Below are 115,343 nucleotides of genomic sequence, written 5' to 3' on the forward strand. Positions count from 1 at the left end.
GCTTTCTTAGGATCACCGCCTTGCTGTTCAGACGTTTCTGATTCTACAGGTTCGGTTGAATCCTCTTGTTGTGCTTTTTTCGCTTTAGCTCTGGCGATAGCTGCCGCGACGGCTGCTTTCTTGTCACCAGCTTCAGCAGGTGTTGATGTGTCTTCTTGCTGAGCTTTCTTGGCTTTTGCACGGGCAATAGCGGCTGCAACTGCAGACTTCTTATCGTCAGCATTATCCTCAGATGTGTCACCTTGCTCTTTTTGCGCTTTACGCTCACGAGCAATACGTTTGCGTTCTTCGCGTAGCTTCGCCATTTCTGAGTTATCAGGTTCTGCTGCGCCAGATTGAGCCGCTGCAGCTTGTTTTGCTTTTGCTTTGGCAATCGCGGCAGCAACCGCTGGTTTCACTGCTGGCTCGGCTTTCGCTTCAGCGTTCTCTTTTTGCGCTTTCACACGAGCGATCGCTGCTGCAATCGCATCGTCACCACCAGATGCTTTCATGTCTTTACGACGATCATCCGCGGCTTTCTTGAAGCGATTCTCACGTTCTGCTTTTTCGCGTTCCATACGCGCTTTTTTCTCTTCAAAGCGCAGTTTAGCTCGTTCAGCGGCTGCCGCTTCTTGAGCGCGAGTACGGATTTCAGCTTTCGCTTGACGATAATATTGAACCAGTGGAATCTCACTTGGACACACAAATGCACACGCACCACATTCAATACAGTCTTTTAAGTTCAGCTCTTCCAGCTTGTCGTATTCTTGGCTTTTCGCATACCACTGGAGCTGCTGTGGCAGTAGTGAGGCAGGGCATGCCTCAGCACATTGGCTACAACGAATGCATTCCATTTCGTGTTGGTCAGAGGCGATCTCACGACGTTTCGGTGCCAGAATACAGTTTGCCGTTTTAGTGATAGGAACCTGAGCGTGAGGTAGGGTAAAGCCCATCATTGGACCACCCATGATCAGACGCTGCAGTTTTTTATCTGCTTTGTAGCCAAACTCGTCTAAAAGTGCTTGTACTGGCGTGCCAAGAAGCGTCCAAACGTTACGTGGTTGTTTGAAGGTTTTACCTGTAAGCGTCACGATGCGATTGACCATAGGTTCGCCATCGTTCACTGCACGTTTAATTGAGTATAGAGAACCAACGTTTTGAACCAGGATGCCAATATCTGCAGGGATAGCGCCGCTAGGAACTTCTTTATTGGTCAAAATCTTGATGAGCTGCTTCTCACCACCAGAAGGGTATTTGGTTGGGATAACGCGGATCACGATGTCTTTGTTCATCGCCGCTTGTTCCAGTGCTTTGATTGCTGCTGGCTTGTTATCTTCAATACCGATGATGGTCAGTTTTGGCTTAAGGATATGCTCGACGATCTCGATCCCTTGGATCAATTCGTCAGCATGTTCTTGCATGAGTTTGTCATCGGCGGTGATGTAAGGCTCACATTCGGCTGCGTTGACAATAAGAATTTCGGTACGTGCGATACCCGATTGGATCTTCTTAGCAGTAGGGAAGCCTGCGCCACCCATGCCAGAGATACCAGCAAGGCGAATCACATCGATTAACGCATCAGCGGATTCTTGAGTGTAATCGGCAACGGGCGTTTTCTCACACCAAGCATCGTTACCATCAGGTGTAATCACTGCGCACAGTTCGCTCAAACCCGATGGGTGAGCAACGGTTCGTGGCTCAATAGCCGTCACTTGACCGGAAGTTGGTGCATGAACCGGAACGGTAAAGCCACTGTCTGACGCCGTTAGTTGCTGACCTTTCAACACCTTGTCGCCAACAGCAATTAATAGATTACCTGCTTTACCTATGTGTTGTTTTAGAGGTAGGACGATTTCCGACGGAATGGCTGCATGAACCAATTCAGTTTTGTTGGATTGCTTTTTGTTTTCTGCCGGATGCACGCCACCTGGGAAATCCCATAGCGAACCAGTACGAATTTGTTCAATCAAAGACAACATACGAAACCTTATTTAATTGAATCAGTCACGTTCGCTGCATTGGCAGCATCCGTAATGTTAACCACTGGAATGGCGTTAAGTTTCCACTTCCAGCTCTCTGTGGTGGTTTCCACAGGAATCATTTCAATACAGTCGGTTGGACAAGGAGCAACGCACAAGTCACAACCCGTACACTCGTCTTTGATAACGGTATGAAGCGCTTTGGTACCACCGACAATCGCATCCACAGGACATGCTTGAATGCACTTTGTACAACCGATACACATGTCTTCATGGATGAAGGCAACCGTTTTGACTTTGTTGTCGAGATCGTGTGCCGACTCTTCCGCTTCGACACCCATCAAATCCGCCAGTTTTTCAATGGTCGCTTGACCACCTGGGGGACACTTGTTGATTTGATCGCCGTTAGCAATCGCTTCTGCGTATGGACGACAACCTGGGTAGCCACACTGACCGCACTGAGTTTGAGGAAGAATAGAATCGATTTGATCGACGATCGGGTCGGCTTCTACTTTGAAGCGAATCGACGCAAAACCGAGTATGGCCCCAAATACAGCGGCAAGCGCTGCAAGGGCAATGATCGCAATTAAAATAGTACTCATTGTCTACTTCACCAAACCAGTAAAGCCCATGAAGGCAAGAGACATAAGACCTGCGGTGATCATTGCAATCGAAGCACCTTTAAACGGTACAGGTACGTCAGCTGCAGCAATACGTTCACGCATTGAGGCAAATAGGATCAATACCAAAGAGAAGCCAACTGCCGCACCAAAACCGTAAATGATCGATTCAATGAAGTTGTGGTTTTCATTGATGTTAAGCAGGGCAACACCCAAAACAGCACAGTTCGTTGTAATCAATGGTAGGAAGATACCCAACAGACGATAAAGCGTCGGGCTGGTTTTGTGCACGACCATTTCGGTGAACTGTACAACAACAGCGATCACCAAAATAAAGCTCATGGTTCGTAGATATTCGATGCCCAGTGGACGTAAAACATAGCTTTCCACTAAGTATGCACACACAGACGCGAGCGTTAGTACAAAAGTTGTAGCTAAGCCCATGCCAATTGCTGTTTCCAGTTTTTTAGACACGCCCATAAAAGGACACAAGCCCAAAAACTTCACCAGTACAAAGTTGTTCACCAGCACAGTGCCGACCAACAACAAAATATATTCGGTCATAGTTATTACGTTCTTAAAATCCGATCCCAATATTATCGTGTTTTGTGACACCAATAACAACCAAAGAACGGTGTGGTTTTATGCACCCGATGGAAAATTATACGTGTATGTGATGTGAGTGGATGGATTAATAAGAAATTGAAAAGTTTGGTGAATGGTTGTTAACAAAGGAAAACGCAATTTTTGTTACTGATTTAACGCACGCTTTGCTGGCGGCTTCACTCTTCATTTCTTGGATAAAACGAAATAGAAAATGCTCATACCCCTAATGGGCTAGGGGGATGAGCTAAGGTTAACGTTTCTAAATTGACTTACAGTTTTTCTGTAAAGGTGCGGCTGATAACGTCTTGTTGCTGCTCTCTCGTTAGCGAGTTAAAACGCACTGCGTAACCAGACACTCGAATCGTCAATTGAGGGTATTTTTCAGGATGTTCAACCGCATCTAACAGCATCTCTCGGTTGAGAACATTAACATTGAGATGCTGACCACCTTCAATCGCAATAGCCTCATTGCTTGCTTCATGATGGAAGTACCCATCCATTAGTGCTGCAAGGTTCTTCTTCTGGCTTGACTCATCTTTACCTAATGCATTGGGTACAATTGAGAAGGTGTAAGAAATGCCATCTTTCGCGTAAGCAAACGGCAGTTTGGCAACCGAAGCTAACGAAGCAACCGCTCCTTTTTCATCACGACCATGCATTGGGTTTGCACCTGGACCAAACGGCATACCTGCGCGGCGACCATCTGGCGTGTTACCCGTTTTTTTGCCGTAAACCACGTTAGATGTGATGGTTAGGATCGACTGAGTTGGCACAGCTTCACGATAAGTGTGCATCTTCTGAATTTTTTTCATGAAGCGCTCTACTAGATCACAAGCGATGTCATCAACGCGTGGATCATTGTTACCGAATTTCGGGTAGTCGCCTTCGATTTCAAAATCAACGGCGATGCCATTCTCGTCGCGAATCGGTTTCACTGTTGCGAATTTGATTGCAGCTAAAGAGTCTGCCACCACAGATAGACCCGCAATACCACACGCCATGGTTCGATGTACGTCACGATCCATCAGTGCCATTAATGACGCTTCGTAGCTGTAACGGTCATGCGAGTAATGGATGATGTTCAACGCAGTGACATATTGAGTCGCTAACCATTCCAACATGTTATCGAAGCGCGGCATTAGTGCGTCAAAGTCGAGAATTTCATCTTGAACTTTTTCTACAGATGGACCTACTTGCGCTTTAGATTTCTCGTCTATGCCGCCGTTGATTGTGTATAGCAGCGCTTTTGCAAGGTTGGCTCGTGCGCCAAAGAACTGCATGTGTTGACCAACAATCTGTGGACTCACACAACAAGCTATCGCGTAATCGTCGTTATTGAAATCTGGGCGCATCAGATCGTCGTTTTCGTACTGAACGGAAGACGTATCAATTGACACTTTTGCTGCGTATTGCTTAAACGTCTCTGGTAATTGCTCTGACCACAGGATCGTCATGTTTGGCTCTGGTGCTGGTCCCATAGTATGCAATGTATGTAAGTAGCGGAATGTCGTTTTAGTTACGAGCGTGCGACCATCTACCCCCATCCCAGCCATGGCTTCTGTTGCCCAGATTGGGTCGCCAGAAAACAATGAATCGTATTCTGGTGTACGCAGGAAGCGAACCATGCGCAATTTCATGATGAAGTGGTCGATCATCTCTTGCGCTTGTGACTCATCAATCAAACCATTTGCGATATCGCGTTCTAGGTAAACGTCTAAGAAGGTTGATGTTCGACCCAATGACATTGCAGCGCCATTTTGTGATTTAACCGCCGCTAGGTAGCCAAAGTAGGTAAATTGAATCGCTTCTTGTGCTGTTTTTGCGGGTAGCGACATATCAATGCCGTATTTCAGACCCATTTGACGAATGTCTTCAAGTGCTTGAACTTGATCGGCAATCTCTTCACGCAGGCGAAGTGTCTTTTCAAGATCACTGCCACGCTCTAGGAAAGTTTGAGTTGAGTTGTATTGCTCTTTTTTATCTGCTTTTAAGAATTCGATACCGTAAAGGGCGATACGTCGGTAATCACCGATGATACGTCCACGACCATAAGCATCTGGAAGACCAGTAATGATGCCTGATTTACGACACGCTAGGATCTCTTTGGTGTACAGATCGAAACACGCTTTGTTGTGAGTTTTGCGGTATTCGGTGAAGATCTTTTCTACGGTTGGGTCTAGCTCTCGACCGTACACTTCGCACGAGTTTTTCACCATACGAATGCCGCCATTGGCGATAATGGCACGTTTGAGTGGCTGTTCGGTTTGTAAGCCAACGATCTTTTCTAAATCTTTGTTGATGTAACCCGCATCGTGAGAAGTAATTGTTGATGGCAGAGCGGTATCGAAATCAACAGGCGCGTGTGTGCGGCTTTCTTGTTTAATGCCTTCAAGCACTTGGTTCCACAATGCTGACGTAGATTCACTTACCTCAGCTAAGAAGGACTCGTCTCCTTCATAAGGGGTGTAGTTTTTTTGGATGAAGTCACGAGTGTTGACAGCATTTTGCCATTCACCAGCAGCGAATCCAGTCCATGCGTCAAGCATATCAGTCGTCGGAATAGTCATTAGTAAATCCCTAAGTTATTGATAAATAGAATGGAGGCGACGAGTAGGACGGAACCATTCTTAACCCTTTCAATCGTATGGACTTACAATCTATGAGTAAAATGAATGCTTTTCATTTTTCAAATGATTAAAATGCATTAATATTTAAATCATGGGTTTATGGTTGGCTTTTGCTTTTGGAACCACACATTTAATGCTTGGTATCGTGAATTTATCGGCGAATTAAAAGTAAAACAGAGTAATGAGCAGATTTGCCGTCATTCGAATTAGGAAGAAGCGGTGTGTATGAAGAGATTGTGTAACTGTATTTACTAAGCTTATTTGTGCTGAGATTCTAGAGGAGCAGATACGAAAAAGCCGCGTCTTTCGACACGGCTTTGTCTGGAATTTGGCTCCTCCTGCTGGATTCGAACCAGCGACCTGCGGATTAACAGTCCGTCGCTCTACCAACTGAGCTAAGGAGGAATTGCTTTGCTTGAAAGCGGGTCGAATCTTACCGAGCACCTATATTTCTGTCAACACCTAAAAAACACATTTCTAGTAAAAAATAATGGAATTTTATCTTTACTTTCTTGTAATCCTTGCCAGTAAAGGGCTGGAGTTACTTATCCACCAAATTTGTGGATAACTATGTTGATGAGATCTGAGTAAAGATCTTTTATATGCAACAGTGTTGTTTTGTTTTGAATTTTTAAGCAGAAATAGGCACTGAATAAGCAAATAAAACAGTGATTTATTTAGATTGACGCAGAATTAGTTAAAGTGGATAAAATTTAGCCTTTTGGGGATAAAGGATAATATTAGGTCTTTCTGGGGAAAAGTTGTGGAAACTAAATTGTGATGATTTGGGGAGTATCACCAAGTAGGGCGAAAGACTATAACAGAGTCACCAGACTAAGGCTAGATCAAAATAGAGAAAGCACAAAAATTAGTAACAATGAGCTATAAATCTAAAATAGACGTAGATTTCATCTAATAAGGTGTATATATATACAGCCAAAGTGCAGTAAATTTGAGGAAGGGTATGAGTAAAGTTTATGAACTGGTCTCTGAGTATCAACCATCTGGTGATCAGCCAACCGCTATCAAACAGTTATTGGAAGGGTTAGACGCAGGTCTTGCTCATCAGACGCTATTGGGTGTAACTGGCTCAGGTAAAACATTCACGTTGGCAAATGTGATTGCGCAAGCGCAGCGTCCTGCCATCCTCCTTGCACCAAACAAAACGCTGGCAGCTCAGCTGTATGGTGAGATGAAAGCCTTCTTCCCAAATAATGCTGTAGAGTACTTCGTCTCTTACTATGATTACTACCAACCCGAAGCATACGTTCCAACGACGGACACCTTTATTGAAAAGGATGCTTCAGTTAACGCTCATATTGAGCAAATGCGTTTATCGGCCACTAAAGCCTTACTAGAACGTAAAGATGCGATCATCGTAGCGTCGGTATCGGCTATTTATGGTTTGGGTGATCCGGAATCGTATCTGCAAATGATGTTGCACCTGCGTCGTGGAGATGTGATTGATCAGCGTGATATGCTGCGCCGTCTTGCAGAGTTGCAATATTCTCGCAATGACGTTGCATTCGAACGTGGTCAGTTCCGCGTTCGTGGTGAAGTGATTGATATCTTTCCGGCAGAATCAGACCAAGATGCGGTCCGTGTCGAAATGTTTGATGATGAAGTGGATTGCATTAGCGTATTCGACCCTCTGACTGGAGTGGTGAAACAGCGTGACTTACCACGTTATACCATCTATCCAAAGACTCACTATGTGACTCCGCGTGAGCGTATCCTTGATGCGATTGAAAGCATCAAAGATGAGCTTGAAGTTCGCAAGAAGCAGTTGCTAGATAACAACAAGCTTCTAGAAGAGCAACGCATCAGCCAACGAACTCAGTTCGATATTGAGATGATGAACGAGCTAGGCTTCTGTTCAGGTATCGAAAACTACTCCCGTTACTTAAGTGGTCGAGCGGAGGGTGAGCCGCCCCCAACACTATTCGATTACTTACCTCATGATGGTTTACTGATCATCGACGAATCGCACGTTACGGTTCCACAAATTGGTGCGATGTATAAAGGTGACCGTTCGCGTAAAGAGACGTTGGTGGAGTTTGGCTTCCGTTTACCTTCAGCATTGGATAACCGTCCGATGAAGTTTGAAGAATTTGAGGCGATTTCTCCACAGACGATATTTGTATCAGCGACACCAGGTAACTACGAGCTGGAAAAATCAGCCGATGAGATTGCTGATCAGGTTGTACGCCCAACGGGTCTGCTCGATCCGGAATTGGAAGTACGTCCGGTATCGACTCAAGTTGATGACTTGTTGTCTGAAATTCGCATTCGAGCGGCGAAAGATGAGCGTGTTCTGGTGACGACGTTAACCAAGCGTATGGCAGAAGACTTGACCGAATACCTTCACGAGCACGATGTAAAAGTTCGATACCTTCACTCAGATATCGACACCGTTGAGCGTGTCGAAATTATTCGCGACCTTCGTTTAGGTGAGTTCGACGTGTTGGTAGGGATCAACTTGTTGCGAGAAGGTCTCGATATGCCCGAAGTATCGCTGGTGGCGATCTTGGATGCAGATAAAGAAGGCTTCTTGCGTTCAGAGCGTTCATTGATTCAGACCATTGGGCGTGCAGCTCGTAACATCAAAGGAAAAGCGATTCTTTACGCAGATTCGATCACTAAATCGATGAAGAAAGCAATGGACGAAACGGACCGTCGTCGTGAGAAGCAAAAGGCATATAACGCAGAGATGGGCATTGAGCCTCAAGCCTTGAAGCGCAATATCAAAGACATTATGGAGCTGGGGGATATCACTAAGTCCAAACGTCAACGGAACACTAAACAAGTTCCGTTATCGAAAGTGGCAGAGCCTTCGCAAACCTACGAAATTATGTCTCCACAGCAGTTGGAGAAAGAGATCAGTCGTCTAGAAGCGGCGATGTACCAACATGCTCAAGATCTGGAATTTGAATTAGCAGCGCAAAAGCGTGACGAGATTGAGAAGTTACGCGAGCAGTTCATCGCTAACAGTTGATTGATTGCTTCATTTCATGCCCAAGTGTTTGTGTTTACATAAATTGCTTGGGCACTTTCTTTCCCCATACTCAACAGACAAAAAAGAAGCCAATAGGCAGTCGGATCTATTGGCTCGTTTTGTGAACATATCGTTCACTAACAACGTCAGTTGGCTAGGTGACCCGAGGGGTCATTAGTTTAAGAGCATGGTTTGTGCCATAATTTAACCTGTTGATATTCGGTTTAGTTTATTTAGAATACCCACAATCTTACGAATGATTATTTGCAAAATGCAAAGCGTAATGCGATTATTATTTAAAACACAACAAAAAATCGGCTAGGCTATGCAACAAATAACAGAAGGTCAAAAGTCTCGTTATCTACTAATGGTAGAAGACACCGCATCTGTCGCGGCATTGTACCGTTCTTACCTAACGCCACTCGGCATCGATATCAATATTGTTGGTACAGGCAGAGACGCAATCGAAAGTCTGAACCACCGTATTCCTGATCTTATTCTGCTCGATCTTCGTCTACCTGATATGACGGGGATGGATGTATTGCACGCAGTGAAGAAAAGTCATCCAGACGTGCCAATTATCTTTATGACTGCCCATGGCTCTATCGATACTGCGGTAGAAGCAATGCGTCATGGTTCTCAAGATTTCTTAATTAAACCATGTGAAGCTGACCGTTTACGCGTCACGGTAAATAATGCGATCCGTAAAGCTACCAAGCTTAAAAATGAAGCGGATAATCCGGGCAACCAAAATTACCAAGGCTTTATCGGCAGTAGCCAAACCATGCAGCAGGTTTACCGCACTATTGACTCGGCGGCGAGCAGTAAAGCAAGTATTTTCATCACGGGTGAAAGTGGTACTGGTAAAGAGGTGTGTGCCGAGGCAATTCACGCAGCAAGCAAACGTGGTGATAAGCCGTTTATCGCCATTAACTGTGCTGCCATCCCTAAAGATCTGATTGAGAGCGAGCTATTTGGTCACGTAAAAGGTGCATTTACTGGCGCGGCAAATGACCGACAAGGTGCGGCTGAGCTTGCTGACGGTGGCACTTTGTTTCTTGATGAGCTTTGTGAGATGGACCTAGACCTCCAGACAAAGTTACTAAGATTCATTCAAACGGGGACGTTCCAAAAAGTCGGTTCTTCGAAGATGAAGAGTGTGGACGTACGTTTTGTTTGCGCAACGAACCGCGACCCTTGGAAGGAAGTGCAAGAAGGGCGTTTTCGTGAAGACTTGTACTATCGTTTGTACGTGATCCCATTGCACCTTCCACCGCTGCGTGAGCGTGGCGAAGATGTAATTGAGATTGCTTATTCGTTGCTTGGTTATATGTCTCACGAAGAAGGCAAAAGCTTCATCCGCTTCTCGCAAGAGGTGATTGATAGGTTCAATAGTTATGAATGGCCGGGTAACGTTCGTCAGTTGCAAAACGTACTGCGCAACATTGTGGTATTGAACAACGGCAAAGAGATTACGTTAGACATGCTGCCACCGCCGTTGAACCAGCCAGTGGTTCGTCAATCGGCATCAAAATTTATTGAACCTGACATTTTGACGGTGTCAGACATTATGCCGCTTTGGATGACTGAGAAAATGGCCATCGAGCAGGCGATTCAAGCGTGTGATGGCAATATTCCACGCGCTGCGGGCTACTTAGATGTCAGCCCATCGACGATTTATCGCAAGTTGCAAGCTTGGAATAGCAGGGACGAAAAACAAAACGTATGAGTATGAACGTATTAAATCAGCAAAAGATTGAAGAGCTGTCTGCTGAGATAGGCAGTGATAATGTGCCCGTTTTGCTTGATATTTTTTTAGGGGAAATGGACACCTATATAACCCGATTATCTGATCTTAAAGGCAATGAGCAATTGATCTATTTGAAAGAGATCAGCCACGCACTCAAAAGCAGTGCCGCAAGCTTTGGTGCAGATCGACTGTGTGATTTGGCTATTGCGATCGACCGAAAAGCGAAGTCGAATCAGTTAGCCGAGCAGGGTGAGGATGCCACAGAAATGCTCGCTTTGCTTGATGTCACACGCGATGCCTATCGCTCTTGGACAAACTAGCGCTTTGTTGACGCTATTCAATGAGCACTAAAACATAAAGCCCTTCCGGTGTGGAAGGGCTTTTTCATTCGATCAAATTGCTCTAGCTGGAGTCGTTTTCTCGATGCGAACTTTCTAGTTCGACGGCAACTGGTTTTCAATCGCAAGTTTGAGCTTGTCTCGATCATGACGCCAATCGCGATTAGTAGAAGCTAACGACTCGGTGACCACATTCCAGTTCTCAAGCACCTCTGGCTCTGTTTCTTCTGCCAATACGACATCAATCTTTCTTCCTTGGCAAGCGCGCTCGCACCACTCGAGTTTTTGCTTCATTGTCATACGCCCAGCAGGACCATACTCTGGACTCAAGTTGGCGACAAAAATCACTTTTGCAGTTTGATTTGCGGCAATAGCTTTACCCAATTCAGGTAGGAGCAGTGGCGGCATAATGCTTGTTAAGAAACTTCCGGGACCAAGAATGATGGCGTCAGCTTCAGCAAGCGCTGTCACAGCTTCTTTGGTTGCGGGAACTTCTGGTGATAGATCGAGGCGACGCAAATCGGTATCCATCTCATCGACGTTGGTTTCGCCTGTAACCCATTGCCCATCGACCGATAATGCGGTGAGATCGGAAGGGTGCTCAGACATAGGAAGAATGTTGACGTCGACTTTCAACATATTGCGAATAAGGTTAATCGCTTCTAATGGGCGTACCGATAGGTTATCCAGAGCGGTCAGCATTAGGTTACCTAGGTTGTGTCCGTCGAGTTCGCCAGTACCTTTGAAGCGATATTCGAACATCATGGAACTGATTGATGGTTCAGTGATCAACTGGTTGATACAGTTACGCGTATCACCCCATGCAATCCCCCCTTGGCAATGGCGAATACGACCGGTTGAACCGCCATTGTCGGTTGTAGCAACAATGCCAGTTGCATTGCTGCCAAAATCTTTTAATGCTGCCAACATACGGCCTAGACCGTGACCACCACCAACTGCGACCACTTTCTTATCGGTGTAGATATTCATTACGTTCTTCTAATAATCTTGTAAAAAACGACTACAATTTAACTTAATGAGTGCCAAAGGGGTACTCACTAAGCGGTAAATTGTGTTTCTAGAGAGTTTTTTATCACTCAAGTCTGGATTCCATTACAAATATTAAGTATTTTACACGGCAAAGCTATCAGGGGTTTACCTCCTCTGGTTGCCATAACTCCGAGCTCACTATGCTAAGTCTAAGGATAGGCGTTTTGAGCCAGTGACATTCTGTCACAAGGGCATAATTGGAAATGATTATGCCTCCCGTGTTTGGAAAGGTGTTCCGTGGCGCAACAATTCGAAGACAAATTTCATCGTAAGTTCTATTACTTGCGTCTGTCTGTGACTGACGTATGTAATTTCAAATGTACCTATTGCCTTCCTGACGGCTACAAGCCATCGGGCAATAAAAACTCGTCTTTTTTATCTCTCCCTGAGATCAAGCGTGTCGTAAGAGCGTTTGCAGATTGTGGTACCTCAAAGGTCCGCATCACAGGTGGTGAGCCGAGTTTACGCAAAGACTTTACTGACATTATCCACTCTGTCGCAACGACGCCTGGCATCAAAAAAGTCGCTACAACGACTAATGGCTACCGCATGGCGAAACAGGTTGCTGATTGGCGTGAAGCTGGACTGACTAATATTAATGTTAGTGTGGATAGCCTTGACCCCCGCATGTTCCATCAAATTACTGGTGAAAATAAGTTCACTGAGGTGATGAATGGTATCGAGCGCGCATTTGAAGTGGGTTATGAGCAAGTCAAAGTTAACGTGGTGCTGATGAAAGACCTCAACCACAGTGAGTTGCCTGCTTTTCTTAACTGGATTAAAGACCGTCCAATCCAATTGCGTTTTATTGAGTTAATGCAAACAGGAGAAATGGATGAGTTGTTTGCTAAGCACCATGTCTCTGGTGTTGCGATCCGAAATCAATTAATCGCCAACGGTTGGTTACTGAAAGTCCGTTCTCATAATGATGGACCTGCTCAGGTTTTCGTTCATCCTGATTACAAGGGTGAAATTGGTCTTATCATGCCTTATGAAAAAGACTTCTGTGAGAGCTGTAACCGACTTCGTGTCTCGGCTATGGGTAAACTGCATCTTTGTCTGTTCGGTGAACATGGCGTGGAGTTACGTGACCTGTTAGAGCGCGACGAGCAAGAAAGCGAATTGATTGAACGTATTCAGGCACAGTTGCAAACGAAATCCGTAAGTCACTTCTTGCACGATGGCAACACTGGTATGACGCCGCATCTTGCGTCTATCGGCGGTTAACTCCAATCAGATTTCACATCAGGAGCAGACGTGGCTTCTGATGATTTTTCCAGAATCGATACCTTGCGTATCAAAAAGCAAATTAAAGAATAGGTGAACAAATGGGTCACGCTGAAAGCAAATTTCAACCAGCAAACATTGCCGTTCTAACGGTATCTGACACTCGTACTGAAGAAAACGACACCTCTGGTGGTTACCTAGTTGAACACGCGAAGGAAGCAGGTCATAACGTCGTTGATAAGCAAATCGTAATTGACGATATGTACAAGATCCGTGCGATCGTTTCCCAGTGGATTGCGGATGAAAACGTACAAGCAATCATGATCACTGGTGGTACTGGTTTCACTTCACGCGACAGCACTCCAGAAGCGCTTAAGCCTCTATTCGATAAAGAAGTAGAAGGCTTTGGTGAGCTGTTCCGTTTGGTTTCTTATGAAGAAATTGGTACTTCAACCATTCAATCTCGTGCGATTGCTGGTTTCGCTAACCACACTGTTATCTTTGCAATGCCTGGCTCTACAGGTGCGTGCCGCACAGGGTGGACGAAGATCATCAAGCAACAACTAGATGCAAGTCATCGTCCTTGCAACTTTATGCCACACCTATCTGTATAACCTTTCCTAAAAGCGAAGGAAAAACCATGACCCAATTTACACATATCAATGCGTCTGGCGAAGCGAACATGGTCGACGTATCAGCGAAAGCGGAAACGGTTCGTGAGGCGCGTGCAGAAGCATTCGTTCACATGGCACCTGAAACTCTGCAATTGATTGTTTCTGGCCAACATCATAAAGGTGATGTGTTTGCAACTGCACGCATCGCTGGTATTCAAGCGGCAAAAAAAACGTGGGACCTAATTCCACTTTGCCATCCTCTATTGCTTTCGAAAGTAGAAGTACAACTTGAAGCAATTGAAGCTGAGAGCATGGTACGCATTGAATCCGTTTGCAAGCTAGCAGGTAAAACTGGTGTTGAAATGGAAGCGCTAACGGCAGCTTCTGTAGCTGCATTGACGATTTACGATATGTGTAAAGCGGTACAAAAAGACATGGTTATTGGTCAAGTTCGTCTTCTAGAGAAGACGGGTGGTAAATCTGGTCACTTCAAGGCGGAATAATGATTAAAGTTCTTTTCTTTGCTCAAACGCGTGAACTGGTTGGTATCGATGCGCTTGAGCTCGATGATCAATTCAACAATGTTGAAGCGATTCGTGCTCACTTGGTTGAAATTGGTGAAGGTACAGAAGGTAAGTGGGATCTCGCCCTTGAGCCTGGTAAATTGCTCGCTGCAGTAAACCAATCTATTGTCCCACTGGATACTGAAGTGAAAGAGGGTGATGAAGTTGCTTTCTTCCCTCCAGTGACAGGAGGTTAAGATGGATCCTCGTGTTTCTGTACAGGCTGAAGACTTTTCTGTTGATCAAGAATATCAGCGCTTGTCGGAAGGCACTGCGTCTGGAGCCGTTGTTACGTTTATCGGTAAGGTTCGTGATATGAATCTTGGTGATAATGTGATCGGTCTGCACTTAGAGCATTATCCTGGAATGACAGAAAAAAGCCTGATCGATATCTGTAATGAGGCGGAGTCACGTTGGCCATTACTTGGGGTCCGCGTGATACATCGTGTTGGTGACCTTGATACCGGCGATCAAATTGTGTTCGTAGGAGTCTCAAGCGCTCATCGAGGTGCGGCATTTGATGCTTGTGAATTCATTATGGATTACCTAAAGACTAAAGCGCCATTCTGGAAAAAAGAACGTACAACGAGCGATAACCGCTGGATTGAGTCACGAGATACTGACCATCAAGCTGCGCAGCGTTGGGAAAAGTAGAACCGTTTTTTATTCTGCGACCAAATCTAGTAAAGCCAGATGTTCATCTCATCTGGCTTTTTCTTTTTTACGATAAAAACGGAGTTTACTTCCTACTTTGACCTGCTGATAAATTCATCACCTTTCCTTCCTTTCACCTCTCGGTGACCTTGTTCACAATAAAAAATATCGAACAAGATATATGCAATTATTAATTAGACTCAATGTGTCACAAATGTTAATTTTTATACATATATCTAGCATAAGATGCTACCAAAGAGTTTGAATTTAGATTTATCGACAGTTTTGCCTGCCAAATGAACTCGCAAATCTGCATTTATCTACCCAATACAAACTATGTAGTATTTATTGCTAAATATGAGCACTAATTACAGAATTATTAGTTTTTTTGCTACATTTTTATGGCAAATTACTTCAATGATTGCTAATGTGTGCCGCAGTCTTTGTAAGGTTTTAGTGTTTTGTGCTCAGAAAGTGTACTAAAAAATTCTAAAATTCTGACCGTTCCAGTCCCTTGCAGAGAAGTCATGGATGCTAATGAAAAACTTGGAGTTTTACGCATGTATAAGAACAAAATCACCAAAGCCCTTCTTCTAGGTGCTGGTCTGGCAGTGGCTGCCTCTTCTTCTACCGCTTTCGCTGCTGACGTTCCAGCAGGCACTAAACTAGCAGATAAACAAGAACTCGTTCGTGGTAACGGTACTGAAGTTGCAACAATCGACCCGCACAAATCTCAAGGGGTTCCAGAGTCGCATGTGATTCGTGATCTTCTTGAAGGCTTAGTGAACCAAAATGCAGACGGCGACACCATCCCTGGTGTAGCTGAGAGCTGGGAAACCTCAGACAACAAAACTTTCACCTTCCATCTACGTAAAGACGCAAAATGGTCTAACGGCGATCCTGTAACAGCGCAAGATTTTGTATACAGCTGGCAGCGTGCGGTCGATCCTGCGACGGCTTCACCATATTCTTGGTACATGGAATACACCAAGATGAAGAATGCAAAAGACATCGTTGCGGGCAAAAAAGACAAGAGCGAGCTCGGTGTTAAAGCGACTGACGACCACACGCTAGTGGTTGAGCTAGATACCGCCGTTCCTTACTTTGTAATGATGGCTGGTCACACAACAATGAAACCAGTACATAAAGCGACAGTTGAGAAGTTTGGTGATCAGTGGACGAAACCAGAAAACTTCGTAGGTAACGGCGCTTATGTCGTAAACAACTGGGTTGTGAATGAGCGTCTAGAGCTTGTTCGTAACAACGAATACTGGGATAACGACAAAACGGTTATCAACAAAGTAACGTACCTTCCAATTGAGAACGGTGTTGCTGAAATGAACCGTTTCCTATCTGGTGAAATTGATTTCACGTCTAAACTGCCGACAGAGCACTTTAAACGTCTGAAAAAAGAGCACCCAGAATCAGTATCGGTTGAAGGTAGCCTGTGTACTTACTACTACTCATTCAATACTAAGAAAGAACCATTCAACGACGTTCGTGTTCGTAAAGCGATTTCTTACGCTATCGACCGTAACATTGTAGCAAACGCAATTCTTGGCCAAGGTCAGAAGCCTGCTTACTTCCTAACGCCTGAAATTACAGCGCATTTCAACCCTGAGCTACCAGCTTACGGAAAGATGACGCAAAAAGAGCGTAATGCAGAAGCGGCACGCCTATTGGCTGAAGCGGGTTACGGCAAAGACAACCCACTTAAATTCTCTCTTCTATACAACACGGATGAGAACCACAAGAAACTAGCAGTAGCACTAGGTTCTATGTGGAAGAAAACTCTAGGTCTAGACGTAACGCTAGAAAACCAAGAGTGGAAAACTTACCTATCGACTAAAGACCAAGGTGATTTCGAAGTGGCACGCGCCGGTTGGTGTGGTGACTACAACGAAGCATCTTCATTCCTAACCCTAATGGTTAGCTCGAACACAACTGGTGGTCAGCACTGGGGTAATAAAGAGTACGATGCTCTGATTGATAAAGCGATCAAATCGACTTCTGAAGAAGAGCGTACCAAAATTTACCTAGAAGCTGAGCAACTGATGGCGAAAGATATGCCAATTGCGCCTATCTACCAGTATGTTCGTTCTCGTCTATTAAATCCGCACGTTGGTGGTTTCCCTGCAAACAACGCGGAAGAAAAGATCTACACCAAAGATCTTTACATCAAAGCTGACTAATTAAAGTCACTTCAAAACTATAAGAATAAGGCTCACACGCACCATTGAAGGAGCGTGTGCAGCCTATCATTTACATTTTAACTGTCACAGACTGAAAGAGTGAGTTTATGCTTAAATTCATCGCAAAAAGGATATTTGAGGCGATCCCAACCATGTTGGTTTTGATCACCGTATCTTTCTTTCTCATGCGTTTCGCACCGGGTAACCCATTCTCGAGCGAGCGCCCATTACCGCCAGAAGTTATGGCGAACATTGAAGCTAAATACGGTCTAGATAAGCCTGTATTTGAGCAATACACCACATATTTGACCAACGTTATCCAAGGTGATTTTGGTCCTTCATTCAAATACTTAGATTACACAGTAAATGAGCTAATCTCTGTTGCATTACCAGTATCAGCGAAGGTTGGTTTTATCGCCTTTATCTTCACTGTAATTTTGGGGGTGACGGTTGGAACCATAGCCGCACTCAAGCAGAATACTTGGGTGGACTACGCCATAATGTCAACGGCGATGCTCGGGGTAGTTATGCCGTCCTTCGTATTGGCTCCTGCTCTGATTTACTTGTTCTCTCTCCATTGGAATTTATTCCCCGCGGGTGGTTGGCATGACGGAGGGTGGCAATACATTGTGCTACCTGTGATCGGTATGTCATTGCTCTACGTGGCGACTTTCGCACGTATCACTCGTGGCTCGATGATCGAAACATTGAACAGTAACTTTATTCGTACCGCTCGCGCAAAAGGTCTAAGTTACCGTTACATCATCCTGAAACACGCACTAAAACCAGCTCTGCTTCCTGTTGTGTCATACATGGGACCAGCGTTTGTAGGTATCATCACAGGTTCGGTTGTTATCGAGACCATTTTTGGTCTGCCTGGTATCGGTAAGCTGTTTGTCAACGCTGCCTTCAACCGTGACTACTCGCTAGTAATGGGTGTGACCATTCTGATTGGTTTCCTATTCATTCTATTCAACGCTATCGTTGATATTCTGCTAGCAATGATTGACCCGAAAATTCGCTACTAACAGGGAAGTATGGTTATGTTAACGAAAAAAGAGAATCTTGAAGCGGTCGAGAAATTTGCAGAGAACCTGGAAGTTGAAGGCCGTAGTTTGTGGCAAGACGCCCGTATCCGCTTTATGCGTAACAAAGCGGCGATGGTGAGCTTGTTCATTCTTGCACTGATGACCCTAGCGGTAATCTTCTTACCGATGATTGCCCCTTACGCTTTTGATGATACTGACTGGTATGCAATGCACGTTGGTCCGAGTGCTGAGCACTGGTTTGGTACAGACAGCCTAGGTCGAGACCTTTACGTACGTACGCTGATTGGTGGTCGTATCTCTCTAATGGTTGGTGTTCTAGGTGCATTAGTTGCGGTTGTGATTGGTACACTTTACGGTGCGGCTTCTGGCTTCATTGGCGGTAAAGTTGACCGTATCATGATGCGTATTCTTGAGATCCTATATGCGGTACCGTTCATGTTCCTAGTTATCGTACTGGTAACATTCTTCGGTCGTAACATTGTTCTTATCTTCGTCGCTATCGGCGCTATCGCATGGCTAGATATGGCTCGTATCGTACGTGGTCAAACGCTAAGCCTGCGTAGTAAAGAGTTTATTGAAGCGGCACACGTTTGTGGTGTGAGCAACTGGAAGATCATCACTCGCCACATCGTTCCAAACGTATTGGGTATCGTAGCGGTTTACTCAACACTACTTATCCCAAGCATGATTCTAACGGAATCATTCCTTTCATTCCTTGGTCTTGGTGTACAGGAACCAATGACAAGTTGGGGCGCACTTCTACAAGAAGGCTCACAAACAATGGAAGTAGCAATCTGGCAGCTGGCATTCCCAGCAGCGTTCATGGTTGTGACTCTATTCTGCTTCAACTACGTTGGTGACGGTCTGCGCGATGCGCTGGATCCAAAAGACAGATAATTAAAAATAGAAAGAATAAAGGAAGCAATGATGAGTTTATTAGATGTCAAAGATCTGCGCGTCGAATTTACCACGCAAGATGGTATCGTAACCGCAGTAAACGATTTGAACTTCTCTCTGAATCAAGGCGAGACCCTAGGTATCGTAGGTGAGTCTGGTTCAGGTAAGTCACAAACTGTATTCGCAATCATGGGTCTACTGGCTAAGAACGGTATTATCTCTGGTAGCGCGAAATTTGAAGGTCGAGAAATCCTTAACCTTCCAGAAAAAGAGCTTAACAAGGTTCGAGCGGAACAGATCGCTATGATCTTCCAAGACCCGATGACCTCTCTTAACCCATACATGAAAGTCAGTGATCAGCTGATGGAAGTACTGATGCTGCACAAAGGTATGGGCAAAGCAGAAGCATTCGAAGAGTCTGTTCGTATGCTTGAAGCAGTAAAAATCCCAGAAGCCCGTAAGCGTATCACTATGTACCCACACGAGTTCTCGGGCGGTATGCGTCAACGTGTAATGATCGCAATGGCGCTGCTGTGTCGTCCAAAACTGCTTATTGCGGATGAGCCAACAACGGCATTGGACGTTACGGTTCAAGCGCAGATCATGGATCTGCTGAACGAGCTGAAATCTGAGTTCAACACTGCAATCATCATGATCACGCACGACCTTGGTGTTGTTGCAGGTTCATGTGACAAAGTACTGGTTATGTACGCGGGTCGTACCATGGAGTACGGCACAGTGAACGAAATCTTCTACAACCCAAGCCACCCATACGCAGAAGGTCTATTGAAGGCTATTCCTCGTCTAGATACAGAAGGCGAGATTCTGCCAACGATTCCTGGCAACCCGCCAAACTTGCTTCGTCTACCACCTGGCTGTCCTTACCAAGATCGCTGCCATCGCGTGATGGATCGTTGTAAGCGTGAAGCACCAATTCTGACGCCATTTGGTGATGGTCGTCAGCGTGCATGTTTTTCTGAATGGGAGGCTTGGAGCAAATGAGTACAGATAAAAAGCTAATTCTGGATGTATCTGATCTGAAAGTTCACTTCAGCATTGCATCAAAATCTGCGTGGCCTTGGTCAAAACCTTCAAGCCTAAAAGCGGTAGACGGCGTAAACGTTCGTTTATACGAAGGCGAGACCCTTGGTGTAGTAGGCGAGTCCGGTTGTGGTAAATCGACATTTGCTCGCGCCATCATTGGTCTGGTGGAAGCAACAGACGGTGAAGTGGTTTGGTTGGGTCAAGATCTGACAAAAATGAAAGACGTCCAACGTCGTGAAACGCGTAAAGAAATCCAAATGATTTTCCAAGATCCTCTGGCTTCTCTTAACCCACGTATGACGGTTGGTGACATCATCGCTGAACCATTAGAGACATTCTACCCAGAGCTGACTAAGCAAGAAGTGAAAGACCGCGTTAAAGAGATGATGGCGAAGGTAGGTCTTCTACCAAACGTTATCAACCGCTACCCACACGAATTCTCTGGTGGTCAGTGTCAGCGTATTGGTATCGCACGTGCTCTGATTTTAAAACCTAAGATGATTATCTGTGATGAGCCAGTATCAGCACTGGATGTATCGATTCAGGCTCAGGTAGTTAACCTATTGAAAGAGCTGCAAAAAGAGCTTGGTCTTTCATTGGTGTTCATCGCGCACGATTTATCAGTTGTGAAACACATTTCTGACCGCGTACTGGTTATGTACCTAGGTAATGCTGTGGAGCTGGGTGAAGCAGATGCGTTGTTTGCAGATCCAAAGCACCCATACACTCGTGCACTAATGTCTGCTGTGCCTATTCCAGATCCGGAAATTGAACGCAGTAAGAAGATCCAGATGTTAGAAGGTGATCTACCATCTCCGATCAGCCCACCATCGGGCTGTGTATTCCGTACTCGTTGCCCTCAAGCAACGGATGAGTGTGCAAAGACAAAACCAAATATCCAAGGTTCTGATATTCATGCAGTTTCTTGTTTGCACGTAGCAGTGTAATTAAATTCGGCCTGTGACGGGCTTAAGCGCGGCTCCTTTTATAGGGTCGCGCTTTTTTTATGCCTACGATCTAGGCTTGATTTAGTTCATTCGAAATTCTTGAACAAGTTGAACTAAGCGGTTGGATTTTAAGCTTTGCATGATTCGCTAATATAGTGGAAAACAGAATCTGAGGAGAGCAGTCATGGGTAAGTTAGTTGAAGGTGTTTGGCACGATGTATGGTACGACACTAAATCAAGTGGCGGTAAATTCGTGCGAGAAGATGCAGGGTTTCGCAACTGGATTAAAAACAAACCGGATGCAACCTATCAACCAGAGTCTGGTCGCTATCACTTGTATGTTTCACTTGCTTGTCCTTGGGCGCACCGAACGTTGATTTTTCGCAGTCTCAAAGGGTTAGAAAAACACATCGATGTCACCGTGGTGTGTCCTGATATGCTAAACGAGGGCTGGCAGATGGGACTGCCTGAGCCATTATTTGGTCACTCCCGTATGCATCAAATTTATACTGAAGCTAAACCGGATTACACTGGTCGAGTAACAGTGCCAGTATTATGGGACAAGAAGACCAATACCATTGTGTCGAATGAATCGTCAGAAATCATCCGAATGTTTAACTCTGAGTTTAATGAGTTAACAGGCAATCATGATGATTATTACCCGGAGCAGCTTCAAAGTGTGATTGATGAATGGAATGATTACATCTATCCAAACGTGAATAACGGTGTTTATCGTTGCGGGTTTGCCACAACTCAAGAGGCGTATGAAGAAGCTTTTGATTCACTCTTTGATGCTTTGGATAAAATTGATGCCCATCTTGCGACGCATCGCTACTTAGCTGGTAATAAAATCACTGAAGCGGATTGGCGCTTGTTTACTACTCTTGTGCGTTTTGACGCGGTGTATGTTGGTCATTTCAAGTGTAATAAACAACGTATTGCTGATTACGCAAACATTCAAGGTTATTTGAAAGAGCTGTATCAAATAGAGGGTGTGGCAGAAACCACGGACTTCTACCACATAAAGCGTCACTATTATTTTAGCCATACTGGCATCAACCCAACACAAGTGGTACCGAAAGGTCCTGAATTAGATTTGGATTCACCTCATGGTCGAGAATCTATCTAAGTTTAAAACCTCTAAGAAAAGCGCCATTTGATGTGGCGCTTTTCTTTTTTCTCAATATCTTCTTAGCATCACAGCTTCTTCCTACCAATCACATAAACTGATGATATAACAACCGATCTTTGACCGAGGTGGGGTATGGATATCAATGAGTTTGTCAGTGGCGAGCATCTAATTTGGAATCTGTTTGTTGCTCTGCTTTTGGGTGCGATTGTGGGAACACAACGTGGCTGGGTGATGCGTAATAGCGTCGAAGGCAGTCGCGTTGCAGGTATCCGCACCTTTTCTTTAGTCGGTTTGCTTGGTGGCTTGGTTGGGATTCTTGCCAATCTGTATACGCCTTTGCTACTCGGCTTTGCTCTTATTGCCTTGGTTATTCTTGCTTGCATTGCGTTTGTTATTCAGCAGAAAAAGAGTGAAGACATCAGCATTACTGGTGTCGTCAGTTTAGTCATTACGTTTGTTCTTGGTAGTTTGGCTGTATCCGGTGAGCCGGTTCTTGCTGCGGCAGCTGCCGTTATCACCGCAGTTGTTCTGGACAACAAGAGAGAACTTCATCAGGCGCTTCAACGCCTCCAAGAGTACGAGCTTGATGCCGCTTTGCGCCTGCTGCTCATTTCCATCGTCTTGTTGCCGCTCTTACCTAATCAAGCTTACGGTCCTTGGAATGCACTTAATCCTTATGAGATTTGGTGGATGGTGGTGTTGATTGCCAGTATTTCATTTGTGGGCTACTTTGCGATTAAAATTGGTGGGGCGAAGCGAGGCATTTTGTTTACTTCTGTCTTCGCTGGCTTAAGCTCATCTACTGCGCTCACACTGCAGTTCTCCCATCTTTCACGCGAACAATCGAGTATCAGCCCTTTGTTAGCAAGCGGCATACTATTGAGTTGCGGTACCATGTTTCCTAGGCTGCTAATTGTGCTGTCAGTGATTAACCCTCAGTTAGTGACATTGTTGTGGCCCATCGTCATGATTATGATGATTGCTCTTTACTTCCCTGCTTGGTGGATATGGCGTCGAAGTGAGGTAGGGAAGGTGGAACAATCAAATAAACAAACCAATCCTTTGGCATTGCAATCGGCGTTGTTTTTCGGTGTCGTATTGGCTGTGATTATGCTGTTATCGCATGCACTGTCTGATCTGTTTGGTAATGCTGGTGTTCTGATACTATCTGCGCTATCCGGCATTACAGATGTCGATGCTATTTCCCTTGCTCTTGGGCGACAAAGTACCCAAACCCTAAGTGTGGAAACCGCGGCACTGGGTATTCTTATCGCGGCATCAGTCAATACAGTGGTGAAAATGGGGATGGTTGTCGCAATAGGGGATAAGGCATTGTGGAGAAGAGTTGCGCCCGTCATGGTTGGATGCGTGCTTTTTGGCGCTATTTTGTTTTTGGCTTTGTATTGATTTATCCGAATACGAAATGGAAAAAAACCTCGCCGTGGCGAGGTTTTATTATTTTGGAAGAAGCGAAGTTATTAGTTAACTGCTTTTTCTTTTGCTTGGTCAGCTTGATCTGCCTGAATCGCAGTTAGAGCAACTGTGTACACGATATCGTCTACTAGTGCACCGCGAGATAGGTCGTTTACAGGCTTGCGCATACCTTGCAGCATTGGACCGATAGATACTAGGTCTGCTGAACGTTGTACCGCTTTGTAAGTCGTGTTACCAGTGTTTAGGTCTGGGAATACGAATACTGTTGCTTTACCTGCTACTGGAGAGTTAGGCGCTTTAGAAGCTGCCACGTTTTCCATGATCGCTGCATCGTACTGTAGAGGACCGTCGATCACTAGATCTGGACGTTTCTCTTGAGCAATCTTAGTCGCCTCACGTACTTTATCTACGTCTGCACCCTTACCAGATTCACCAGTAGAGTAAGAGATCATAGCAACGCGAGGGTCGATACCGAATGCCGCTGCAGAATCAGCAGATTGGATAGCGATTTCAGCAAGCTGTTCAGCTGTTGGATCTGGGTTGATCGCACAGTCACCGTAAACCAATACTTGGTCAGGTAGCAGCATGAAGAATACAGAAGATACGATAGACGCATCAGGTGCAGTCTTGATGATTTGGAACGGAGGAACGATAGTGTTTGCTGTGGTGTGAACCGCACCAGAAACTAGACCGTCTACTTCGTCGTTCTCAAGCATCATTGTGCCTAGGAATACTGAATCTTGTAGCTTCTCACGAGCAACAACTTCAGTCATACCTTTCGCGCCACGTAGCTCAACTAGACGAGCAACGTAGTTTTCACGAACTTCATCAGAGTTGATGATAGTTACGCCAGCACCTAGCTCAACGCCTTGTTGTGCAGCAACGCGACGGATTTCGTCTGGGTTACCTAGAAGCACACATTCAGCGATGCCGCGCTCAGCACAGATAGCCGCAGCTTTAACTGTACGTGGCTCGTCACCTTCAGGAAGAACGATACGCTTACCAGCTTTACGAGCGAACTCAGTTAGCTGGTAACGGAATGCTGGTGGGCTTAGACGACGAGACTTCTGAGTACCTTCAGTCATAGACTCGATCCAGTTACCGTCGATGTGACCAGCAACGTGCTCGTTGATGAACTCGATACGCTCTTTATCGTCTGCAGGTACTTCGATAGAGAAGCTCTGTAGGTTTAGAGAAGTCTGCCAAGTGTTACCTTGTGCTTTGAAGATCGGTAGACCAGTTTCGAACGCTGGCTTACAAAGACCAGTGATCTCTTCAGGGATGTCGTAACCACCAGTCAATAGAACTGCACCGATATCAACACCGTTCATTGCTGCAAGTGCTGCCGCAACGATTACGTCTGGACGGTCTGCAGAAGTAACAAGTAGAGAACCTGGTTTGAAGTGCTCAATCATGTTTGGCAGAGAACGTGCACAGAAAGTGATGCTCTTAATACGACGAGTCGCAATGTCACCTTCGTTAATGATGTCAGCATTTAGGTGCTGAGCCATATCGATAGCACGAGTAGCGATCAGATCGATGCTCCATGGCACGCAACCTAGTACACGAATTGGAGAAGTGTTGAAGATTTCCATCACTTTCATTTCGTTTTGCTTCGCGCTGTCTGCATCGTCAAAGATTTCAGATAGGTCAGGGCGAGTACGGCCAGCTTCGTCAACAGGTGCGTTTAGCTTGTTGATGATTACGCCAGAGATGTTCTTGTTCTTAGTACCACCGAAGTTAGAACATGCTACTTCGATGCGCTCTTTAAGTTGAGCTGGGTTATCTGTACCAGGAGTTGCAACAAGAACGATTTCCGCGCCTAGAGTCGCTGCGATTTCCGCGTTCACTTGGTTAGCGAATGGGTGCTTACGAGTTGGTACTAGACCTTCGATAAGCGTTACGTCTGCATCTTTGTTGATTTGGTTGTAACGCTCAACAACAGTTTCTAGCAGCTCGTCCATGTTGTCGTTACCGATTAGGCTTTCAGCAACAGACATCGCTAGTGGTTGACCGATCTTCATATCGCTGTTGTAACCAACGATAGTTGAAGTTAGATCAGGTTGATCACCGCCAGAACGTGGCTGTGAAATTGGTTTGTAGAAAGAAACCTTAACGCCTTTGCGCTCCATTGCGCGAAGAACACCCATGCTTACGCTAGTTAGACCAACACCAGCACTTGCAGGGATAAGCATAATAGTACGAGACATTCGTAGAGTACCTTTAGCTATTGGGGGATAAAAGCTCAACTCTTATTCCATGAATAATTCAGAGAATAGGAGTTAAGCCCCTAAGAAATTCTTTTGGAAGAAAAACTGGCTAGCCGAGTGGCTAGCCAGTTCAATCTATTAAAGACCTGCTAGGCGTGCAGTGTCTTCAGCAATTACTAGCTCTTCGTTAGTAGAGATAACCATTGCTGGGATACGGCTGTTAGCTGTAGTGATAGTACCTTCACCGCCGAAACGTGCTTTAAGGTTAGCTTCACCATCAACTTCGATACCGAAGATACCTAGACGGTTTAGAACCATTTCACGGATAGGACCAGAGTTTTCGCCGATACCGCCAGTGAACGTGATTGCGTCTAGACGACCTTCCATAGAAGCAGTGTAACCAGCTACGTACTTAGCTAGACGGTGACAGAACACGTCCATTGCACGAGTTGCTTCTTCTTTCTCACCGTAGTTGTCTTCAACGAAACGACAGTCAGAAGTCACTTCAGTTAGACCAGCAAGACCAGACTCTTTAGTTAGCATGTTGTTGATTTCTTCAACAGAGTAACCTAGAGCGTCGTGTAGGTGGAATACGATAGCTGGGTCGATATCACCACAACGAGTACCCATTACTAGACCTTCAAGAGGAGTAAGACCCATAGAAGTGTCTACAGATTGACCGTTCTTGATTGCACAAACAGAAGCACCGTTACCTAGGTGACAGTTGATGATGTTTACTTCTTCAACTGGCTTGTTTAGTAGGCCTGCAACTTCACGAGTGATGAATAGGTGTGAAGTACCGTGCATGCCGTAACGACGGATACCGTGCTCTTTGTATAGTTTGTATGGAAGAGCGTATAGGAAAGACTCTTCAGGCATAGTTTGGTGGAACGCAGTGTCGAATACAGCAACGTTTTGAAGCTCTGGGAAGTTGTGTTTAGCAGCTTCGATACCGATGATGTGCGCTGGGTTGTGAAGCGGTGCGAAAGTCGCAGCGTCTTGAATACCTTTTAGTACGTCATCAGTGATTAGTGCAGATTGAGTGAACTGCTCACCACCGTGTACGATACGGTGACCGATAGCGCCTAGGTTAGCTTTAAGCTCTGGCTTAGAAGCAAGAATAGTTTCAACCATGAACGCTAGTGCTTCTTCGTGTGCTGCACCGTTGCCTAGTTGAGCTTCGTGTTTACCGTCAAGTTTCCACTTGATACGTGCTTCAGGAAGGTGAAGACATTCAGCAAGACCTGATAGGTGCTCTGCACCTGTTTCTGCATCAACAACAGCAAATTTAAGAGAAGAACTACCGCAGTTTAAAACTAAAACTAGCTTAGACATGTGTGACTACCTGTTATTCGTCTGATCAAAATCAGTTAAAGGATGAAAAATTAATCACAAGAATAGACGATACCGCCAAGGGTGCGTACTAATCTTGGTCAAAAATTGTTCTAATTCCGTATAAATGAATAGTGATGAACCCATCCACCACTATGAAGCGATCCGTGCAGAATAAAATCTCGGAGTTGCTTAAATTGTAAATAACGGCAACAATGAGATTGAGGGTCTGCAAAGGATAGCGATAATAGGCAATGATAACAAAAAAATTTTGAAAGAATATTAACTTTCATCAATTTTTTGCGCCTTCAGTTGAAATGTTCAACTATTTTTTAGTGAGAGAGCGGTATGAGCAAACAAGTCGGATTGATCCATAGCCTGAAAGACGGCCAGAGTTACATGGAGATCTGGCCGGTTCGTAAAGAGCTGAACGCCATTTTTCCCGAACAACGCATTATTAAAGCAACACGCTTTGGCATTAAAGTGATGCCAGCGGTTGCAGCAATCAGTGTGCTCACTCAAATGGCTTTTAACAATTATGATGCGCTTCCTCAAGCCATTGTGGTTGCACTGTTCGCAATCAGCATGCCACTGCAAGGCATGTGGTGGTTGGGCAGCCGTTCCAATACTAAGTTGCCACCTGCCTTAGCATCGTGGTATCGAGAGCTGCACCAAAAAATTACCGAAACAGGATTTGCTTTAGAGCCTGCTAAAGCGCGTCCAAGATATAAAGAGCTCGCAGTAATTTTAAACCGAGCTTTTCGCCAACTGGATAAGACTTCATTAGAGCGTTGGTTCTAATCTTCTTGTTCGGTCATCAACTCATTGAAATGGAGTGTGCTTTTAGCCACTCCATTTTTTATGCCCGCAACATGGTTTTTTACTCTTTGCTTATTTGTAATCACCGCCTCTCGTGCCGATTGTGAGATCACAAATGTTACTTTGTTGTTAAATCTTACTTTTCTTTCCTGAGACTTAGCGTTAATAATGATAATTAGATGCACAAAAAGTGCGCAGCTATAAACACAACATCCCATCTTCTACTTCAAAGACTCGTGAGTACGTCAGCAACATTGTGCTTGCAGTTCAAGGACGAAGAAACATCAAGGAGTCATGATGAAAACAAAACGTTTACTCGCCATTGCTATTCTTGCTACGACCACGGCTTTTTCTTCCACTAGCGTTCTGGCTAAAACCGCGACAGTCGCGGTATCACAGATTGTTGAACACCCTGCTTTGGATGCAACTCGTCAAGGGTTGTTAGACGGTCTGAAAGCCAAAGGGTATGAACAAGGGAAGAACTTAGAGTTTGACTACAAGACAGCGCAAGGTAATCCAGCAATCGCCGTTCAGATCGCACGCCAGTATGTAGGAGAAAGCCCAGACGTCCTCGTTGGTATAGCAACGCCATCAGCACAAGCTTTGGTCTCTGCGACTCGCTCTATTCCTGTTGTGTTTACTGCAGTGACGGACCCTGTTGGTGCCAAGTTGGTCAAATCGATGAGTCAACCAGGAAAGAATGTCACAGGACTCTCTGATTTATCTCCGGTCGCACAGCACGTTGCGTTGATTCAGGAAATCTTACCTTCGGTGAAATCCATTGGCGTGGTTTACAACCCAGGGGAAGCAAATGCCGTCACCTTGGTACAGTTATTGAAAGAGAGCGCAGAGTCAAAAGGATTAAAAGTTGTTGAAGCGACGGCACTGAAAAGCGCAGATGTACAATCTGCAACTCAAGCTATTGCAGCGAAATCGGACATCATTTACGCACCAACAGATAACACGGTTGCAAGCGCGATTGAAGGAATGATCGTTGCCGCAAACCAAGCGAAGAAACCGGTATTTGGAGGCGCGACGTCATATGTTGAGAAAGGGGCTATCGCAAGCTTAGGTTTTGACTACTACCAAGTCGGTGTTCAAACAGCCGATTACGTGGCAGCTATTCTTGAAGGGCAAGATCCGGGTAAGTTAGATGTAAAAGTGGCGACAGGCTCAGATCTTGTCGTGAATGAAGGCGCGGCAAGTAAGCTTGGTATTCAATTGCCAGGTTCTGTTGTGAAACGTGCAACTAGTATGCAGTAAGCGTTGTTTTTAGGTCGGTGTTCTACCGACCTGATCTATGCAGAAAGGAGCAGTTATGTCTGCATTTGCTTTTTTTGGTGCGCTCGAGATAGGGCTTATCTACGGCTTGGTCGCCTTGGGCGTTTACCTTACGTTTCGTGTTCTTGACTTTCCGGACCTAAGCGTTGACGGTAGTTTCCCTATGGGGGCGGCTGTTGCAGCAACAGCCATCGTTGCGGGTATCAACCCTTGGTTAGCAACGGGACTGGCTATAATCGCTGGTGGCATGACCGGGTGGGTCACCGCTTTTCTTGCCGTTCGTTGCGGCATCCTTCATCTTCTTGCCTCAATCCTGACCATGATTGCGGCATTTTCCATCAACATCCGCATCATGGGAAAACCGAATATGGCGCTACTGGGCGAAGATACGATTCTGACGCCTTTTGAAGCCATGGGAGATGCGATGTACATCCGACCATTGGTCGTGGGCGTATTGGTTTTACTCTCTGCGTTATTTGTTGTGCGCCTTCTAAATAGTGATTTTGGTTTAGGGTTAAGAGCAACAGGCGTAAACGCTCGAATGGTCGCGGCACAAGGAGCCAGTACGGGATTCTACACGTATTTTGGTTTGGCATTATCCAACGGATTTGTGGGTTTTGCTGGGGCTCTGTTTGCTCAAACAAATAGCTTTGCCGATGTCACGTCTGGTGTAGGGACGATTGTGGTTGGTTTAGCGGCGGTGATCCTTGGTCAGACTTTGATTCCAGGACGCAAAATCTGGGTTGCTGTTTGCGCGGTAATTATTGGTTCGGTGTTGTACCGTCTGGCGGTTGCTTTTGCGCTGAGTTCCGGCATGTTTGGTTTGCAAGCATCGGATCTAAATCTGGTGACAGCGGTGCTGGTGGCGGTCGCTCTAATTGCACCGAAACTTAAACAGAGGATGAAAGCAAAGCAGCGAGTGAGTAATGCCAAACAAGCGGCATCCAAAAACGGCTCAGGGGAGGCGCTATGATTGAACTTAATGACATTCAGGTGACGTTTAACCCTGGTACGATTTTAGAAAATCGAGCCTTAAAGAGCGTGTCCCTAGAGGTTCCTGAGCATCAATTTCTTACGGTGATTGGCTCTAACGGTGCGGGGAAATCAACTCTACTTGGAGCCGTGACGGGGGAAACGCCAATGATTGGCGGAAAGGTGATCATTGATGGGAAAGACGTGACACGGAAAACCGTTGCTCAGCGTGCTACTCAATGTGCGAGGGTGTTCCAAGACCCATTGGCTGGTACATGTGGCGAGCTTTCCATCGAAGAAAATATGGCGCTTGCTTACATGCGAGGAAAACGTCGTGGTTGGGGAATGGCTCTTTCTACTAAACGCCGTAAGCTGTTTCAGGAACGTATCAGCATTCTTGGCTTGGGGTTAGAAGATCGCTTAGGTGACAGCATTGGTCTACTCTCAGGAGGACAGCGACAGGCTGTCAGCCTTGTAATGGCAACACTTTCAGACAGTAAGCTGTTGTTGCTTGATGAGCATACCGCCGCGTTGGACCCTCGTATGGCAGCGTTTGTTATTGATTTAACTAAACGCATTGTTACTGAGTTCGACCTTACTGTGATGATGGTGACGCATTCCATGAAAGACGCGTTAGCGTGTGGTGACAGAACCGTCATGCTTCACCAAGGTGAAATAGTGCTAGATGTGGCAGGGGAGCAACGTAAAAATATGCAAGTTCCCGACTTGCTTGAAATGTTCTCTAAAGTGCGCGGAGAAGAGCTGGCTGACGATAGTCTCCTACTAAACTAGCATTGACTGCTCATCGACTACGCCTACCAAACGTGATCCTCCTTAAGAAAATGACCCATACGGTATTTTTAAAAGGAGGATTTTTAGGCAGAAGCTCTTTATTAAAATAGTGGAATATTCCAACACAAAGAGCACTTGCCATGTCCCTTCCATTTATCTTCCATAGCCAAACGAAAGATGGTCTTGAATTCGATGGTGAACGGCTGACCGTCGTTCTCAAAACGGATGACACCCAATTCGATTGCATCCATGTAAGGTGCGAGCCTGATAATGAAGAATATCTCATTGAGATGCAGCCTCATGGTAAAGCTGGTGAGTTGCAGTTGTGGAAAGGTCAGTTTGCTCCAAACAAAGATCGAGACGTGACACATTACGTGTTTAAACTTGTTAAGGGGGCGAGCCAGTTCTGGTTAGACGCGAGAGGTGTGCATAAGCGCGTTCCGCCCAAAGAGTTTCACTTTAAGTTAAACGTACAATCTCAGCCGCCAAGCTGGGTTCAAGAGCAAGTCTTCTATCAGATCTTCCCAGATCGTTTTGCTGCTAGTCAGGAGCATACCGCTATAAAAAATGCTTATGCACATCACGATTCAAGTGCCATGGTGAAGGCGTGGGGAGATGCCGTTGGAACGCACCAAAATACGGGGGCTCGCGAGTTCTTTGGTGGGGATCTAAAAGGTATTGAACAAAAGCTGGATTATCTATCCGGTCTGGGTGTAACAGCACTTTACTTTAACCCAGTTTTTACAGCGCCAAGTAATCACAAATATGACACAACGGATTACTTCCAGATTGACCCTATGTTTGGCACGAATGAGCAGTTTGCGCAGTTGTGTGAGCAAATTCGTGGCAAACAAATGAAGATTGTTTTGGATGCTGTGTTTAACCACACGTCTGTTCATCATCCTTGGTTTGATATCAAGCAAGAAGGTCAGGGTGCTTATGGAAATCCCAATTCAGATTTCCGAGATTATTACTTCTTCGAAGGTCAAACCAACAACTATATTGGCTGGAAAGGGATTGGTAACCTCCCTGTTCTCAATTTCGAAAATGAACAGGTACGTGATTACATCTATCAAAGTGAAGAAGCTGTGATCAAACATTGGCTCAAACCTCCGTATTGTGTAGATGGTTGGCGCTTCGACGTTATCCATATGTTAGGCGAGGGCGATGGTGCGAAGAATAATGCCCACTATGTGGAAGCTTTCCGTCAAGCTGCTAAGTCCACCAATCCGAATGCATATGTGTTAGGTGAACACTTCTTTGAGGCAACGCAGTGGCTACAAGGTGGACAAGAAGATGGAGCGATGAACTATTATGGCTTTGCCCACCCTGTACGTGCGTTATTTGCCAAACAAGACATTATGTATGATCCGATTGATATCAATGCGTTGGATTTCAAAGAATGGGTAGATGAAGCTCGTGCCAAAGTACCGTTTGCAAATCAGCTGTCGCAGCTTAATCAATTAGACAGTCATGATACCGCCCGTTTTCTGACGCTATTAAATGGAAATGAAGAAAAAATGCAAATGGCGCTTGCATTATTGATGACTTACGTTGGAACACCTTGTCTTTATTATGGCAGTGAAGTTGGACTAGAGGGAGGGCTCGACCCAGACAACCGACGTTGTTTCCCTTGGGACCAAATAACGACTTCTAAATGGTTACCTTTGTATAAGGAATGGATAGAAATCCGTAAGAAATACAAGGCACTACAATGTGGTAGCATACAATGGCTTCATTGTGGTGAGCAAGTCATGGCATATGTGCGTCAATGGCAAGATGAAGCAATAGTTGTGGCATTTAACCTTAGCAACAGTGACCAAGATGTTAACCTACCATTGTGGCAACTTGGCTTAAATGCTAAACACCTGCATCAATTATTAGACAAAGGTGAACTAATGCCTGTTGAACGTCATTTTTCTGTCAATATCCCAGCAATGAACTGCAAAGTATGGCAGATGGAGTGACTTCGAGCGCCTTCTTTATTAAAATTTATGAATACATAAGTGAAAAACTATAAATAGCCCTTCGATAGCCTAAGCTTTCGAAGGGCTGATATTATTATAATCAATGGTGTTCAATGGGTACTAAAAGGCGATTTAGCCTCAAGTTTGTCATCTTCTTCCCCCTACTATTATTCCTTGCCGTCATGGTGGTGACTGCAAAGAACTACTACGACGCGATGAATCGCTACATTACATTAGAGTACGCGCAAGTTGATCGTGCTATTAATCGTGCTATCAAAGTATTAACGGCGCTGGATTACAGCTTTGTTAACTACTCCAACCCAGCTCACCCTCTGTTTCAAGAGCACAATCATATGATCAAAAATGATCTGTGTTTTGTTTGGCCGATTGATGTGCTGCTTTTAGAAAACAAGCACTCCGGAGGTCTGCCTGCCGTTGAGCTTGACTACATGATTGTTGGACAAAAAGAACTGTGTGAACCAGGAACTAAACTGTTTAAGTTGGCAGAACAAAAAGCAGGCTTTGCTCCGTCTTTGTCATTTCTACATGATATTGAATCACATGTGATTGGTATTCACTATATTGATCAGCGTGGGTATGTTATTTCTTCTCCAGATACTTACGCTCAGTACTTTTCCAAAGCACTTTGGGAGACTTTAAAGGCGAGACCTTTCTGGCAGAAAACAGCGCAGGAAACCGTCAAAGTAACCATGTCTGGTCCCGCACCGATGTTAGATCGGCACGATGGGCAAGTAGTGAGCCTGACTGTACCTATCTACGAAAAGGGTAAACACCAAGGCGTTTTATCCATAGATTTTGATGTGGATAACTTACTTGAAACGAATGAAAACCTAATAGGTAAGTTACATATCATCTCTGGAATGATGGACATACCTAAGCATGTAATCCGTTTACAGCCAATAGAACATGAGCGTTTGAGCTCAAATCATCGCATATTCTATGAATACAATTGGTGGGATGAATTTAAGAATTTATTAGTCTTTGAAAAGTACAGCGTGGCTGTAGCGTTTTTCATCTACGTACTGAGTACTGTGGCCTTGTTCTTAGTGAATACCCGTACAGAGCGCCGTTATTTCCAAGAACTGGCGGCAAAAGACCCAATGACGGGGCTGCTAAACCGCCGTGGCATACAAGCGGTTTGGCGCAATAAAATGACCAAAAAACATGTTGCGCTCGCAGTGTTTGATATCGATGATTTCAAAGCAATCAATGATACACATGGTCATGATGTCGGCGACGATGCTATCCGTCTGGTTGCAAAGTGCATACGCGAGAACATCCGCCACTCGGACGTCGCATCCCGTTTTGGTGGCGAAGAGTTTGTCTTAGCGATTTATGATGAAGACTTTGACAGTATGCTTCGCATCTTAGAGCGTGTGCGAAGCGCAATTGCTAAAAACTCACGAAAAGTAGTGTCTGGTGGGTTCACAGTGTCGGGAGGGGTTGAGTTTCAGTCTTCTCCTCAACTGGAAAGCTTTGATGAGCTATTCAAACTTGCCGATGAAAAGCTTTACGAGGCGAAGAGCACGGGCAAGAACAAGATTTGCTATTAAGAATAGAGAAATACAAAAGGGCGATATCATCGCCCTTTTTTATGTACTAATGGGTTTATTCCGCGCTAAGCGACGCGAGATTGCAACTCATCTCGGTAGCGCTGAATATGTTCAACAATAGGCGCGGCTTTGTTAAACGTGCGGATTTCTCTAAATAGCTCGTTGGCTTCTGGGTAAGCTTGACGTAGATAGGAGAACCATTGTTTTACGCGGTTAGGGTAATACAGACCTTTGTCGCCCTTCATCTCAAATTGAGAGTAGTAAATCAGCAGCTCGACAACTTCTGACCAAGCCATTGGCTTATGATCGTATTTCACCATGTTACCAAGGTTTGGGATATTAAAGGCACCACGGCAAACCATCAGAGAATCAACGCCAGTCGTTTCGATGCAGCGTTGACCATCTTCGTAATTCCAAATCTCGCCATTTGCGATTAACGGGATATCAAAACGCTCGCGGATCTTTGTGATGTATTCCCATTTGATTTCAGAAGCTTTATAACCACCTTGCTTTGTACGAGCATGAACCGTTAACTCATTCGCGCCAGCAGATTGAATCGCGTCAACGATTTCAAAGCAGTCTTCAGGGTTTTCCCAACCTAAACGGATTTTTGCGGTAACAGGAATATCCGTAGGTACCGCGTCACGGCACGCTTTTACAACGTTATGGATCAACTCCGGATGCTGCAATAAAGCCGCTCCACCTTTACTTTTATTCACCAATCGAGCAGGGCATCCGAAATTAAGATCAATGCCACGAGCACCAAGTTCTGCCGCCTTGATTGCGTTTTCTGCCATCCAATTAGGCTCTTGTCCAAGTAATTGAACGTGAACAGGTACGCCAGACGCGGTTTGTGACCCTTGAAGAAGTTCTGGACACAAACGGTGGAATACGTGATCAGGTAAAAGCTGATCGATCACTCGAACAAATTCTGTCACACACAGATCATAGTCGTTAATTTCGGTCAGGATTTGGCGCATCAAATGGTCCAAAACGCCTTCCATTGGACCTAATACAACTCGCATAGTTTACCTAATACACTTTGGTGGGAAAAAAGAGGGCGATTGTAGCGATGTGAGTGAAGTTTGTCATTAAAAGACTCATCAGCATCGAGTGACATCAACGAGCAACCTATATACCCAAGCATCTCGAGGTTACTTGGGTATAAGCTCTGGGGTATAATGCCGCCAAATTTATGAGAAACCAGATGTCATGCAATACACATTAATTGAGAAAGGTGAAGTTCAGTTCGATGAGTCTTCATTGTTTTTGGAAGGGGCAGTGCTTGCTGCTAACCTAACCACAAAACCATTAGCGCCAGAAACGTGGCTAGAGCCACTGCTTGGTGAGGGCTTTAAAGCTCTTCAGCCTGTCATCGAAGAGCAAATTCACAAACAACACAATTACATCCTGAGAAATGAGTACTCGATTCTCGCGTTGACCAACGATGATTCAGATCAGTTAGCTGACTTTGCTGAAGGTTTTATGTCTGTATGGTCCATGATTGAAGAGCAATGGCATGATGTCGTGCTCAACGATGGCTTAGAGCGTATGTTGCAAGCTTTGCTTACGACAATGATGCTAGCGATTGATGAAGAGCAAACGCAACAGCAAATGCGTGATGCGGGTATTGAAACTCCGCCAGCACTAATGGATTTTATTGATCAGCTTGATTTGATGATTAACGAAGTGGCGCTTGGTGCTGATGAGCTAATGGTAGGTAAAAAATCCAAGAGCTTGAATCCGTTTAAGGATGTCGGTCGTAATGACCCTTGCCCATGTGATAGTGGTAAGAAGTTCAAGCAGTGCTGTGGTAAGTAATTGAACTAAAGATAAAAAGCCGACCATGAGGTCGGCTTTTTTGATTGGTTTAATCTGCTTTTAGTGCAATCAGTTGGAGCGTTACTGAATAGGGTTTTTACGCTTTCCGCCAAAGAACTGGGCAATCACAATAAAGGCAAGGGCGACTAAGTTACCTGCAAAGATCACCACAAGCCACTGAGGCATGGAAAGACCAAGGAACTGCCAAACGATCTTCGCACAATCGCCGTATGCTTCAAACATCCACGGAACCCATTGGTTTAATGGTGCCCAGCTAGGGAATGTGACAAACAAATCGCACGTTGCAAATGGCGATGGGTTGAACTGATAGTCCACATGTTGCATCGCTAACATCAAGCCTTTGTAAGCACTTGCTCCCCATGCGGCGAGCGCAATCCAACGTACTAATGGGTTATTGGGTGCAACAAGACCAATCATGGCAGCCACGCCAATCCCCATCATAGCGACACGTTCATAAATACACATGACACAAGGTGCCAGCATCATTACGTGTTGGAAGAAGAGGGCGCAAGCTTCAAAAAAGATGATAGCTAAAAGAAGGAGGAGCCAAGATAAGCGTCCCTTCGAAAACTGGTTTAGTGATGCAAAAATACTCACGATTACGATCCTGTTTGAAATATAAAAAAGCTCTGATTACTCAGAGCTTTTTAACTTGGATAAGTTTCCTAATCAACTCAAATTTTTAGTGTCCACCTGACACAACTGGAGCTAGATCACCACTACTAGGTACAATCCAGCCTGCATCGTAGAAGAATGCTGTCGCTGGTTCTAGGAAGAACATGATACCCATCAGACCAACAAGCGCTAATACAACCGTGTAAGGAAGCGCCATGATCACCATGCGACCGTATGATAGACGAATCAATGGTGCCAGTGCTGATGTTAGTAGGAATAGGAATGCGGCTTGACCGTTTGGTGTTGCAACTGACGGTAGGTTAGTACCTGTGTTGATTGCTACTGCTAGTAGGTCAAACTGCTCACGAGTGATCAAACCTTCCATCAATGCCGCTTTCACTTCATTGATGTAAACCGTACCAACAAACACGTTATCCGATACCATCGATAACAGACCGTTTGCTACGTAGAATAAAGCGAGCTGTGTGCCTTTATCTTCTACTGCGAGTACAGAGTCAATCACAGGTTTAAATAGTTCTTGGTCAATAATTACCGCAACAACCGAGAAGAAAACAGCAAGTAACGCGGTGAAAGGCAGTGCCTCTTCAAACGCTTTACCCATTGAGTGTTCCTCGATAACACCAGTGAACGATGTTGCTAGAATAATCACTGAAAGACCAATCAAACCAACGGCTGCCAAGTGAAGCGCTAGCGCAACAATCAGCCAAACCGCGATTAGGCTTTGAACCCATAGTTTTGCAACGTCTTGGTTAGTACGAGTCTTGCGCTCTTCACGGTCGAAATCTACAAGGATCTGACGAACGTTATCAGGCAGCTGCGCACCGTAACCAAACACTTTAAGCTTCTCAACAACGGCACAAGTAATCAGACCGCAGAAGAATACAGGCAGCGTTACTGGAGCCATGCGGATCAAGAACTCACCAAAGAACCAACCTGCTTGGTCAGCAATAATCAAGTTTTGAGGTTCACCAACCATGGTTGTTACACCACCAAGCGCGGTACCCACACCTGCGTGCATCAATAGTGAACGCAAGAAAGCACGGTAGTTCTCAAGGTCGTCACGTGTTAGCTCAGTAATCGTGTCATCTTGAGTATGGTCATGATCACCAATTGGGTTGCCAGAAGCGACTTTGTGGTAAATCGAGTAGAAACCTACCGCTACGCTGATAACTACCGCGATTACAGTCAGTGCATCTAGGAATGCTGACAAAAATGCTGCGGCGAAACAGAACGCGAGGGAGAGTAGCGTTTTCGAACGAATACCAAGCAGGATCTTTGTAAAGATGAACAGCAGAAGCTGCTTCATAAAGTAGATACCGGCAACCATGAATACCAATAGTAGAAGTACTTCGATATTCGCAACTAGCTCATGCTTCACCTGGGCAGGGCTAGTCATCCCGATAGCGACCGCTTCAATTGCAAGTAAACCACCTGGCTGAAGTGGGTAACACTTAAGCGCCATTGCTAGTGTGAAAATAAATTCCGCAACTAACAACCAACCTGCAACAAATGGGTCAATTAGGAAGAAGACAATCGGGTTAATAATTAGGAAGGCTATAATGGCAACTTTGTACCAATCAGGCGCTTTACCAAGGAAATTCTTGATAAAGGCATTTCCGAGCGACATCGGCATGATAATTCTCTTTATAACAAAATTATGAATAGACACTACAATAGTGCTTAAGTATCTGTTTGTTAGACTTATTATTTAGTCTTTTAAAACAATAACTTAGAAAAACAACAATCCATTGTTTTACTGTAGTCTTGCCAAGTTACTTCCCCTGAACTTAAGCACCGCTCACTTTCGACCGCAACTCTACACCCCGGCATTTATTAGTCAATAACAAAACGTGATGCTGCCGACTAAAACTGCTTTTTATTTGTAATAACGCGATCAAAACGGCGTTACTATACCACGAAAAGATTAAAAAAAATCACCTTGGAATTTAAAACCAAGTCAATTACTAGAAAAGATAAATTAAGAAAGAATATTAATCGTAAAACACAAATTTATTTTGCATATTTTGAGCAGAAAAGTGTGACGAGGTAGGCTTTATTTTTCCTGAGTTTGTGGTCTGTACATTTTATTCAAAATATAAATTTTGCGCGTTTGGTTCCAAGTGGTTAACGTTTTAAATTGAAAATATATGTAGAGTATTAACTCTATATTGAGATTTCGTTTCATTTATTGATCGTTAATTTTCGCAAATCGTTAAGTAGTGGTATGATGAGTCGTATCGACCCTTAGAAATCAAGATTGGATAAAAACAGAATGGTCATTAAGGCTAAAAGCCCTGCGGGTTTCGCAGAAAAATACATTATCGAGAGCATTTGGAACGGCCGTTTTCCACCTGGCTCAATTTTACCCGCTGAACGTGAGCTATCTGAACTAATTGGTGTTACCCGTACGACTCTACGTGAAGTACTTCAACGTCTTGCTCGTGATGGCTGGTTGACTATTCAGCACGGTAAGCCAACCAAAGTGAACCAATTTATGGAGACATCTGGTCTGCATATCTTGGACACGCTGATGACTCTAGATGTTGATAACGCGACAAACATCGTAGAAGACCTGCTTGCTGCACGTACTAACATCAGCCCTATCTTCATGCGTTATGCATTCAAAGCAAACAAAGAAGCGTCTGAGCGTACTATTCAAAACGTTATCGAGTCATGTGAAGCTCTAGTAAAAGCACCTTCATGGGACGATTTTATCGCGGCATCTCCTTATGCCGATAAGATTCTGCAAAGCGTGAAAGAAGACGCGGAGAAGGATGAGGCGAAACGTCAGGAAATCCTGATTGCTAAGACGTTCAACTTCTATGATTACATGTTGTTCCAACGCTTAGCGTTCCATTCTGGCAACCAAATTTACGGTTTGATCTTTAACGGTTTGAGAAAACTGTACGATCGTGTGGGCAGCTACTACTTCTCAAATCCAGCATCACGAGATCTAGCGCTGCGCTTCTACCGCCAACTTCTAGAAACGTGTGAAACCGGTCAACGTGATCAGCTTCCTGTTGTGATTCGTCACTATGGTATGGAAAGTGCTCAGATCTGGAATGAGATGAAGCAAGAACTGCCGACCAACTTCACGGAAGACGACAGTTAATCAGCGCTCTTAGCAAAAGATTCAAATACAAAACCGCAGGCATGTACCTGCGGTTTTTTTATTATTAGTAGTAACTCACCGAGAGCAGTCAAACCATCATCGAATCGTTAAGCTAAGGACAGTCTGGGCAATGGTAGGTAAAGGGTCTCTATGATGTCTGAGAGCATCTGGTCATAGGTATTGAACACAGTAAGGGACAAATCAGAAGTAATGTCGTACAACTCCTCTTCGCTCAGTGACAGTATTTCACCTTCTATATATTCATTTAGAGATTGAATCGACCTAGCAGACATCGGAGAGGCAACGCTCAAGGGGCTAATTACTGCCAATTGATTGAGCCTTCTAATCATTACCGATGCGTAATTTCTCATCCTTTCAGGTCCTCCTCTGTCTTGCATGTCTTGAATGCTGATACGGAGCTGTGTCAGCGTTTCTAAGCTATCAATCACGGTTTGCCAATTCATATGGTACTCGTCATGTAACTCGTCTCTCTGGGCAATAGCGAGCCATGCGATGGTAACCTCATCCATTAAGAACAAACTATGGCGGATCAGTTTGCCATGCTCCATCTGATTCCGTGCTACCGTGTTGTCCTGCCATTGTTCTATCAACTTATCGATTTTGATTTGCAGCACGCGATACATGGGTTTGTTCTCAAAGCGAGAAGTTTCCACGAGCTGATGCAGTTTATAACCTAACTCCTGATGAATTTGCTCTATCTCTTTTTCATGATGTTGTTGGTATTGGATAGAGTAGTGGGTCACCGCTCGGTGACGGCGTAGTAGGTGAACCACATCGCGTAATAAGGCGAGTAATTGATATTTGCGAGCATGTTGTTTTTCTCGCTTCGCTGCCAAATGATAGATCCCTGCCAGAATGGCAATCGAGATCAAAGTAGAAATCAAAACAAACATAACCAACTCCTTGTTAGTGCTGTTGACCTAGCAACTAAGTAAGAGCATCTTTGATGCCAATAGTTAAGTTGTTTTAAAACAGTAGCTTAGCTTTTTTATGAATAAAGAACTGTACGATTTTGGTGCGTAATTTCACCAAAAGTGTGAATTTTGTCAAAAAAAATCCCCGCCAAATTGGGCGGGGATTTTTACGTTTGATCGTAAAGTGACGAATTACATTACACGCATGCCTGGTTGGGCACCTTCATGTGGCTCAAGGATCCATAGGTCGCTGCCCCCAGGACCCGCTGCTAGGATCATGCCTTCTGACATACCAAACTTCATCTTACGAGGTTTTAGGTTCGCTACCATTACGGTTAGCTTGCCTTCTAGCTCTTCAGGTTTGTAAGCTGACTTGATGCCAGAGAATACCTGACGAGTTTCACCGCCGATGTCTAGTTGGAACTTAAGCAGTTTGTTTGCTTTTGGCACTTCTTCACACGAGATGATGCGAGCAATACGCATATCAACCGCTGCAAAAGCATCGAACTCAATCTCTTCAGCGATTGGATCTTTATCTAGCTCAGTTTGGCTAGCTTTGTTCTTTTCTGCTTCCGCTTTTTCTTTTGCTGCCATTTCTGCCGCAGCGTCTTCCTTTGATGCTTCGATCATCGCTTCGATGTTCTTAGGATCGATACGGTTAAACAACGCTTTGAACTTAGTGATCTCGTGACCAGTCAGTGGTGCAGCGATGCCTTCCCAAGTTAGCTCTTCGTTTAGGAATGCTTCAGTACGCGCTGCTAGTGCAGGCATCACTGGTTTTAGGTAAGTCATCAGCACGCGGAACAGGTTAATGCCTACAGAACAGATTTCTTGCAGTTCCTGATCTTTGCCTTCTTCTTTTGCAACAACCCAAGGTGCTTTTTCGTCAACGTATTGGTTTGCTTTGTCTGCTAGTGCAGTGATTTCACGGATCGCACGACCAAACTCACGAGTTTCGTAAAGCTCTGCAATGCGGTCTGCTGCTGCAACGAATTCGTTGTATAGCTCAGGTTCTGCAAAGTTTTCAGCCAACTTGCCTTCAAAACGTTTAGAGATGAAGCCAGCGTTACGAGAAGCTAGGTTAACGATTTTGTTTACTACGTCAGCGTTAACACGTTGAGTGAAGTCTTCAAGGTTAAGGTCTAGGTCGTCGATACGGCTGTTTAGTTTTGCAGCGTAGTAGTAACGCAGACACTCTGGGTCTAGGTGGTTTAGGTAAGTGCTTGCTTTAACGAACGTACCTTTAGACTTAGACATCTTCGCACCGTTTACTGTTACGTAGCCGTGTACGAATACATTGTTTGGTTTACGGAAACCGCTGCCTTCTAGCATTGCTGGCCAGAATAGTGAGTGGAAGTAAACAATGTCTTTACCGATGAAGTGGTAAAGCTCAGTTGAGCTGTCTTTCTTCCAGTATTCGTCGAAGTCTAGACCTTCAGTCTTGTCACATAGGTTCTTGAAAGAAGCCATGTAGCCAACTGGTGCATCTAGCCATACGTAGAAGAATTTGTTCTTCTCGCCTGGGATTTCGAAGCCAAAGTAAGGCGCATCACGTGAGATGTCCCACTGTTGCAAACCAGACTCGAACCACTCTTGCATCTTGTTAGCAGTTTCAGATTGTAAAGAACCTGAACGAGTCCACTCTTTTAGCATGCTTTCGAACTGAGGTAGGTCGAAGAAGAAGTGCTCAGAGTCTTTCATGACTGGCGTTGCGCCAGATACTGCTGATTTCGGGTTAATCAGTTCAGTTGGGCTGTACGTCTCACCACAGTTATCACAGTTGTCACCGTATTGGTCTTCTGACTTACACTTAGGACAAGTACCTTTTACGAAACGATCCGGTAGGAACATTTCTTTCTCAGGGTCGAACAACTGAGAGATAGTGCGGCTAGAGATAAAGCCGTTTTTCTTCAGCTCAAGGTAGATGTGAGACGCTAGCTCGCGGTTCTCGTCTGAGTGTGTGCTGTGGTAGTTATCAAAGCTAATATCAAAGCCAGCGAAGTCTTTCTGATGCTCTTCGCTTACTGCAGCGATCATCTCTTCTGGTGTAATTCCCATCTGTTGTGCTTTTAGCATGATTGGCGTGCCGTGAGCATCGTCAGCACAGATGAAGTTTACAGTGTTGCCACGTAGGCGTTGGTAGCGAACCCAGATATCAGCTTGAATGTGCTCAAGCATGTGACCTAGGTGAATCGAACCATTAGCGTACGGAAGGGCACAAGTTACCAGCAGTTTTCTTGGATCGTTTGCCATACTTAATAATCGCTTTTTGATAGGTATAAAAAATAGAGAGTAATACTACCCCATGAGCTTCCTAACGCCAAGGCATCAAACCATGGATTGCCTTAGTTTTTTTGGGGTTCTGAATCTCGCCGCTGGGTGCTACGATTAGATGCATAAAGGAGGTCTCATGCATCAGTTCACTTCAAAACAAGATTTTTGTCATTGGCTCAACCAGTTCCAACATCCACAGTTGGTGGAAAACTGGGCGGACATTCACGGTATTGTCTTGATTCCCGCACAAGGTGGCATTCAAATCACTTTACCGTTCGCGAGTAACGAACTTCAAGTTTCGTTATCCGATTGGATACAAGAGCAACAAGCATCAGGTGACGTTCCTGCATTTGATTTCCAGATTGAGCTCAACGTTAAAGCACTTGAGACTCAAGTCACCAATGCGGTAAAGGGCGTTAAAAACATTATTGCGGTAAGTTCCGCGAAAGGTGGGGTTGGGAAATCAACCACAGCAGTAAACCTTGCCCTCGCAATTGCGCAATCCGGAGCAAAAGTAGGTTTGTTAGATGCCGATATCTATGGTCCATCGGTTCCTATGATGCTTGGTCAAGAAGACGCTAAGCCTGAAGTTCGTGATGCTAAGTGGATGGAGCCTATTTTTGCCCACGGAATCTATACTCATTCTATTGGCTACTTAGTCGATAAATCGGAAGCAGCCATTTGGCGTGGTCCCATGGCCTCTAAGGCCTTATCACAGCTACTGACAGAAACGGATTGGCCAGAGCTTGATTACTTGGTGATTGATATGCCACCGGGTACGGGGGATATCCAACTAACGCTGTCTCAGCAAATTCCAGTAACAGGTACGGTGCTTGTTACAACACCGCAAGATCTCGCATTGGCGGATGCACGTAAAGGTGCGGCGATGTTCCATAAAGTCAACGTGCCTGTTGTCGGCATCGTTGAGAACATGAGTTACCACATTTGTAGTCAGTGTGGGGCTGTTGAGCATATTTTCGGTAGTGGTGGTGCAGAAAAAATGTCACAAGAATTTGGCTTGGCGCTGCTTGGGCAAATTCCGCTTCATATCTCTATGCGAGAAGACATTGATGCTGGTATTCCGACCGTGGCGAGACGTCCGAATAGTGAACACGCTGGTTACTATAAACAACTTGCTGATCGTGTTTGTTGTACAATGTATTGGCAAGGCAAAGCCAAACCTGATGCAATCAGTTTTACTATGGTGAACTGAGTTTAATATTAGCACTGGTTGAATATTGTTCATTTAAACGTTTGCTCGGAGGTTAATCCTCTGAGCTGACAGAAACTTATAACGAAACCCTAATTCCAACTAGTAACGAACGGGTGAACTCCCTATAATCAGGCAGTTTATCTTTTTATGTGACTAGAAAATCATCATCGGGTGCAAATTAATGTCTGATAATAATCAATGCGTCATCGTAGGTATTGCTGGCGCTTCTGCTTCTGGAAAAAGTCTGATCGCGAGCACTATTTACAATGAGCTTCGCGAGAAAGTGGGCGATCATCAAATCGGTGTCATCACGGAAGATTGCTACTACAACGACCAAAGCCAACTAAGCATGGAAGAGCGTGTAAAGACTAACTACGACCACCCGAGCGCGTTAGACCACGACCTGCTGTGTGAACACTTAGAAAAATTGGTTCGTGGCGAAGCAGTAGAAGTACCTGAGTACAGCTACACTGAGCACACTCGTACAAGCAATACCACTCCAATGACCCCTAAAAAGGTCATCATTCTTGAAGGTATCTTGCTTCTGACTGATCCGCGTCTTCGCGACTTAATGCACGCGACAGTATTTATGGATACGCCATTAGATATCTGTCTATTGCGTCGTGTTAAACGTGACGTTGAAGAGCGTGGTCGTACAATGGAATCTGTTCTTAAGCAATACCAGCAGACAGTACGTCCGATGTTCATGCAATTTATTGAACCTTCTAAGCAATACGCGGACATCATCGTACCTCGCGGTGGTAAAAACCGTATCGCAATCGATGTTCTTAAAGCGCACATTGCAAAACTTCTGAAAGCTTAAGCGTTTAGACGGCTATATCGCTTTATTTTTGTATGAAGAAGTGGCACCTTAGGTGCCACTTCTTTTTTTTGTTTTTAAATTAGTCAGTTGCACTACAAAATCGGACATTTTTCACGCTTTCGTGGAACGGTCAGCGATAAAACAAGTCTGTGCTTATAATTGTAAAAACACTCGAGCAAGGAAAAAGCGAATGAAGAAACTGCTCTTAATCATTGCCATCCCAATTGTGGCGATCTTGGCTGTCATTTTAGGGTTGGTTATATTTGTCAATCCAAACCAATTTAAACCACTTATCGTGGAGCAAGCGCAAAAGCAAACTGGATTGGAACTCGTAATCGAAGGGGATATCAGCTGGCAGTTTTTCCCGTCGATTGGTTTCGAATTGGGTCGTACTGAACTGAGAAACCCACAAGGTTTTAGTCAACCAAACCTATTTAAAGTCGAGACAGTAGGTGTTGATGTCTCGGTTACCCCGCTATTAAGCAAACAGCTGGAAATTGGTAATGTCACCCTTGATGGTGCGGAGTTCTATCTTGAAACACTGAAAGATGGCACGAAGAACATTGATGCGTTAACCAAAGCACAAACTCAACAAGCAGAACAAACGACCGAAGCTTCGTCAGAAAAAGCGGCAGACTCACAAAGTGCTGCTTCTGATTGGACGATCAATCTCGCTGGAGTCAGCATTTCAAATGGCTATGTTGAAATCCAAGACAAGCAAACAGGTAGCTACACTAAGCTTTCTGACATTTCTTTAAACCTTTCTCAGTTTGCTTTTGATAACTGGACAACGGCTGATTTCGGCATGAAAGGTGAGATGAATGACCAAACGTTCACAGCACAAGGCAAAGCGGACTTTAAAGTAGCAAAAGGTCTGGCGAGCTACGCACTGAAAAACATCAACTTTGATGCGACTTACGCTGATCCTGCAAACAAAATTGACTCAGCAACTATTGGCCTAGATACGTTTGAGTTCGATAAAGTGAATAACTTGAGCTATGCATTGAAAGGTGACGCTGGTGGTATGAAGCTCGATATGCAAGGTGGTGGTGAGCTAAGTATCGATAAGGGGATCAGTAAGGTACAACTGAATAAGCTGACGTTGAATGCGACTTTTGAGGGAGATGCGCTACCGCAATCACCCATGAAAGTTGATATGGTCTCTGATCTTTCATTCGACCTCACTAAGAATCATCTGAGCTTTGTGCTCGAGAAACTTACGGCGAACGCAATTGCGCTCGATGGTAAAACAGATGTGACTCTGGGTGATATTCCTAAAGTACGTTTTGCAGTGCATAGTCCTAATATCGATTTGGACGAATTCCTTGGCTTGAATAAGCAAGCTCCTGCGGGTGATAAACCAGCATCAGGTGGCAACAGTAGTGCATCTACTGGTCCTGAAGTTGAGCCGGACTTGTCTGCACTAAAAACGCTTGATGTGAAAGGCAATATTACGATTGACAAATTTAAGGCGGCTAATGCGAAGATGGAAGCAGTGAAAGCAAGCTTCTCTGTTAATCGTGGTGTCTTTGATCTTACTTCATTCAGCTCTAAGTTGTACCAAGGCACGATCACTGCGACAGCCAAACTGGATGCGCGTAAATCACCTGCCACATACTCTGCGAAGAAATCAATCAAAGGTGTACAAGTCCAACCGTTACTTGTCGATGTAGCAAATAACGACATGCTGGAAGGTACTGGTAACATTGATGTCAATGTGAGTGGTAAGAGCCTAACGCCAACTGGCATCAAAAAGAACCTTGTTGGTACAGTGGTGATCAATTTTGCAGATGGTGCTGTGAATGGCATTAACGTTGCTCAGCTAATCCGCGAAAACTACGCGCGATTTAAAGGTCAAAGCATCGAAGGCACAGATGAAGTTAAGAAAACCGACTTCAGTGCGATGACCGCGACGTTTAAGTTAAATAAAGGCACGGTCTCAACGGATAACATGAAAGCGCAGTCTCCACTTCTTCGTGTTCGTGGTAAGGGGCAGGCAAACTACTTGAATGAAACTGTTGATTTCACCATTAGTACTTCGATAGTGGGTTCATTGGAAGGTCAGGGTGGTAAGACCATTGATGAATTGAAAGACATCACTATCCCTATCAACGTTTCTGGCAAATGGGCAGATCCTAAGTTCAAGCTAGTCTTTGATGACGTGTTGAAACAAAAAGCTCAGAAAGAAATTGATCGTGGAGTAGAGAAGCTCACGGACAAGATCAAAGATGAGAAAACAAAAGAGGCGGTAGATGGTTTGTTGAAGAACTTGTTCAACTAAAGGACCAAGCTTCTTTATGAGGATATAGGTAAAGTAAAAGGGTTGGCATTGAGCCAACCCTTTTTAGTTTGTAGTTTTTTCGGAAGCAACGGCGGACGCTTACCAATCTATGCCTTTCAGAGCTTTAACTCCGGATTCAAAGGCGTGCTTAACGTTTTTCACTTCTGATACTGTATCTGCCATTTCAATCAAAGTACGGTGCGCTCCACGTCCTGTAATGACGACCGATTGCATTTTAGGGCGATTATTTAGTGCTTCGACGACTTCGTCTAAGTCTATGTACCCGTAACTCACCATATACGTTAGTTCGTCGAACAGAACCACATCAATTGATTCATCGGCAAGCATACGCTTACATTCTTGCCAAACAAGTTGGGCGGCTTCAGTATCGGCTGTTTTGTTTTGGGTTTCCCAAGTAAAGCCTGTTGCCATAACTTGGAACTCAACACCTAGCTTTTCAAGTAGGTTACGCTCGCCGTTATCCCATGTACCCTTGATAAACTGCGCTACGCTGCACTTCAAACCATGACCAACTGCACGCGCAATTGTACCAAAACCGGAAGTCGATTTGCCTTTCCCATTACCAGTGATGATCAGTAATAAACCTTTCTCCTCTTGGGCGGCTGCGATTTTCGCGTCTACCTGCTCTTTTACTTTTTGTTGGCGCGCCTTGTGGCGTGCTTCTTTGTTTTCGTCGATAGACATAATGCTTCCTCAATTCCTTTTTTGAACTGACCCAAGCCGATTTGGGTTCATTGAATTATCTCGTTATGATAGACCAACAGTTGATGAAGAAAAACCATCGATAATTCAGGGAATAAAATGAAGAAATTACTCGTTGTTTGTATGGGAAATATTTGTCGTTCGCCAACTGGTGAAGCGGTATTAAGATCTAAAGCCAAAGAACTGGGCATATCAGTGGAAGTGGACTCTGCAGGGACCATTGGTTACCACGCCGGAAATCCGCCTGATGCTCGCGCCATGCAAGCGGGAAAGCAACGCGGTTATTCGTTCAAAGGAATGCGTTCTCGCAAGGTAACAGTTGGGGACTTCGATGAATTTGATATGGTGTTAGCTGCAGACAAAGCCAATCTCGCCGATCTATTGGATATTTGCCCGGTAGAACACCGTCCTAAAGTGTCGTTGTTTTTAAGTCATGGTGACTCTGATTATGACGAGATCCCAGACCCATATTACGGTGGCGATGCTGGTTTTGAACTGGTACTGGATTTGATTGAAGAGGCGTCAGAAGCGATTTTGAAAAAAATCTGAGTATTTATTAGCTTAAAATAGATAGCAAAAGGGATGAGTCATGCTCATCCCTTTTTGTTTTTATTAACCTGCAAGTACGTCGGTTGCAACCTTATAGCTTGGGTCTTCTTTTACGTTGATTTCAACCAAGCTACCTGCTTTATCTAGTAGCTTACGGCAATCTGGGCTCAAGTGACGTAGGTGAAGTGTTTTACCAAGTGCGGCGTAACGCTCAGCCAACGTTTCAATCGCTTCGATAGCAGAGTGGTCTGTTACGCGAGAGTCCGCGAAATCAACGATGATGTCTTTTGGATCGCCATGTGCGTTAAACAATTCTAGGAAGTTTGCCGCAGAACCAAAGAAGATAGGACCGTGGATCTTGTACTCTTTTGAGCCTTCTTCATTTAGACGCGTATCTGCGTAGATGTGCTTAGCATGTTGCCATGCAAACATTAGCGCAGATGCAATCACACCCACGGCTACTGCAACAGCTAGGTCAGTCAGCACCGTCACTACTGTTACAAGAACGATAACGAAGAAATCTTGCTTAGGTACGCGACGTGCAAGTTTGAAGGTTGCCCATTCGAATGTACCGATAACCACCATGAACATGACACCAACGAGTGCAGCAAGTGGAATCATCTCAATGAGTGAAGAAGCAAACAGGATGAACATTAGCAGAGCGATAGCCGCAACGATGCCTGATAGACGACCACGACCACCTGAGTTTACGTTGATCATTGACTGACCAATCATCGCACAACCACCCATTGCACCAAACACAGAACACGTCATGTTTGCCATACCTTGACCGATACATTCACGGTTAGATTGACCGCGAGTGTTAGTCATTTCATCCAGCACTGTTAGTGTCAACAGAGACTCGATCAGACCGATAGCGGCAAGGATGATTGCGTAAGGCAAAATGATTTGCAGAGTTTCTAGAGTGAAAGGTACCGCTGGAATAGAGAAGGTCGGAAGAGAACCCGCCAAAGTCGCTGCTTCATCGCCAGACATAGTACGTAGGAAGTCAACTACGGTACGTGTTTCTAGATCCAAGCCAACAACAAGTGCAGTAACGGTCACGATCGCAACCAGAGAAGAAGGCACTGCCGTTGTGATCTTTGGTAGGAAGTGAATGATAGCCATTGTTAGCGCAACCAGACCTAGCATTAGCAGCATTTGGTCTTGTGGTAGCCACGTTAGCATACCGTTAAGGTCTGGTGCTTTGAACTGACCTAGTTGTGCAAGGAAGATAACGATAGCCAGACCGTTTACGAAACCAATCATCACCGGGTGAGGAACGATTCGGATAAATTTACCTAGCTTAAATAGACCGGCTGCAATTTGAAGAATACCCGCCAACATAATTGCGGCAAATAGATATTGAACACCGTGAGTTGCAACAAGCGACACCATAACAACTGCCATTGCGCCAGTCGCACCGGAAATCATACCTGGTCGACCACCGAAAATAGAGGTGATAAGACCGACAATGAAGGCTGCGTAAAGACCAACCATAGGGTCTACACCAGCAACAAATGCAAATGCTACGGCTTCAGGAACCAATGCGAGCGCAACAGTTAGACCTGATAGCACGTCGTTTTTTACGGAGTGCTTAGAAAATTGAGGAAATTCGAACATGTTTTGTATTGAGTTCTCTTGGCGATGAATTTCTCCCGACACATATTCGTATTTGCACAAGTACTGCTGGTGAAAGTGAAGTCACTTCTATCAGCACAAACCGTATTAAAAAAAGAGCCGCATCAGAATGGTGTCGAAAACTTGAGTCGGCGAATGCTACCGAAAAGTGTGATTAAGTTCAACAATGAAGGGGATATTGACGCACAAATGTGATCAGTCATTGATATTAATATAGCTAATTAGAGTTAACACTTACTTCAACAAAAAAGGCTGCCGATTGGCAGCCTTTTGTTTCGTATTTCGCTTAATGCGATGACAAAGTAAAACTTAGTTAAAGTTCGGTTTTGTCATTACTGCTGATGCACGGTTTGTTGCTACTTGGCTACCTGCGCCTTTCGGTGCGTAGCGCTCAGCTTTAAACGGTGCCGCTGTAACCGTAATTTCGCGAAGCTCTTGAGGACCTGGCGCTTTAGTCATTGGAGCACTAGCGCGTGGCTTAGCTGCTACTTTGATAACTTCTGCTTTAGGTTCTTGCGTTTCTACTGGCGTTTCTGCTGTAACTTCTGTTACCGCTTCTTCTGCCACTTCAACGGCTGGTTCCTGAGCTGGAGCTGTTTCAACTGCAGATTCAGTCACTTCGACAACAGGTGCTTCAACGATTGGCTCTACTTGCGTTGTTTCAACTACTGTAGCTTCAGCTTGCTCAGCAACGGCATCCTCTACCACTGGCACTTCCGCAACAGGCGCTTCTACTTTCGCTTCTACAGATTCTTGAACTTTCGTTTCAACTGCTGGTGCTTCAACAACTGCAGGTTGTTCACGACGGATGATTACTTTACCCATCGCCATTTCAGGGCAAGCAAAACCACCTTGAATTGCAGGAACTGCTGCTGCCGTTACCACTACTTCTTCCTTCACTCGCTCTTCCTTCTTAGGCGCTGGTTTTGGAATGTAACGTGGCATCACTTTACCCATTGCCATCTCAGGAGATGCTACACCACCTTTACGTAGGCGGAATGGGTTAGGACGACGATCGCGACCACGACGACGACGTTGACCGCTTGCACGTAGGTGACGTGGTGAACGGCGGTTACGACGCTGCTTAGACTCTGCTTTGTTGTCTTGTTGCGCTTCTGCTGCTGCCTCAACTGGCTTCTCAACCGTTGCTTCAACTGCTTCAACAGGTTGTACTGGTACTTCCTGTTCTGCTTGCTCAGCCGCTTGCTGGTCTTTAACACGTACAGATTTGTTTAGCTTGCGACGTTGACGGCGCTCCTTCACTTTCTCTGCTTTTGCGTTTGACTTCGCTTTATTTTCTTCCGGCTTCGCTTCTGAACCAGTACGAGCTTCAGCAGCTAGCTGCAGACCTTTTTCCGCGACTTTCGCGTTAACTTTAGGCTCTTGTGCTTTTTCAGCTTGTTGAGCTCTAGGTTTACGTTTCTGGTTGCGGTTTTGCTGCTTGTTAGGCTGCTGTTGTGTTTCGTTCTGTTCAGTCGCTTGTTCTTCACGCGGTTTACGACGACGTTTGTTATCGCGGTTGTCACGACCTTCGCGGTTATCACGCTGGTTGTTGTTGCGACGACGATCGTTGCGGTCACGCTTGTTGCGCTTGTTATCGCGGTTTGGTTTTTTCTCTTCTTTCTTAGGTTCTTCTTTAACTTCTTCAGAACCACTGAATAGGAAACTACCAATTGCTTTAAACAGACGGCTGAATAGACCAGGTTTTTCTTCTTGCGGAGCTGCTTCTTTCTTCTTCGCTGCTGGAGCAGGTTTAGAAGTTGCTGCTGGCGTAGGAGCAGTTTGCGCTGGCGAAGCAAAACCTTTTAATACAGGCTCTTCGATACGCTTAGGCTTGACATCAACCTCTGCTGGCTCTTTGCCTTCTGCTTCTTTCATTGCTTCCAGTTTCTTAGGAAGTAGGTAAGAAAGCAGGTCAAACTCTTCGCCTTCTCGAACACGGATAACTTCGAAGTGAGGCGTTTCCATGTCTGAGTTTGGCACAACCGTAATCTTCACTTCTTGAATACGTTCGATGTGGTTGACCGAGCGACGTTTTTCGTTCAGAAGGTAAGATGCGATCGGCACAGGCACTACTGCTAGTACTTGGGCTGTATTGTCTTTTAGAGCTTCTTCTTCGATCAGGCGAAGTACAGAAAGTGCTAGAGATTCGTTATCACGAACAACACCTGTACCGCTACAACGAGGACAAATATGGTGGCTTGCTTCTGCTAGAGAAGGGCTCAAACGCTGACGAGACATCTCCAACAGACCAAAGCGGGAAATGCGACCGATTTGTACACGAGCACGATCTAGACGAACGGCTTCACGCAGACGGTTTTCAACTTCACGCTGGTGGCGCACCGGTGTCATATCGATAAAGTCGATAACCACCAAACCACCAAGGTCACGTAGACGTAATTGACGAGCGATTTCGTCTGCTGCTTCTAGGTTAGTATTAAGCGCTGTTTCTTCGATATCGCCGCCTTTGGTTGCGCGAGCCGAGTTGATATCGATAGATGTTAGAGCTTCCGTTGGGTCGATTACGATAGAACCACCTGATGGTAAGCGCACTTCACGTTGGAAAGCCGATTCAATTTGGCTTTCGATTTGGTAGTGGCTGAATAGTGGTACTTCGCCTTCGTATTTCTTAACGCGGCTGATGAAATCAGGACGTACCAGTTTGATGTGCTCTTTAGCACGCTCATAAATGGTGTTGCTGTCGATTAGGATTTCACCGATATCACGACGTAGGTAGTCACGGATTGCACGAACGATTACGTTACTTTCTTGGTGGATTAGGAAAGGAGCAGGGTTAGAATCTGCTGCGCCTTTAATTGCACCCCAGTGGTTAAGTAGTACGTTCAAGTCCCACTCAAGCTCTTCTGCACTCTTACCAACGCCAGCAGTACGAACAATCAGACCCATGCCCTGAGGCAGTTCTAAAGTGCTTAATGCTGCTTTTAGTTGAGTGCGCTCGTCACCTTCGATACGACGAGAGATACCGCCGGCACGAGGGTTATTAGGCATAAGAACAAGATAGCTACCCGCAAGAGAAATGAAAGTAGTTAGAGCTGCGCCTTTACTACCACGTTCTTCTTTTTCCACTTGAACGATAACTTCTTGACCTTCAGTCAGCACTTCTTTAATGCTTGGGCGACCTTGGTAAGTGTAACCTTCTGGGAAATATTCGCGGGCAATTTCTTTGAGAGGGAGGAAACCGTGACGCTCAGCACCGTAATCAACAAATGCGGCTTCTAAGCTTGGTTCGATACGTGTGATACGTCCTTTGTAGATATTCGCTTTTTTAGATTCATGACCCGGACTCTCGATATCAAGATCGAAAAGTCGCTGGCCATCAACCAGAGCGACACGCAACTCTTCTTTTTGAGTTGCGTTAATTAACATTCTTTTCATTGAAAATTTCTCGTTGTCTTTTCTTTTATCTTTCTTTTCAACTTGTCACTGGCTTTTCGCTCTTTCACGGTGCCTGATCCCATGGCTTATATTTTGCAGCCTCCCGGCTGGAAGGGGATGCTCTAGGGCACTTCAGTCATCACAAATTGCTTTGGGTTTCGTTGGAAACGTTAACTTGTGACCCGCTATTCGGGCGGTAGATACTCAACGTGAATATGCGAGGAGTAGAGTGACAAGTGTGTTGAACTCAACGTGTCTTACGCCAATGCTGCACCTGACGTTCAACAATCTACTCACATTGCTTGGGGATAAATGATTGGTAATGAACAAAATGTAACCAAACCTTCCTTAGCAGCTGTGAACTATAGCAGTGCAGGTGGATATCAGCAATCTGCTTTAGCGCAAACGATGGAAAATTTGGCGCTAAATTCAATTTTTGTAATTTATAACTGGCTGTTTCATAAGCACTTGAGTCTTGCAAACTGAGAAAGACACAAATTAAAACGAGAAGTTGATAAAGACTTTTAATAATCTAAACAAAAGCTTGGCGAGTTTTAGAACAATTTATGACAGCGAGTGTTTCTTTTGCAGCAAGAATAATGTGAAGTCGCACAGATTTGGGTTTACAATACCGCGCATGAGCGAAATAAGAACAAAAGTCCAGTTCGTTGATATCGACGAAGATATGGCAGGTCAACGCATTGATAATTTTTTGCGTAACCAATTAAAAGATATCCCTAAGAGCATGATTTACAGAATCGTGCGTAAGGGGGAAGTGCGCGTTAACAAAAAGCGTATTAAAGCCGAGTACAAACTCAAGGCTGGCGATCTCGTACGTATTCCACCAGTAACGGTAGAGAAAAAAGAGGACGACGTTGCGCCAAGCACTAAGTTGAACAAAGTAGCAGAGCTAGAACATATGATCATTTTTGAAGACGATCATATGCTGATTCTAAATAAGCCCTCTGGTACAGCTGTGCATGGTGGCAGTGGTCTTAAATTTGGTGCTATCGAGGCACTTCGTGCGTTACGTCCGCAAGCTCGCTTCCTTGAACTTGTTCATCGTATCGACCGCGATACTTCTGGTATTTTATTGGTGGCTAAGAAGCGTTCAGCATTGCGCCATCTGCAAGCGCAATTTCGCGAAAAGACCGTGAAGAAGTTCTACTTTGCCCTCGTGATGGGGGAGTGGAAAAGCAGCTGTAAGGTCGTGAATGCGCCGCTACTTAAAAACGAAGTGAATAGCATCGTGCGTGTGAACCCAAATGGGAAGCCGTCAGAAACTCGATTCAAGATTCTGGAAAAGTTTGACCAAGCAACGCTTATCCAAGCTAGCCCAATTACCGGTCGTACTCACCAAATTCGTGTGCATACTCAATACACGGGTCACCCAATTGCATGGGATGATCGCTACGGCGACCGTCGCTTCGATGCTTACACTGGGCAAGTGGGCTTAGACCGTTTGTTCCTTCATGCAGCGAACATCAAGTTCCAACACCCATCGAATGATGAGTGGATGGAAATCAATGCGCCGATGGAAGCGAGATTAGAGAAAGTACTCGCGGGTCTGCGTAAGAAGTAGAGGTGAGAGCGGGCTTCACCCTATGGGATAGCAAGACTGCTTCGCTTCGAAAGATGAGAAAAGAGATCCCCAACTCGCTCGTTCCTCACTCTTGAGGATGACGCGCTGCGACTTCTAAATCTAAGTGGGTAATTCTTATTTTTAGAGGAATGGGCTGACACAGCGTCTTTCCCGAGAGCGACGAAAGAGCATTGTCGGGAATCTCTATCTTAGATATAGAGTGATTAGTTTGACGCTGTGATTTTAATCTTCTCGCACTGGCATTTAAAAAAGGGTTGGCGCTTTCTCATGCCAACCCTTTAACGTTTATTAACTATCAATACCTATTACACAATATCTTTTACATAGTACTTTTTACAAAACCTCAAACCCTTGCTTTTGTAGCATGTCGATCAAGTCAATGAGAGGCAGGCCTACTAGCGTATTCGGATCTTTGCCGGCTAATTTGTTGAAAAGACAAATTCCCATTCCTTCGCTTTTAAAGCTGCCAGCACAATAAAATGGTTCTTCTCTGTCGACGTATCGTTCAATCTGTTCAAGCGACAAATCTCTAAAATGAACTTCGAAGGTGTCGAAGCCGACTTCAGTGTGATTCGTGGCTGTATTATGTACCGCAAGCCCAGTATAAAAAGTGATGGTTTTACCGCTTTGAGCCAATAATTGCTTGATGGCATTCTCTCGGTCTAATGGTTTGCCGACTATCTTGTCGTCAATAACACAAACTTGATCGCTCCCGATCACCAAGCTGTCTTGGTCGGTATCGCAAGACGTCGCTTTTCCAATCGCAAGCCTTTGCACCAAATCTAAAGGCGTTTCGTTGGGGAAGGGGGTCTCATCGCATTGCGGAGATAAACAAGTAAACGGTACTGATAGCTTTTCCAGCAGTTGTTTACGAAAAGGGGAAGTTGAGGCTAAAACCAGTTGGTAATTTTTCATTTTGAATTACAATTCACGCGAGCATTTCCAATAGAATAATCGATCAAAATTGATTCTGGCTAATGCTCTATATGTTAAGCGTAAAAAAGTACAACTTTTTTGCCTTTTTCTTTGACTAATTTTGATTTGGAAGATAATATTCGCGCCCTATGCAAAAGGTAAAAATACCGCGAACGGTTGATCCAGCAAAGTCCGCACAGAAACGATTAGATTACGATGGCATCATCCAAGCTAGTCTTTTCAAGCGCTTAGCGGAAACAACTGAAGGCGTAAAACGCGACGCAGAAGTCTCATTGTCATTTGATATTGATGAACAGCGACTTGTTGTTATCTCTGGTAAAGCTAACATCGAAGTTGATTTAGAGTGTCAGCGTTGTAATGAGGTATTCACACACATGTGTGAAGTTGAATTCCTTTACACTCCTTACTACGGTGAGAAGACGGAAGAGGAAGCACCAGAAATTTATGATTTGGTAGATCTAAATGAGTACGGTGAATTAGACCTTATACAACTGGTTGAAGACGAGTTCATCTTAACATTACCTCAAATCGCAATGCACGATGATGCGGATTGTAGCGTTGACTCAAATAACATGGTTTTTGGTGAAATTCCTGAAGAAATTGAGGAAGAAAAACCGAATCCATTCGACGTTTTGAAAAATCTGAAAAAGTAACTGGTGTGGTAGCCGCTTCTTCTTTAGGTTTTTAACCCAATAGTATAGGAGTAGGGTCAATGGCCGTACAGAAAAACCGTAAAACTCGTTCTAAGCGCGGTATGCGTCGTTCACACGATGCGCTAACTACAGCTGCACTATCTGTAGACGCGACTTCTGGTGAAACTCACCTACGCCACAACGTAACTGCTGAAGGTTACTACCGTGGTCAAAAGGTTATCAACAAGTAAGGTTGAACCTTTGCAAAGTATTACCGTTGCACTTGATGCAATGGGCGGGGATTTCGGTCCACGCGTAACAGTGCCTGCCGCCGTGCAGGCACTGTCTCATTTCCCAGAGCTAAAAGTGATTCTTATAGGTGATCAATCTCTGATCACGTCTCAATTATCTCAACTTGGTACCTCTACCAGTTCTCGTTTGAGCATTCTTCATAGCGAGAAAGTGATTTCTAATTCAGAAAAACCGTCTTTGGCCCTTCGCAATAGCCAAAATAGCTCTATGCGTATGGCGATTGATCTGGTTTCTGAAAACGAAGCTGATGCTTGTGTGAGTGGTGGTAACACCGGCGCATTGATGGCGCTGTCACGTTTTATTCTTAAGCTGCTTCCTGGTATTGAGCGTCCTGCTTTAGTTTCTGCGTTACCGACCATCAGTGGAAAACGCACCTGGATGTTAGATTTGGGAGCAAATGTGTCGTGCGATGCCGACAGTTTATTCCAGTTTGCCGTGATGGGCAGTGCATTAGCAGAAGAACACCTAGGTCGACCTCCTCGTGTTGCGGTGCTGAACATTGGCGCAGAAGAAATCAAAGGTAACGATTTAGTCAAACGCTGTGCAGAAATGCTTTCTCAAACCGACGCCATCAACTTTGTCGGTTATATTGAAGGTAATCAAATTTTGCATGACGTAGCCGATGTCATTGTTTGTGATGGCTTTGTCGGTAACGTATGCTTAAAAGCCAGCGAGGGAACAGCTCAACTCTTCATCGAAAAACTAAAAACCAGCATGATGGAATCGACGATTAAGGGTTGGATTGCTAGAAAGTTGTTTTCTCGGCTATTTAATGAACTAAAAACACTGAACCCCGACCAGTATAACGGCGCAAGTTTGCTAGGATTGCGCGGCATTGTCATAAAAAGCCATGGAAGTGCGGATGTATCTGCGATTGTCAATGCACTTGGCGAGGCAGTACACGAGGTCAAACGACAAGTACCAAGCCGTATTAGCGATCGTTTGGAAGCGGTTTTACTCGAGAGGCATTATTAGTCTTCATGTATAGCAAAATTTTAGGTACTGGCAGCTACCTGCCATCTCAGGTGCGTACTAACGCAGACCTAGAGAAAATGGTAGATACAAGTGACGAGTGGATCGTAGCTCGCACGGGTATTAAAGAGCGTCGAATTGCAGCAGAAGATGAAACTGTTGCGGACATGGCATTCTACGCAGCTGAAAACGCTATCGATATGGCCGGCATTGATAAAAATGATATCGACCTAATTATCGTTGCTACCACGAGCAGTAGCCATACTTTCCCTTCATCTGCGTGTCAGGTGCAGGCAAAGCTTGGCATTAAAGGTTGTCCTGCTTTCGACTTAGCCGCTGCTTGTTCAGGCTTTGTATACGCAATGTCTGTAGCTGACCAACACATTAAATCAGGTATGTGTAAAAACGTACTTGTGATTGGTGCTGACGCATTATCGAAAACGTGTGATCCGACTGACCGCTCAACTATCATCTTATTTGGTGATGCGGCAGGCGCGGTGGTAATTGGTGCGAGCGAAGAACCTGGCATCATTTCGACACACGTATATTCAGATGGTCAATTTGGTGATCTTCTGAGCCTTCCTGTACCTGAGCGTGGTAAAGATGCAGATAAATGGCTGCACATGGCGGGTAACGAAGTTTTCAAAGTGGCAGTAACTCAGCTTTCGAAGTTAGTGAAAGACACGCTTGAAGCAAACGATATGCACAAGTCTGAACTAGACTGGTTGGTTCCGCACCAAGCCAACTACCGCATTATTTCAGCGACAGCGAAAAAGCTTTCGATGTCACTAGACCAAGTCGTGATCACACTTGATAAACACGGCAACACATCAGCAGCAACCGTGCCAACAGCACTGGATGAGGCGGTACGTGATGGTCGTATTAAACGTGGTCAAACTCTACTTCTTGAAGCGTTTGGCGGCGGATTCACTTGGGGTTCTGCCCTGGTGAAATTCTAAGTTTCACAAGATTCAAAATTTAAGATGCGCTACGGTGCATCTTATTTCTTTTTACTTTGCTTAAAGGAAAACAACATGAGCAAGTTTGCTATCGTATTTCCAGGTCAAGGTTCACAAGCAGTTGGTATGCTTGCTGATCTAGGCGAACAATATGACGTAGTAAAACAAACATTTGCAGAAGCATCTGACGCACTAGGTTACGACCTATGGGCGCTTGTTCAAAATGGACCTGCAGAAGATCTAAACCAAACTTTCCGTACTCAACCAGCTTTGCTAGCGTCATCTGTTGCTATCTGGCGTGTATGGCAAGAGCTTGGTCTTGAGCAACCAGCAAACCTAGCGGGTCACAGCCTAGGTGAGTACTCAGCGCTTGTGTGTGCTGGCGTGATTGACTTTAAAGAAGCAATCAAACTGGTTGAGCTACGTGGTCAACTGATGCAAGAAGCGGTACCTGCGGGTACTGGTGCAATGTACGCGATCATCGGTCTAGATGACGAAGCAATTGCAAAAGCTTGTGAAGAAGCAGCACAAGGTGAAGTCGTTTCTCCAGTAAACTTCAACTCACCTGGTCAAGTTGTTATCGCAGGTAGTAAAGACGCGGTAGAACGTGCTGGTGCACTATGTAAAGAAGCAGGTGCTAAGCGTGCACTTCCTCTTCCTGTTTCAGTGCCTTCACACTGCGCACTAATGAAACCTGCAGCAGAGAAACTAGCTGTCGCGCTAGAATCTATCGAATTCAACGCACCACAACTTCCGGTTATCAACAACGTTGACGTGGTGGCTGAAACTGATCCTGCAAAAATCAAAGACGCACTTGTTCGTCAACTTCACAGCCCAGTTCGTTGGACTGAGAGCGTGCAGCTAATGAACGAGCAAGGTGTAGAAAATCTTCTTGAGCTTGGTCCTGGCAAAGTTCTGACAGGTCTGACTAAACGTATCGTGAAAACACTAAGCGCAGCAGCAGTTAACGACGTAGCGTCGCTAGAAGCCGCTAAGTAATCTGTTCACGATAAGAAAAGGAAAACACAACATGATGAATCTAGAAGGTAAGATCGCTCTAGTGACAGGCGCAAGCCGTGGCATTGGTCGTGCGATTGCTGAACTTCTTGTTGAACGCGGTGCAACGGTAATCGGTACTGCGACTTCTGAAGGCGGCGCAGCGGCGATCAGCGAGTACCTAGGTGAAAACGGTAAAGGTCTAGCACTTAACGTAACTGACGTTGAGTCTATCGAAGCAACACTAAAAACCATCAATGATGAGTTTGGTGCAATCGATATTCTAGTAAACAACGCTGGTATCACGCGCGATAACTTGCTAATGCGTATGAAAGATGACGAGTGGAACGACATCATCAATACAAACCTAACGCCAATCTACCGCATGTCTAAAGCGGTTCTACGTGGCATGATGAAAAAACGCGCTGGTCGCATCATCAACGTAGGTTCTGTTGTTGGTACTATGGGTAACGCTGGTCAAACAAACTATGCAGCAGCAAAAGCGGGTGTGATTGGTTTCACTAAATCAATGGCTCGTGAAGTGGCTTCTCGTGGTGTAACAGTGAACACGGTTGCTCCAGGTTTCATCGAAACTGACATGACTAAGGCGCTAAATGACGACCAACGTGCAGCAACGTTGTCGAACGTGCCAGCAGGTCGTCTAGGTGACCCTCGTGAAATTGCATCAGCAGTTGTATTCCTAGCTTCACCTGAAGCGGCTTACATTACTGGTGAAACTTTGCATGTAAATGGTGGCATGTACATGGTTTAATGCACAGTTCGTGCAAAATAAGCTATTTTACTTTATGAAAAATAGCCTATAGTTGCTGTTAACTGTCATTAAGTTGTCATGCTCATGCGCAAGATTTGTGCATGATTTAAGTCAAAAATGTATTGAAATTCGGTTAAATTCGCTAATTTTGTGGTTTGACCAGCAAGGACCCCCTTGCAAACTTCAATAGTTCGAATAAACTACGGAATCATCGCATTAGGCGAAATCTGTAAAGGAAAAGAAAAATGAGCAACATCGAAGAACGCGTAAAGAAAATCATTGTTGAACAGCTAGGTGTAGACGAAGCAGAAGTTAAAAACGAAGCTTCTTTCGTTGACGATCTAGGTGCTGATTCTCTAGACACTGTAGAGCTAGTAATGGCTCTAGAAGAGGAATTCGACACTGAGATTCCTGATGAAGAAGCAGAGAAAATCACTACTGTTCAAGCTGCAATCGACTACGTAAACAGCGCTCAGTAATTATCTCTCCCAGGCGGTCTCCTAGACCGCCTGTGTTCTTTCTAACTTCTTCTATCCTCTCATAGAAACATTCAATTCCCGGAGAATTATATCGTGTCCAAGCGTCGTGTAGTTGTCACTGGCATGGGTATGTTGTCACCGGTAGGCAACACAGTAGAATCATCTTGGAAAGCCCTGCTAGAAGGTCAAAGCGGTATCGTAAACATCGAGCACTTCGATGCAACGAACTTCTCGACTCGTTTTGCTGGTCTTGTAAAAGATTTTGATTGCACAGAGTACATGTCTAAGAAAGATGCTCGTAAAATGGATTTGTTTATCCAGTACGGCATTGCTGCGGGTATCCAAGCATTGGATGACTCTGGCTTAGAAATTACCGAAGAAAACGCGGCTCGAGTTGGTGTAGCAATCGGCTCAGGCATTGGCGGTCTAGACCTAATCGAAGCAGGTCACTCAGCGCTAGTTGAGAAAGGTCCTCGCAAAGTTAGCCCATTTTTTGTTCCTTCGACCATCGTAAACATGGTTGCGGGTAACCTATCTATCATGCGTGGGCTTCGTGGTCCTAACATCGCGATCTCTACTGCATGTACTACAGGTCTTCACAACATCGGTCACGCGGCTCGTATGATTGCATACGGTGATGCGGAAGCTATGGTTGCTGGTGGTGCAGAAAAAGCATCTACTCCACTTGGTATGGCAGGCTTCGGTGCTGCAAAAGCACTATCGACTCGTAACGATGAACCGCAAAAAGCATCACGTCCTTGGGATAAAGGTCGTGACGGCTTCGTTCTAGGTGACGGTGCGGGCGTGATGGTTCTTGAAGAGTACGAACACGCAAAAGCGCGCGGTGCTAAGATCTACGCAGAGCTTGTTGGCTTCGGTATGTCTGGTGACGCTTACCACATGACTTCTCCAAGTGAAGATGGCTCTGGTGGCGCACTGGCAATGGAAGCGGCGATGCGTGACGCAAACATCACAGGTACTCAAGTTGGTTACGTGAACGCTCACGGTACATCAACACCAGCAGGTGATGTGGCTGAAATCAAGGGTGTGAAACGCGCACTTGGTGAAGAAGGCTCTAAGCAGGTTCTTGTCTCTTCTACTAAATCTATGACTGGTCACCTTTTAGGTGCAGCAGGCTCAGTAGAAGCAATTATCACGGTTCTTTCATTGGTAGATCAAATTGTTCCACCAACGATTAACCTAGATGATCCAGAAGAAGGTTTAGATATCGACCTTGTGCCGCATACTGCGCGCAAAGTTGATATGGAATACGCAATCTGTAACTCGTTCGGCTTCGGCGGTACTAACGGTTCGCTTGTATTCAAAAAAATCGCTGAGTAAAAGTCTCTAACACAGTTTTAGAGTAGCGATACTTGTATTCTAACGGCTCGATGCTTAGCATTGAGCCGTTTTGTTTTATTTGTCGATCAGAAAGCAAGGGTATCTGAATGTTCTGGGTAAATGGACTGCCACAAACACATGTTCCACTCGGTGACCGTTCTTTCCAATATGGTGATGGCTGTTTCTCTACCATCAAAACCAAGAAAGGGCAGTTGGAGCATTGGCAAGCGCATGTTGAACGTATGGAAGCATGCTTAACGACATTACAAATCCCTTTTCCTGATTGGCGTACGGTCTTGGATTGGGCGATGTCGGCAACTTTAAAAGATGAATCTGCCGGAATCAAAATTCATATTAGCCGCGGTTGTGGTGGTCGAGGGTATAGTCCTAGCGGTGTCGAAGGTCCGGTTGTCACTATCTCGAATTTTACATTCCCTGCTCACTACCTTGCTTGGCAAGAGCGTGGCGTGCAATTAGGTGTTTGTGAAACCCGACTTGGAATCCAGCCATTACTTGCCGGACATAAGCACAATAACCGTATAGAGCAGGTGCTCGCAAAGGCAGAAATTGATGGTACTGAATTTGCTGATGCTGTGACGTTAAATGTGCAAAATCATGTCATTGAAACTACAATGGCAAACCTTTTTTGGGTTAAAGATGAAAAGGTGTTCACACCCGGTTTGTGTTTATCCGGTGTGGCTGGTGTGATGCGCCGTAAGGTTTTGGAATATCTCCAAAGCGAAGGTTACTCAGTGCAGGTAGCCGATTTCACACTGACAAATTTGCTCGATGCAGATGAGGTGTGGATGTGTAATTCACTATTGGGTGTAGCACCGGTTTCCGGTATTTCAGCACCAGAGAACAAGATTGACTTTCCAATTGGGAAATTGACTCGACGACTTCAAGGGAATCTAAATACGTGATTAAAAAACTGTTTGCGTTTGTTGTACTGATTGCCGTTATTGGTGCAGCAAGTGTTTTTTACGTTGTTTCACAGACTAAGCAATACGTTAACTCGCCAATTCTTATTGAGCAGCCTCAGCTGTTTACCGTTGAAAATGGCACCAGCTTTCACCGAGTAATGCGTGACTTGGCGAAAGGTAACATCATCGAAGCTTCAGACTACACTCGTTTAATGCCTCATCTCTATCCGGAGCTTCTTCAGGTGCGAGCAGGCACTTACCAACTAGAAGCTAACACCTCTCTATATGACACGTTGGAACAACTAAACACAGGTAAAGAACATCAGTTTGCGATTACCTTTGTGGAAGGCAGTCGCTTTTCTGAGTGGGTTGAGCAGTTAAGTGCAGCGCCTTATGTCAAACATGATTTGACCGGATTATCGGAAAAGCAGATGGCTGAAAAGCTGGGGATAGAGCGCGAAAAGCTTGAAGGCTTATTCCTTGCCGAAACCTATCACTACACAGCTGGTACAAGTGAGAGTCAGATCTTAGAGCGTGCTCATAGTAAGCTGAACAAGATTTTGGATGCTCAGTGGGAAGAACGCCAAGAGAAACTGCCACTAAAAGACAAATACGAAGCGCTGATTCTTGCTTCTATCATTGAAAAAGAGACGGCGATAGACTCGGAGCGTGAGCGTGTCGCATCTGTATTTGTAAATCGTCTTAACAAACGTATGCGTCTACAAACAGACCCTACAGTTATCTACGGTATGGGAGATGCCTATGATGGTAATATCCGTAAGAAAGATTTGCGTACTCCTACACCATACAACACATACACTATCAATGGTTTGCCACCAACGCCGATTGCCATGGCGGGTGAAGCTTCGATTGAAGCCGCGTTAAACCCTGAAAACAGTAACTATCTATATTTCGTAGCAAGTGGGAAGGGCGGACATGTATTTTCGAAATCCCTTGCTGAGCACAACCGTGCTGTACGTGCCTATTTAAGAGAACTAAGAAAGAACAAATGATGAAAGCAAACTTTATTGTCGTTGAGGGCCTAGAAGGCGCGGGTAAAAGTACGGCAATCAAAACGGTTTTGGATACGCTGAAAGCTGCAGGTATTGAAAATATCGTTAATACTCGTGAGCCCGGTGGAACCCCTCTCGCTGAAAAGATGCGTGCATTGGTTAAAGAAGAGCACGAAGGCGAAGATTTGAAAGATATGACGGAGCTGCTTTTACTCTACGCAGCTCGTGTCCAGCTAGTGGAAAATGTAATCAAGCCAGCACTTGCAAACAATCAATGGGTGGTGGGTGACCGCCATGACTTGTCTTCTCAAGCTTACCAAGGTGGTGGTCGTCAAATCGATGCGTCGCTGATGAAAAACTTACGCGACACTACGCTTGGTGAGTTCAAACCTGCTTTTACGTTGTACATGGATATCGATCCTCGTGTTGGTCTTGAGCGTGCTCGTGGTCGCGGTGAGCTAGATCGAATTGAGAAAATGGACATCAGCTTCTTTGAACGCACTCGTGAGCGTTACCTAGAGTTGGCTAATGCAGATGACTCTATCGTAGTTATCAATGCAGAGCAGTCGATTGACGAAGTGGCACATGATATCAGAGCTGCACTAAATGCATGGCTTGCAGCTCAGTAAGCTGAGGGTAGATTGAGGTGATTCATGTTAAATGACTTTCCATGGTTACAGCCCGTTTGGGATAACCTCAAAATCAGTTTGGATTCAGAGCGAGTTCCTGGAGCTTTGTTACTACAAAGTGAGAAAGGGTTGGCCGTTGAAAAACTGGTTGAACTCTTCAGCCACTCTCTTTTGTGCCAAAACTACACCAGTGAGGCGTGTGGTTTTTGCCACAGTTGTCAGCTAACTCAATCTAATAGTCATCCAGACTTACATTGGGTTAAGCCGGAAAAAGAAGGCAAATCGATTACGGTTGATCAGATCCGCGCTTGTAATCGTCTTGCTCATGAATCATCACAGCTAAATGGATATCGCGTGTTCATTATCGAACCTGCGGAAGCAATGAACGAGTCTGCGTCCAATGCGTTGTTGAAAACACTAGAAGAACCAGGGCAGAAGTGTTTGTTCTTGCTTGTTACACAGAACCATGAGCGATTACTGCCAACGATTCAAAGTCGCTGTCAGCAATGGGTCGTGGCTACGCCTTCAACAGAGCAAGCTATGAGCTGGATGAGTGAGCAAGGGGCTTCTCAAGTGCCCCCTTATGCGCTTAAGTTGAATATGGGTTCACCAATAAATACGCTGGAAGCAGCAAAAAGTGGTGAGCTGGATGAGTATCAAGCGTTTGAGCGCTGCTTGATTGAGACTTTGTCTTCGCCTTTGTCAGATGTGTTTCGGTGCGCGACGTTAATGGCTAAGAATCCAGACAAAGCGTTAGACTGGGCGTGGTATTTGTTGACCGATGCCCAGAAAGCGCAATTTGGTGTTACGGAAGTGGATCTGCTTCCTGGCGCCGCTCAGTTTCAGCCCGGTAGATATAACGGTCTGTATCAAGCGGCCCAAAAGCTGCTTGAATTGAAAGCTCAACGACAAACCTTTCCAGGCTTAAACCTTGAGCTACTATCTATGAATTGGTTAATTGAATCACGAGAGGCATTATGTTCGTAGATTCGCACTGTCATCTAGACAAATTGAATTACGATGACCTTCATATTAATGTTGAAGACGTTATCAACAAAGCTAAGCAAGCTAATGTTACTGAGTTATTGTCCGTTGGTGTGACTTTGGACTCTTTCCCTAAAATGCTCGAAATGATCACACCTTACAATAACGTTCACGCGTCTTGTGGTGTTCATCCTCTTGATGTTGAAAGTGCCTTTTCGATGGATATCTTACGAGAGTACGCGTCCCATGAAAAAGTTGTGGCGATCGGTGAAACGGGGCTGGATTACCATTACAAACCAGAGACCGCCGCACTGCAGAAAGAGCGTTTTGAGCAGCAAGTTGACCTAGCAGTAGAGTTAAACAAACCACTGATTATTCATACTCGTAATGCACGTGAAGATACATTAGAAATTCTACGCAATGGCAGAGCCGAAAAATGTGGTGGCGTCATACACTGTTTTACTGAAGATCTGCCTTTTGCAGAAGCTGCACTCGATTTAGGGTTTTACATCTCGATTTCAGGTATCGTGACTTTCCGCCAAGCGACGGAATTGAAGGATGTTGTGAAAGCCCTACCTCTTGAAAAGTTGCTTATTGAGACAGATTCTCCGTATCTTGCCCCTGTTCCACATCGTGGAAAAGAGAACCAACCAGCCTATGTTGTCGAAGTTGCTGCCTATATTGCACAGTTGAAAGAGTGTGCCTTGTCTGAAGTTGGGCAAAAAACCAGCGAAAATTTCCGAAATCTTTTTTTGCGATGAAAAATCAATAGGCAGATTAAAAAAGGGGCTTTTGCCCCTTTTTTGTTGATAAATGCACCAAAAAGATCATTTAGTTTAATGTTTACTAAATTTGTTGATTTAACCGCATCCAAATCCCTCAAATGTAATTTTGTTACTAAAAATAACATCGACCTTTATTTTATTTACGCCTTAAAATTAATTATGTAGATAATAAAATCTTTATAAAACAGTGATATAGGTTTGATGCAAACCTTTTCATCGACGGTTTTTAGGTGTGATCTGCGGCTTGTTTTGAAACTAAATTTCGTAACTGTGTGGAAAGTTTGAGGGCCATCAATATATATTTAGAGCCGGAAAATATAATGCAACGTGTGGTTACATTTTCATTGGGTGCTAACATTTAGGCTACGGGGGTGTGCCGTTAGTGCCCAAATAATACTTATAATTTATCAGGAGCATAAACATGTTTAAGAACCTTTTTGCAAACCTGCAAAAAGTTGGTAAAGCTCTGATGCTACCAGTATCAGTATTACCAGTCGCAGGTATCCTACTAGGTGTTGGTGCTGCCCACCTAAGCTTTATTCCAGAAGTGGTTTCTAACCTAATGGAACAAGCTGGTGGTTCAGTATTCGGCCAAATGGCACTTCTATTTGCTGTTGGTGTAGCACTAGGCTTCACAAACAACGACGGTGTAGCTGGTCTAGCTGCTATCGTTGGTTACGGCATCATGACAGCAACGCTAGGCGTTATGGCTGGCATCATGGGCGTTGAGAAAATCGACACAGGTGTACTAGGTGGTATCCTTGTCGGTGGTGTTGCTGCTTGGGCATTCAACCGTTTCTTCAAAATCCAACTTCCAGAGTACCTTGGCTTCTTCGCTGGTAAGCGTGCTGTGCCAATCATCACTGGTTTCGCTGCGATCATCCTAGGTGTTGTACTATCTATCGTATGGCCACCAATCGGCGGTGCAATCTCTGCATTCTCTGACTGGGCTGCACACCAAAACCCACAGCTTGCGTTCGGTATCTACGGCGTAGTTGAGCGTTCTCTAATCCCATTCGGTCTACACCACGTATGGAACGTACCATTCTTCTTCGAAGCAGGTACTTGTGTGAACGCTGCTGGTGAAACTCAAAACGGCGTACTAACTTGTTACCTAGTTGCAGATGATGCATCTCGTGCTGCTGGTAATGGCTTCGGTCAGCTAGCGGGTGGTTACATGTTCAAGATGTTTGGTCTACCAGCTGCGGCAATCGCTATTGCTCACTGTGCTAAACCAGAAAACCGCGCGAAAGTAATGGGTATCATGGCGTCAGCTGCACTGACTTCATTCCTAACTGGTATTACTGAGCCAATCGAATTCTCATTCCTATTCGTTGCTCCTGTACTATACGGTATCCACGCTCTACTAGCTGGTTCTGCATACGTTGTTGCTAACACTCTAGGCTTCGTACACGGTACTTCATTCTCACATGGTCTGATCGATTTCCTAGTTCTATCTGGTCACGCTCAGAAGATGGGTCTGATGGTAGCTGTTGGTCTAGTTTACGCTGTAATCTACTACGTAGTATTCCGCACAGTAATCACTGCTCTTGACCTTAAAACTCCAGGTCGTGAAGATGAATCTGAAGAAGCTGTTGCAACTTCTGGTTCTGACATGGCAGGTGAGCTTGTTGCAGCATTCGGCGGCAAAGCAAACATCACTGGTCTAGACGCATGTATCACTCGTCTACGTGTAGCGGTAGCTGATACAGCTGCTGTTGACCAAGACAAGCTAAAACAACTAGGCGCTGCTGGTGTTGTAGTTGTAGCAGGTGGTGTTCAGGCTATCTTCGGTACTAAGTCTGATAACCTAAAAACTGAAATGGATGAGTGGATTCGTAACCACGGCTAATCTCAGTCATTCATAGAAAAGAGGAGGCTTCGGTCTCCTTTTTTTGTGCCTGTTTTTCATGCTGAAACCACGACGACTAACGGCTTATCTTTAATTTAACGTCCCACATCGTGACACAATACGCAGCCTTACAGTTGTAGCGTTTTTCGTACCTCTCCCTTACTCATTGCTGACATACCAAAACTAAATCATGTTTGAATTATGCACGCCGTTTTTTTAGAGTGATGACGTGTATGAAAAAACAAATAATGCTGGCAGCAGCACTGTTACCTAGTGTAAGTATGGCAGCAAACCAACCGACGAATTTTTCCGTTGGTATGGCAGTGGATCAGCAATTGAGTGTCGTAGTTGAAATCGATGATAAATATCGAGGTATCATCGGTAATGACGGGATGGCATTTGACTATATCGCGAAACGTGGTTCTTTTGAGCAAAATATGCCGCTGACCTGGTATGTAGGTGTTGGTGGTTGGTACGAGTGGGATGATGAATTTGGTTTTCGTGTTCCGCTTGGCGTGAATTGGGATCTTTCAAAAGGATGGGATCTCTATGCGCAAATTCATCCAGAGCTCGATCTGTATAAAGGACCCGATCTTCAAATTGGTGGAGCTCTTGGGGTTAAATACAGCTTTTGAGTTAAAGCAGATACAAAAATGCCGGCATCAACGCCGGCATTATTCTTGATAAAGGAACGGTATTATTGCTGCTTATCCATCGCTCGCTTGATGCACACAGCTGCGCCACCCCAAGTGATGCCAAGACCAATAACCATCATAATAATTGCACTTGTTGTCATTACGCTTTCTCCTTGCTTACCACGTTAATCAGTACACCAAACACAAATAGCGCGGCAATCATTGCCCAGCCAAGAGTTAGGTCGTAGCCACCGTAACCTTCTGTTAGAAGGGCATATAGCTTAGTTGCTAGGATAATTGCTAGCATGATTGGAGTAACAAAACGTAGGCAGACTACAAACCATTGACCAATAGAGAAATCTGAACGCTCATTTACATAGTCACGAACTTCTGGCACTTGTTTAAGTAGCCAAGCCATTAGGACGATTTCAACCAGACCGCCAACCATGATGCCGACGTTATTAGCAAAGTGGTCGACAAGGTCAAGTAATAATAGACCTCCGTTGGTTGCAAATGCCATTGAGACAATAAAGCCAATACCAATCACCACGTTTGCCGCTTTTTTACGGCTCCATTTCAGTTTATCGATAACTGCAGATGTTACCGCTTCCATGATTGAGATGTGCGAACTTAAGCCAGCTACAACGAGAGCAAAGAAGAACAGCGGACCAAGAATATATGGCGCTGGTAACAAATTGATAGCGGCAGGTAGCGTTACGAACGCAAGACCAACACCAGCAGAGACGACTTCAGTTAGTGGTTTACCTTGCTCTTGAGCCATGTAACCAAGCACTGAGAAGATCATGATACCGGCTAAGATGGAGAAACCACAGTTGATAAGGACAGTCATGAAGGCGTTATTCGTGATGTCTGATTTCTCAGGCAGATAACTGGAATACGCTAGCATGATGGCAAAGCCGATACTTAGGGTAAAGAAGATCTGCCCGTACGCAGCTGCCCACACTTTCACGTCCCAAATCTTACTGAAATCAGGCTCAAACATGTAGTTCACACCATCTAGTGCTCCAGGAAGGAAAATCATACGACCAATCAAGAACACGACCATGATGAACAAGATTGGCATCATGATTTTTGATGCTCGTTCGATACCTGATTTAACACCACTCACAATTGCCGTGTAGGTGATCGCCCAAGCAATCAGCATGGATACTGCGATCTTCCATTGAATGCTGCCCAAATCCGTTGGTGAGTTATCACCAAGTTTTAGGTATTCACTAAAGAAGAAAGCATTGGTGTCAGAACCCCAACTTTGGGTAAACGACATACCAAAGTAAGAAATTGCCCAGCCAATAACAGCGACGTAGTAAACGGCGATAACCGCAGCTACACCCACTTGGAACCAGCCAAGCCACTCAAACTTGGCGTGGATTTTAGCTAATGTTTTCGGAGCAGAACCACGGTATTTTTGTCCCATACTGAATTCCAGAATCATAAATGGAATACCAGCAGTAATCATGGCGAAAAGGTAAGGAATAAAAAAGGCACCACCACCGTTCTCATAAGCCATATAAGGGAAACGCCAGATGTTACCCAGACCGATGGCTGAACCGACTGCAGCTAAGATGAATCCCGCACGGGATCCCCATTGTTCTCGCTTCATATTTGACTCCTGTACAACTCCCTAAGGAATGAAGCTCTTCTTGGCAGGTGTAAATCCCAGCAGAATAAAGGGCAACTGTTATCCGTCAGTTTTCTATCCTAAATTCGGTATTATTGTTACTTTCTGGTTTTTTACTTTGTTTTGCCAATGAAGAATTAGAATTAAATGCTTTAAATTTTGATGTGTGTTTGCAAAAGCTGAAATATTCTTCTGCTTTCTGTCTTCAGACTAACTTTTTACATTATTTATCGCAATAGATTCTAAATGTTAACGGCGAGATTTTATCTGGTTTAAATATTGTTAAATCGTGATTTGCTAGGTTATCTGATCAGTGAGATGGGGTTATTTTCAGAGTATATGACTGTCTTATTGATGTGATCTTGGTCAAATAAACTCTTTTTGATTATTAGGGCGTATCTCTGCGTTCGATACACCCTATAGACGATTTGGCGTCAAAACGATTCTTTAGAAGTGAAAGCCGTTAGAAGCGGAAGCTAAAGCCAATATTGGATTGAAATTGGTTCATCCAGTCGGTTTCAAACTTGATTACACAAGAAGAACCATCAGTAGGAAGCACGCATGCTCCTGAGGTGTCATTGTCAACAACGGTACCTAACCAACGAACTTGAGCGGTCAATGCAAAGTTTTTAGAAAATGTGTACTCAAGTCCTGCGAAAGCACTAGCTGAGAAACCGTATTTGTCATCCACCCAATCAGCATCAGCATATGAAGCACCCAATCCAAGCCCAACATAACTTTGCCAACCTGTCGCCACTGGATAGTAGATGCTGCTTTGAAACTGCAGATAATGGATGTCTGCTGAGTTGTTCACATCTTGTAGTTCAGAAGACTGATTCGAATAGAACAAACCTAAGCGACCCATTTCAAAAGGAGTCTCTACCGATAAAGCGTAGTTAATTGAAGGGTCAAGATCGTAGGTGCGATTGTTTTCATCTTCTACTTTGCCTCCTCCCGTGAAGCCAATGTAGGGAGTGACGATAACGTTTGCTTGAGCTGCCATAGAACAACCCAATAATACACTCCCAACTAGCCAGCCAATTTTATTGTTCATTTGCTATCTCCTTATTATGACTAAGCTAATTGTGATGCCTTAGTCAAAATCGTGCGACTAAATTAGGCAATTCTTGAACATAATTCACACTGGTGTTATTAATTTGTTACAACAAAAGGAGGTGTCTATGGAACACGATCTAAAATCAGCCCTACTCATCGTCGTTACGGTATTCGCAGTTTTACTCTCTTTTGGCATCATTGCGATTACGACGGCTTAAACTAACGGCATTACGCCTATGATACGCAACAGCGGTATTATCACTGATAGCCATGCTGAGCTCGACATTCAAGTGTATGATCAGTTTAGAAATGGCAAAACTGCCCTTGTCGCACAAGGAGGAGGGCAGAGAGGGATTTTTACCGCTGGTGTGCTAGACGCATTTCTTCTCTCTAATTTCGACCCATTCGACGAGTTCTATGGTACGTCTGCCGGAGCGCTTAACCTTTGTGCTTTCCTTTGCCGTCAGCATGGTATGGGTAAAGCCTTTATAACCGATCTGACCACGGCTCCCGAGTTCTTCCATCTGATCCGCTACATTCGTAAAAAACAGTACTTAGGTTTGGAGTGGGCGCTCGAACGTATTCAAGATTACCCTTATAAACTCGATCTGGATCTTGGTCGCTCTGCGCTAGGTCAAAGAGGAGCGTTTGCTGCGGTCACTAACGTCGATACGCTCTCAGACCACTACTTACCAATACTCGGTGGTGATTGGCTCAATACGATGGTGGCTACATGCGCTATTCCAAAACTGTATCAAGGTGCTGTAAATGTAAACGGGCAGCATTTTGTTGATGGCGGCGTTTCTGCATCGATTCCTGTTCAAGAAGCGTGGCGTAAAAATGCACGAAATATCATAGTGATCCGCACTGAGCCTTTCTCTGAATCGGAAGCCAAAGCGCAAAGTGAGCTTGGTGAAGAAGGGATCAAATGGTACCGAGAGTCCATAAACTCGGTTCAAGAATCTTGGCAAGATAAGGTCCATCAATGGAAGGAAGATTGGAGCAATTTCTTGCAGCAAAAAATTAACGCAGCACATCAATCTAAATTGTCTGGCAGAAAGTTATTAAATGGGGGGCGTTGGCTATTTGGAGCCGATAACCTCTATCGTTTGAGCCATTTGATTGGTGAGAATTTTGATTCTGGATTAGCAGACATGTTGATGATCCACTATCAAACCTTCGAGTTGACGCAAGCTTTCCTTAGCGCACCGCCTGACGATACTTTTATTTTGCAATTGGCGCCGAAAGAGGAGCTGCAATCCTCATCTCTTTTAAGTGACCCTGAAGCTCTTGAGCATGATTATCAGCTTGGTTTGCAAACCGGTTTTAACCTGATTCAGCTTTACGACAAATTAAATATGGAAGGGCGAGAGACAGCCTAGATAATAAAAAGGGCACCATTTCGGTGCCCTTGCTTATCAAGTGTTGAACTTATGCTGACAGGATTCGCATGCAGTTGGTTGAACCAACCACGTCCATAACATCACCTTGAGTGATGATCACCAAATCCCCTTCATCCAATAAGCCTTGTTCTTTTAACGTCACAATTGCATCGTGCGCGGTAGTTAGACCTGCGCCACCTTTTGAGTCAAAGTACACCGGAGTTACCCCACGATAAAGCGCAGCACGATTCAGTGTCGATTCGTTGCGTGATAACGCGAAAATAGGCAGACCAGAACTCAAACGAGACATCATGAGCGCAGTGCGACCAGATTCGGTCAAGGCAATCATCGCTTTTACGCCTTCCATGTGGTTAGCTGCGTACATAGTGGACATTGCGATGGTTTCTTCTGCGGTTGCAAAGGTGCGATCTAAGCGATACGTCGACAAGCTTGCTTCAGCCATCTTCTCTGCGCCCATACATACTTCTGCCATGGACTTGACAGTTTCTACTGGGAATTGACCTGCTGCCGTTTCTCCAGAAAGCATTACCGCATCTGTACCATCTAGCACGGCATTGGCAACGTCCATGACCTCTGCTCGGGTTGGCATCGGTGCCGCAATCATAGACTCCATCATTTGAGTCGCAGTAATCACGATGCGGTTTAAGCTGCGAGCACGACGGATGAGTTTTTTCTGCACGCCAACAAGCTCTGGGTCGCCAATTTCTACGCCCAAGTCGCCGCGAGCAACCATCACTACATCGGACGCAAGGATAATGTCATCAATCGACTCGCTAGTGGCTACCGTTTCTGCTCGTTCAACTTTGGCTACGAGTTTTGCTTCTAGACCTGCATCTCTTGCCAAACGGCGAGCATAGTGCATATCTTCGCCATTACGAGGGAAAGAAATCGCAAGGTAATCGACTTTGATTTTAGCGGCAGTGAGAATGTCCGCTTTGTCTTTCTCTGTTAATGCATCGGCAGATAAACCGCCACCTTTCTTGTTGATACCTTTGTTATTAGACAGAGGGCCACCAACGGTGACGCGTGTATGAACTTTATTCCCTTCGACACTAGTGACTTGCAGTTGAACACGTCCATCATCAAGGAGCAGGATATCGTTAGGTGAAACGTCTTGCGGTAGCTCTTTGTAATCCAAACCAACGGACTCTTGGTTTCCCTCACCTTTTGGTAAATCGCTGTCTAGTGTGAATTTGTCACCGACATCAAGATGAATTTTGCCATCTTTGAAGGTGGATACGCGGATTTTTGGACCTTGTAAATCACCAAGAATGGCAACTTGACGTCCTAGTTTTGCCGCAATAGCACGGACTTTTTGCGCGCGTTGAATATGATCGTCACTGGTACCGTGAGAGAAGTTCATACGGACGACATTTGCTCCAGCTTTGATGATCTCTTCAAGGACATTGTCTTTATCTGTTGAAGGGCCAAGCGTTGTAACAATTTTGGTTCTTCTTAATATGGAAGTCATAGATTCTCCGAAGAATGCAGGTGTAGGACTAGATAACTCGAATTCTATTCTCGCTAAGTATATGCACAGTATGCGCGGATTGTTGGCATTTAGGTCAAAGTGCTGAAAAAACATCAACACACAGGTGTTGTGACCTAATTTGATGAATAAAATAAGTTATTTTTCAAACAATTTAACAGGAGTCGATTTCTAGTTATTTGATTGAATACACAAACAAACATGTTTATACGTGATGCTTGTCACGGGGATTTATCAATTCACTTCACAATTACTTCGCAAAGTAAAAAAATTATCCCGTTATAGAATTTCGGAGTGCAAGATGTACATGGCTCAACCGGGCCATATTGATCATATCAAACAGGTCAATGCTGGTCGTGTATACAAACTAATTGACCTAAAGGGTCCAATATCTCGAATCGATTTATCCAAGCAAAGTGAGCTTGCGCCTGCGAGTATCACTAAGATCACTCGAGAATTGATTGAAGCCCACCTGATCCATGAAACAACGGTACAGGAAGCAACCAGTCGCGGTCGTCCTGCGGTGGGGTTACAGGTCAATAATGAAGGTTGGCAATTCTTGTCGATGCGTTTAGGTCGAGGCTACTTGACGATTGCACTGCACGAGCTTGGCGGTGACGTTCTTATCGATACCAAAATCGATATCCACGAACGTGACCAAGATGATGTGCTGGAACGTTTACTCTACGAAATTGATGAATTCTTCCAAACCTACGCCGATCAACTTGATCGTGTTACCAGTATTGCGATTACTCTGCCCGGTCTAGTGAACTCAGAGCAGGGTATCGTGTTGCAAATGCCGCATTACAATGTTGAGAACCTAGCGTTAGGTCCTGAAATATACAAAGCAACAGGCTTACCGGTTTTTATTGCCAACGATACGCGTGCATGGGCACTAGCAGAGAAACTGTTTGGTCATTCACAAGACAACGACAACTCGGTTCTTATCTCTATTCACCACGGCTTAGGCGCAGGTATTATCTTGGATGGTCGAGTGCTACAAGGTCGACACGGTAACATCGGTGAACTCGGTCATATCCAAATCGATCCGAATGGCAAGCGTTGCCATTGCGGCAATATTGGTTGCCTTGAAACCGTTGCCAGCTCACAAGCGATTCGAGAAGAGGTTGTGACTCGTATTGCTCAAGGTGAAGCTTCAGTTCTTGCTGAACAAGAAGAAATGAGCATTGAAAGTATCTGTGAGGCGGCTGCAAATGGCGACCCTCTGGCTGTTGATGTTATCGAGAAGCTTGGTCGTTACTTAGGCTCTGCCATTGCGATTGTTATTAACCTATTTAACCCAGAAAAGATCTTAATTGGTGGGGTGATCAACCAAGCGAAAGAGGTGCTTTATCCTGCTGTTCGTCGTTGTATTGAAGAACAAAGTTTGCCGGTTTACCACCAAGACCTTGAACTGGTGGAGTCTCGTTTCTATAAACAAGCGACCATGCCGGGAGCGGCTTTGATTAAGCAAGCACTGTACGACGGTCAGTTGTTGATGAAGGTGATTGAAGGTTAATTTTTCTGACATCAGAATAGGGCATTTACAGAGGGTGAACAGGAAGGTTCGCCCTTTTTTGATCATATGAGCAGAGAAAACTCGAATCTGAGCGCTGCTTCATTGCTATATCAATAGCATTAATGTAATTTTCGTAAGTATTGTAGAACACTCATAAAAAAGTATTACTTTGTTGTTCCAACACAGTTTTCTATAAAGAGTGAAAGGTAGTCGTTCAAAGTTAGGTAGTGGTATGTCCGGAGTGTTAAATACGGTTGATCAGCGTACAAATCTAGTAGGTGAAAACCGACTAGAGCTTTTGCTGTTCACGCTAAATAGTCGCCAGTTATTTGCGATTAACGTTTTTAAAGTGAAAGAGGTGATCAAACTGCCTCCGCTTACTAAGCTGCCAGGTTCTCACTATAACATTCGTGGTGTGGCATCTTTGCGTGGTGAAGCTGTGCCTGTGATTGATTTACGTTGCTCGATCGGTTTCCCTCCATTGCGTGGTGAAGTTGAAGAAGAGAACTTGATCATCACCGAGTACAACCGTTCTATTCAAGGTTTCCTTGTAGGACCGGTTCGCAACATCATCAATACTGCATGGACTGAGATTCAGCCGCCACCATCTACATCAGGACGCTCTAACTACCTAACTGCGATCACCCAAGTGAAAGATGGGGATTCATCTCAAATCGTTGAAATTATTGATGTAGAAAAAGTACTGGCTGAAATCGTTCATTATGACGTGACCATCTCTGACGGCATACTAGATCGAGAACTGGCTCAAGCGATGATTGGACAAAATGTCCTCATTGTTGATGATTCATCAACCGCGCGTAATCAGGTAAGAGACACCTTATCTCAGCTTGGTTTGAACATCATCGAATGTCGCGACGGTTTAGAAGCATTAACGGTTCTTAAACGTTGGTGTGATGAAGGCAAAGACATCGAAAAAGAATTGCTGATGATGATTACGGATGCGGAAATGCCAGAGATGGACGGGTATAGGCTGACTCATGAAGTGCGTTCTGATTCTAGAATGTCCAAGTTGTTTATCACCTTAAACACATCTTTAAGTGGTAGCTTCAACGAAGCCATGGTGCAAAAAGTGGGGTGTGATCGCTTTATTTCTAAGTTCCAGCCTGATCTTTTGGTTGAAGTCGCACAAGACAGAATGCGTCAAGTTTTATATACGTAGAATTAATCAGTGAGCCCTAAATTAATCCATAAGAATAGGTGATTAATTGAACGGTGATTGCTAAACTGTTTTACATATTTCTGAGAATGAAATATGTAAAGTATATCGCGTCACTTTTCACCTATGAGTCTATTTAGACTTATCAATATAGGGTACTTCCGTTTAATGATATGGTTAACATCGAAAGTCATCATGACTTTATCCTTGTTACTGTATAGGAAATACAAGACTAAGCGTACGGAAACGATGACTGAAGATTAATTCAGCAGAATCAAAAAGGGAGGCTTGACCTCCCTTTACTTTTTCGGTGCAATGCCTTTTCCTACCTCTAAAACATGATTGCTTAATGGAAGTCGCGTGATTTACTTTTCAGCTCAGCAAGATTGTGCGTGCAATCGATGAGCTTACCTGCGATCACGTGCGTGACTTCGCCTTCACGCTCTAAAATTCCTTTGACCATCAACACCTTTGAAGTGAGATAAGCTTGCTTTTGGGCGCGTGCTGTTGCTCGCCATACCACCACATTGATGTTGCCTGTATCGTCTTCCAAAGTGAAAAAGGTCACGCCAGCAGCGGTGCCGGGAGATTGTCTGCCTGTGACAACACCGACAACCGTCACTAAAGATTTATGCTCTTTTTCGACTAACTGCTTCATCCGAGTAAAACGCGGTAACTTACCAGCTTCTTCCAGCAACGTAATCGGATGGCGACTTAGTGATAGTCCGGTACTGGCATAATCTTCAACTAAGTTCTCGTATTCAGAAGGCTGAGCCTGGTGACTTACTATTGGCTCTTCCATGTGATGGAATAAAGGTAAGTCTGATAGTGAATCCATCGCTGCCCAGCGAGCGTTATAGCGATTACCTGAAAGGATTTGAAACGCATTAGCAGAAGCGAGTAACTCAATATCGCGGCGGTTTCTTAAGATTTGCTTCACCTCTTGGATAGCGCGATAGCCGGAGCTTGGTCGTCGTTCAACTAGCCGACAGGCGCTTTCCTGATTAAAGCCCTTTACTAAGCGAAAACCCAGTTGCACACCAAGGCGACCATTCGGACGTTTGACCAAATGGTGCTGATAGGAGGAATGATTGATGCAAACAGGCAGCACTTCAACACCGTGTCGGCGCGCATCTTGAATCAATTGTGAAGGGCTATAAAAGCCCATCGGTTGGCTATTGAGTAGGGCAGTATAGAACTCAGCAGGGTAGTAATATTTCAACCATGCAGAGCAGTAAGCTAGCACAGCAAAAGAGGCCGAGTGACTTTCCGGGAAACCATACTCACCAAAGCCGCAGATTTGGTCGAAGATGCGCTCAGCAAATTCCAAGTCATAGCCTCGCTCACGCATTCCGTCGATCAGCTTAGGTTTGAACTTGGCAAGATCGCCGTTCTTCTTCCATGCCGCCATTGCACGGCGTAATTGATCGGCTTCACCACCACTAAATCCTGCCGCTACCATCGCCAGTTTGATTACTTGTTCTTGGAAAATCGGCACGCCCATAGTGCGCTCTAGTACGCTTTTCACTTCTTCTGATGGATAGCTGATTGGCTCTTCACCATTTCGTCGTTTTAAAAACGGATGCACCATATCACCTTGAATTGGACCCGGGCGAACAATGGCAATTTGCACCACCAAGTCATAGTAACGCGCGGGTTTTAAACGCGGCAGCATGCTCATTTGCGCGCGAGACTCAATTTGGAACACACCAACGGTATCGGCTTTTTGGATCATACGATACACGTACGGATCGTCTTGCAATCGCGTGATCTCGGCAATCGACAGTGATCGCTGATGGTGTTTCTCGACCAATTGAAAGCATTTACGGATCGCGTTTAACATACCGAGCGCGAGGACGTCGACTTTCAGTAGTTTTAAACTTTCTAAATCATCTTTATCCCATTGAATAATGGTGCGATCTTCCATCGAAGCGTTCTCAACAGGCACCAGTTCGTACAAAGGGCCAGAAGAAATCACAAAGCCGCCAACGTGTTGGGATAAATGGCGCGGAAAGCCAATGATCTCGTTCACCAACTGGATAAACTGCTGACCTTTTAACGACTCTGGCTGCAATCCTAATTCGATGATTTGCGCTTGCCAACCTTGGCTGCGATCACGTCGATTAACGTTTTTGATGAAGAAATCCAATTGAGTCTCTTCAATCCCCAACGCTTTGCCTACTTCACGCACGGCACTTTTAAAGCGATAGCTGATAACGGTGGCTGCCAGAGCGGCACGCTCGCGCCCGTACTTTTTGTAAATATATTGAATGACTTCTTCACGGCGCTCGTGTTCAAAGTCGACATCAATGTCTGGCGGCTCTTTTCTTTCTCGGCTAATAAAGCGTTCGAACAGGACCGAGATTTGCCTAGGATCGACGGCAGTGATTTCTAAGCAGTAGCACACCACCGAGTTCGCTGCGGAACCTCGCCCTTGATAGAGAATGCCTTGTTGTTTAGCAAACATCACAATGTCGTGAATGGTGAGAAAGTAATAGTGATATTGCAGCTCTTCAATGAGTGTTAATTCATTCTCAATGGTTTGATGAATGTCTGAGGGTACGCCCTCAGGAAAACGTCGCTTTTTACCACGCTCGACCAACATACGTAGATAAGTAGTAGGAGTGTAACCGTCCGGAATCAGTTCTGTTGGGTATTCGTATTTCAGCTCTGAAAGCTTGAATGCGCACAAGCTCGCAATATGAGTGCTTTCTGCTAGCCATTCGGATTTGTAAATTCGAGACAATTTGTTCAATGGACGCAGTGCTCGCTCGGCATTGGATAAACGACCAAAGCCAAGCTTGTCGACGCTACAACTATCTTTTACGGCGGTTAAGACATGTTGCAATGGTAAGCGCTCAACCGCATGCATTAAGACGCCACCACAAGCGGTAATTGGTAATTCGAACTCGCTTGCCAGTAACTCACAGTGTGTGGTGTAGGCATTATCGTCGCTGTCTAAATGACGTTGAATCGCGACCCATAATCGATGAGCGTGGTGTTGTTGGAGCCAACGCCCCCAATAATGGTCGCTTTCTTGATGAGTAGGGAGCCACAGTACTAAACAGTGACGAATCGACATCAAGTCCCATTCAGACAATTGATAACTGCCTTTCTCGCTACGTCGCCTTGCATTAGTGATGATCCGGCACAGCTCTGCATAAGCTTTACGACAAGGACAAAGCAGCACCACTTGGCACTCATCATTGAGCCAAAACATGCTGCCGACAATTTGCTTGATGTCGAGTTTATGCTGCTCGATGGTCGTATGGGCTTTCACAATGCCCGCGACGGAGCACTCATCGGTGATTGCAATGGCTTGATAGCGATAAAACGCCGCCTGCAACACTAATTCTTCTGCATGAGAAGCGCCAGTGAGAAAGGAGAAGTTGGACTGACAAAACAGTTCTGCGTAACTCATAACGATCTAATAAAAATAACTGTCGATTTAACAAAAATAGCCATGGAGAAACCAATGTTTGTGCTGATCGCGAAATACCCATAACCAGCGACCTTGCTTGGTGTGCGCAATGTAATAATCACGCATGATCTCATCACCATCCCACCATCCAGAGACAATACGCTCAGGTCCATGTACTAGAGATATTTGCTCTTGTAGCGCGATAGGTGCGGGCAATTGCATCGCGGGGCGCAGTAGAGCAGGAACGGTGTTAATTGAGACATCTGGCTCATCGGCTGGGCGATATTGGCTGGCTTTCTCTGGTCTTGGATCGCAGGCAATATTGGGTTTGAGTATTGCGCTTTTGCCCAATTTAGCTTGCAGTAAAGAGAGCAGCTCTAATGCGTTCATTTGCCCTTTTTGCCCAGCAAAAAAATCGCGTGCAGAACTTAAAGGCTCACCTTGGCGTTCTACTTTTAACGTCAGACCGATAACAGGGCCGTTTAACGTGATGGATTCCAAACTCAAACTCGCGAGCTGTTGCCAACGTTGGCACAAGTAATCACCTTGTGCGGATGTGAGCGGAAGGTGCTGTGCTTGCTTGTCTCGCTGGTGGAGGGTTAAACAGAGTTCAAACGCGACTTTATCACGCAGCTTGAGAAAGGTTTCGAGCTGACGAAGCAACTTAGCTAGTGGCTTTTCAATCCATTGGACGTTTTCAATCTCAAACAGCAGTTCTAAATAAACTTGGAAGGATTCGGTAGGGTGATAAAAGTCGACAGGGTGCTTAAACTGTCCAGTCAGTCGGCCAACGTAGTTCACCAAATCAATATCGAATCGGCGTGCAATGTCTTGTAGTGGCAGTTCAAGTAAGCCTTGCAGTGTGGTGACGCCTACACGTTGTAACTTCTCTACAGTAGCGCTTGATAAATCTGTCAGTGTTAACGGTAGTGGCGATAAGGCTTGTTGTATGGCAGATTTGTCTTCGTTGATGACGTTCGTCCCTGCTAATGCCATCAATTTGGCAGAAAAAGGCGAAAAGCCACATCCGAATTGAAAACTCAGTTTCAGCTCCGATAAGTGAGCTCTGACTTTATTCCAATAGTTTTGGAGCCCTTCATACAGATTAAGCATTGGAGTTGCGCGCAGTAAAATACCTTGGTTTGGCATCAATACGACGTCAGATGTGATCAAATACAGCCATTGCGCAATTTCTTGTAACTTGCTCAATTCGGTTTGCGGATGATAAGGGTGCACTTGCAAATCTCGGCACAAAGAAGCCGCACTACCCAAGCCCATATTTGGTTTAATGCCTTGTTGCTCGGCAATCTCGTTGTATTGAATGATCCGACAACGTTGGCTTTCTACAATCACCACGGGTTGCTCTTGGTTATCGCCAAAGAGTGCGTCTAGCTGCAGGCGAGGGAAGTGCAAATAAATCCACAAAGCCATACCACTAACCTTGATTCGCCAATGGGAAATTGACCACAGTTGATGGAATGTGAGTCGTGGTTGGCATCACCAATTGTGGGTAGTGGTGTTGGAAATTGATGTCGACACTACCTTTGCTCCAACCGCCTTTTCGTTTGAGAACTTCCACGCTAACGCCTTGTCCATGACCTTGCAATTTCAGACTCAACGAAACAGGTAAAGACAAGCGGTTTGTCATATTAGGTTTGAGCATAAACAGAGGGCAAGATCCTTGCTCGCTCGCCACTTGCAGACGTTTTACTTGGTGGATCTCTAGTTCATCTTGCCATAGCAAAATGTTGGTACAAACACCGCTCTTGAGGCACTGCTCCGCTGCCCATAATGCATCGCGCTGATGTTCAGGCGTGACCACCCACACCTGGTTGATGTCTAGCCCAATGCCGTGTAGGAACAATGAATTCATCAATGCTGGTGGCTGAATGAATGCCGTGACTCCTGTCGAAAGGGATGCTTTTAAGTAAGGCGCAAGCAAACGCAGCTCGCCAATGCTGCCTATGGATTCCATTTCCACCACACCGTGAGGAGGAAAGCCGCCACCAAGCAGAGCATCTAGCTCCGGAAAACCAGAACTATTAAGGAACTGATGATCGTCAGCTTTGGTTAGATTTGCTTGCCAAACAAGATGCTGGCTTTTTAAGTGTTGGATGATGTCTTGCATAAATAAAATACCTGTATATATATACAGTATATTTCTGTGATGGAAAGTCGCAAGATTTTTATAGGCAGAAATACGAAAAAAGGCAGCATTTGCTGCCTTTTCAATCAATTATGTGAGGTAACCTAAGTGGGTTATTTACGCTTTGGTTGAGCGTCGATGCACTGACCGTTTACATCAGTGACTGCTGGGTCCATCAAGTGAAGGTAAAGCGGCATGATGTCCAGCGGTGTTTTTAACGTGTTTGCATCTTCACCTGGGTAGGCTTTTTCACGCATACGAGTACGAGTTGCACCAGGGTTAATTGCATTCACACGTATTGGTGTATCACTCAACTCATCAGCCAAGACTTGCATCATACCTTCTACAGCAAACTTAGAAATAGCGTATGGACCCCAGAAAGCACGACCAGAGTGACCAACGGTTGAAGAGGTAAAGACAATACGACCCGCTTCTGATTTACGCATGATCGGTAGTAGCGCCTGAGTCATCAGTACTTCCGCTTTCACGTTGATCTGCATGATGTCGTCGAAGTCTTCTTCATTGATTTGCTCAAACGGACACAGCGTGCTGAGAACACCGGCGTTGTGCAATAGACCATCCAAACGACCAAATTGACCTTCGATGGTTTCTGCCATGTCGATGTAGTGTTGCTTTGTTGCACCTTTTAGATCGAGTGGGATGATCGCTGGTTGAGGGTAGCCCGCAGACTCGATTTCATCGTAAATGGATTCAAGGTTTTGAACGTTTCGACCCAGTAGAATCACAGTCGCACCGTGCTGAGCGTAAGAAAGGGCGGCTTGGCGACCGATACCATTGCCTGCGCCAGTGACAAGAATGACTTTACCTTTTAGGGCATCTGCTGAAACGGAGTAGTTCACGGTAGTTAATCCTTATTATTGTATCTAGTTCCGACGTACAGGCTTCATGTTCGTTTGTGTAGAAATGCGCCTGTTTCTCAATGGAAAATCTTGGTAATCGTGACAAGTTGGTTACAATACACCAATTCATGTGTTATACCAATTCCAGAACGGTTGTCCGGTATGTTATTTGAACGCTATCAATCAGAACAAGAGGTTGCTGATTTTCTTGCCTTCTCTCTGATTTTTCTACGTAACATATTGATGGCTATCACTGGTATGAGATAGAGGAACTCTCATTGGAATTTTTATTAGATTACGGTCTGTTTTTGGCTAAGATTGTTACCGTTGTTGCAGCAGTAATTGTGCTGTTGATTATCGCAAAATCAGCGAGTGGTAAGTCGGGTGCAGCAAAAGGCGAATTGGAAGTTACCAACCTTTCTGAACGTCATAAAGATGCGGTAGAGCAGTTGGAGCATCACCTGCACGATGACGCTTTCATCAAAGCTCGTGATAAAGCAGTCAAGAAAGAAGAGAAAGAGAAGAACAAATCTCGCGAGAAAGAAATCAAACAAGCGAGCAAAGAAGGTTCTCTCGATAGCAAGCGCGAACCGCATCTGTTCGTGTTGGACTTCAACGGCAGCATTGATGCAAAAGAAGTAGGCTCGCTACGTGAAGAGATCACTGCAGTATTAGCTGTCGCTCGTGAAGGCGATGAGGTTTTGCTGCGTCTAGAGTCTGGCGGTGGCATGGTTCATGGTTATGGCTTGGCATCTTCTCAACTTGACCGAATCAAAGCAGCGGGTCTGCCTCTGACGATTTCTGTCGACAAAGTTGCAGCAAGTGGCGGTTACATGATGGCGTGTGTGGCAGACAAGATTGTCTCAGCTCCGTTTGCGATTGTGGGTTCTATCGGTGTTATCGCACAGATCCCTAACTTCAACAAACTGTTGAAAAAGCACGATATCGAGTACGAGCAGCTAACGGCTGGTGAGTACAAACGCACACTGACTATGTTTGGTGAGAACACTGACAAAGCGCGCGATAAGTTCAAGCAAGAACTTGAAGAAACACACGTACTATTTAAAGACTTCATCCGTGAGCGTCGCCCAGATCTAGAGCTTGAAAAAGTGGCAACGGGTGAGCACTGGTTTGGTACGCAAGCGAAAGAGCTAGGGCTGGTGGATGAAATCAGCACTTCCGACGATCTGGTTGTCGCTGCATGCAAGGAGAAAACCGTACTAGCAGTGCATTACGTGCAGAAGAAGAAACTGGCAGACAAGCTCGCTGGTGTTGCAGGTAAAGTGGCAGACAGTGTCGTGCTTAAACTTGCAGAGCGTGGTCAAAAACCGATTGTCTAATCGATAAGATAACGAGTGAAACTTAAAACGGCGAGAGTGAAAATTCTCGCCGTTTTTTATTGGAACTTTTCTCAATAGCATGAATCCAAGTGCGCGTTGGGTGTAATGCTTTACACGACATTTTTACTCGCTCCAAAAGGCAATTACCCGTATAATACGCGCCTCGAAAACCGAGCAAATTGCTGAAAAAGAAATTATAGGTGGAGAAGAACATGTCCTCTCAAACTCCGGTTGTTACCGTAGATGGACCTAGTGGTGCAGGTAAAGGCACTTTATGTATGTTGCTGGCGAAGAAGTTGGGCTTTCATCTTCTTGATTCTGGCGCAATTTATCGTGTACTTGCACTCGCAGCGATTCACCACGGCGTAGACACTGAGTCAGAAGATGCGCTTGTTCCACTTGCTACTCATCTAGACGTGCAGTTTGTTGCTGAAGGTGACCTAGTAAAAGTGATTCTAGAAGGCGAAGACGTCTCTGGTGAACTTCGTAAAGAAGAAACTGGGATGGCGGCGTCTAAAGTGGCAGCTTTGCCACGCGTTCGTGAAGCATTATTGCGTCGTCAGCGTGCATTTGAGACTGCTCCGGGTCTTGTTGCTGATGGTCGTGACATGGGTACGGTTGTATTCACGGGTGCACAAGCGAAAATTTTCCTTGATGCGAGCGCAGAAGAGCGAGCAAATCGACGCCTTAAACAGTTGCAAGATAAAGGGTTAGATGTTAGATTTGCTGACCTTTTGAGCGAGATCCAAGAGCGTGACGATCGAGATCGTAACCGCCCAGTGGCGCCACTACGCCCTGCAGAGGATGCGCTTGTGCTAGATTCTACGTCGATGACTATCGACGAAGTGGTAGAAAAGGCACTACAATATATCGAATCGAAGCTAGCTGAGTAATTACGCTCGGCTAGGCTAAGAGCGTCGGTCGCAAGGATGATGATTGGCGAATTTAATAACCCCATGCGGTAGGATACCCGTGGACGTTTAATTTATTGAAGATTAAATAAATGACTGAATCTTTTGCTCAACTCTTTGAAGAGTTTCTAAACGAAACAGAATTCCAACAAGGCAGCATCGTTAAAGGTACTGTAGTAGCTATCGAGAACGGTTTCGTTCTTGTTGACGCTGGTCTTAAGTCTGAATCTGCTATCCCTGCTGAACAGTTCAAGAACGCTGCTGGCGAACTTGAAGTTGAAGTTGGCGCTGAAGTAGACGTAGCTCTAGACGCTGTTGAAGATGGTTTCGGTGAAACTCAACTTTCTCGTGAGAAAGCTAAGCGTCACGAAGCTTGGATCGTTCTTGAGAAAGCTTACGAAGAAGCTGAAACTGTTGTTGGTATCATCAACGGTAAAGTTAAAGGCGGTTTCACTGTTGAACTAAACGGTATCCGTGCTTTCCTTCCTGGCTCTCTAGTAGACGTACGTCCAATCCGCGACACTGCTCACCTAGAAAACAAAGAGCTAGAGTTCAAAGTTATCAAACTTGACCAAAAACGTAACAACGTAGTTGTTTCACGTCGTGCAGTTATCGAATCTGAGAACAGCGTTGAACGTGACGAGCTTCTAGAAACTCTACAAGAAGGTTCTGAAGTTAAAGGTATCGTTAAGAACCTTACTGACTACGGTGCGTTCGTTGACCTAGGTGGCGTTGACGGTCTTCTACATATCACTGATATGGCTTGGAAGCGTGTTAAGCACCCATCTGAAATCGTTAACGTTGGTGACGAGATCCAAGTTAAAGTTCTTAAGTTCGACCGTGAGCGTACTCGCGTATCACTAGGTCTTAAGCAACTAGGCGAAGATCCATGGGTAGCAATCGCTAAGCGTTACCCAGAAGGTCACAAACTAACTGGTCGCGTAACTAACCTAACTGACTACGGCTGCTTCGTTGAAATCGAAGAAGGCGTTGAAGGTCTAGTACACGTTTCTGAAATGGATTGGACTAACAAGAACATCCACCCTTCTAAAGTTGTTAATGTTGGCGACGAAGTTGAGGTTATGGTTCTTGAAATCGACGAAGAACGTCGTCGTATCTCTCTAGGTCTGAAACAGTGTAAAGCTAACCCATGGCAGTCATTCGCTGAAGCACAAGCTAAAGGCGACAAAGTTACTGGTAAGATCAAGTCTATCACTGACTTCGGTATCTTCATCGGTCTAGAAGGCGGCATCGACGGTCTAGTTCACCTATCTGACATTTCTTGGAATGTTGCTGGCGAAGAAGCTGTACGTGAGTACAAGAAAGGCGACGAGATCTCTGCAGTTGTTCTAGCAGTAGACGCTGAGCGTGAGCGCATCTCTCTAGGCATCAAGCAAATGGAAAACGACCCATTCAATGCTTACGTTGCTGACAACAAGAAAGGTGTTCTAGTTAACGCTACTGTAACTGCTGTTGACGCTAAAGGCGCTACAGTTGAAATCGCAGAAGGCGTTGAAGGCTACATCCGTGCTTCTGAAGTATCTCGCGATCGCGTAGAAGATGCTTCTCTAATCCTAAGCGCTGGTGATGTTGTTGAAGCGAAGTTCACAGGTGTTGACCGTAAGAACCGCGTAATCAACCTATCTATCAAAGCTAAAGATGAAGCTGAAGAGCAAGAAGCAATGGCATCTATCAACAAGCAAGACGAAGCTGCTTTTGGTAATGCAATGGCTGACGCTTTCAAAGCTGCTAAAGGCGAATAATTTACTCGCTTAAGCTAAAAAGGAGCCGCAAGGCTCCTTTTTTATGCTTGCTACTTTGCGAGTAGTAATACTAATGTTGATAAACTATGCTAAAAAAAGACATTTTTTGATTGCGCATTTTGTGTAAAATTTGTCTAGAATTGATAGCAAGTGTTTGTTGGAATTAGTATTACTTACTATAATGAGTGATAAAGATACTCAAAGAGGGCAACTATGACTAAGTCTGAACTGATTGAAAGACTCTGCGCTGAGCAAACACATTTATCAGCGAAAGAGGTAGAAGATGCTGTAAAAGATATTTTAGAGCACATGGCTTCTACACTAGAGAGCGGTGACCGTATCGAGATCCGTGGCTTTGGTAGTTTTTCTCTTCATTACCGCGAGCCTCGCGTAGGTCGTAACCCTAAAACGGGCGATAAAGTGGAGTTGGAAGGTAAATACGTTCCTCACTTCAAACCTGGTAAAGAGCTTCGTGAACGTGTAAATATGGTTGGCTAAGGCTCTCTTATTAGTTTGAAAAAGCGGCATACTCTCGTGTATGCCGCTTTTTTATAACTAGATTATTGGTAATATACATGGTCTGAAGAAACATTTTACTGCATAATCTTACCTACTTACTCCTCGAAGGGTGATGTAACATGAAAATTATAAAAATCGTTGCTGTTTTAGCTCTCTTTTTAATTGCACTGGCTTTAGGTTCTCAAAACCAAGAGATCGTGACTTTCAATTACCTTTTAGCGAAGGGTGAATTCCACTTATCAACGCTACTAGGTGTGGTCTTTGTGGTTGGCTTTGCTCTGGCATGGGTTATCTTTGCTAGCATCCAATTCAAGACTCAACTTCAGGTTCGTCGTCTGAAAAAGAAACTTAAAAAGTATGAGCCCGCTGAAGCAGAGAAACCTGCTAAACCAGCAGTAGCAAAACAGGCATAAGGATAAGGCTTAACTTTAATGCTTGAACTACTCTTCTTGTTATTGCCGATAGCTGCCGCCTATGGCTGGTACATGGGGCATCGCAGTGCTCAGCAAGACAAGCAGAAGCAATCTCATCAGATATCCCGTCAGTACGTGACGGGTCTTAACCTGCTTTTATCTGATCAGTCAGATAAGGCGGTTGACCACTTTATTGAATTGCTCCAAGTTGATAACGAAACGATAGATACACACCTAGCGTTAGGTAATCTTTTCCGTTCTCGTGGTGAAGTCGACCGTGCAATTCGTATCCACCAGAACCTGATTTCCCGTTCTGGTCTGACTCTGGATCAGAAAAACCTTGCTCTCCAGCAACTGGCGAAAGACTACATGGCCTCCGGCTTTTTAGACCGTGCCGAGAAGATCTTTGAGCAGCTAGTTGATGAGCCAGACCATCGTGAAAGTGCCCTTCAACAGTTGGTGACTATTTACCAACAAACCCGTGAGTGGGAAAAAGCGATTCACTACGCAAACCAGTTAGCGAAAATGGGCAAAAAACGCACTCGTATTCGCGCTAACATTGCGCACTTCTGGTGTGAGCTGGCGATGCTTGACCAAGCGGATGGCAATACCAATAAAGCCATTCAACATTTCAAGAAAGCACTTTCAGAAGATCCTAAATGTGTCCGTGCGAGTATTGCTCTTGGTCGCGTGTACTTGGAATCAGAAGACTACAAACACACCATCAAATACCTGACTGGCGTGCTTGAGCAAGATAAAGACTTTATTAGTGATGTACTGCCAACAATTGCTGAGTGTTATCACCACCTTGGTCAAGAAGATGAGCTGGTGGAATTTTTACGAGCATGTATCGATAAGAAAGCCGGTGTATCGTCTGAATTGATGTTGGCACAGTTAGTTGCGCACCATGAGAGTGTGGGAGCCGCACAAGAACTACTAACCAAACAACTATTGAAAAACCCAACTATGAAGGGCTTCTACCGCCTTATTGACTACCATATTGCAGAAGCAGAAGATGGTCGTGCAAAAGACAGCCTTTCTACACTACAAGCGATGGTTGGTGAGCAATTAAAAGTTAAACCGCACTACCGATGCAGGAAATGTGGTTTCTCCACTCATTCCCTTTACTGGCACTGTCCATCGTGTAAAGGGTGGGGGACGATCAAGCCAATCCGAGGATTGGACGGTGAATAATTTTAATGCAGCTGGCAGAGTTTCTGTCCGCTGCATTTTTTTGACCTTTATTTAATAAGAACCAAAAACAGTTAGGAGATGAAATGATCGACCAAAAAGTTATTGTCGCACTGGATTATGATAACCAAGCTGATGCGCTTGCGTTTGTAGACAGAATTGATCCTGCGTCATGTCGCCTTAAAGTAGGCAAAGAAATGTTTACGCTATTTGGTCCTGATTTCGTACGTGAGCTTCATAAACGCGGTTTCTCTGTATTCCTAGATCTGAAGTTTCACGATATCCCGAATACGTGTTCAAAAGCGGTTCGCGCAGCAGCTGAACTGGGCGTATGGATGGTGAACGTACACGCAAGTGGTGGCGAGCGCATGATGACAGCATCGCGTGAAATTCTTGAACCTTACGGTAAAGACCGCCCGCTACTTATTGGTGTGACAGTGTTAACAAGCATGGAGCAGAGCGATCTTGCTGGAATCGGTCTGAACGTCGCTCCTCAAGAGCAGGTTATTCGCCTAGCAACTCTGACAAAGAACGCTGGTCTTGATGGCGTAGTGTGCTCTGCGCAAGAGTCATCTCTACTTAAAAATGAACTTGGAAAAGAATTTAAGCTAATCACTCCAGGTATCCGCCCAGCAGGCTCTGAGCAAGGTGATCAACGCCGCATCATGACGCCAGTAGATGCAATCCAAGCGGGGTCTGACTACCTTGTAATTGGTCGTCCGATTACTCAGGCTGTGGATCCTGCATCGGTCCTTAAGTCAATCAACGATAGCTTAGCAAATATGTAATGTTGATTTGAACCGAACGAAAAAGGTGAAGTGGGAACGCTTCGCCTTTTTTGTTTTTGCTGCACTGAAAAAATAGAGGTAGCTGTAATTGATATCGTTTTGCCTTGACTGTATGGCTAATGGCACTGCTAGGTTCACACTTTGCTAACATAAACCGCTGTGATACTCGGAAAGTGCAACCATGTGTTATGGATGGGTTGCGTTACAAATGTGTAACGAATACTATGGAGTGGATGCATTCACTGCGTTGTAAGGTCAGGATGACCTAGTGAAACTCTCTGATATTTATACGGAAGTGAACAGGACTTCACTTTGTATTCGCTCCCATTATTTCCTTTACTGTGTATTAAACACAGTCGCTTCGAGATTCACTTGTTGTCGTTCTTCTGGTCTTACTGCGCAAACACGACAAGGAAGAAAACAATGATAAAAACTCTGCCATTCTCGGCATTGGCAATGTTAGTGGCGAGCAGCTTTCAGTTAAATGCTGCGGAGCTACCTGCTGACATCGAATGGATTTCGAATAATAACGAGCCTCTTTTCGCTTCTGATGAAGCTGTACGAGGCGGCACTCTGCGCACATATATGATGAGCTTTCCACAGACTCTTCGTAGCGTTGGTCCTGATGCTAACTCAGGTCTACGTCACTACTTTATGGATGGCGCACCTAAATTGGCACAGCGCCATCCAAACACCGGTAAATGGATCCCACAATTAGCCAAAGAGTGGGCGTTCGGTGAAGATAATAAAACAGTTTACTTTAAGCTGGATGAAACCGCTAAATGGTCAGATGGTGAGAAGATCACCGCAGACGACTACGTATTTATGATGAAGTATTACACTTCAGAAGACATCATCGATCCTTGGTACAACGACTTCTTTAAAAACAGTATTGTGAGCGTAGAGAAGATTGATGAATACACAATTCGTGTTAATCTTTCTGTTGCGCAAAGCCACGACTCTCTCATGGTTTTGATCAATATGCCAAGTAACGGCTTCCAACCTCGTCCAGAACACTTCTTTGAGGGTGAAAAGGACGAAAACAAAGACGGTATGCCAGATAACTTCGTCCGCAAGTTCAACTTCAAGGCAGAACCGACCGCCGCCCCTTACTACCTTGATAAGATCAAAAAGGGTAAGAGTGTTACCTTTAAGCACGTTGGTGAAGATTGGTGGGGCTATAACAACCGTTATTACAAAAACCGTTACAACGTAGACAAAGTACGTATCACTGTAATTCGTGACCAAGACATCGCGATGAAGCACTTCGAAAAAGGCAAGCTTGATTACTTTGATATGGTGCTACCTAACCTTTGGCACGACAAAACAAACAGCGATGGCTACACCAAGGGTTATATCCAAAAGTATTGGGGCTTCAACCAATCACCTCAAGGTGCAGGTGGTCTGTGGATGAACACAGCAATGCCGATGCTAGGCAATATAGAAGTACGTAAAGGCATCATGGCTGCAACAGACTACGATGGCATGATTGAAAACATCATGCGTGGTGACTATTCACGTAAGCCACACGGTTTAGGCTTTGGTCATGGTGAGTATGATGATCCAAACAATACACCACCAAAATTTGATCCAGCAGAAGCGGTTAAGCATTTCGAGAAAGCGGGTTTCGATAAAATAGGGGCGGATGGTATTCGTGTTAATGACAAAGGCGAGCGCCTAAGTTTTGCGATTACTTACGGTTACAATTCTCATACTCCTAGAATTGCTTATCTAAAAGAACAAGCGAAATTAGCGGGCCTTGAGTTTACCCTTAACCTTGTTGATGGCTCCTCTGCGTTTAAATACATCCTAGAGAAAAAGCACCAACTGGCATTCCTAAATATGGGCTCAGGTGAAATCCCAGCATATTGGGAATACTTCCACTCAGCGAATGCGAACAAGCCGCAAACGAATGCACATACGAACTACAGTAGCCCTGAGCTAGATAAGTTAATTGAAGCGTATGACAACGAGTTTGAACAACAAAAGCGTTATGACTTGTCACGTCAGATCCAGAAGTATGTTGGTGATGCAAACGTGATCGTCCCAGGTTACATGGTACCTTATACTCGTGTTGCACATTGGCGCTGGCTGATTACACCAAAGGATGCAATGACCAAATCCACCGAGAGCATGTTCCATCCAATGGATATTGGTAACTTCTGGATTGATAAGTCTGTGAAGAAAGAAACAGAGAAAGCGATGAAGAGTGGCAAAGTGTTCCCAGAAGTGACAGTCATTGATGATCGTTACAAGCTTTCATCAAACTAATGCTCTCCCTTAGATAATAAAAAGCCCCGATACTCGATTGAGTCGGGGCTTTTCTCATCGCTTTCAGGAGTCTTTTCTTAAAGCGTGCATTTATCCATGTCTAAGTGCTGCAGAGCGACCAAGGATAGACAATGTTGTGCCGTTATGGAGTAGAGCACTCATCGTTGGGTTGAGCCAACCTAACGCAGCTGCAAGCATGATTCCGCTATTCACGTATTCTGCGATCTTGATGTTAGAGTTGATCACATGCATGGCGATATTGGCAAGCTCACGCGCTTCTGCCAGTCCGTATAGCTGATCACGAAGAAGCACGACATCGGCAACTTGGCGGGCAAGTTCAGTACCTCGACCCATTGCGACACCGACATCAGCTGCGGTTAAAGCCGGCGCATCATTTACGCCGTCACCAACAAACATGACAGTGCGTCCTTCAGCCTGAAGCGCTTCAACGATAGTTGATTTCTCTGAAGGGACTGCTTCAGCGAAGACTCGATCTAGTTTCAGTTCATCAGCAAGAATGCTGGCTTTGAATTGGCTGTCACCAGTAATCATGATCAGCTCTTTGACACCAAACTGGTGCAGTGCATTTAGCGTGTCTAATGCATCTTCACGCAAGTGATCGCGTAAGCCAATCATGCCGATCAACACATTTTGATGTGAGATGAAGATAAGGTGACGACCTTGCGCTTCATACTTCTTGATCACATCTTCAAATGGTGTGAAGTCAACACTCTCATGCACTTCTAAGAAGTGGCGACTGCCCATTATCAACTCATGATCATTCATGGTGCTCTTGAGACCATGGGCAATCACGTATTCCACTTCACCGTGCTCGATGTGTGGTAGTTGATTGTGTTTTGCCGCGTTTACCACAGCCTGAGAAAGTGGGTGGTTGCTGTGTTCTTCGACAGACGCTGCAATAGCGAGTAAATCACGAGCCGTGTTGGAATCGCATAATGGAATCACATCCGTTACCTGCATATCACCATGAGTGAGCGTGCCCGTTTTATCAAACACACAGGTGTCTATTTTTACCAATTTTTCAATTGCGCTGCCGCCTTTGAACAAGATCCCTTGTTGTGCCGCACGGTACATGATGGATTTGAAGGTTACTGGCGTACTGAGTTTTAGCGCACAGGAGTAATCTACAAGGAATACAGACGCGACGCGGTTAATATCCTGAGTTAGCGCAAAGACTGCGGCTCCGATACCCAAGGTAATTTTCACGCGGCGGTTTGCCATGTCTTGTGTAACCTGCTGAATTTCGCTCTTTTCACTCAGCGAGTCATAAATCAGTTTGGCAATTTTTGCGGTGGTCGCTTCGCTACCGACCTTGTCGACGCGAACTTGAATTGTACCTTCGTGCACGCTAGTTCCAGAGTACACGACAGCACTTTCCTCACGACGAACTGGTACATTTTCACCAGTCAAAGAGGATTGGTTAATCAGTGCTGCCCCTTTGATGATAGTGCCATCAACAGGAATAGACACACCAGGAGCCAGCTCAATGACATCACCAACGTCAAGCTCCGTTGAGTTCACTTGTGTGCGTTGTGTTCCGTCTACGCGCCAAACAATCGATTCCTGAGGACGCATCAAATCAGCCAGTAGTTGATCACTGTTGCGACTGGTCTTTTGCTCCATGTATTCGCCAAGACTGATTAAGCTTTGCGTCATCATCGCAGTACGGTAATCACCGCGCCAAGCCGATAAACCAACAGCAATTGCATCTAAGACTTCAACAGAAATGTTCTTGTCTTTGAGATCGCTGACCCCTTCAAATAAGGTTGGAGCAATCAATGTTGCGGTTGATAGTGCTCCCCATTTGTTGGGCAGTAAAGCCGCCGCGATAGTGCCAATCACGTTCATGGCAATGTCGCCACGCGTAAACTTGTGTTCTGCTTCTTCTTGAGTGGCTTCTGCTAAATCAAGTTGGCTTAGACGTTCTTCAACCGTTTTTGCTTGTAGCAGTTGTGTGTCATATTCGACGACAACAGATTGAGCTGACTCATTGACCCGCACAGCACTGATGCCTTGGATTGCCATTAAACTGGTTTCAATCCAAGTGCCGACATCTTTGTGATGCCTTAATGCTGATGCTTTAAAGCGGATCCGACCGGGAAAGTGATGCTTTACCTGAATCGAGATCATTCTTCGCCTTTGTATAGGTTACGGTAGTATTCCAGCTCTGCTTGTGTGTCTTCTAAGCGTTCTTTAAGCTCTTCTACTTCACCACGGACTGCGGACCAAGCTTTCTCACCAGTAGTCGTAACACCTTGCTGAAACTTTTTGTTTGTCAATAGGTAAGCAACTGCTGCCCCGGCTGCCATACCCATCATAAAATGCGTTTTTGTGTTTTGCTTTTTATATGGTTGCTCTGCAGCCTGCTGTTGTGGGTCCACTGCTTGGTTTTGTTGCTGTGGGTAGCCGTAGTAAGGGTAACCGTAGTATGGGTTGTTATTGTTCATCTTTAGATTCCGAAACTTGATCCATTAAGTAAAGACCCGCTGCACCTACGCTGAGAATTGTCAGCATAGAGAGTGCAGGGCGACCGGCCATTTTTTCTGCCACATACGTTGTCGCACCAGCGATTGCTGCAGTCTTAAGTGCAGATTTTGCGGCGCTGGTAGCCATTTCATTAGTGTCGATATTGCCCGCTTTATGCTCTTTCCACTGGCTGGCAATCGTCGCGCTGCCACCTGCGATAGCACCGACTAACATGGCACGATTGGCAGAACTGAGTTTATTGGCTGAATTACTCATGTTCTTTGATAACTGGTTGACCGTTTTCACCTTCGTTTTCTTCACTAGGTGCTTTTTCGGCAACTTCTTTGATTGCAGGTTCTGCTTTGTGACGCTCTACCGATTCTTGGAAGCCTTGTTTACCCGCAGCATAAGTCTCTTTAAAGATTTCACTTCCTGTCGACATGTTCTCTTTCACTGCACTTGCAGTGTTTACGGCGCCTTCTTTTACGCTTGAACCACCAGATTTCAGCATGTCGCCAGCACCTGATACCAAGCCCATTAGTTTGCCGCGCACATTTTCATTGCTTAATAGAAGTGCTGCTGCAGCGCCTACCATAGCGCCTTTCCAAAACTCTTTATCGTTCATACCGAAAGTTCCTAATATCTCTTTAAACATGCCTGCTTCTTCACCGAGAGCGCCTTCTAGCATCGCCTGAGCTTGCTCGAATAATGGATCGCTTTCTGGTGTTTCAGAGGTTTGAGGTGGTTGTTGAGGTTGCTGTGGGTGTTGCATCATCCCCGCATGCGGCCAGTGTGGGGGCGGTGGCATCATTCCCGGATGGAATTGTGCGCCCATGCCCGGCGGCATTTGGTGAGGATGACAAAATGCAGGATGTGGGAAATGCGGCATCATACCCATTTGATGAGGCATCATCATTGGTGGCATTTCACCGTTTTGCATGCTTGCCATGTAAGCATTCGCCATTTCCTTTTGCATTTCCATCATGGCCTTGAAGTAGGCTTCGTATGGATTTGCGTTGTTCAATGAGTCACTCATGAACGTTCTCCATCTAAGTCTAGTTGCTCTGCTATCGCGTAGCATGCTCGTTCAGCAACCTCTTTTGATTCCGAAAACAACGCGTCAATTGCTTTGGGGTTGACTGTTGTTGGGTCGTATTCAATGACGATACTGCCCGTCGCATTATTCAACTTATAGTTTTTGAATGCCGGAATTGAAGAAATGGCTTTCTCGATGTCGTCACTTCGGAAACTGGCAAGATGCGCTACGATGCCGAGCTTGTATTTGAGTCTTACTCTTCCCGGGATATGGTGGCCAATCGATACCCACTTTCTTAGTTTTAAGGCCTGGTCGACGTACTGTTTCATAAAAAAATTATACGGTAAGCGAGGTCAGATTCATTGAGAAAAAGGATCATGTGACGAACTAATTACAAATGCTTTGCGCTTAATCAATTTCAATGCTACTGTTGAAAACAGTAATGGTTATCATTTGGATTGGCGCTAGCATGAATACTTACATTCACAAGACAAATCATAGGCTTAGGGTTCGTTCTGACTATATTAAAGATCACCCCAAAGAAGTCGAAGAATTGATTTGTCAGTTGGAAGGGATTGATGCTGTACGTGAAGTAAAGCATAAGAAATATGCAGGATCTGTAGCGATCAGCTTCGATAGTCGTGAGCTAGATTGTGACAGTTTGATGGAAATTCTAGAAAGTCATCATTGGACGCAAAGCAGTGAAAAGCCTTCTTTTGTTGAGAAAGCAATGGTGAGCGGAACAAAGAGTCTAGTGAAAGGATTAACAGGGGTCGCATTGACTCGTATCGTTGGTCCATCAGTCAGCCGAGTTATCATGAATTTGGCATAAGCGGTTGAGAAAAAAGAACATTAAAAAGCCCGGCATCAAGTCGGGCTTTTTTGATCAAGTACGTTTGGCTATCGCTTTACTTGTGACGTTAAGCACTAAGCTTAAACTTCTTCGCTGCGCACTTACAAATGCCATTCGAGAGAGCTGGGCAACGCTTGCAAGGTGGTGATTTCAAGGGCAAATGACCGACTGATTTAACTGAAAATGCAGGTGTTGAATCGTTCGCTGACTGTTTTGATAACGGTACTGAGGGTTTTTTAGGCGCAGTGGTGAAATCAACGACACCGCCAGCATCGTTAAACCAAGATAACAGTGGATTGAGAGGCGCGGCGAGCTCATATGCTGCACTCATTACAGCTTGGTTTGCGACGCCTTTCAGCTCATTAACGAGTTCACTTTGTGAAGAGAAAGTGTGAGATTTTGATGTGGCACGGCTGCCTAATGCGTTGTTCTTTAAAGCACTAAGCTGTTTATGTGAAGAAGAAGCCATTTTTTTTACGGTTTTCTTCTTCAATTTTTTTAGCGCTTTCTTCGCGTTCATTGCAAAACCTCATACGATAACTGCCGATAATTTAACAGTAATGCGATTAAAAATAAATCTCATTTAAGGTTTGCAAGCGCAATTTTTTACTTTAGCTGGCTTGGTTTCTAAGCAACTAAGTAAGAAGCCTCTAGTAGGTAAGTTTTAGCATCGCCCAACAAAGCAAATTCTTTGTCGATAGCTTTAAAACGTTCATCAATAGAGTCCGTTGCCACAATTTGGCTAAAGGCTTGTACTGAGAAAGTTTCGTTAGACTTAAAGAATTGATGCACATTTTCCAATTGGACTTTATGTATGTGCTCCACCTTGCTTAATGCGGTGGTTAGATCTGAAATGTTAATCGACATTGCTGCTCAAGCGCCTTATCTATTGACCATTAGGTCATAGGATTGGGGATTTATAGTTTTCGCTAAGGGTATCTTAAGCGACGTGCTTCAAACATGATTGAGATCAGGCTGAGCGCATTTATTGAGCATATTAAGTAGCAAGTAGAGTGTATATTTTCATTATTTCTCGCAATTGCCGTGAGATTGGCGGCACAACTCTTCTAACCATTTTAGGTGGTACTTTCTTAGCTGTTTTGGTGCAAAGTATTTTGTAAGCCAGGTCATTCCACCGCGTTGGGTACTTTCCGTTGTAATACAGCAACCTGTTTTTGTCGGCTCTAAAACCCAAGCGTGGTACATATCAACACCTCCTTTTTTGCCTTTCCATGCCAAGCGTTGATTCAAGGTGTATTCGACTACTGTGCAGTGAAAATCAACCCAAGATGTTTTCCAACGAAACATGGTGTTTTTGCATAACGTGCTATCGCCACTTAAGATCTGAACCATGGTTTTAGAGTGACGCCATGCCGGCCACTCAGGAGCACGAACCAGATGTTGCCAAACAACTTCTGGTGGTTCAGGGATCTCGATTTGGCTGCGTACGTGTATATGAGAATGTTTAGGGTGGTAATAATCTGGCCAGATAACTTCCGATTTATTCATCATTAAGCTTTGCCTAAGTGAGAAGGTTATTACTAGCTTAGAAGATCCTGCGTTAGCGTGCTGCAGCATCTTATGTTGAGGGGACTAAAAATATAGTCCAAGACCAATAAGAAAACCATGAGAGGCAGTATCGTATTCGAAGGTTCCTTTATTGACATAGTCCACCCAAGTCGATTTGTAAGCCAGGTTAATGTCCGACCAATCGTTCATGTGATAACGCAAGCCTATTTGTGTCGCATAAGTAAAGTTCGTATCTGCTCCAAGACCAGCGTCTAAGCTTGCATGAAAACGCCAGTCTTTAGTGAGATTGTTTAACCAACGCACGCCCACTAAGAAATCAACCCAGTCCTCTTTGATGTTTAATCTGTCTACGAGAATGCGGTTATCGTTACGGTAGACTTTACCTTTGATGTCGTTATCCCACCAACGTAAGCCAAACATGTAATCAATCATGCCAAATGAATGGATTTCTCGTTGGAACACTTTTGCTTCAAGTACGCCTTGTCTGACGTCCAGATCTGCACGATAAGTAACATTAGGTAAAATGCCAGATAGATTATTCGCACTGCCATTTAGATCCATGAAGCTGTAATCGAGGTAATAACCCCATTTATTTTTGTACACTCCTTCAAGCCTTGCCATCGCACCAATATCAAGATGATCCATGATGAACTTAGGATCTACGTCAAGGTCAGTTGAGAAATTCCCCATTGTGGAATCGCCATTAATATTCAGAGCCTGCATGTAGATTTCAACACTATGCTGCCAATGGCTTGGTGACGAGTATGTATCGTCTGCCATTGCAAAAGGTGTTATCAGATAAGAAGAGAGCAGAGAAAGAACCGGCAGGATTTTCTTAACCATATCAACGTCCATATTTTAATTAAATGAGTTGCATAAAGATTAGCGTAGGGCATGGAGTGGGGTAATTCAAAAACGACGACTAACGGAAACGCTTTATTTCACTCACAGTATCGCTAGATATGGCTTAATAGTGTTTTCTCTGGATGATGTTGAGAGAAGAGGGCGATTAGAGATTTGAGGAAGAAAACGCCCACTCCTCAATTGGAGTGGGCGAGAGAGTTTTATAGTTGAGCAGCGATTTGATCAGTAAGGTTATTCAACCCAGCGGAAAGCGCATCAACAAGCGCATCATAACCTTCGTCTTGTAAAGGCAGTTTGATTGTTACAGGTGCACTGTTTTTCACTTTGCCATTCGCATCAATGATAAGCCATTCGCCTTCAATTTCTGCGTTTCCTTCATAGCTACCATTAAACTTACTCAGCGATAACTGAAGTTTACTTTGGTCACTTTGGTCGAGTAAGTTGTTCACTTCTACCGGCCAGTATTGGCTTTGCTTAGCACGTAGATCATCAATCATGCGTTGAGTAATTTGCTCAGAGATACTGTGCGCCCACTGGTTGTGTTTTGCTTGAATGATTTTAGTCTCAGATGTTCGGTACACAATGCCACTGTCAGCAAGATAGCTTGCTAGTTGAGCTGGACGAACAACAAGCTGTGGACGTTGTGTAATCATGGTGTCACTGATTTTCGCTGAGCTTGCTTCAGGCAATACATACAATGCCCCGGTGTTTTCTGGTGCACTGCTACAACCTGCCAATAGGGCAGAAATCAATAAAAGTCCGCGTTTCATTATTTTTGCCCTCTAACAGGAATTGGATCATTCACTTCATCTTCACCAAAGACCAATGAGTTTGGTTTTTCATTTAGTTGCTTAAGAACGGGCTTGAACTCCGTCATTACCTGCTCCAACTCTTTCAATGTGGACTCCATCTCACTATACATAGTGGAATTCGGACCATAACCATCCAAGGTTTTCTGCAACTGTTCTAAGCTCTTGCGAATGTCTTGTGGAATGGCTTTGGTATCGTCTTGGTTAAGCAATTTGTCGACACTGCTTGCAACGCGCTCAGCAGAAGCGAGAGTGCGCTCTGATGTTTTCAGGGTTTTATTTAATGATTGAAGCGTCTCTTCCATCGGTAAGCTATTAATTTTGGTCAGGAAGTCATTTACTTGGCGTTGTACTTGAGCGAACCCACCTTGTTTGGTCGGGAATACGTCTAAGCCTTCAAACTCGCTTGGGACGTATGGGTCTTCATCAGGATAAAAATCGGTATCAATGTACAATGCGCCAGTCAGCAGGTTGCCGGTTTTTAGTGTTCCACGAAGCCCTTTAGCAAACTCTTCTTTCAGTTTCTGTTTGAAAAGAGGTAGCTTGTCGGCAGGCAAGTCGTTGTACACGCGTCCAAGTTCAATACGAACTAAGACAGGAATTTTTTTCGCAGAGAAATCTTCGTCTGGCGTTGGCATACGCATTGGCACTTTCATTACAGTACCGATACGTAGACCGCGATATTCCACGGGTGCTTTACGTTTAAGACCACGTACTGATTCTTCAAACATCATGACAAACTGGATGTAGTCGTCGTACATGCCTTCACGCACTTGCTTAACGTCATCGAATAAACGGAAGTGCGTCATATCCTCTTTGACTTCATCTCCCGCTCCTAAGCCAGGTAAGGTATCAAAGACAACCCCTCCAGTGATTAAGCTTTCAAGAGAGCCAAACTTCACCTCAAAACCTTCGGCGTTCAGTTGTAAGTCAACACCTGAACTTAGCCAAAAATGAGTCTTAGTGCGCACAAGGCTGTCGTATGGTTTGAAGATAAACAGTTGGTACAGTGCTCGGCGAGTATCCACGTCAAAGCTAGTGGTTTCTACACGCCCAACGGTGAAGCCTTTGTAAATCACCGGATCGCCAACGCCGAGTTTGCCTGCTTCGCGGTGGGTCAAGACAATGCGTAGACCCTCTGCATCAGGGGAGGCAACGGGTGGAACGTCAAGTACGTTAAAGTGTTCCTTTTCAACTTTGGAGTTGCCTGGTTGCAGCTGGATATAGGCACCGGAAAGTAGCGTTTCTAAACCAGAAACTCCTTCCCGACCAATACGCGGTTTGACGACCCAAAACATCGAATCTTCACGCAGCATACGATCGGCATCTTTGTTCATTTGTGCCGTGGCAATAATGTGGTCGTAATCTTTGCTGAGCTTAACATCTGTGATCACTCCCACTTTTACATTGAGTGCCTTGATTTCGGTCTTGCCAACTTCAATGCCTTCTGCTGTTGGTAGCTTCAGAGTGATCTCGGGACCAGTACTGTTGATGTATTGAAACAACATCCACGCTCCCATCGCCAGTGCAAGGATCGGGATGATCCAAATTGCAGAGACCTGCTTTTGCGGTTTTATTTGAGCGGTTGCTTTGTTCTCATCACTCATATTTAGCTTTCTCAGTTAAGTTATTCGTCATTGGCTTCTGCGCTTCGTTTTGTGGTAATTGCCATAACAAACGCGAGTCAAAAATCATGGCAGAGAGCATGGTGAAAATGACCACTGCCGCAAATGAAAGGGCAGCAGGACCAGGGTAGATCGCCATTAGGTTTTGCAGTTGTACTAACGCAACCAAAATCGCGACCACAAAAATATCAATCATTGACCAGCGCCCAATAAACTCGGTCATTCGGTACACTTTTAAACGCGAGATACTTTCCTCTGGTGGCAAGTATTGAGCTTTCTGCGCGTTGTAATAAAGCCATGCTAAGGCGAGCATTTTTGCCATAGGAATAAAGACACTAGCAAAGAAAATAACGGCAGCGATTGGGTAGGAGCCTAGTTGCCACAGCAGCACCACACCCTCCATGATGGTTGAACCTTCGGAATGACCAAGGCTAACGGTATACATCATTGGATAAAGGTTGGCTGGAATGTAAAAGATGATAGAGGCAAACAACAGTGCCCATGCTTTCTGTAAGTTATTCGCAGGATTGTATTTATGAACTGGGCTATGGCAACGAAGGCACTTTTGATGTTTAGTATCTTCGATAGGGTTAAGCTGATGGCACGTGTGGCAACCAATGTGATTATTGTCATGGTGCGTGTCACCTTCTTTCACATTTGGTAGTTCGATAGATGGGATGAAATGCCCCCATAGCCAGCTCTTATCTACCATAGAAATACACTTCACCACCAAAACTGTGTATACACAGAATGCCCAGAATGAACTGCCCATGCCTATCTCAGCCAGCGAAGCAATCTTAATTAGGCTCACTAATACGCCAATTAAAAAGACATCGACCATCAACCAAGGTTCGACTCTAAACAGAATTCGACACAGAGTCTTCGCCATGCGAATTTGTTTTTTACTCAATGGATGCTTGAGCGACTTCAAGGCTTCAAGATGAAGGAAAAGAATCAAACCGACGTAGATCGCGGGAAGGATGACAACGGTCGCAAGTAATAAAGCGCCAAGGAGCGCATTATGAAATTCCGCTAGCATCTTCGCTGCGTGCATTAGAGTGATTTCTTGAGATAAACCTTGAACGCTGAACGACATGAATGGGAAAGAGACACTCAAAACTAGCATGATCAAACAAGCGACCGAGACAGCAAGAACGCTTTGATACGGTTTCGCGTTGATTTTAGTTAGCGAATGCTCACAGCGAGGACACTGTGCTTTTTGACCTTGTTCGATATCAGGAATACGAACGACCAAGCCGCACTCTTCGCAGGAGATCAATTGACGTGAATTAGGTTGGGTGCTCATTCATTAATTATTTCGTACTTTTAATAACTAAGAATAACCCTTTTTCACGTTATGCGCTTGTTTTTGCGGGATTGTTTACACGTTTCTTACCTGTTTAATGCAAAACCAGCCTTAGAGACTGGTTGTTGCGTTATCCAGAGAGGGTGAGGAGCGACGAGACGCTCTAATGTTCGTTTTAAGCTTTCGTGTCTTGTTCAAACTTGGCTTTTATGAAATCAATGAAGGTTCGCAGACGTTTAGGCTGGTAGCGGTCACGATGGAAAATTGCTGACAGAGGTACCGATGGGATTTCCCATTCTGGCATCACTTTGACCAGCTTGCCTTGCTCTACTTCTTTGCCACAGTAACTTAAGGGTACGCGAATAATGCCGTTACCGTAGAGTGCGCCCATCACAAGAGCGCGACCATTCTTACAACGTAAATTACCTTTCACTATCACGTCACTGTGTTCAGTTGGTGTAGCAACGTTACGGTAGCTCCAACGCGTAACTGAGCCTGTGAGAGTACGGTGTTTCGCCAGCTCTTTGGGGGCGACTGGTTCGCCATGTATTTTAAGGTAAAGTGGACTCGCGAGTGTGACCATGTCGATCATCATCAACTTACGCGCAACGAATCCCGCGTCTTCCAGTTCCCCCATACGAATCGCAACGTCGAACTGGTCTTCGATCAAATCAATTCGAGGTGAAGAGAAGTCCAAATCCACAAATACATCTGGGTATTCCGACATGAATTCATTGACGTATTTAGCGACGATGTCTTCGCCGATATAACCGCCGACGCAGTTCACTCGGATCAACCCTCGAACTTCTTGAGTATCGTCGACAGCGGCAATTAATGCTTGGTCGATATCATGCAGTGCTTTTTCGCATTCTTGGTAAAAACGTTCACCGGCATGAGTCAAACGCAATGTTCGCGTAGTTCGAGTGAGTAGAGTCACGCCCATTTGCGCTTCGAGCCCACTGATTTGGCGAGATACATGGGAACGCGATACTGAAAGGGCTTCTGCCGCTTTGGTGAAGTTGCCCAGTTGAGCAATCAAAACAAAGGAGCGAATATCAGCAAGATTAACTTTATTGAGCATGTTGAATTATTTACGGAAATGGTAGTCATAAGACTATCATAATTAGCTACCAATGAGAGCGGCGCAGAAAATTCATACCACTTGAGGTTTATATAAACTTGCGTATGATTCCCGCCAACGATTGACAATCAAAACGAATATGCTTGCATCTACTTCACAATCTGCTGCATCCCAACATCAAGGGAAATGGCTCCTAGCTTTGATTGGCTGGGTGATTGTGGTGTGCCTGTTGAAAAACTCCGGCTTGATGTTCAGTTGCGCCATGCAATATGACTCGAACACGACCTCGGTGTTGGTTGATGGGGGGCGAGTTAATGATGTCACAAAGATTGAGAGAGCCGACAGTGGGCACGATACGGGTAAATGTGAGTTATCTGAAAAACTGATTCAATTTGCTCAACAGCAACTGGAAACCATGGTTGTTGTACTGTTTATTGGTCTCTTCGTATTAGCCGTGTGGCGCTGCTGCGCATTTGCTAACCAAAGGCAATGGACAGAACCGATAATCCATAAGTATCGGGTCCATCTCACCCTATGTGTATTCCGTGAATAACAAGTGATTTCTGACGAGTATTTTTCCGTCAGTATTTTCTACACTTGTTTTTAACTAGGAATCACTATGAACCACATTAAAAAAACAACTCAAGCTGCGGTTATGATCTTCGTGACGTTAGCGCTGAGCTTATTCTCGTTATTTGCCCAAGCACAGACGACAGACACCGGGTGGCTGACCAACCCTCAACATCCACCTGTACAGACGCGCTTTGTACTTACCGGACAACAAGATCCCAATACCAACACACTTACTGGTTATCTTGATGTCAAACTCACCGGCGATTGGAAAACCTACTGGCGTTCACCGGGTGAAGGTGGTGTCGCGCCTTCTATTGATTGGGAAAAATCACAAAACCTAACCAAAGTGGATTGGCAATGGCCGTACCCGCAGAAATACGAACTGCTTGGTATTGAAACGCTGGGTTATAAAGGTGACACCGTTTTCCCAATGACGTTGCACGTCGAAGACATGAATAAACCAGTGACGATTGATGCGACGCTGACACTGTCTTCGTGCACGACCATTTGTGTCCTGACGGATTATCACATTCAACTGTCTTTCCTACCTTCCGACTTACAAGTTGATGAAGGAGTGATGTTTACTTACGCGCAAGCAGTGAGCAGTGTGCCTCAGCCTTCTCCTTTTGTTGAAGTTACGCAAGCAAACTGGGATGCGAGCCAATCTAAGTTGCAAATCAAACTGACCAACTCACAAGGATGGCAGAAGCCAGAAGTGTTAGTCGATGGTGTCGATGAAACAACGAGCGATTACAGCTTCAAGTTGGAAGGGCTGCATCAAGAGGGCAATACGCTTACCGCAAACTATTTAGTGAATACTTGGTTGGGTGACGTAGAGCTGGATAACCAATCGCTTTACGTCTCAATCAAAGATAACAACCTACTGGCGCAAGAAACCGCGCAAGCAAAAGCGGGTGTTATCACGCAAGCTTTGCCAACCACTTCACTGGTGAACATATTCTTGTTTGCGCTACTAGGCGGCTTGATTCTGAATATCATGCCTTGCGTACTACCAGTACTAGGTATGAAGTTAAGCAGCATTGTGGCCGCACAAGGTGTTGAACGTCGCCAAATTCGCACTCAATTCATCGCTTCTTCGTTAGGTATTCTGACTTCGTTCTGGCTTTTGGCTGGGTTTATCTTAGTGTTGAAGCTGACAGGTAATGCTATCGGCTGGGGTGTGCAATTCCAAAGCCCTTGGTTCTTAGGCTTAATGCTGCTGGTGACCGGATTATTTGGCGCCAACATGCTTGGTTTGTTTGAAATTCGCCTGTCTTCAGGTACGAATACTTGGCTAGCGTCGAAGGGCGATAACTCGCTATTTGGACACTACGTGCAAGGAATGTTCGCGACTCTGCTTGCAACGCCTTGTTCTGCGCCTTTCTTAGGTACCGCCGTTGCGTTTGCACTGGGTGCGGACGTAGCAACGTTGTTTGCTATTTTCACCGCACTGGCATTAGGCATGGCACTGCCTTGGATCTTAGTCGCTATCTTCCCGGGTATCGCGTTGAAGTTACCAAAGCCAGGGCAGTGGATGAATGTCGTGAAAATCGTATTCGGCATCATGATGCTGGCAACCAGTGCATGGTTGTTGTCATTGATGGCGAATCACTTACCAGTATTTTGGGTCATCTTAATCGGCTTGGTTGCATTCATCGTTATTATGGCGCGTGTCAAGCGAGTCTACGGTAACAAAGCGCTGGCAGTGTCAGGTACGGCATCGCTCATCTTAATCGCTGGTGGACTGATGCTAGGCAGCATGACAGCGAATCATTGGGCAACCCCATTGCCTGAAGACTTGGCTTGGGAAAAGTTATCGAATGAAGCGATTGCGGAACACGTGAAAAATGGTCGCGTAGTATTTGTGGATGTGACTGCTGACTGGTGTGTCACTTGTAAAGCCAACAAGATCGGTGTGATCTGGCAAGATCCAGTTTACTCATTGCTGCAAAGCCCTAATGTTGCGACGTTAAAAGGCGACTGGACGCATCCCAATAGTTCAGTTACCGATTTCTTAAGAGCACATGGGCGTTTTGGTGTGCCATTCAACATAGTTTATGGTCCTGCTGCACCAGAAGGTATTCCTTTACCAGTGATTTTGACTGACGATGTTGTGGTGAAAGCCATTGAGCAAGCAAGCGGAGGTGTGATTAAGTGAACACCGTAAAAAAGCGCAAGTCGCTGAAATATTGGCTTGGTCAAGCGCTACAAATCATCCTCATGGTGACTGTTATATCGGTCGCGATGGATTGGTACCGCACCAAAGACATTCCCAAAGAGCATGCGCCGCCTCTTAGTGCAATCATGGCGGACGGTGAGTTCGTCGATGTGATTGCCAAAAGCCATGACGAGCCTGTTGTCGTGTATTTTTGGGCAACGTGGTGTCCTGCGTGTAAGTTTGTTAGCCCTAGCGTGAGTTGGTTGAGCAACTATTATGAAGTCGTTGCTGTTTCTGGTGCCTCTGGTCCAGAAGAACGTGTACAAAAATTCATTCAGGCAAAAGACTACCAGTTCGATAATGTCAATGATCCCAAAAGCACCATCATGCAAGAATGGAGCATTGGCGTAACTCCGACTATCTATGTTGTAAAAGATGGGAAGATAAGCTCAATTACAACGGGTGTTACCACACCAGTAGGTATTTTAGCGAGGATCTGGATGGCTTAAATCAATGCGTAGCACGTCGACTTTTTTCACGCTTTTACAAGGACATAAGTGTATAGGTGACTAGGGCGTGCTACATTGGCAAACGTTCAAGAATTCAAGGAGGAATCATGGACGTTGCCAAAATGTATGATGAAGTATCTGAGCGCTACCAAAAGTTAATTGAAGACAGCCAATATGTTGGTCCACGTTGGGTCGACGGGAAGCTAAAAACACTCAATCTACAGCAAGGCTCAGCCCTTGATTTGGCTTGCGCCACAGGCAGCATCGGGAAAGTCATAAAATCTCATTACCCTGATGTCGTTCTACATGGCTTGGACATCTCCTCCAATATGGTGAACAAAGCGCGCGAAACCAACTTATATCAAAGCGTCAATGTTCATGATCTTGACCAACCTTTTTCCCCACTTTTCAATCAAACCTTCGACATCATTACCGCTCTCGGATTCACGGAATTTCTCGTCGATCCCCAGTCGCTACTTCAATGTATTACTGAGCTGCTAAATGCTGATGGGCGTTGCTTTATCAGTTTCCAATGTCACGACCCAGGTGGAAAAGATCTGCCGAGAAACACCTACAGTGGCACAGTCGTACACACCGCTTACACCGAGAACGAAGTTCGCGAGTTCAGCCAAAACGCAGGGCTTAAAGTCGTATCGCTTGAAAATCTTGTCGGTTATACATCAGGTGCAGGTTATATATGCCGTTACCTGCTCTTAGAGCTACGAAAGCCAAGTTAATCACTTAAATAAACAAGGACTGTTTTTGAAGACACAAGATCTCAGTGAGTTTGCATCAGGCATGGAGTACGATACTCAGTATGATAAACATTACGAAGATGATATCGCTCTGATACAAAAGCACATTACCGCGATGTGTGCTCGAAGTTTGCTGGATGTGTGCTGTGGTACGGGTATTGTCACCATACCTGTCGCAAAGCCACTCGATAACGCTGTTGGTATTGATATTGCCGAGGGGATGTTAATACATGCTAAACACAAAGCGCAGGGATTGGATAACGTTTCTTTTTTGCATCAGGATGCCACTCAATTCTCTCTCGATAAATGCTTTGATATGGCGATCATGACGGGCAATGCTTTCCAAGCTTTCCTCTCCGATAAGATGCTAGTTGGTGTCCTTAATTCGATTTCCAATCACCTCAATAGAAGTGGGCGTTTCATCTTTGATACCCGTTTACCAACGCCCGATAACTTGGAAATTGATGCTGAAATGTCGTTGTGGCAAACCTATGAATTGCCCGACAAAGGCGAAGTAAAGTACATGGGAATGAGCGAACGTTATGACGCTAAAAGTGCAATCCTTTATTTGAAGAAAGAACGTCACTACCAAGATGGTTCAACAACTCACTCAAGCATTGATTTGAAGTATCGAAAGTTATCTGAAATTGAAGTGTTTCTTGCTCAGGCGGGTTTATGTATTACCGAAAAATACAGCTCTTGGACAGAAGATAAGTTTTCTGAAAACTCAAACAACCTAATTTGCGTCGCAGAGAAGCTTTGATTTATTGGGAGAACACCATGCAAGGATATCGCATTAGCACTGCCTTTGAAGAGATGGATCTGGATTGCATCCATCACTTCATTTCACAGAGCTATTGGGCGAAAGGAGTGCCGAGAGACACGCTAGATAAAGCGGTGCGAAACTCCTTTTGTTTCGGCGTGTTTACTGAGTCCAATCAACAAATCGCGTTTGCTCGCCTTATTACTGACAAAGCCACCTTCGCTTATCTTGCCGATGTTTTCGTACTCCCGGAATACCGTGGGCAAGGCATTAGTAAATGGTTGGTTTCTGAAATCGTGTCCCATCCAAATCTTCAAGGTTTGCGCAGAATGATGCTTGCGACGCGTGATGCTCATGGTCTGTATGAACAGTTCGGCTTTAAGCCTATCGAGTCCGTCGAGAACTTTATGCAGATATGGAACCCAGACGTGTATCAAGGTGAGAGCCAATGAGGCGAGAAGCGCAAGATGTGGCAATCAGATACCTTGAAGAAATAGATGCCGTTCCTTTGTTTGAAAACTACTTTGGCGATGAGCAAACGTGTTTGTACCTCAATCGACAAGCCCATCAAAGCCCAAACCAAACGTTACAAGCGATCAGTCGATGGCGAGCTCAATATGAGTTGGCTCACCCTAATATCTTGGTGTTCGCAATTGAAGAAAACGCGACCCACGTTCCCATTGGTTGCTTAGTCTTAATCCCTGAAAAAAGTCGTAGCGAAATTCACTTTGGGATTTCTAGGAATTATCAAGGTAAAGGGTATACGACTCAGGCGTGTAAGCTTGGTATCGAGCATCTGAAAAGCATCGGAGTCGAGGAGATTTACACAACCCCACATATCGACCATCAAGCCAGTATTCGTGTGCTGGAAAAATGTGGATTTAAGAAACAAGGCGTGCTGAAGGAATACACGGTATTTCCTGCGTTAAGTATGTTTCCGCAGGACTGTTTAAGTATGCGGTTTAAAAGGGGATAAGCATGAAGTGGACGCTATGGTTTATTACTTTTATCGCGGTAGAAGTTATGGCAAAAGAGCAACTTAGAGTTGCGATCAATCAAACACCGTATTCCGCCGTTTTACGGCTCACGAGTTTTGAAGAAATAAAGCAAGGTGTTGATGCATACTACGAAATTCAAGCTGACGTACTCGAAGAGATTCGAGGGAATTTTTCGTCTCACATATCTTTCAAAATGTATGCAGCGAAGGGAGATGAGCCAAATTTAGGAGCTGCAGCATCGATTATTGTGCTCTGTCATGATGACCAAGGGTATTTTTGGCCCGGCACTGGTTCTGAGTTTAAGGCGAGTAAGCAAAATATCGCTATCGCTAAAGAGGCGGCTGAATATCAAACTGAAGAACAAGAGTTGTTTTCTCTATGCCCGCAATAGTGGATATTGAACCACGGAGACAGCAGGGGTTTGTCCTCAAGTTGATTGCTTAACTTATTGAAAATTAAGAACTGTCATACCATTGTCGCCATGGTGTCACATGACAAAAAGGCGACTGTCGTCTGTGCGTCGTTTTTATAGTGTCGATCTTGCGGCATGATGTGAACATCATTGAATGAATAGGGATATGTGATGCAAACAGGGAAAACAATTTTAACCAGCTACTTTGAATGGAAAGGACATGACATTACTGTCCAAATCTCAATGTTAAGTGGCAAAGAGTGGGTTTACGTCGATGGTGAACTCGTATCCCAAAAGTCCAATTGGTACTTTAAATCCAGTCATATGATTGAGATTGAAGGAGAGAAATTAGAAGTCCAAATTTGCCTAAACGGTAAGTGGATGATAACGGTCTTCCTGAAAAAGGGTTATCGAAGTATTGATGAGTATGAATTTGGGCTAACTCATCTCCAAATTCTCAAAGGCATTGGTGTTGCTTTTGCATGTGGTTTGCTTGTTGGTTTTGTCACTATCGCTGTGTTTTTTGGTGGGAAAGGGTGAATGGATGCAATTAGATACCTCAAAAATTCGCCACCTAAGGCAGCACAAAGCATGGACCCAACAACAACTCGCCGATATCTGTGGGTTAAGTTTACGCACCATACAACGTGTTGAGCTTCACGGAAGTGCTTCTTTGGAGACGGGGCGTTCTCTGGCGGCTGCATTTGATACCGAATACACGGCACTTTTGGTCAATGCTAAACCTGATAACTATGGGAGTAACGAACCTTCATCTTTTAGCAATTCTCCTAACCTTATATTAATTAGTGTAGGAATGTTTGTATTCGGTGTATTGGTCGGTGCACTTGCAATGCTCCTATTAAGATAGATTGGGTTACACCGCATGCCCAAAGCAATGTGCTCTGGGCATAACAGATTGATGTTGATATTAGACGACTTGCTCGTCTGGATGACTCCACATCAATGGATCAGAAAAAGGTCCCTTGATGGATGAAGTGGACTCACCAACCCCAGTTAACGCGCCTGGTGTTAACTCTCGTGCAAACCAGCAATCTAAAGGCGCATTGGACGGTACAGGTAGTAATACGCTGTGAGTCGTGTTGTAACGATTCGCATAATGCATCGGATCGCCCATTACAAAGATAACGTCAGCGTTTAACTGCTTTTCTGCTTCTTCCATCAATCTTGTCGCATAACCTTTGCCTTGGAACTCAGGTAGTACCGCAAGTGGTGCAAGTACATAGCATTTTAGGTGTGGTGCTGCGTCAATCACGATAGGGGTATAGCAGGCGTGTGCTACGCCTTCGTAGACGATTGAAAAGCTGCCATCTGCAATAAGATTGTCGGCAAATTCTGCATAGAGTTTGGCGTGTCTCTCATCATATAGCCCACCGGCTTTCGCGAACGCTTCGTATTGAATTTGATAAGGTGTATTCATTGGTTTCTCCTTAGTTTTTATATTTAACTCACTAAACCGACTGACCGTGCAGTCAGTTGGTTTAATCAAAAAAATCACGCAACGAGATGTGCATGATTTTTTGGTTGGTTTAGCAGTACTTTTTGATGAACTCTTGCCTGATTTCTTCGATAGGGAAGTCCTCATTGAGTAAATAGTTCATGGCAATACCATCGATCTCCGCGATGAACATTTTTGTCACGACAACAGGGTTCGAGTGCCCCAGTGAGCGAAAAACTTCTTCAGTGGATACCTGTAAACCTTGGTAGCGTTCGTCTATCAGATCGACAACAATCGCTCTCGTGGTCGGGTGAACCATCACACTAAAATTGAACTGATAAATCTTGCGGTGTTCAGGAACGGTCATACCATCGAAGATCGAGTGGATCATTGCTTCTAAGCGATCGTCATTCTCTGATACGTGTTCATCACTCTTATCTGTTTCTTCGATAATCTGAGTGATATGAACAAAAACTTCTCTTAACAGTTCGTTTTTATTTTTGAAGTGGTGAAACACCAAGCCTTTTGAAATTTCAGCCTTCTCACAAATGGTGGAGACGGGCGTTTTCTCAAAACCATGTTCCGCAAATAACTGCGTTGCAACTTCAATGATCTGTTGTCTTTTGTCCATAGTACTCGCTCTAAATACCGACTGACCAATTGGTCAGTTTTGCGAATGATAGTGTGTTTTTTGAACTTCCGTCAAGTCTTAATAGGATCAAAACAGCAGTGTTGGTGCTTTCGAAGTGAAGTAAAAAGCATTGAGTCATTTCCAAACTGCAAAATCAAAGCGGTAGTGGGTGGCTTTCATCTCGTGGGCTTGCCCGTATTTAATAGTATTGGTGGTACTAAAGACGACATCAAAGCATTAGGTAAAGTCTTGTCAGAATATCCTGTTGAGAAGTTTTACACGGGTCACTGTACGGGGATGAAGGCGTATCATTTACTGAAAGAAGTGCTTGGTGATCGTCTAGAGCATTTACCAACTGGTCGCCGTGTTGACATTTAACCAATGACCATTTTACGCCAAGTTCAGCGATTCACTCCGGCTATTGTCTTTTAGTGATTACATAGCCATACCAAATATGACAAATATCCTACATTAAAGCCGATATTATCCTAGAACTTTGTGTTCACGAGATGGTCACAAGACTACACAACAATAACTGGTATCAATGATGGCAAAAACTTGGCTTGTCTCTGCTGTGAGCGTTGCGCTGCTCGGTGGCGGTGCGTATTACTATCTGCAATCTTCGGCTCAGCCGGAAGCGTTTCCAACTCTAGCGGTGGAAAAAGGAACCATTGAAAAACAAGCGGTCGCTGTTGGTAATATTGTTCCAGCGCACTCGGTTTCTATTAAGTCACAAATTGACGGTATCGTTGGTGAAATCTATGTCAACGTCGGCGAAAAAGTAAAACAAGGGCAACCCTTGATTAAGGTGCGTCCTAACCCGACACCTCAAGCACTGACGGATGCGTCTACCGATTTGATGCGCAGTGAAGCGGATCTTGAATCAGCCAAACAAAAGCTTGCTAACCTAGAGAGCTTGGTCAAGCAGGACATCATTCCTAAAAACTATGACGAGTATGTGAGTGCGCGATCAGCGGTTAAGTCTGCTCAAGCGAATGTATTGCAAAAACGTCAGAACCTTGAGTTGATTCGTAGCGGCGAAGCCTCTATCGGGAATGCACGTTTGACATCGACCATTTATGCGCCGATTGATGGCACTGTTCTTAACCGTAAAGTGGAAGTCGGTGAGCCGATTATTTCTACACAGTCAAGCCAAGAAGCAACGGCAATGATGTCACTGGCTGATATGAATAGCCTGATTTTCAAAGGCAGCGTGAGTGAACATGATGCTGCTCAGCTTTCCCCGGGCATGCCAGTTGTGATCACTGTCGCTCCTTATCCAGATGTTGAGATCTCTGGAGTGCTGACTAAAGTGGCCATTCAGTCTGAGAACTTAAACTCACCTGCTGGAAACGCATCCGCGAAAAGTTTCGATAATGGCTTTGGCGTTGAAGTGGGCGAACTAAGTATTCCGAAAGAAGTGCGTTTGCGCTCGGGTTTTTCGTCGACGGCAAAAATCACGCTAAAGAAATCAGAAAATGTTTTAACACTGCCAGAGCGTGCGCTTCAGTTTAATGGCGACACACCAAGCGTTTTGATCCCAGACACTTCTGAACAAGGTTTCCACTCACAACCAGTCAAACTCGGACTATCGGATGGAATTAATGTGGAAGTGCTTGATGGTGTCGAACTGAATGAAGAAATCATCGACAACAGCATGATGATGGGAGCCGCTCATGGCTAAGTTAACTTTGTCCAA

Annotated in this window: 108 protein-coding genes, 1 tRNA gene, 1 pseudogene and 1 riboswitch (1 of these 111 running past the window's edge); of the genes and pseudogenes, 70 read left to right on the top strand and 40 right to left on the bottom strand. The window is 44.9% G+C overall.

The window, feature by feature from the left end; all coding sequences use genetic code 11:
- The 5 genes from rsxC to OH463_RS14450 form a co-directional block, all read right to left on the bottom strand.
- On the bottom strand, positions 1-1,958 hold a 1,958-nt coding region (rsxC, locus tag OH463_RS14430), incomplete at its 3' end, for an electron transport complex subunit RsxC (RefSeq protein WP_269991520.1).
- A gap of 8 nt (positions 1,959-1,966) precedes the next feature.
- Positions 1,967-2,560, bottom strand: a complete 594-nt coding sequence (gene rsxB, locus OH463_RS14435) for an electron transport complex subunit RsxB (RefSeq protein WP_029790465.1) — start codon at positions 2,558-2,560, stop codon at positions 1,967-1,969.
- A gap of 3 nt (positions 2,561-2,563) precedes the next feature.
- Positions 2,564-3,142 carry an electron transport complex subunit RsxA gene (gene rsxA, locus OH463_RS14440; RefSeq protein WP_005425202.1) on the bottom strand — a complete coding sequence of 193 codons (579 nt, stop codon included), beginning with the start codon at positions 3,140-3,142 and terminating at the stop codon, positions 2,564-2,566.
- A gap of 311 nt (positions 3,143-3,453) precedes the next feature.
- Positions 3,454-5,751, bottom strand: a complete 2,298-nt coding sequence (gene pflB / locus OH463_RS14445) for a formate C-acetyltransferase (RefSeq protein ID WP_050941048.1) — start codon at positions 5,749-5,751, stop codon at positions 3,454-3,456.
- A gap of 389 nt (positions 5,752-6,140) precedes the next feature.
- Positions 6,141-6,216, bottom strand: a tRNA-Asn gene (locus OH463_RS14450).
- 559 nt (positions 6,217-6,775) lie between these two features.
- Between OH463_RS14450 and uvrB the strand changes: the two genes are divergently transcribed.
- From uvrB to luxU, 3 genes are all read left to right on the top strand, one after another.
- A complete protein-coding gene (gene uvrB, locus OH463_RS14455; protein ID WP_005444695.1) occupies positions 6,776-8,806 on the top strand; it encodes an excinuclease ABC subunit UvrB in 2,031 nt (676 codons plus the stop codon).
- Between the two features lie 325 nt (positions 8,807-9,131).
- Positions 9,132-10,535 (top strand): quorum-sensing sigma-54 dependent transcriptional regulator LuxO, encoded by a 1,404-nt coding sequence (luxO, locus tag OH463_RS14460; protein WP_005444697.1) that lies wholly within the window; start codon positions 9,132-9,134, stop codon positions 10,533-10,535.
- Positions 10,532-10,876, top strand: coding sequence for a quorum-sensing phosphorelay protein LuxU (luxU, locus tag OH463_RS14465; protein WP_005444699.1), 345 nt, complete (start codon positions 10,532-10,534; stop codon positions 10,874-10,876). Before luxO ends, luxU begins: the two co-directional genes overlap by 4 nt.
- A gap of 114 nt (positions 10,877-10,990) precedes the next feature.
- Here the strand turns inward: luxU and OH463_RS14470 are convergent, their stop codons facing one another.
- Positions 10,991-11,884, bottom strand: coding sequence for a YvcK family protein (locus tag OH463_RS14470; RefSeq protein ID WP_005444701.1), 894 nt, complete (start codon positions 11,882-11,884; stop codon positions 10,991-10,993).
- A 175-nt stretch (positions 11,885-12,059) separates the two neighbouring features.
- A riboswitch (molybdenum cofactor riboswitch) is annotated at positions 12,060-12,193 on the top strand.
- On the opposite strand from OH463_RS14470, the gene moaA reads away from it, so the two are divergent.
- The 12 genes from moaA to OH463_RS14530 all read left to right on the top strand — a co-directional run bounded on the left by moaA (position 12,182) and on the right by OH463_RS14530 (position 23,670).
- Positions 12,182-13,171, top strand: a complete 990-nt coding sequence (gene moaA / locus OH463_RS14475; RefSeq protein WP_005444703.1) for a GTP 3',8-cyclase MoaA — start codon at positions 12,182-12,184, stop codon at positions 13,169-13,171. Its footprint overlaps the riboswitch before it by 12 nt.
- Before the next feature lie 101 nt (positions 13,172-13,272).
- Positions 13,273-13,785, top strand: a complete 513-nt coding sequence (gene moaB / locus OH463_RS14480; protein WP_005433210.1) for a molybdenum cofactor biosynthesis protein B — start codon at positions 13,273-13,275, stop codon at positions 13,783-13,785.
- 26 nt (positions 13,786-13,811) lie between these two features.
- Entirely contained in the window at positions 13,812-14,288 is a 477-nt protein-coding gene (gene moaC / locus OH463_RS14485; RefSeq protein ID WP_050908866.1) for a cyclic pyranopterin monophosphate synthase MoaC, read from the top strand.
- Positions 14,288-14,545, top strand: a complete 258-nt coding sequence (gene moaD, locus OH463_RS14490) for a molybdopterin synthase sulfur carrier subunit (RefSeq protein WP_005444716.1) — start codon at positions 14,288-14,290, stop codon at positions 14,543-14,545. Before moaC ends, moaD begins: the two co-directional genes overlap by 1 nt.
- Position 14,546: 1 nt before the next feature.
- On the top strand, positions 14,547-15,002 hold the full coding sequence (gene moaE, locus OH463_RS14495; RefSeq protein WP_009702831.1) for a molybdopterin synthase catalytic subunit MoaE: 456 nt from the start codon (positions 14,547-14,549) through the stop codon (positions 15,000-15,002).
- Positions 15,003-15,562: 560 nt separating this feature from the next.
- Positions 15,563-17,194, top strand: coding sequence for an ABC transporter substrate-binding protein (locus OH463_RS14500; protein ID WP_009702147.1), 1,632 nt, complete (start codon positions 15,563-15,565; stop codon positions 17,192-17,194).
- Positions 17,195-17,301: 107 nt separating this feature from the next.
- A complete protein-coding gene (gene oppB / locus OH463_RS14505) occupies positions 17,302-18,222 on the top strand; it encodes an oligopeptide ABC transporter permease OppB (RefSeq protein WP_005444724.1) in 921 nt (306 codons plus the stop codon).
- Between the two features lie 15 nt (positions 18,223-18,237).
- A complete protein-coding gene (gene oppC / locus OH463_RS14510) occupies positions 18,238-19,140 on the top strand; it encodes an oligopeptide ABC transporter permease OppC (RefSeq protein ID WP_005444726.1) in 903 nt (300 codons plus the stop codon).
- A 30-nt stretch (positions 19,141-19,170) separates the two neighbouring features.
- Entirely contained in the window at positions 19,171-20,142 is a 972-nt protein-coding gene (locus tag OH463_RS14515; RefSeq protein WP_005444728.1) for an ABC transporter ATP-binding protein, read from the top strand.
- Entirely contained in the window at positions 20,139-21,131 is a 993-nt protein-coding gene (gene oppF / locus OH463_RS14520) for a murein tripeptide/oligopeptide ABC transporter ATP binding protein OppF (protein ID WP_009698507.1), read from the top strand. The genes OH463_RS14515 and oppF overlap by 4 nt, the downstream gene beginning before the upstream one ends.
- A gap of 184 nt (positions 21,132-21,315) precedes the next feature.
- Positions 21,316-22,260, top strand: a complete 945-nt coding sequence (locus tag OH463_RS14525) for a glutathione S-transferase family protein (protein ID WP_017817838.1) — start codon at positions 21,316-21,318, stop codon at positions 22,258-22,260.
- 135 nt (positions 22,261-22,395) lie between these two features.
- Positions 22,396-23,670 (top strand): MgtC/SapB family protein, encoded by a 1,275-nt coding sequence (locus OH463_RS14530; RefSeq protein ID WP_050940796.1) that lies wholly within the window; start codon positions 22,396-22,398, stop codon positions 23,668-23,670.
- Between the two features lie 71 nt (positions 23,671-23,741).
- Here OH463_RS14530 and pta read toward each other — a convergent pair whose 3' ends face one another.
- Together pta and OH463_RS14540 are read right to left on the bottom strand one after the other, a co-directional pair.
- Positions 23,742-25,907 (bottom strand): phosphate acetyltransferase, encoded by a 2,166-nt coding sequence (gene pta / locus OH463_RS14535; protein WP_005439640.1) that lies wholly within the window; start codon positions 25,905-25,907, stop codon positions 23,742-23,744.
- A gap of 138 nt (positions 25,908-26,045) precedes the next feature.
- Positions 26,046-27,242 carry an acetate kinase gene (locus tag OH463_RS14540; protein ID WP_005444740.1) on the bottom strand — a complete coding sequence of 399 codons (1,197 nt, stop codon included), beginning with the start codon at positions 27,240-27,242 and terminating at the stop codon, positions 26,046-26,048.
- A gap of 345 nt (positions 27,243-27,587) precedes the next feature.
- Here OH463_RS14540 and yfbV point away from each other — a divergent pair, with 345 nt between their 5' ends.
- The 6 genes from yfbV (at position 27,588) to OH463_RS14570 (ending at position 34,644) form a co-directional block, all read left to right on the top strand.
- Positions 27,588-28,040, top strand: coding sequence for a terminus macrodomain insulation protein YfbV (yfbV, locus tag OH463_RS14545; RefSeq protein ID WP_005444743.1), 453 nt, complete (start codon positions 27,588-27,590; stop codon positions 28,038-28,040).
- 315 nt (positions 28,041-28,355) lie between these two features.
- On the top strand, positions 28,356-29,321 hold the full coding sequence (locus OH463_RS14550; RefSeq protein WP_239969973.1) for an ABC transporter substrate-binding protein: 966 nt from the start codon (positions 28,356-28,358) through the stop codon (positions 29,319-29,321).
- A gap of 55 nt (positions 29,322-29,376) precedes the next feature.
- The gene (locus OH463_RS14555) at positions 29,377-30,312 is read left to right on the top strand and encodes an ABC transporter permease (RefSeq protein ID WP_005444749.1); all 936 of its coding nucleotides are present in this window, start codon (positions 29,377-29,379) and stop codon (positions 30,310-30,312) included.
- A complete protein-coding gene (locus OH463_RS14560) occupies positions 30,309-31,103 on the top strand; it encodes an ABC transporter ATP-binding protein (RefSeq protein ID WP_005444750.1) in 795 nt (264 codons plus the stop codon). Before OH463_RS14555 ends, OH463_RS14560 begins: the two co-directional genes overlap by 4 nt.
- 140 nt (positions 31,104-31,243) lie before the next feature.
- Positions 31,244-33,070, top strand: coding sequence for a maltodextrin glucosidase (malZ, locus tag OH463_RS14565; protein ID WP_269991521.1), 1,827 nt, complete (start codon positions 31,244-31,246; stop codon positions 33,068-33,070).
- Positions 33,071-33,183: 113 nt separating this feature from the next.
- Positions 33,184-34,644, top strand: a complete 1,461-nt coding sequence (locus OH463_RS14570; RefSeq protein WP_017189371.1) for a sensor domain-containing diguanylate cyclase — start codon at positions 33,184-33,186, stop codon at positions 34,642-34,644.
- Positions 34,645-34,709: 65 nt separating this feature from the next.
- Here OH463_RS14570 and dusC read toward each other — a convergent pair whose 3' ends face one another.
- The gene (gene dusC, locus OH463_RS14575; RefSeq protein ID WP_005444756.1) at positions 34,710-35,669 is read right to left on the bottom strand and encodes a tRNA dihydrouridine(16) synthase DusC; all 960 of its coding nucleotides are present in this window, start codon (positions 35,667-35,669) and stop codon (positions 34,710-34,712) included.
- A 187-nt stretch (positions 35,670-35,856) separates the two neighbouring features.
- Between dusC and OH463_RS14580 the strand changes: the two genes are divergently transcribed.
- Positions 35,857-36,465 (top strand): SEC-C metal-binding domain-containing protein, encoded by a 609-nt coding sequence (locus tag OH463_RS14580; RefSeq protein WP_005444758.1) that lies wholly within the window; start codon positions 35,857-35,859, stop codon positions 36,463-36,465.
- A gap of 81 nt (positions 36,466-36,546) precedes the next feature.
- Here OH463_RS14580 and dsbB read toward each other — a convergent pair whose 3' ends face one another.
- Both dsbB and nhaB read right to left on the bottom strand, forming a co-directional pair.
- Positions 36,547-37,083: a disulfide bond formation protein DsbB gene (gene dsbB / locus OH463_RS14585; protein ID WP_017189373.1), complete on the bottom strand. Its 537-nt coding sequence runs from the start codon at positions 37,081-37,083 to the stop codon at positions 36,547-36,549.
- Between the two features lie 85 nt (positions 37,084-37,168).
- A complete protein-coding gene (gene nhaB, locus OH463_RS14590) occupies positions 37,169-38,755 on the bottom strand; it encodes a Na(+)/H(+) antiporter NhaB (RefSeq protein WP_009698498.1) in 1,587 nt (528 codons plus the stop codon).
- Positions 38,756-39,394: 639 nt separating this feature from the next.
- On the opposite strand from nhaB, the gene fadR reads away from it, so the two are divergent.
- Positions 39,395-40,234: a fatty acid metabolism transcriptional regulator FadR gene (fadR, locus tag OH463_RS14595; RefSeq protein ID WP_110414860.1), complete on the top strand. Its 840-nt coding sequence runs from the start codon at positions 39,395-39,397 to the stop codon at positions 40,232-40,234.
- Between the two features lie 107 nt (positions 40,235-40,341).
- On the opposite strand, the gene OH463_RS14600 is transcribed toward fadR, so the two are convergent.
- Both OH463_RS14600 and metG read right to left on the bottom strand, forming a co-directional pair.
- Positions 40,342-41,148: a hypothetical protein gene (locus tag OH463_RS14600; protein ID WP_269991522.1), complete on the bottom strand. Its 807-nt coding sequence runs from the start codon at positions 41,146-41,148 to the stop codon at positions 40,342-40,344.
- 213 nt (positions 41,149-41,361) lie between these two features.
- Complete coding sequence (gene metG, locus OH463_RS14605) at positions 41,362-43,422, bottom strand: methionine--tRNA ligase (RefSeq protein WP_017817847.1); 2,061 nt, start codon at positions 43,420-43,422, stop codon at positions 41,362-41,364.
- Between the two features lie 157 nt (positions 43,423-43,579).
- Here metG and apbC point away from each other — a divergent pair, with 157 nt between their 5' ends.
- The 3 genes from apbC to OH463_RS14620 all read left to right on the top strand — a co-directional run bounded on the left by apbC (position 43,580) and on the right by OH463_RS14620 (position 47,760).
- Positions 43,580-44,656 carry an iron-sulfur cluster carrier protein ApbC gene (apbC, locus tag OH463_RS14610; RefSeq protein ID WP_269991523.1) on the top strand — a complete coding sequence of 359 codons (1,077 nt, stop codon included), beginning with the start codon at positions 43,580-43,582 and terminating at the stop codon, positions 44,654-44,656.
- 181 nt (positions 44,657-44,837) lie between these two features.
- Positions 44,838-45,479, top strand: coding sequence for a uridine kinase (udk, locus tag OH463_RS14615; protein ID WP_005433235.1), 642 nt, complete (start codon positions 44,838-44,840; stop codon positions 45,477-45,479).
- Between the two features lie 190 nt (positions 45,480-45,669).
- Positions 45,670-47,760 (top strand): AsmA family protein, encoded by a 2,091-nt coding sequence (locus tag OH463_RS14620; protein WP_269991524.1) that lies wholly within the window; start codon positions 45,670-45,672, stop codon positions 47,758-47,760.
- A 99-nt stretch (positions 47,761-47,859) separates the two neighbouring features.
- Here the strand turns inward: OH463_RS14620 and cobO are convergent, their stop codons facing one another.
- Positions 47,860-48,465 (bottom strand): cob(I)yrinic acid a,c-diamide adenosyltransferase, encoded by a 606-nt coding sequence (cobO, locus tag OH463_RS14625; protein WP_005444774.1) that lies wholly within the window; start codon positions 48,463-48,465, stop codon positions 47,860-47,862.
- A 117-nt stretch (positions 48,466-48,582) separates the two neighbouring features.
- Here cobO and OH463_RS14630 point away from each other — a divergent pair, with 117 nt between their 5' ends.
- The gene (locus OH463_RS14630) at positions 48,583-49,032 is read left to right on the top strand and encodes a low molecular weight protein-tyrosine-phosphatase (RefSeq protein ID WP_005444780.1); all 450 of its coding nucleotides are present in this window, start codon (positions 48,583-48,585) and stop codon (positions 49,030-49,032) included.
- A 63-nt stretch (positions 49,033-49,095) separates the two neighbouring features.
- Here OH463_RS14630 and OH463_RS14635 read toward each other — a convergent pair whose 3' ends face one another.
- Both OH463_RS14635 and rne read right to left on the bottom strand, forming a co-directional pair.
- On the bottom strand, positions 49,096-50,655 hold the full coding sequence (locus tag OH463_RS14635) for a SulP family inorganic anion transporter (protein WP_005444782.1): 1,560 nt from the start codon (positions 50,653-50,655) through the stop codon (positions 49,096-49,098).
- 327 nt (positions 50,656-50,982) lie between these two features.
- The gene (rne, locus tag OH463_RS14640; RefSeq protein ID WP_269991525.1) at positions 50,983-54,069 is read right to left on the bottom strand and encodes a ribonuclease E; all 3,087 of its coding nucleotides are present in this window, start codon (positions 54,067-54,069) and stop codon (positions 50,983-50,985) included.
- Positions 54,070-54,381: 312 nt separating this feature from the next.
- Between rne and OH463_RS14645 the strand changes: the two genes are divergently transcribed.
- Both OH463_RS14645 and rluC read left to right on the top strand, forming a co-directional pair.
- On the top strand, positions 54,382-54,555 hold the full coding sequence (locus tag OH463_RS14645; RefSeq protein ID WP_017189381.1) for a hypothetical protein: 174 nt from the start codon (positions 54,382-54,384) through the stop codon (positions 54,553-54,555).
- Positions 54,556-54,706: 151 nt separating this feature from the next.
- Complete coding sequence (gene rluC / locus OH463_RS14650; RefSeq protein ID WP_005444789.1) at positions 54,707-55,651, top strand: 23S rRNA pseudouridine(955/2504/2580) synthase RluC; 945 nt, start codon at positions 54,707-54,709, stop codon at positions 55,649-55,651.
- Between the two features lie 354 nt (positions 55,652-56,005).
- Here the strand turns inward: rluC and OH463_RS14655 are convergent, their stop codons facing one another.
- On the bottom strand, positions 56,006-56,587 hold the full coding sequence (locus tag OH463_RS14655) for a Maf family protein (RefSeq protein WP_269991526.1): 582 nt from the start codon (positions 56,585-56,587) through the stop codon (positions 56,006-56,008).
- 149 nt (positions 56,588-56,736) lie between these two features.
- On the opposite strand from OH463_RS14655, the gene yceD reads away from it, so the two are divergent.
- The 15 genes from yceD to OH463_RS14730 all read left to right on the top strand — a co-directional run bounded on the left by yceD (position 56,737) and on the right by OH463_RS14730 (position 69,892).
- Positions 56,737-57,261 (top strand): 23S rRNA accumulation protein YceD, encoded by a 525-nt coding sequence (gene yceD / locus OH463_RS14660; protein WP_005444794.1) that lies wholly within the window; start codon positions 56,737-56,739, stop codon positions 57,259-57,261.
- Between the two features lie 59 nt (positions 57,262-57,320).
- A complete protein-coding gene (rpmF, locus tag OH463_RS14665) occupies positions 57,321-57,491 on the top strand; it encodes a 50S ribosomal protein L32 (RefSeq protein ID WP_005396978.1) in 171 nt (56 codons plus the stop codon).
- 10 nt (positions 57,492-57,501) lie between these two features.
- Positions 57,502-58,527, top strand: coding sequence for a phosphate acyltransferase PlsX (gene plsX, locus OH463_RS14670; protein WP_005444797.1), 1,026 nt, complete (start codon positions 57,502-57,504; stop codon positions 58,525-58,527).
- Positions 58,528-58,532: 5 nt separating this feature from the next.
- The gene (locus tag OH463_RS14675; protein WP_005444799.1) at positions 58,533-59,483 is read left to right on the top strand and encodes a beta-ketoacyl-ACP synthase III; all 951 of its coding nucleotides are present in this window, start codon (positions 58,533-58,535) and stop codon (positions 59,481-59,483) included.
- Positions 59,484-59,558: 75 nt separating this feature from the next.
- The gene (fabD, locus tag OH463_RS14680; RefSeq protein ID WP_017189384.1) at positions 59,559-60,482 is read left to right on the top strand and encodes an ACP S-malonyltransferase; all 924 of its coding nucleotides are present in this window, start codon (positions 59,559-59,561) and stop codon (positions 60,480-60,482) included.
- Positions 60,483-60,516: 34 nt separating this feature from the next.
- The gene (gene fabG / locus OH463_RS14685; protein WP_005444803.1) at positions 60,517-61,251 is read left to right on the top strand and encodes a 3-oxoacyl-ACP reductase FabG; all 735 of its coding nucleotides are present in this window, start codon (positions 60,517-60,519) and stop codon (positions 61,249-61,251) included.
- Between the two features lie 245 nt (positions 61,252-61,496).
- A complete protein-coding gene (acpP, locus tag OH463_RS14690; protein ID WP_004406112.1) occupies positions 61,497-61,730 on the top strand; it encodes an acyl carrier protein in 234 nt (77 codons plus the stop codon).
- A gap of 93 nt (positions 61,731-61,823) precedes the next feature.
- On the top strand, positions 61,824-63,071 hold the full coding sequence (gene fabF, locus OH463_RS14695; RefSeq protein ID WP_005444811.1) for a beta-ketoacyl-ACP synthase II: 1,248 nt from the start codon (positions 61,824-61,826) through the stop codon (positions 63,069-63,071).
- 107 nt (positions 63,072-63,178) lie between these two features.
- Positions 63,179-63,994, top strand: coding sequence for an aminodeoxychorismate lyase (gene pabC / locus OH463_RS14700; RefSeq protein WP_269991527.1), 816 nt, complete (start codon positions 63,179-63,181; stop codon positions 63,992-63,994).
- Positions 63,991-65,007 carry an endolytic transglycosylase MltG gene (gene mltG, locus OH463_RS14705; RefSeq protein WP_269991528.1) on the top strand — a complete coding sequence of 339 codons (1,017 nt, stop codon included), beginning with the start codon at positions 63,991-63,993 and terminating at the stop codon, positions 65,005-65,007. The genes pabC and mltG overlap by 4 nt, the downstream gene beginning before the upstream one ends.
- Positions 65,004-65,636: a dTMP kinase gene (tmk, locus tag OH463_RS14710; protein ID WP_033001763.1), complete on the top strand. Its 633-nt coding sequence runs from the start codon at positions 65,004-65,006 to the stop codon at positions 65,634-65,636. Before mltG ends, tmk begins: the two co-directional genes overlap by 4 nt.
- Positions 65,637-65,660: 24 nt before the next feature.
- The gene (locus OH463_RS14715) at positions 65,661-66,623 is read left to right on the top strand and encodes a DNA polymerase III subunit delta' (protein ID WP_199451092.1); all 963 of its coding nucleotides are present in this window, start codon (positions 65,661-65,663) and stop codon (positions 66,621-66,623) included.
- Complete coding sequence (locus tag OH463_RS14720; protein ID WP_269991529.1) at positions 66,614-67,381, top strand: TatD family hydrolase; 768 nt, start codon at positions 66,614-66,616, stop codon at positions 67,379-67,381. The genes OH463_RS14715 and OH463_RS14720 overlap by 10 nt, the downstream gene beginning before the upstream one ends.
- Before the next feature lie 445 nt (positions 67,382-67,826).
- Positions 67,827-69,257 (top strand): PTS glucose transporter subunit IIBC, encoded by a 1,431-nt coding sequence (gene ptsG, locus OH463_RS14725; RefSeq protein ID WP_005439576.1) that lies wholly within the window; start codon positions 67,827-67,829, stop codon positions 69,255-69,257.
- 233 nt (positions 69,258-69,490) lie between these two features.
- Positions 69,491-69,892, top strand: coding sequence for a hypothetical protein (locus OH463_RS14730; protein ID WP_005444828.1), 402 nt, complete (start codon positions 69,491-69,493; stop codon positions 69,890-69,892).
- A gap of 62 nt (positions 69,893-69,954) precedes the next feature.
- Here OH463_RS14730 and OH463_RS14735 read toward each other — a convergent pair whose 3' ends face one another.
- From OH463_RS14735 to OH463_RS14745, 3 genes are all read right to left on the bottom strand, one after another.
- Entirely contained in the window at positions 69,955-70,053 is a 99-nt protein-coding gene (locus OH463_RS14735; RefSeq protein WP_005444829.1) for a MetS family NSS transporter small subunit, read from the bottom strand.
- The gene (locus tag OH463_RS14740) at positions 70,053-71,513 is read right to left on the bottom strand and encodes a sodium-dependent transporter (RefSeq protein WP_009699396.1); all 1,461 of its coding nucleotides are present in this window, start codon (positions 71,511-71,513) and stop codon (positions 70,053-70,055) included. The genes OH463_RS14735 and OH463_RS14740 overlap by 1 nt, the downstream gene beginning before the upstream one ends.
- 481 nt (positions 71,514-71,994) lie before the next feature.
- Positions 71,995-72,585, bottom strand: a complete 591-nt coding sequence (locus tag OH463_RS14745) for an outer membrane protein (RefSeq protein WP_017817853.1) — start codon at positions 72,583-72,585, stop codon at positions 71,995-71,997.
- A gap of 127 nt (positions 72,586-72,712) precedes the next feature.
- On the opposite strand from OH463_RS14745, the gene cydH reads away from it, so the two are divergent.
- Entirely contained in the window at positions 72,713-72,805 is a 93-nt protein-coding gene (gene cydH / locus OH463_RS14750) for a cytochrome bd-I oxidase subunit CydH (RefSeq protein WP_005444835.1), read from the top strand.
- Positions 72,806-72,823: 18 nt separating this feature from the next.
- Positions 72,824-73,969: a patatin-like phospholipase family protein gene (locus OH463_RS14755; protein ID WP_269991530.1), complete on the top strand. Its 1,146-nt coding sequence runs from the start codon at positions 72,824-72,826 to the stop codon at positions 73,967-73,969.
- 49 nt (positions 73,970-74,018) lie between these two features.
- Here OH463_RS14755 and pyk read toward each other — a convergent pair whose 3' ends face one another.
- Positions 74,019-75,461 (bottom strand): pyruvate kinase, encoded by a 1,443-nt coding sequence (gene pyk, locus OH463_RS14760; RefSeq protein ID WP_005444839.1) that lies wholly within the window; start codon positions 75,459-75,461, stop codon positions 74,019-74,021.
- A 319-nt stretch (positions 75,462-75,780) separates the two neighbouring features.
- On the opposite strand from pyk, the gene mlc reads away from it, so the two are divergent.
- On the top strand, positions 75,781-76,998 hold the full coding sequence (mlc, locus tag OH463_RS14765; RefSeq protein WP_005444840.1) for a sugar metabolism global transcriptional regulator Mlc: 1,218 nt from the start codon (positions 75,781-75,783) through the stop codon (positions 76,996-76,998).
- Positions 76,999-77,230: 232 nt separating this feature from the next.
- On the top strand, positions 77,231-78,178 hold the full coding sequence (locus tag OH463_RS14770; protein ID WP_005444843.1) for a chemotaxis protein CheV: 948 nt from the start codon (positions 77,231-77,233) through the stop codon (positions 78,176-78,178).
- 343 nt (positions 78,179-78,521) lie between these two features.
- Here the strand turns inward: OH463_RS14770 and OH463_RS14775 are convergent, their stop codons facing one another.
- From OH463_RS14775 to OH463_RS14790, 4 genes are all read right to left on the bottom strand, one after another.
- On the bottom strand, positions 78,522-81,596 hold the full coding sequence (locus OH463_RS14775; protein ID WP_269991531.1) for an error-prone DNA polymerase: 3,075 nt from the start codon (positions 81,594-81,596) through the stop codon (positions 78,522-78,524).
- 27 nt (positions 81,597-81,623) lie between these two features.
- Positions 81,624-83,027: a Y-family DNA polymerase gene (locus OH463_RS14780; RefSeq protein WP_069687373.1), complete on the bottom strand. Its 1,404-nt coding sequence runs from the start codon at positions 83,025-83,027 to the stop codon at positions 81,624-81,626.
- Positions 83,028-83,031: 4 nt separating this feature from the next.
- Positions 83,032-83,724, bottom strand: a complete 693-nt coding sequence (imuA, locus tag OH463_RS14785; protein ID WP_269991532.1) for a translesion DNA synthesis-associated protein ImuA — start codon at positions 83,722-83,724, stop codon at positions 83,032-83,034.
- A 131-nt stretch (positions 83,725-83,855) separates the two neighbouring features.
- Positions 83,856-84,602: a YciK family oxidoreductase gene (locus tag OH463_RS14790; protein WP_005444850.1), complete on the bottom strand. Its 747-nt coding sequence runs from the start codon at positions 84,600-84,602 to the stop codon at positions 83,856-83,858.
- A gap of 278 nt (positions 84,603-84,880) precedes the next feature.
- On the opposite strand from OH463_RS14790, the gene sohB reads away from it, so the two are divergent.
- The 8 genes from sohB to OH463_RS14830 all read left to right on the top strand — a co-directional run bounded on the left by sohB (position 84,881) and on the right by OH463_RS14830 (position 93,798).
- Positions 84,881-85,942, top strand: a complete 1,062-nt coding sequence (sohB, locus tag OH463_RS14795; protein WP_005444853.1) for a protease SohB — start codon at positions 84,881-84,883, stop codon at positions 85,940-85,942.
- Positions 85,943-86,154: 212 nt separating this feature from the next.
- A complete protein-coding gene (gene cmk, locus OH463_RS14800) occupies positions 86,155-86,835 on the top strand; it encodes a (d)CMP kinase (protein WP_010449241.1) in 681 nt (226 codons plus the stop codon).
- A 110-nt stretch (positions 86,836-86,945) separates the two neighbouring features.
- Positions 86,946-88,616, top strand: a complete 1,671-nt coding sequence (gene rpsA, locus OH463_RS14805) for a 30S ribosomal protein S1 (RefSeq protein WP_005444855.1) — start codon at positions 86,946-86,948, stop codon at positions 88,614-88,616.
- A 213-nt stretch (positions 88,617-88,829) separates the two neighbouring features.
- Entirely contained in the window at positions 88,830-89,114 is a 285-nt protein-coding gene (ihfB, locus tag OH463_RS14810) for an integration host factor subunit beta (RefSeq protein ID WP_005444856.1), read from the top strand.
- 140 nt (positions 89,115-89,254) lie between these two features.
- Positions 89,255-89,548, top strand: a complete 294-nt coding sequence (locus OH463_RS14815) for a lipopolysaccharide assembly protein LapA domain-containing protein (RefSeq protein WP_005444857.1) — start codon at positions 89,255-89,257, stop codon at positions 89,546-89,548.
- An 18-nt stretch (positions 89,549-89,566) separates the two neighbouring features.
- Positions 89,567-90,742, top strand: a complete 1,176-nt coding sequence (gene lapB / locus OH463_RS14820; protein ID WP_005444858.1) for a lipopolysaccharide assembly protein LapB — start codon at positions 89,567-89,569, stop codon at positions 90,740-90,742.
- A gap of 83 nt (positions 90,743-90,825) precedes the next feature.
- Positions 90,826-91,527 carry an orotidine-5'-phosphate decarboxylase gene (gene pyrF / locus OH463_RS14825; protein WP_005444860.1) on the top strand — a complete coding sequence of 234 codons (702 nt, stop codon included), beginning with the start codon at positions 90,826-90,828 and terminating at the stop codon, positions 91,525-91,527.
- A gap of 423 nt (positions 91,528-91,950) precedes the next feature.
- Entirely contained in the window at positions 91,951-93,798 is a 1,848-nt protein-coding gene (locus tag OH463_RS14830) for an extracellular solute-binding protein (RefSeq protein ID WP_005444862.1), read from the top strand.
- A 90-nt stretch (positions 93,799-93,888) separates the two neighbouring features.
- Here the strand turns inward: OH463_RS14830 and OH463_RS14835 are convergent, their stop codons facing one another.
- The 5 genes from OH463_RS14835 to OH463_RS14855 are packed head-to-tail and all read right to left on the bottom strand — an operon-like array spanning position 93,889 to position 97,650.
- Complete coding sequence (locus OH463_RS14835) at positions 93,889-95,949, bottom strand: heavy metal translocating P-type ATPase (RefSeq protein WP_050935838.1); 2,061 nt, start codon at positions 95,947-95,949, stop codon at positions 93,889-93,891.
- Positions 95,946-96,266: a hypothetical protein gene (locus tag OH463_RS14840; protein WP_005444865.1), complete on the bottom strand. Its 321-nt coding sequence runs from the start codon at positions 96,264-96,266 to the stop codon at positions 95,946-95,948. Before OH463_RS14840 ends, OH463_RS14835 begins: the two co-directional genes overlap by 4 nt.
- Positions 96,256-96,561: a hypothetical protein gene (locus OH463_RS14845; RefSeq protein ID WP_005444866.1), complete on the bottom strand. Its 306-nt coding sequence runs from the start codon at positions 96,559-96,561 to the stop codon at positions 96,256-96,258. Before OH463_RS14845 ends, OH463_RS14840 begins: the two co-directional genes overlap by 11 nt.
- The gene (locus OH463_RS14850; protein WP_050924006.1) at positions 96,554-97,321 is read right to left on the bottom strand and encodes a YtxH domain-containing protein; all 768 of its coding nucleotides are present in this window, start codon (positions 97,319-97,321) and stop codon (positions 96,554-96,556) included. The genes OH463_RS14845 and OH463_RS14850 overlap by 8 nt, the downstream gene beginning before the upstream one ends.
- Complete coding sequence (locus tag OH463_RS14855) at positions 97,318-97,650, bottom strand: HMA2 domain-containing protein (protein WP_005444868.1); 333 nt, start codon at positions 97,648-97,650, stop codon at positions 97,318-97,320. Before OH463_RS14855 ends, OH463_RS14850 begins: the two co-directional genes overlap by 4 nt.
- A 140-nt stretch (positions 97,651-97,790) precedes the next feature.
- Between OH463_RS14855 and OH463_RS14860 the strand changes: the two genes are divergently transcribed.
- On the top strand, positions 97,791-98,153 hold the full coding sequence (locus OH463_RS14860) for an HMA2 domain-containing protein (RefSeq protein ID WP_223295770.1): 363 nt from the start codon (positions 97,791-97,793) through the stop codon (positions 98,151-98,153).
- Between the two features lie 88 nt (positions 98,154-98,241).
- On the opposite strand, the gene OH463_RS14865 is transcribed toward OH463_RS14860, so the two are convergent.
- From OH463_RS14865 to OH463_RS14900, 8 genes are all read right to left on the bottom strand, one after another.
- A complete protein-coding gene (locus tag OH463_RS14865; protein WP_050935842.1) occupies positions 98,242-98,694 on the bottom strand; it encodes a hypothetical protein in 453 nt (150 codons plus the stop codon).
- 107 nt (positions 98,695-98,801) lie between these two features.
- Positions 98,802-99,041: a hypothetical protein gene (locus tag OH463_RS14870; RefSeq protein WP_005444872.1), complete on the bottom strand. Its 240-nt coding sequence runs from the start codon at positions 99,039-99,041 to the stop codon at positions 98,802-98,804.
- Positions 99,042-99,200: 159 nt separating this feature from the next.
- Positions 99,201-99,683, bottom strand: a complete 483-nt coding sequence (locus tag OH463_RS14875; protein WP_009698463.1) for an SRPBCC domain-containing protein — start codon at positions 99,681-99,683, stop codon at positions 99,201-99,203.
- Positions 99,684-99,767: 84 nt separating this feature from the next.
- Complete coding sequence (locus OH463_RS14880; protein ID WP_005444876.1) at positions 99,768-100,547, bottom strand: hypothetical protein; 780 nt, start codon at positions 100,545-100,547, stop codon at positions 99,768-99,770.
- Between the two features lie 221 nt (positions 100,548-100,768).
- The gene (locus OH463_RS14885) at positions 100,769-101,338 is read right to left on the bottom strand and encodes a PqiC family protein (RefSeq protein WP_017817865.1); all 570 of its coding nucleotides are present in this window, start codon (positions 101,336-101,338) and stop codon (positions 100,769-100,771) included.
- Positions 101,338-102,984, bottom strand: coding sequence for an intermembrane transport protein PqiB (pqiB, locus tag OH463_RS14890; RefSeq protein WP_009702050.1), 1,647 nt, complete (start codon positions 102,982-102,984; stop codon positions 101,338-101,340). Before pqiB ends, OH463_RS14885 begins: the two co-directional genes overlap by 1 nt.
- A complete protein-coding gene (locus tag OH463_RS14895) occupies positions 102,977-104,308 on the bottom strand; it encodes a paraquat-inducible protein A (protein WP_005444882.1) in 1,332 nt (443 codons plus the stop codon). Before OH463_RS14895 ends, pqiB begins: the two co-directional genes overlap by 8 nt.
- A 175-nt stretch (positions 104,309-104,483) precedes the next feature.
- Entirely contained in the window at positions 104,484-105,389 is a 906-nt protein-coding gene (locus OH463_RS14900) for a LysR family transcriptional regulator (RefSeq protein WP_269991533.1), read from the bottom strand.
- A 139-nt stretch (positions 105,390-105,528) separates the two neighbouring features.
- On the opposite strand from OH463_RS14900, the gene OH463_RS14905 reads away from it, so the two are divergent.
- From OH463_RS14905 to OH463_RS14950, 10 genes are all read left to right on the top strand, one after another.
- Positions 105,529-105,942, top strand: a complete 414-nt coding sequence (locus OH463_RS14905; RefSeq protein ID WP_005444886.1) for a hypothetical protein — start codon at positions 105,529-105,531, stop codon at positions 105,940-105,942.
- A 66-nt stretch (positions 105,943-106,008) separates the two neighbouring features.
- Positions 106,009-108,120, top strand: coding sequence for a protein-disulfide reductase DsbD family protein (locus tag OH463_RS14910; RefSeq protein ID WP_239969884.1), 2,112 nt, complete (start codon positions 106,009-106,011; stop codon positions 108,118-108,120).
- Positions 108,117-108,629 (top strand): protein disulfide oxidoreductase, encoded by a 513-nt coding sequence (locus OH463_RS14915; protein WP_269991534.1) that lies wholly within the window; start codon positions 108,117-108,119, stop codon positions 108,627-108,629. Before OH463_RS14910 ends, OH463_RS14915 begins: the two co-directional genes overlap by 4 nt.
- 107 nt (positions 108,630-108,736) lie before the next feature.
- Positions 108,737-109,366, top strand: a complete 630-nt coding sequence (locus OH463_RS14920) for a class I SAM-dependent DNA methyltransferase (protein ID WP_188014919.1) — start codon at positions 108,737-108,739, stop codon at positions 109,364-109,366.
- 25 nt (positions 109,367-109,391) lie between these two features.
- Positions 109,392-110,147, top strand: coding sequence for a class I SAM-dependent methyltransferase (locus tag OH463_RS14925; RefSeq protein ID WP_009698455.1), 756 nt, complete (start codon positions 109,392-109,394; stop codon positions 110,145-110,147).
- A gap of 17 nt (positions 110,148-110,164) precedes the next feature.
- Positions 110,165-110,599 carry a GNAT family N-acetyltransferase gene (locus OH463_RS14930; RefSeq protein ID WP_029790898.1) on the top strand — a complete coding sequence of 145 codons (435 nt, stop codon included), beginning with the start codon at positions 110,165-110,167 and terminating at the stop codon, positions 110,597-110,599.
- The gene (locus OH463_RS14935) at positions 110,596-111,123 is read left to right on the top strand and encodes a GNAT family N-acetyltransferase (RefSeq protein WP_009698453.1); all 528 of its coding nucleotides are present in this window, start codon (positions 110,596-110,598) and stop codon (positions 111,121-111,123) included. Before OH463_RS14930 ends, OH463_RS14935 begins: the two co-directional genes overlap by 4 nt.
- Positions 111,124-111,125: 2 nt before the next feature.
- Positions 111,126-111,536, top strand: a complete 411-nt coding sequence (locus OH463_RS14940) for a hypothetical protein (RefSeq protein ID WP_269991535.1) — start codon at positions 111,126-111,128, stop codon at positions 111,534-111,536.
- Positions 111,537-111,728: 192 nt separating this feature from the next.
- Complete coding sequence (locus tag OH463_RS14945) at positions 111,729-112,097, top strand: hypothetical protein (protein ID WP_009698451.1); 369 nt, start codon at positions 111,729-111,731, stop codon at positions 112,095-112,097.
- A 4-nt stretch (positions 112,098-112,101) separates the two neighbouring features.
- The gene (locus tag OH463_RS14950; protein WP_009698450.1) at positions 112,102-112,425 is read left to right on the top strand and encodes a helix-turn-helix domain-containing protein; all 324 of its coding nucleotides are present in this window, start codon (positions 112,102-112,104) and stop codon (positions 112,423-112,425) included.
- Between the two features lie 60 nt (positions 112,426-112,485).
- Here the strand turns inward: OH463_RS14950 and OH463_RS14955 are convergent, their stop codons facing one another.
- Both OH463_RS14955 and OH463_RS14960 read right to left on the bottom strand, forming a co-directional pair.
- Positions 112,486-112,995 carry a GNAT family N-acetyltransferase gene (locus OH463_RS14955; RefSeq protein WP_009698449.1) on the bottom strand — a complete coding sequence of 170 codons (510 nt, stop codon included), beginning with the start codon at positions 112,993-112,995 and terminating at the stop codon, positions 112,486-112,488.
- Between the two features lie 109 nt (positions 112,996-113,104).
- A complete protein-coding gene (locus OH463_RS14960; protein WP_029790904.1) occupies positions 113,105-113,644 on the bottom strand; it encodes a TetR/AcrR family transcriptional regulator in 540 nt (179 codons plus the stop codon).
- A 126-nt stretch (positions 113,645-113,770) separates the two neighbouring features.
- Here OH463_RS14960 and OH463_RS14965 point away from each other — a divergent pair.
- From OH463_RS14965 to OH463_RS14975, 3 genes and pseudogenes are all read left to right on the top strand, one after another.
- Positions 113,771-114,022 (top strand): annotated as a pseudogene (locus tag OH463_RS14965) (hypothetical protein); the annotation flags it as partial.
- Between the two features lie 169 nt (positions 114,023-114,191).
- Complete coding sequence (locus tag OH463_RS14970; RefSeq protein ID WP_005444921.1) at positions 114,192-115,328, top strand: efflux RND transporter periplasmic adaptor subunit; 1,137 nt, start codon at positions 114,192-114,194, stop codon at positions 115,326-115,328.
- Positions 115,321-115,343, top strand: partial view of a TolC family protein gene (locus OH463_RS14975; RefSeq protein ID WP_038898649.1) — the start only. 1,249 nt of this gene lie beyond the right edge of the window; the window shows 23 of its 1,272 coding nt (coding positions 1-23); its start codon is at positions 115,321-115,323; its stop codon lies off the right edge, out of view. Before OH463_RS14970 ends, OH463_RS14975 begins: the two co-directional genes overlap by 8 nt.

The organism is Vibrio sp. NFR (assembly GCF_027587095.1).
Taxonomy (GTDB): domain Bacteria; phylum Pseudomonadota; class Gammaproteobacteria; order Enterobacterales; family Vibrionaceae; genus Vibrio; species Vibrio harveyi.

Coding starts and splice junctions, on each gene's coding strand:
- rsxB (WP_029790465.1), bottom strand. CDS start 2,560: ATGAGTACTATTTTAATTGCGATCATTGCCCTTGCAGCGCTTGCCGCT.
- rsxA (WP_005425202.1), bottom strand. CDS start 3,142: ATGACCGAATATATTTTGTTGTTGGTCGGCACTGTGCTGGTGAACAAC.
- pflB (WP_050941048.1), bottom strand. CDS start 5,751: ATGACTATTCCGACGACTGATATGCTTGACGCATGGACTGGATTCGCT.
- uvrB (WP_005444695.1), top strand. CDS start 6,776: ATGAGTAAAGTTTATGAACTGGTCTCTGAGTATCAACCATCTGGTGAT.
- luxO (WP_005444697.1), top strand. CDS start 9,132: ATGCAACAAATAACAGAAGGTCAAAAGTCTCGTTATCTACTAATGGTA.
- luxU (WP_005444699.1), top strand. CDS start 10,532: ATGAGTATGAACGTATTAAATCAGCAAAAGATTGAAGAGCTGTCTGCT.
- OH463_RS14470 (WP_005444701.1), bottom strand. CDS start 11,884: ATGAATATCTACACCGATAAGAAAGTGGTCGCAGTTGGTGGTGGTCAC.
- moaB (WP_005433210.1), top strand. CDS start 13,273: ATGGGTCACGCTGAAAGCAAATTTCAACCAGCAAACATTGCCGTTCTA.
- moaC (WP_050908866.1), top strand. CDS start 13,812: ATGACCCAATTTACACATATCAATGCGTCTGGCGAAGCGAACATGGTC.
- moaD (WP_005444716.1), top strand. CDS start 14,288: ATGATTAAAGTTCTTTTCTTTGCTCAAACGCGTGAACTGGTTGGTATC.
- moaE (WP_009702831.1), top strand. CDS start 14,547: ATGGATCCTCGTGTTTCTGTACAGGCTGAAGACTTTTCTGTTGATCAA.
- OH463_RS14500 (WP_009702147.1), top strand. CDS start 15,563: ATGTATAAGAACAAAATCACCAAAGCCCTTCTTCTAGGTGCTGGTCTG.
- oppB (WP_005444724.1), top strand. CDS start 17,302: ATGCTTAAATTCATCGCAAAAAGGATATTTGAGGCGATCCCAACCATG.
- oppC (WP_005444726.1), top strand. CDS start 18,238: ATGTTAACGAAAAAAGAGAATCTTGAAGCGGTCGAGAAATTTGCAGAG.
- OH463_RS14515 (WP_005444728.1), top strand. CDS start 19,171: ATGAGTTTATTAGATGTCAAAGATCTGCGCGTCGAATTTACCACGCAA.
- oppF (WP_009698507.1), top strand. CDS start 20,139: ATGAGTACAGATAAAAAGCTAATTCTGGATGTATCTGATCTGAAAGTT.
- OH463_RS14525 (WP_017817838.1), top strand. CDS start 21,316: ATGGGTAAGTTAGTTGAAGGTGTTTGGCACGATGTATGGTACGACACT.
- OH463_RS14530 (WP_050940796.1), top strand. CDS start 22,396: ATGGATATCAATGAGTTTGTCAGTGGCGAGCATCTAATTTGGAATCTG.
- pta (WP_005439640.1), bottom strand. CDS start 25,907: ATGTCTCGTACTATTATGCTTATCCCTGCAAGTGCTGGTGTTGGTCTA.
- OH463_RS14540 (WP_005444740.1), bottom strand. CDS start 27,242: ATGTCTAAGCTAGTTTTAGTTTTAAACTGCGGTAGTTCTTCTCTTAAA.
- yfbV (WP_005444743.1), top strand. CDS start 27,588: ATGAGCAAACAAGTCGGATTGATCCATAGCCTGAAAGACGGCCAGAGT.
- OH463_RS14550 (WP_239969973.1), top strand. CDS start 28,356: ATGAAAACAAAACGTTTACTCGCCATTGCTATTCTTGCTACGACCACG.
- OH463_RS14555 (WP_005444749.1), top strand. CDS start 29,377: ATGTCTGCATTTGCTTTTTTTGGTGCGCTCGAGATAGGGCTTATCTAC.
- OH463_RS14560 (WP_005444750.1), top strand. CDS start 30,309: ATGATTGAACTTAATGACATTCAGGTGACGTTTAACCCTGGTACGATT.
- malZ (WP_269991521.1), top strand. CDS start 31,244: ATGTCCCTTCCATTTATCTTCCATAGCCAAACGAAAGATGGTCTTGAA.
- OH463_RS14570 (WP_017189371.1), top strand. CDS start 33,184: ATGGGTACTAAAAGGCGATTTAGCCTCAAGTTTGTCATCTTCTTCCCC.
- dusC (WP_005444756.1), bottom strand. CDS start 35,669: ATGCGAGTTGTATTAGGTCCAATGGAAGGCGTTTTGGACCATTTGATG.
- OH463_RS14580 (WP_005444758.1), top strand. CDS start 35,857: ATGCAATACACATTAATTGAGAAAGGTGAAGTTCAGTTCGATGAGTCT.
- nhaB (WP_009698498.1), bottom strand. CDS start 38,755: ATGCCGATGTCGCTCGGAAATGCCTTTATCAAGAATTTCCTTGGTAAA.
- fadR (WP_110414860.1), top strand. CDS start 39,395: ATGGTCATTAAGGCTAAAAGCCCTGCGGGTTTCGCAGAAAAATACATT.
- OH463_RS14600 (WP_269991522.1), bottom strand. CDS start 41,148: ATGTTTGTTTTGATTTCTACTTTGATCTCGATTGCCATTCTGGCAGGG.
- metG (WP_017817847.1), bottom strand. CDS start 43,422: ATGGCAAACGATCCAAGAAAACTGCTGGTAACTTGTGCCCTTCCGTAC.
- apbC (WP_269991523.1), top strand. CDS start 43,580: ATGCATCAGTTCACTTCAAAACAAGATTTTTGTCATTGGCTCAACCAG.
- udk (WP_005433235.1), top strand. CDS start 44,838: ATGTCTGATAATAATCAATGCGTCATCGTAGGTATTGCTGGCGCTTCT.
- OH463_RS14620 (WP_269991524.1), top strand. CDS start 45,670: ATGAAGAAACTGCTCTTAATCATTGCCATCCCAATTGTGGCGATCTTG.
- cobO (WP_005444774.1), bottom strand. CDS start 48,465: ATGTCTATCGACGAAAACAAAGAAGCACGCCACAAGGCGCGCCAACAA.
- OH463_RS14630 (WP_005444780.1), top strand. CDS start 48,583: ATGAAGAAATTACTCGTTGTTTGTATGGGAAATATTTGTCGTTCGCCA.
- OH463_RS14635 (WP_005444782.1), bottom strand. CDS start 50,655: ATGTTCGAATTTCCTCAATTTTCTAAGCACTCCGTAAAAAACGACGTG.
- rne (WP_269991525.1), bottom strand. CDS start 54,069: ATGAAAAGAATGTTAATTAACGCAACTCAAAAAGAAGAGTTGCGTGTC.
- OH463_RS14645 (WP_017189381.1), top strand. CDS start 54,382: ATGATTGGTAATGAACAAAATGTAACCAAACCTTCCTTAGCAGCTGTG.
- rluC (WP_005444789.1), top strand. CDS start 54,707: ATGAGCGAAATAAGAACAAAAGTCCAGTTCGTTGATATCGACGAAGAT.
- OH463_RS14655 (WP_269991526.1), bottom strand. CDS start 56,587: ATGAAAAATTACCAACTGGTTTTAGCCTCAACTTCCCCTTTTCGTAAA.
- yceD (WP_005444794.1), top strand. CDS start 56,737: ATGCAAAAGGTAAAAATACCGCGAACGGTTGATCCAGCAAAGTCCGCA.
- rpmF (WP_005396978.1), top strand. CDS start 57,321: ATGGCCGTACAGAAAAACCGTAAAACTCGTTCTAAGCGCGGTATGCGT.
- OH463_RS14675 (WP_005444799.1), top strand. CDS start 58,533: ATGTATAGCAAAATTTTAGGTACTGGCAGCTACCTGCCATCTCAGGTG.
- fabD (WP_017189384.1), top strand. CDS start 59,559: ATGAGCAAGTTTGCTATCGTATTTCCAGGTCAAGGTTCACAAGCAGTT.
- fabG (WP_005444803.1), top strand. CDS start 60,517: ATGAATCTAGAAGGTAAGATCGCTCTAGTGACAGGCGCAAGCCGTGGC.
- acpP (WP_004406112.1), top strand. CDS start 61,497: ATGAGCAACATCGAAGAACGCGTAAAGAAAATCATTGTTGAACAGCTA.
- pabC (WP_269991527.1), top strand. CDS start 63,179: ATGTTCTGGGTAAATGGACTGCCACAAACACATGTTCCACTCGGTGAC.
- tmk (WP_033001763.1), top strand. CDS start 65,004: ATGATGAAAGCAAACTTTATTGTCGTTGAGGGCCTAGAAGGCGCGGGT.
- OH463_RS14715 (WP_199451092.1), top strand. CDS start 65,661: ATGTTAAATGACTTTCCATGGTTACAGCCCGTTTGGGATAACCTCAAA.
- OH463_RS14720 (WP_269991529.1), top strand. CDS start 66,614: ATGTTCGTAGATTCGCACTGTCATCTAGACAAATTGAATTACGATGAC.
- ptsG (WP_005439576.1), top strand. CDS start 67,827: ATGTTTAAGAACCTTTTTGCAAACCTGCAAAAAGTTGGTAAAGCTCTG.
- OH463_RS14730 (WP_005444828.1), top strand. CDS start 69,491: ATGAAAAAACAAATAATGCTGGCAGCAGCACTGTTACCTAGTGTAAGT.
- OH463_RS14735 (WP_005444829.1), bottom strand. CDS start 70,053: ATGACAACAAGTGCAATTATTATGATGGTTATTGGTCTTGGCATCACT.
- OH463_RS14740 (WP_009699396.1), bottom strand. CDS start 71,513: ATGAAGCGAGAACAATGGGGATCCCGTGCGGGATTCATCTTAGCTGCA.
- OH463_RS14745 (WP_017817853.1), bottom strand. CDS start 72,585: ATGAACAATAAAATTGGCTGGCTAGTTGGGAGTGTATTATTGGGTTGT.
- cydH (WP_005444835.1), top strand. CDS start 72,713: ATGGAACACGATCTAAAATCAGCCCTACTCATCGTCGTTACGGTATTC.
- OH463_RS14755 (WP_269991530.1), top strand. CDS start 72,824: ATGATACGCAACAGCGGTATTATCACTGATAGCCATGCTGAGCTCGAC.
- pyk (WP_005444839.1), bottom strand. CDS start 75,461: ATGACTTCCATATTAAGAAGAACCAAAATTGTTACAACGCTTGGCCCT.
- mlc (WP_005444840.1), top strand. CDS start 75,781: ATGTACATGGCTCAACCGGGCCATATTGATCATATCAAACAGGTCAAT.
- OH463_RS14770 (WP_005444843.1), top strand. CDS start 77,231: ATGTCCGGAGTGTTAAATACGGTTGATCAGCGTACAAATCTAGTAGGT.
- OH463_RS14775 (WP_269991531.1), bottom strand. CDS start 81,596: ATGAGTTACGCAGAACTGTTTTGTCAGTCCAACTTCTCCTTTCTCACT.
- OH463_RS14780 (WP_069687373.1), bottom strand. CDS start 83,027: ATGGCTTTGTGGATTTATTTGCACTTCCCTCGCCTGCAGCTAGACGCA.
- imuA (WP_269991532.1), bottom strand. CDS start 83,724: ATGCAAGACATCATCCAACACTTAAAAAGCCAGCATCTTGTTTGGCAA.
- cmk (WP_010449241.1), top strand. CDS start 86,155: ATGTCCTCTCAAACTCCGGTTGTTACCGTAGATGGACCTAGTGGTGCA.
- rpsA (WP_005444855.1), top strand. CDS start 86,946: ATGACTGAATCTTTTGCTCAACTCTTTGAAGAGTTTCTAAACGAAACA.
- ihfB (WP_005444856.1), top strand. CDS start 88,830: ATGACTAAGTCTGAACTGATTGAAAGACTCTGCGCTGAGCAAACACAT.
- OH463_RS14815 (WP_005444857.1), top strand. CDS start 89,255: ATGAAAATTATAAAAATCGTTGCTGTTTTAGCTCTCTTTTTAATTGCA.
- lapB (WP_005444858.1), top strand. CDS start 89,567: ATGCTTGAACTACTCTTCTTGTTATTGCCGATAGCTGCCGCCTATGGC.
- pyrF (WP_005444860.1), top strand. CDS start 90,826: ATGATCGACCAAAAAGTTATTGTCGCACTGGATTATGATAACCAAGCT.
- OH463_RS14830 (WP_005444862.1), top strand. CDS start 91,951: ATGATAAAAACTCTGCCATTCTCGGCATTGGCAATGTTAGTGGCGAGC.
- OH463_RS14835 (WP_050935838.1), bottom strand. CDS start 95,949: ATGATCTCGATTCAGGTAAAGCATCACTTTCCCGGTCGGATCCGCTTT.
- OH463_RS14840 (WP_005444865.1), bottom strand. CDS start 96,266: ATGAACAATAACAACCCATACTACGGTTACCCTTACTACGGCTACCCA.
- OH463_RS14845 (WP_005444866.1), bottom strand. CDS start 96,561: ATGAGTAATTCAGCCAATAAACTCAGTTCTGCCAATCGTGCCATGTTA.
- OH463_RS14850 (WP_050924006.1), bottom strand. CDS start 97,321: ATGAGTGACTCATTGAACAACGCAAATCCATACGAAGCCTACTTCAAG.
- OH463_RS14855 (WP_005444868.1), bottom strand. CDS start 97,650: ATGAAACAGTACGTCGACCAGGCCTTAAAACTAAGAAAGTGGGTATCG.
- OH463_RS14860 (WP_223295770.1), top strand. CDS start 97,791: ATGAATACTTACATTCACAAGACAAATCATAGGCTTAGGGTTCGTTCT.
- OH463_RS14865 (WP_050935842.1), bottom strand. CDS start 98,694: ATGAACGCGAAGAAAGCGCTAAAAAAATTGAAGAAGAAAACCGTAAAA.
- OH463_RS14870 (WP_005444872.1), bottom strand. CDS start 99,041: ATGTCGATTAACATTTCAGATCTAACCACCGCATTAAGCAAGGTGGAG.
- OH463_RS14875 (WP_009698463.1), bottom strand. CDS start 99,683: ATGAATAAATCGGAAGTTATCTGGCCAGATTATTACCACCCTAAACAT.
- OH463_RS14880 (WP_005444876.1), bottom strand. CDS start 100,547: ATGGTTAAGAAAATCCTGCCGGTTCTTTCTCTGCTCTCTTCTTATCTG.
- OH463_RS14885 (WP_017817865.1), bottom strand. CDS start 101,338: ATGAAACGCGGACTTTTATTGATTTCTGCCCTATTGGCAGGTTGTAGC.
- pqiB (WP_009702050.1), bottom strand. CDS start 102,984: ATGAGTGATGAGAACAAAGCAACCGCTCAAATAAAACCGCAAAAGCAG.
- OH463_RS14895 (WP_005444882.1), bottom strand. CDS start 104,308: ATGAGCACCCAACCTAATTCACGTCAATTGATCTCCTGCGAAGAGTGC.
- OH463_RS14900 (WP_269991533.1), bottom strand. CDS start 105,389: ATGCTCAATAAAGTTAATCTTGCTGATATTCGCTCCTTTGTTTTGATT.
- OH463_RS14905 (WP_005444886.1), top strand. CDS start 105,529: ATGCTTGCATCTACTTCACAATCTGCTGCATCCCAACATCAAGGGAAA.
- OH463_RS14910 (WP_239969884.1), top strand. CDS start 106,009: ATGAACCACATTAAAAAAACAACTCAAGCTGCGGTTATGATCTTCGTG.
- OH463_RS14920 (WP_188014919.1), top strand. CDS start 108,737: ATGGACGTTGCCAAAATGTATGATGAAGTATCTGAGCGCTACCAAAAG.
- OH463_RS14930 (WP_029790898.1), top strand. CDS start 110,165: ATGCAAGGATATCGCATTAGCACTGCCTTTGAAGAGATGGATCTGGAT.
- OH463_RS14935 (WP_009698453.1), top strand. CDS start 110,596: ATGAGGCGAGAAGCGCAAGATGTGGCAATCAGATACCTTGAAGAAATA.
- OH463_RS14940 (WP_269991535.1), top strand. CDS start 111,126: ATGAAGTGGACGCTATGGTTTATTACTTTTATCGCGGTAGAAGTTATG.
- OH463_RS14945 (WP_009698451.1), top strand. CDS start 111,729: ATGCAAACAGGGAAAACAATTTTAACCAGCTACTTTGAATGGAAAGGA.
- OH463_RS14950 (WP_009698450.1), top strand. CDS start 112,102: ATGCAATTAGATACCTCAAAAATTCGCCACCTAAGGCAGCACAAAGCA.
- OH463_RS14955 (WP_009698449.1), bottom strand. CDS start 112,995: ATGAATACACCTTATCAAATTCAATACGAAGCGTTCGCGAAAGCCGGT.
- OH463_RS14960 (WP_029790904.1), bottom strand. CDS start 113,644: ATGGACAAAAGACAACAGATCATTGAAGTTGCAACGCAGTTATTTGCG.
- OH463_RS14970 (WP_005444921.1), top strand. CDS start 114,192: ATGGCAAAAACTTGGCTTGTCTCTGCTGTGAGCGTTGCGCTGCTCGGT.